The sequence below is a fragment of the Syntrophorhabdaceae bacterium genome (assembly GCA_028698615.1).
GTDB lineage: Bacteria > Desulfobacterota > Syntrophorhabdia > Syntrophorhabdales > Syntrophorhabdaceae > Delta-02.
This window is the reverse complement of the sequence record JAQVWF010000001.1, coordinates 55,819-171,161: the sequence shown is the minus strand read 5'-3', so window position 1 is coordinate 171,161 and position 115,343 is coordinate 55,819. Positions and strand designations below refer to the sequence as shown.

Below are 115,343 nucleotides of genomic sequence, written 5' to 3'. Positions count from 1 at the left end.
ACCTTGGCTTCATCAACCCCACGGAGGCGGGCGCGATCGGCGCCACGTCGCTCTTCGTCATTGTGCTCCTCAAGAGAAAGCTCACCAGGGCAAACCTTTTCAGTGCCCTTCTTGAGATGGCGAGGATCTCGATCATGGTGCTTTTCCTCGTTGCCGGGGCCACCCTCTTCAGCTATTTCCTTGCCCTGTCGACGATACCCACGGTTGTCTCCACCTGGATCGCGGGGCTCGGGGTCTCCAAGTACGTCATCCTCCTGATCATTATCGTCATATACTTCGTCCTCGGGTGCTTTCTCGATTCCGTCTCAATGATGGTCCTCACCCTGCCGGTCATTTTCCCTGTGATCGTTACTATCGGGTTCGATCCCATATGGTTCGGCGTCCTGTTGGTGCTCATGATGGAGGCCGGGCTCATAACGCCGCCGGTGGGGCTCAACATTTACACCATTGCGGGCATCGCGAAGGACGTGCCCATGTCGGACATCTTCAAGGGGGCACTGCCTTTCCTTCTGTCCGTCATAGCCACCGCGATCATTCTCACTATTTTTCCGCAGATAGTCACCTATCTGCCGGGCCTCATGGGAGGCAGATGATGGATACTGTCCCGTCAGAAAGTTCGCATTATGAAAATATGGATGAATAACCGGGAAATGAAATGAAGACGATAAGCTTCGTGCTCAATGAAAAGAAGACCATCATCGAGGTCGATGACAACGAGACCCTCCTCAATGCCCTCAGGGAAAGGCTCGGCATTACGAGCGTGAAAGAGGGCTGCGGTATAGGGGAATGCGGGACGTGCACGGTGCTCGTTGACAACGAACCTCATTACTCGTGCCTGACCCTGGCGTCGAAGGCAGACGGCCGCGATATCAAGACCGTGGAATTCCTTTCCGCGTCGGGGGCGCTTCACCCCCTCCAGGAGGCCTTCATCAGATCGGGCGCCGTTCAGTGCGGATACTGCACGCCGGGGATGCTCCTGTGCGCCTACAGTCTGCTCCTCAAGAACGCGGACCCCGACACCCATGACATCAAAGAGGCCATCAGCGGCAATCTTTGTCGCTGTACCGGGTATATACAGATCGAAGAGGCCATCAAGAATGCTGCCGAAATTTGCAAGTGTAGTCGCTAGAACAAAGGACGAGGTCCTTTCCTGGCTGTCCTCCCTGGAAAACCCGAGGATCCTTGCCGGGGGAACAGACCTCATGGTCAAGATGAGGGCCGGGCAGGAATGCAGCCACATCATCGACGTGGCCGGCGTCCCGGAACTTCTCGGGCTGACCGAGAAAGAGGGAAAGATCGCGATAGGATCGGCGATGACGCACGCGAGACTCAGCACCGAAGACTCCCTGATCCGAAATGCCCGGAGCCTTGCCCTCGCATGCGGGCTCGTCGGTTCGCCGCAGATACGCAACATGGGCACCATCGGGGGCAATCTTGCGAATGCGTCCCCGGCCGCCGATTCCATACCTCCCATGCTCATACACGATGCCGTTCTCATCCTGGAATCAAGGGACACGCAGCGGAAGGTCCCCCTTGAAGAGGCCATCGTTGCCCCCTACATGACTTCGATGGACAGGAAGGAATTGCTTAGCTCCGTGGAGATAACCCCCCTTCGCGGATACCGGGAGGGCTACCGCAGGGTGGCGAAAAGGGCGACCTGGGCGATCTCACGCCTTGGCGTTGCCTTCGCCATCAGGGAAGAGGAAGGCAGATTCCTGGATGTGAAACTGGCCATCGGGTCCTGCACGCCCATGCCCTTCAGGCCGAAAAAGGTGGAAGACATCCTTCGGGGCGCCGTCAGGAACGAGACCATCATATCCGAAGCGATAAGAATGGCCCTTGAGGAGATCAAGTTCATCTCGGGGATCAGGCCCTCGTTTGCCTACAAGCTCCCCGTCCTGAAGGGTATTCTCGAAGAAGTGCTCAGAGGTTGACCTAACTATGTTCATTGGACAGGATATAACACGTGTTGATGCCCTCGACAAGGTCCTGGGAACAGCAGCCTTCGCCCACGACCTCAAGAAGAACAATATGCTCTTTGCCTGCGTGGTCCGCAGCTCGCGGCCCCACGCGGTTATAAAGAAGATCGACCTTTCCGCCGCCCTCGCTCTCGAGGGAGTCGTAAAGGTCCTTTCGCACAAGGACATACCCGGCGAGAACCTCTTCGGAGCGATCAAGAAAGATCAGCCCTTCCTCGCCGAGGGGCGCGTCCGGTACAGGGGAGAGGCCATCCTTGTCGTCCTTGGCATAACCGAGGAGATAGCACGCAAGGCATCGCACCTTGTGAAGATCGAATACGAAAACCTTGAAAATATCTCGGATCCCTTTCTTTCCGCACAGTCCCCCGTCCTCATCCACGACGGGGGAAACCTCCTCAGCCATCGCATGGTCATAAAGGGCGATGTGGAGAAGGGTTTTGAAGGGTCCGACGTTGTTGTCGAGAATACCTTCAGCACGACATGGATCGATCACGCCTACATGGAGACCGAGGCAGGGATAGGATATACAGACGATACAGGAAGGATCGTGGTCGCCTCCTCCACTCAGAATATCCATTACAAGATGAAGGAGATATCGAGGCTGCTCGCCATCCCCACGGAGAAGGTACGGGTCGTCCAGACGACCACCGGGGGCGGTTTCGGCGGCAAACTCGACGTCACCGTGGAAGGCTTCATCGCGCTTTGTGTCTACCATACGAAAAGGCCCGTTGTGATGAGGTACACCAGGGAGGAAAGCTTCCTTGCGCAGACAAAGAGGCACCCGCTTCACATCGAATACAAAACGGGAGCCAGGAAGGACGGGAGCCTTACCGCCGTCGAGGTGAGCATAATCGGCGACACGGGGCCCTACATCTCCTACGGTGAGACGGTCTGTCTGAGGGCGGCCGTACATGCCACCGGCCCCTATGAGGTTCCCAACGTCCTTGTGAACTCAAGGATGTTCTATACCAATAATCCCATATCGGGCGCCATGAGGGGTTTCGGCGTGCCCCAACTCGCCCTTGCCCACGAATCTCAGCTTGACGAGATCGCGGAGCTCATCAACATGGACCCCCTCGACATACGGATGAAGAACGCCCTGAAAAGGGGCTCTCTTACCGCCACCTCGCAGGTCTTGAGCCACAGCGCGGGTCTGCTTGAAACCCTCAAGGGGGTCGAGCCCTTCTGGAGAGAGAGACGCAAACAGGCCGCCGGCAGCGGCTTCGGCCTGGGATGCATGTATTACGGTATTGGAAACACGGGTATCTCGAACCCGTCAAGCTGCTATCTCACCCTGACCCCTGAAGGCAGGGTGGAGATGCATTCCGGGGTCTGCGAGATCGGCCAGGGGTCGGACACGGTCCTCTTGCAGATACTCTGCGACGCCCTTGGCATGGAAGAGATGGGTATCGACCTCGTACGAGGGGACACGGACACGTCATTCGACGCAGGTTCCACCTCGGCAAGCAGGCAGACCTACATATCGGGAATGGCCGTCTGTGATGCAGCTCAGAAGATGAAAAAATACCTCGAAAAGGAAGGCTACTACAGCGGCAGGCCGCTCAAGGACATCTGCCGCGATGCCCAGGATAAGGCCATCCCTGCATTTGAAGGCCATTTCGACCCGCCCACGACAGCGCCGGATAGCAAGACATCCCAGGGCGCCCCCTATGCCACGTATGCATTTGCCACCCACATGACGGAGATCGATGTCGACCGGGTGACGGGCGTATGCAAAGTGATCAAGGTGCACGCGGCCCATGACGTGGGAAGGGCTATCAATGTGAGTAACGTAAAGGGCCAGATCTACGGCGGCGTGGCCATGGGGGTGGGTCTCGCGCTTATGGAGGAGTTCGTGCCGGGAAAGAGCGAGTCCTTCGATAACTACTACATCCCCACATCCATGGATATGCCCGACGTCGAGGCGATAATCGTTGAGGACCGCGAACCCACGGGCCCCTTCGGAGCCAAAGGGGTCGGCGAACCGGCGCTCATCCCCCAGGCCGCAAGTATTGTGAACGCAATAAAGGATGCGACGGGAGTGCGAATGTACAGATTACCCTGTGACATAGAGCGACTTAAATTGGCTCTGGAGGAACAGGACAGAAAAAAATGATGAACCGAGTGAAAGGAGGACGCGTATGAGCACGCTTACTATCAGGAACATTGGGGCTGTCTTTACGGGAGATATTGAAAGTCCCGTCGTCAGCGGTCCCGTTTCCATCCTTATCGAGGACGGGAAGATCAAGGCGATCGAAGGCGGTGAGCTGAAAGCAGACAAGACGGTCGATGCCAACGGCATGACGGTCTGCCCCGGATTTATCGATTCCCATGTCCACCCTGTATTCGGCGATTTCACCCCTCGTCAGAACCAGCTCGGTTTTATCGAAAGCAGCCTGCACGGCGGCGTGACATCGATGATCTCCGCAGGCGAGGTCCACTTGCCCGGCAGACCCACAGATCCCAAGGGAACCAAGGCCCTGGCTCTTCTCGCCCAGAGGTCCTTCGCCAGGCTGAAACCTGCGGGCGTGAAGGTCTACGGGGGCGGCCTGATACTCGAAAAGGGTCTTGTTGAAGCCGATTTCAAGGAGCTTGCCGAAGACGGCGTCTGGCTTGTCGGCGAGATCGGCCTCGGGAGCATAAAGGCGGCCGATGAGGCAAGGCAGATGGTCGACTGGGCAAAGAAATATGGTATGAAGGTCCTCATGCACGTGGGCGGCACATCTGTTCCGGGAAGCTCCACGGTGACCTGCGATGATGTCCTCGTGGCTCAGCCCACGGTAGCCTGCCATTTGAACGGGGGACCCACCAGCATCCCCGTACCCGAGATAAAGCGGGTCATTGAAAAGACGGAATGCGCCATAGAGGTGGTGCACTGCGGCAACCCGTTGTCGGCTCTTGAGATCGGCAGGTTCATGAAGGAGAAAGGGATATTGAAAAGACTGATCATCGGCAACGACGCCCCTTCAGGAACAGGGGTCATACCTCTCGGGATATGGCGGATGGTCAATTTCATGTCGGCCCTGTGCGACATCCCGGCTGAAACAGCGGTCTGCTTTGCCACGGGCAACACAAAGGGCGTCTTCGGGCTCTCCCACGGCATCCTGCAGCCCGGCTTCGACGGGGACCTGCAGATAATCGATGCGCCCATGGGTTCAGCCGGCAAGGATGCGAAGGCGGCCATAGAACTGGGCGACATACCCGGCGTTGCGATGGTGATCATCGACGGAGTGGTGAAGGCACAGGTCAGCAGGAACACTCCGCCGTCCGTCAGAAAAACCTTGTAGAGGGTCAACCCGGGGGTTTCAGATGAAGATCGATATCGATAAATGCAAAGGTTGCGGGCTCTGCGAAGAGGTGTGTCCCCTCAGCCTGATAACCCTGAAGGACAGAAAGGCGCGGATCGGTGCCGGTTGCGTCGAGTGCAAGACCTGCCTGAAGGTATGCCCCGAGGGCGCGTTGATCCCTGAAACATCCGCCGATCAGCCCATGTGCACCTCATGCCCCATCATGTGCAGGATCCCCGAGGGCGCCCATGGCGCCTGCATGAGATATTTCAACGAAAAAGGGGAGATCATCCGACACGGCCGGGTCCACTCCTATGAAGAGGTGGTGGACCTGGTGCGCGAAGGGACCGGCGCCGGGCCCATCGGCACACCGCTCATCACCGGGATCGGCTCGGGCACCACGTACCCCGATTTCAGGCCCTCCCCTTTCATCGTCAGCGGCGTGAAGGACGGCATCGACATCGTCACAGTCGTCACCGAGGCCCCCTTGAGCTACAGCGGCGTGAAGCTGAAGGTCGATACCGATCTCCACGTGGGAGAGGAAGGCAAGAAGATCTACGTCCGCAGAAAGGGCAAACGCCACGTCGGTCACCTGTGCACCGAGGAGTATGGATCAAAGATACTCTCCCTCGGCGGCGTGAACATCCTCACCTCGAAGGATGGGCTCTTCGCTGCAAAGGTCCTCCACGAGTTTCTTCAGGGCAAGAAAATAAAGGTCGAGGTCGAGGACGGGACGAAGCTGGAGCTTGCCCTCGGCAAGGAGCCCGAGATCGGCGGCGTCGTGGAAGAACGGATGCGTGTCGGCTGCGGAAGCGCAACAACGGGGCTCTTCGCACCTTACATGTTCGAGGCCGCCGACGAGGTGATCGTCCTCGATGGCCACATCACGGGCCTTTTCAGCGAGCATCCGTCGGGAAGATATCTCAACAAACCCCGTTCCCCCATACAACTGAGGGGACAAAAAAGCACCGAGGGACGATACTTTCTCAATAAGGGCAGCGGCTGGGGAGGAACGGACATAGTGAACCCCCTGGACGCCGTAGCGGACATCGACAAAGACAGGTGCTTTGACGGCATGACGCTCCTCATCACGGAGACGACAGGAAGAAAATCCGCATTCTACCGCTGGAAAAAGGACAGGTTCGTCGAGGATGCGCAGACTCCGGAGGCCGCCAGATTTCTGGACGTCCTCAAGGATTCCTGTGAGCTGTCGCGCGTGAGCGCGGTATTCGCGGCAGGCGTCGGCGGCTCGGCGCGCGCCGGCGTGACGAAGAACCCCATCAGGTTGACGCGGGCGGTCCACGAGGGCAAGGTATCCGTCACCGTCGGCGGCGCGAGGCCCTTCATATTCCCCGGGGGAGGCATAAATTTCCTCGTCGATGTGGAGAAGATAAAGCACGGCAGCATCTACCTTTCACCGACCCCTTCGTTCATACTGCCCGTGGAATATACCATGACACTCGACACCTTCAAGGAGATCGGGGGTCATATCGAAGCGGTCCGGCCGGTAAAAGAGGCGCTCACGAAGAAAGACGGGGGTCGCCAGTAAGGTCATGTACGTCGAGGTCGGTCCCGCCAGCCTTGTGATAACGGGCGAAAAGCGCGGCGTGCCTTTTCTTTTCCTTCGGGAAGAAATAGAAGAATTGGTCCGGAGCATTCTCAGAGATATACGGGAATGCCTGCCGATCTTGAGACAAAAAGCATACAGAATCAAAAATGTATCCCATCTGCCTGAGGTGGCAAAACGAATGACCGAAGCCGTGAAGCTCGTAGATGAGAACAATCTGACACCAATGGCGGCTGTTGCCGGCGCGGTTGCGGATATGGTCAAGGAACATTTCGCGATGCAAGACCTTGATCTCCTGACCGTGAACAATGGCGGAGATCTGTCTCTTTTCAACAAAACCGGACGACCCCTGCGAGTCGGCATCGGCAATATTATCAGCGGAAAACCAACCCCCTATGTCATGATACTGGACGGCGTACATGATCTCGGAATGGCAACGAGCGGCTTCGGCGGCAGGAGCCTGACCCTCGGCCTGGCCGACACCGTGACCGCCGTGGCGAAAACGGCGGTACTTGCCGATGCCGCGGCGACGCACATCTGCAACCGTACCAATGTCGAGACCGATCTGGCCGTACGGGAAAAGGCGCGCCTTATCGATCCCGGGACGGACATACCGGAGGAAGACGTGACCGTGGCCGTCGGCTCCCTGAGCCCTGAGCTTGTAGCCCGTGCTCTCGGATGCGGTCTCACCGCGGCTAACGCCCTGAGGGAACGCACAATTATAGAATACGCAGCCATAGCGCTGAAGGAAGGTATCGCTACGACCGTCAATGGCAACAAAACTAAATCTATAACCCTGGAGGTGCAGGATGGAAATCAGGAAGATCATTACCATTGTTGAGGACATGCTGGCTGACGGAGAAAAGAAGGCCGCGAAGCCGATCAGGAAGGCCGCCTGTATCGCCGTTATCAAGAACCCCTATGCGGGGACATTTCAGGATGACCTGACGCCCCTCATCGATTTCAGCGACGAGATAGGCAAGGTGATATCAGAGCGGGCCGTCGAGGCCCTCGGCCCGGATAGAAAGCCCGAGAGCTACGGGAAGGCCGCCATCGTGGGAGAAAAGGGCGAGCTGGAACACGCAGCTGCGCTCCTCCACCCCAAGCTCGGCACCCCGCTGCGCAACGCCGTCGGCGGAGGCAAATCGATCATCCCCTCTGCCAAAAAAATGGGCAAGATGGGCGACACGATAGACATCCCTCTTCATTTCAAGGATGCGGCCTTCGTCAGGTCCCATTTCGACGCGATGACCGTTTCCGTGAGTGACTCGCCAAGGTCCGATGAGATCCTGCTGGCCGTAGCCGTAGCCGACGGCGGCAGACCCCATGCCCGCATAGGCGGCCTCAAGAAAGACGAGGCAAAGTGCGAGGACGGACTGAGGTAAAGACCGTTTCACGTCTCAGGCCCCTTTCCTCCTTGGGTCAAAGACGTCCCTCAGGCCCTCGCCCAGGAGGTTGTACCCCATGACAGTGAGAAATATGGCAAGGCCGGGATAGACGGAGAGCCACCATGCGACCTCTATGTTGTCCTTGGCCTGGGTGAGGATGTTGCCCCAGCTTGGCGTGGGAGGCTGGACACCTATGCCGAGGAAAGAGAGCGCCGATTCCGTCAGAATGGCCCCGCCGATGCCGAGGGTGGCCACCACATAGACGGGGGTCACAGCGTTGGGCAAAACATGGCGGAAGATGATCCGCAGGGAATTGAAACCCTGTGCCTTTGCCGCCATGACGTATTCCTTGCTCCTGATGCTCAATATCTCCGCCCGTACAAGCCGCGCTGTGCCCATCCAGCTCGTAAGGCCTATGACGATCATGATGTTCCAGATGCTCGGCTCCAGGATGGCGATGACGGCAAGGATGAGGAAGAACGTCGGAAAACACATCATGAGGTCAACAAAGCGCATGATCCCTTCATCGACCATCCCTCCGAAGTAACCCGATATTGCGCCCAGGATCAGCCCGATGAGAATGGCTATGCCGACGGAAACGAATCCCACGAGGAGAGATATCCGCGTCCCGTAAAGCACCCGCGAGAGGACATCCCTCCCCAGTGTGTCCGTACCGAAGGGATGGGAGAAGCTGGGTGACGAAAGGATGTTCTTGATATCCGGCTCGAGGGGGTCATGGGGAGCGATGAGGGGCGCAAAGATCGCGCAGAAGAACATGGGTATAAGGATAATGAGCCCGACGAGTGCCAGGTGGTGACGCATTGTCCGCTTGAGGATGTTTTTCATGTCACCTCATATTAATAGCCGCAGATGCTAAAATCAACAAAAAGTGTCGGCGAACAATGGTGCGTGGTTTGATGTGAAGTAAGGCGGCTGCCGTTTTATGATCTCCCTTATTGCCGGATGCCGCGTGAATTCCCTGTCGAGGAAACGCCTCACCTTTTTGCGGTCCCATCCCCTGGGATGGACAAAGTCCGTGTAGAACGAGAGATCCCCGCCGTAGAACGGCTTCGCGTCGAGACCGGAGGCATCGGGGCTTCCGTGGGGAAGGTTGAAGACGGCGAGGTTCAGAAAACCGATGAACTCATGGTGCTCCACGACAAAATCCATCGTCTTCCGCGCGGCGTCCTCATCCTCCCCGGGCGTCCCGAACAGGAGGTAGACGTAGGTGCAGATGCCCGCCGCTGAAAGCGCCTTCAGGGCCTTCGAAACGTCGGCGACCGTGATACCCTTTTGCATGCCGTCGAGGACATCCTGATCGCCCGATTCGACGCCAAGCTTGAGCATGACGCAGCCGGAACGTTTCAAGCCGGCACAGAACCCCTTTTCCGTCAGTTCATCGGTCACCCGGGCAAAACCGTACCAGGGGACACCTGGCGGTTCATTTGCAACCGCCCTGAGGACGGAAGGGCTCACCGCGTTATCGACGATGTGCACCAGGGAGGGGCGATATTTCGCTGCGAGCCGCGCAATCCCGGCCGCGGCTTCTGCCGGCCCGAGCTGTACGTACCTGTTGCCCTCGGCCGTCTCCGGGCAAAAACTGCATTTGCCCCAGTAGCACCCCGTCGACGTACTGTAGGGCATGATCAAACCCGGCGACAGGTAGTCGTTCATGGGAAACACATCGTATACATAGGACGAGGATATCTTTCTGCCCCCCGCCCCTGGCGGCGACCCGAGAAGCCCGAGGAGGAAATCCTCTCCGGGGCCCTTCACAACACGATCGACAAGCCCGACGAAACAATTTTCCCATGCCGGTGCGCTCATCCATGATGTCACCAGCCCTCCGCCGAGGATTATCTTCACCTCCGGGAACTCATCTCTCACAAAACCCATCATCGCAAAAGCGGCAAGCGCCTGACTGAGGTATGTGAGCGAGAATCCGGCAAACCTCCCCTTATCGCCCTCGAATTCCTCCCGGAGACGCCCCGAGAAATGACCGTAGAAGGGACTCTCCTCAGGATGACGCGCGGCTTCCATGAGGTCCTCGCTTCTGAGCGGCTTCAGGCGCCTGTCCTCGTAATCGGAAAAACTGAGCCTCGTGCCTTCGGCTGCGCCGGAGGAAAATAGCCGGTTGACGTCGTTGACACACCTTTTGTAGCGGTCGAAATTGCGGTACGTTCTCTCGTCCCGGAGGGCGTCCAGGTTTCGCGAGAGGTTCCGTGCGGCCCTCAGCGACCATGTGTCGCCAGCGGGACCCGCCCTGGCCAGAAGCCAGAGCATCCCTTCGATGTTCATGTCAAGGACCCTGCACCGGTGGCCCGCTTCAACGAGGGCACCGGCCAGCCTGGCCAGGCCCGCGGGAGGTTCACAGGGTTTCGCTACCGGGGGATTGATAAGGATCACGTTCTTCCTGTCAGGCAAGATGGAGCGGCATCGTCACCTACCTGATACTGTCCTCCATCTTCTTCAGATATTCGTTGTCGGGAAATTCGGTCTTGAGGGCGTTGACCTCCGCTCGCGCGAGGTCATTCAGGTTGTTGTCGACAAGAAAGAACACGTAGGAGAGCCTGAAGGAAAGGTCCTCTTTGCGATCCTTGAAAGCGGCTATCTTCTGGTCGAGTTCCCGTGCCTGTGCCTGTGACGGCAGGGAAAAAACACCTCCCGAGACATTGTTCACCTTGCCGGAATCCACGATCCAGCGGTATTCATTGCCGTAGGCCAGCACCTTGTCGGGAACCCTGAGCAAACTGCCCTCGCTCTCGGCGCTGAAAAGAACGGTGGCGCCGGAGATGATCTTTACGGTCACCTTCTTGTCGCCGGGACATCTGTTCTCCCAGACAAGCGTCGGGGCCGGATCGATTATGGTGGTACTCACCGGCGACAGGGCCTTGATGCATGGCCGAACACTGCGCACGACAAAACCGCCCATGGATCCAGCGGATGTCTTCCCCGGGGCGTAAAGACCCTTCAGCTCGGAGACCTTTCCCCTGACAGCCACAACCTTGCCCAGTTTCGCCATCCCTTCAGAGTTGTCGCAGATCTCATAGCCCTTGCTTTCCTTGAGGGATGCAACGACCACCCTGCCCTTTTCCACCTTTATCCTGTCACCTTCCTTGACGGCATAGAGGATATGCTCGCTCCGCTTGAGGGTGATGGTCTTTCCCTCGGAATCCCTGAGCTGTGCATTTCCCTGGATGTCGAAGATATACCCGGCCTGCCCGGCGGCGCCGGCCGGGCAGGCTGTGAGGACAACAGCGGCCCCGCAAAGGATGAAAAGAAGGGCCATACATATCTTTCTCATATCATTCTCCTCCCGTTGGAAAAGATCGCCTCGCATATTCCTCCATGCATCAACATCACATCACGTCTTCCCGACGGTGTAAAGGGAAATGGGGCGGTCAACTCCCCTGACGGCACATTCTCCCGCGTCTTGCCAGGGGAAGGCGTCCCCCGCGGCGGCGCGCGCATCGCTGCTCACGAGAAGGCCGCCTCCGGCCTCCCTGGTCAACCCCTCGATGCGGGAGGCGATGTTGACGTGCTCGCCGATGATGGTAAAGTCCATCTTTCTCTCGGAGCCTATGTTGCCGAGAATGACCTCGCCGTAGTCTATGCCGATCCCGACAGCGACGTGCCAGTCGCTGATGAATTCCCTGAACCGGCCTTCATCATTAAGCCTCTTCGTTTGCTCGAGGATATCCCGGGCCGCCGAGACCGCATCGGCGGCGGGGTTTTCTCCCGTCATGAAAAAGGCGAGCATGCCATCACCGATGAACTTGTTCACAAAACCGGTATGTTTCTGTATTGCCTCCGTGACGGCTCCGAAGAAAAAATTGAGGAACCTCACCACCTCGCGCGCCTCTGTTTTGGTCGAGAGGACCGTGAAATTACGGATATCGAGAAAAAGGATGCAGACATTGCGGGCCTCGCCGACGAGGAGTGCTTCGCTGTCCGTTTCAAGGAGCCTGTCGAGGACGTTCTTGTCCACATAATAGCCGAAGACCTTCTGGACCTTCCGTCGCGTCCTTTCCTCGACAAGATACCGGTAGGGATAGACGAGAATGGCGACAGCGAAGGGGGCCATCACCTGGGGAAAGAGATGGAAGTAGGTCCCCGCGGCAAAGAGAAGGAGGTTGACGACGCAGAGGAGGGCGGCGAGGGCGGCGAGGGCGGCGGCGGCGGGAAAGGGCCTCATCAGGGATATGGCGGCGAGCGACATGACGCCGAGAACAACAAGGATGGCGATATTCAAGGCTGGCGGCGCCTCCCTGAGAGACGTGCCGGTCAGCATGGTCTCCGTTATGACGCCGTGAATGAGCGGTCCGGGCATCCTGCCGCTTGCGCGAAGGGGCGGCGGTTCCTGCCCTGTTGTGCGCAGGGGAAGCACGTCCCGCATGAGGGGCGTTGCATGGATGTCCTCGTATCCGCTGATATAACCGAGGATGATCGTCTTCCCCGCAAAAACCTGACGGTCGACCCTGCCTCCCATGACATCATCAAGAGAATAAAAAGGGAGGGCGTCAGCCAGCGCGTAGTTCAGAAAGACCCGGCTCCCCCCGTATTGCCGTCCCGCGGACAGCTGGTAGAGGACGGATGCGAAGGTGGGCTTATCACCGCCATAGAGAGCCTGCTCCCGGATGACCCCGTCGTTTCGGCCGAGGTCGCCGTCCGTGAGGGAAGCATCGGCAACGGTCATGTTCTTGATGAATGGGCTCACCCCGTAATAGAAGGGAACCATGTCCCCATGGACGACCTGTACGATATTCATACGCTCCGACACATCCATGATAGGTCCCAGCGCCGACCGGTCCAGTTTCTCCCCCACCTCTTCCATGGTCCGGCCAACCGCGGCCCGCGCCTCTTCGCCACTATCGGCCATGAACGCGGAGGCGGCGTCTTTGAGCTTGTCGCTTTGCTTGTGGACAAGGATCACGTCGAGGCCGACCGTCGCCGCGCCATATTCATCCATGCGCCGCAGAAACCGGCCGATGTCGTCGTAGATGAAAAGGAGGGGTTTTTCTCTGATGATGGACCTCTCGTCGATGCCGACGATGATCACCTGTCCGCTGGGACGATCATTTCCCAAACCGAGGACCGCGGCAAGTTGTACGCGCTTATCATAGGCCTTGTGTTCCAGGCCCCTTTGCAGGCCTATCCCGTAAACACCGAGGCAAAGAAGCACCGCGAGGACCGTTATCAAGACCGTAACGACGTGATGCCTGCGATATTTCACCTGTGCCCTTCCCCGAAAGATTTCCCCTATTATACACCAGCCCTCCAACGTGCACGACCTTTTTGCAAAGAATCTGCGCGCCCTTACCATTTCTGTGCGAACATGATATAACATATGCTGCAGCAGGGGCTAACGATGAAGACAAGCCATACCATCAAGGGAATTCTCATAGCGGCGACCCTTTTTCTTCTTTTGCCGCAGTTGTCTTCCGCGGAGGACAACCTCGCGTCGGGACCGGTCCTTCGCATCGAAACAGGCGGCCATACGGCGCGCGTCTTCAAGATGGACAGCGACCGGAGGAACCGCTTCCTTGTAACAGGCGGCGAAGACAAGACGGTGCGTCTCTGGGACCTGCCGTCGGGGAAAGCGCTCAAGGTCTTAAGACCCCCCATCGGGTACGGCAATTCCGGCGTTATACGCGCAGCCGCCATCTCCCCCGATGGCGCCGCAGTTGCCTGCGGCGGCATGACACGGAGCCGCGACGGATACAACATCTACATCTTCAGCAGGGAAACGGGCAGGGTGACCGACGTCATCGGCGGGCTTAAAGAACCCATACTTCACCTTTCCTTCTCAAAGGACGGCAGGTTCCTCGTTGCCGCCCTCATGGGAAAGGCGGGGATTGAGGTCTACAAGGTACCTGGTTTCACGCCGGCGGCCGTCTCGGACGGGCGATACGAAGGCATATCGAGCGGCGCCGATTTCGATTGGTCGGGACGCCTCGTCACGGTGTCCTTCGACGGCTTCATCCGCCTCTATGACAGTTCCTTCACCATGATCCGCAAAGCGCCTCTACCCGGCGGAAAGATACCCTCGTCGGTCCGGTTCAGTCCCGACGGCTCCCGGGTTGCCGTCAGCTTCTATGACTCCCCGCATATCGACATCCTGTCGGCCAACGATCTTTCACCGCTTACGTCGCAGACACTGCCCGGTGAGATGGTCCTTTGCGTCACATGGTCTGTCGACGGGAGATACCTTTACGCCTCGAACGGGGGCAGGAATGGGCCCTTCGTCCTGGCGCGCTTCGGCGAGGGAGGAGGCGCGGCACGCATGGAGGAGATGGCAGCACAGCGCGGCTCCAGGCGCTCGACAAGGAGCACGACAACCGCCATTCTTGCTTTGCGGGACGGCTCTGTCGCTTTTGCTAACCAGGAGCCCGCCATCGGAATCGTGAACACCAGCGGGGATGTCGTTCTCTACAAGGATGCGGCGACGTTCTGGTTCACGAATGATGGGGGTCTTCTTGTCTCGGCGGACGGCACCGTGGTCCAATTCAACGGGCTTGGAGACCGCAAGAGAAAGGTCCGCTTTTCCCTTTCCGACAGGCGCATCGACGAGATAAGCGGGGCCGGCTACGCCGCCGTGGAGCTTTTCAAGTCAGACCCCGGCACAGGGGCCATCCGTATCACAGACTGGCATGCATCTGGATCGCCAAAGCTTAACGGCAGGCCCATAAAGCTTCGCCGGGGGGAGTACTCCGTGGCGGCGGCAGTGGCGGCGAACGGCAAAGGCTTCGTTCTCGGCACAAACTTCGGGATATATCTTTTCGACCTGAAGGGATCTCAGATCTGGCGGCAGCCCTTTCCCGGGATGCGCGGCGTGAACATCCCTCCCGGCGGGCGCACCGTCGTTGCCGCATCGTCGGACGGCACCATCCACTGGCACAGCATAGATGACGGCAAGCCTCTTCTCACCCTTTTCCCCGCCGTCGACATGAAGCGCTGGGTCGTCTGGACCCGTTCCGGCTACTATGATGCCGCACCGGGGGCCGAAGAGCTCATCGGCTGGCACATCAATCGCACCGGCGCGGTTGCGGCCGATTTCTTTCCCGTCTCCCGTTTCAGATCAACATACTACAGGCCGGACGTCGTGGCCGGAACCCTGGAACTGGGAGATGAAAAGAAAGCCCTCCGGATCGCCGACAGGGAATCCGGCCGCGCAACACAGGACGTACCCGTCGAAAAGGTATTGCCCCCCGTGGTCTCCATCATCCATCCAAAGGACGGGGCCGAGGTCAAGGACAGGGACGTCAACATCACATTCACGGTTCGTTCGCCGTCGGGCGACCCCGTTACCGGCATCAGGGTCCTCGTCGACGGCAGGCCCGCTCAAGGCATGCGGGGAATGGGGGCACAGGGTGAAGAAGTGAGGGATATGGCGGTCCGAATACCCGAAAAGGATTCGGAGGTTTCCGTCTTCGCATCCAACAAGAACGCTGTCAGCGAGCCTTCCACTGTGCGCCTGAAATGGCGGGGGCCGGTCATCGCGGCGAATGCTGCGCCAGTGCCCACAACGGCGCACTATGAAAAGGCGCAAAAGAAGATGGAGCACAGCGTCGGGACATCCAAGGAGCCGGCTCCCCCGAATGCCGCCGCTGTTAACATCGCGGCCTCGACGGGGAAACGCGGCGACTTTGTCATCAAACCCAAACTTTACATACTCGCCATCGGCGTCTCCAACTACCGGGACAAGGAGCTGGAGCTTGGTTTCGCGGCCAAGGACGCAGATGATTTTGCCAGCATCATGTCCCGTCAGAAAGGGGAGCTCTACCGGGATATCGTCATCAAGAGGCTCACCGATGAAAAAGCAACGAAGGATGAGATCCTCGACGGCCTTGACTGGATAACCAAAGAGACGACGAGCAAGGACGTGGCGATGGTCTTCCTCGCCGGACACGGAATGAACGACCCCAACGGCATATACTACTTCCTGCCCGTCAACACGGACCTCGACCGGCTCAAACGCACGGGGCTGGCCTTCTCCGACATAAAGAACACCGTCATCTCCCTCGCCGGCAAGACGATCCTCTTCGTGGACACCTGCCATTCAGGCAACATCATGGGTTCACGGCGCGCCGTCGCCGACATCAACGCACTCGTCAACGAACTGGCGAGCGCCGAGAACGGGGCCGTCGTCTTCAGCTCATCATCGGGCCGTCAATTCTCCATAGAGGACGCCTCATGGGGCAACGGCGCATTCACCAGGGCCCTCGTGGAAGGGATAGGCGGCAAGGCCGATTTCATCGGCAAAGGCAGGATCACCATCAACATGCTCGACCTGTACTTATCCGAGCGGGTGAAGGAGCTGACAAAAGGCAGGCAAACCCCGACGACGGCGAAACCCACCACGGTGGCGGACTTCCCCATCGCAGTGATTTCGGGGCGATAGACAGCCTTGCGACGGGCGCGAAGGCGCATAGGGGCAGAGGAGCTTGCGGACATACGAAGCAAGGAAGAACCTGACTGGCGCGGCGGTTACAAACAGGAACCTAGTCGTGTTCACGGGTTTTCATAAAAGCGATCTCCGGCCACTCTTTCATCACACGTTCGAGCCGCCATTCGCTGGCCGCCAGATATGTCAGATTACCATCCAGATCAAGGGCCAGACTGGTCCGATTCATCTTTTCAAAAGTCTCCAGTCTTTTCTTATCATCGCTGTCCACCCAACGGGCGGCAACGTAACCAACTGTTTCGTAGGAGGCGTCGACACCATATTCGGCCTTGAGCCTGGCAATTGCCACATCGAACTGGAGAACGCCCACAGCCCCAAGGATAAAAGCGTTTTCCATGACGGGTCGGAACAACTGCACTGCTCCCTCTTCGGCGAGTTGTACCAGGCCTTTCTGGAGCTGTTTCGCTTTCAGGGCTGTTTTCAGCCGTACCCGACGGAAATGTTCCGGGGCAAAATTGGGGATACCCGTGTACTTGAGAGGCTCTTTCTCGGAAAACGTGTCGCCGATCTTGATCGTGCCATGGTTGTGAATGCCGATTATGTCCCCCGGCCAGGCCTTTTCGACGACCTCCCTCTCCCGGGCCATGAATATGATGGGATTTGAAATCAGCATATCCTTGCCGATGCGGTGATGGCGAACCCGCATGCCCCGCGAAAAACAACCGGAACATACGCGCAAAAAGGCGATGCGGTCGCGATGCGCCGGATCCATATTGGCCTGTATTTTGAATACAAAACCTGAAAATGCATCCTCCTCGGGCGATACCATTCGTGTGGTGGTTTGTCGCGGCAGCGGAGCAGGGGCGACCTCCACGAAGGTGTCGAGCAGCTCCCGCACACCGAAATTGTTGATCGCGCTCCCGAAAAAGACCGGTGTCTGGCTGCCTTTGAGAAAATCCCGCAGGTTGAAGGGGCTTGCCGCCCCCTCCAGCAAAGCCACGTTCTCGCGCAATTCATCTGCCTGACTCCCCAATGCTTCATCGAGCAAAGGATCTTTGATATCGTGGAGGGTCACCATGTCATCGGTCAGGCAGCTCTGACCGGGCGTAAAGAGGGTCAGTTCTTTTCGGTAAAGGTTATACGTACCCTTGAAGCTCTTACCCGTGCCAATGGGCCAGGAAACGGGTGCGCACTCGATCTGCAGGGTGTCTTCGATGTCGGCCAGGATATCCAGCGGCGGCATGCCTTCGCGATCGAGCTTATTGATGAAGGTCAGGATCGGGGTGTTGCGCATCCGGCAGACCTCCATGAGCTTACGCGTTTGGGGTTCGACCCCCTTGACGCTGTCAATGACCATTACCGCACTGTCAACAGCGGTCAACACCCGGTAGGTGTCCTCGGAGAAATCCTGGTGGCCCGGCGTGTCGAGCAGGTTGATCTCGTAATCCCGGTAATTGAACTTCATAACCGAACTCGTGACTGAAATGCCGCGCTCCTGCTCGATGGCCATCCAGTCGCTGGTGGTATGGAGACCGGTCTTGCGTGCCTTGACGGATCCGGCCATTTGGATGGCCCCGCCAAAGAGCAGAAGTTTTTCGGTAAGGGTGGTTTTCCCCGCGTCAGGGTGGCTTATAATGCCGAAGGTGCGACGGCGCTCTATCTGTGCCTGATGAGATCCATTCCCTGGTGATATATCGACGGCGATTTCCATACTGCACCTCTCACTATTTTAACAATGTGGCCGGCCCATAAAAGATAGACTGCACTATTCAAGCAGAAGATCGGCGACCGGATTCTGCAACCCCAAATTCTTGATGGCTGGATTACTTCAAGGTGGTGTCAGAAAAAAAGGTCCTTTGAATACACCTATTGCATGTATCTGACCGGATTGTCCGGTTGGAATGTGGTTATGGTTCTGCATGACCCTTATTATGTAGCAATTTTATTGACAATTTTCAATTGAATTCGCCGCAGCGGTGCCGCCGTGATAAATATCGGTCCATGACCGAGCCGCCCAACCTGGGGCAAACTCGTCTTCCCGTCCATGGTTGTTACCCCGTATGCCCGTTTGCGCGACGCACAGTCTTTCTTTCCCGCAAGGTGGTGTTTATGGTAGAATGGTCAAAATCACTCGATGGAGGATATCTTTGGAGCGTAAGAACATTCTGTGTATCGGCGCAGGTTATGTCGGCGGGCCAACCATGGCCATGATCGCCTATAAATGCCCCCATTGCAGGGTCACCGTGGTCGATATCAACCACGAGAAGATAGCGCGCTGGAATTCCGACGATCTGCCCGTATATGAACCGGGTCTCGATGAGATCATCAGGGCGACGCGAGGACAGAATCTCTTCTTTGAGACCGACATCGACAAAGGCATCAGGGAATCGGAGATCATCTTCGTCGGCGTGAATACCCCCACGAAAACCTTCGGCGCCGGGGCAGGCAAGGCGGCGGACCTTCAGTACTGGGAGAAAACGGCGCGGCAGATAAGGGAGGCCTCGGATTCGCCAAAGATAGTCGTCGAGAAATGCACCATTCCCGTCAAAACAGCCCTCGCCATGGAACGGATCCTTACATCCAAGGACGGCAATGTCCGTTTCGATGTCCTCTCTAACCCGGAGTTCCTGGCGGAAGGAACGGCCATACGCGACCTTGAGTTCCCTGATCGCGTCCTCATAGGTTCCCGGGAGACACCAAGCGGCATAGAGGCACGTAAGGCCCTCGTCGATATCTACCTCAACTGGGTGCCGCGAGAGAAGATCCTCGAAAGCAACATCTGGAGCAGCGAGCTTTCAAAACTTGTCGCCAATGCTTTCCTCGCCCAGAGGATATCATCCATAAACGCCGTCTCGGCGCTATGCGAAAAGACGGAGGCCGACGTGGCCGAGGTGTCGAGGGCCATCGGCCTCGACAGCCGCCTGGGAGCAAAGTTCCTCAATGCAAGCGTGGGATTCGGCGGTTCCTGCTTCCAGAAGGACATTCTCAACCTCGCCTATATATGCAGAAACTACGGCCTCGACGCCGTCGCCGACTATTGGGAGAGCGTCGTCGATATCAATGAATATCAGAAGGAGCGCTTCATCCTCGGCATCCTCAACGCCATGTTCAACACCCTGGCGGGAAAGCGGATCTGCCTCTTCGGCTTCGCCTTCAAGGCCGATACCGGCGACACCCGGGAAACCCCGGCATTCACCATCGCAAGAAGGCTCGTCGAAGAAAAGGCAGAGCTCATTATCACCGACCCCAAGGCCCTCGACAACGCAAAGATCGACCTCGGCGACCTGGAAGGGATAACCTACGAGCCCGACCCCTACAAGGCCGCCCTGGGCTGCGACGCCATCGCCGTCATGACGGAGTGGAAGCTCTACACAGAAGTCGACTACAAGCGCATCTACGATTCTATGGCGAAACCCGCCTTCATCTTCGACGGCCGCAACATCCTCAACCACAGACAACTGCACGAGATCGGCTTCAACGTGTACCCCATAGGCAAACCGCCGCTGGTGCACTTTTAGAAATCCTTTCAGGTTCCAAGGGAAGGAAGAAGACAAAAGACCTGAAACTATCTTCTCAGGGATGATCGGTGACGAATTCTCCGTCTACCATCGTGAGCCTGCGTTCACCCACCGCTCCGATCTCGGGGTCGTGGGTTACGAGGATGAGGGTTGCCGAAAGGTTTTTCTGGATGTTGAGGATCTGGTGCAGGACCTCGCGGCCTGTTTTCCTGTCCAAGTTGCCTGTGGGTTCGTCGGCGAGGATCACCCGGGGCTCGTTGATGAGCGCGCGGGCGATTGCGACGCGCTGCTGTTCGCCGCCGGAGAGTTCGCCCGGTTTGTGGGTACGCCTGTGCGTCAGCTCCACCGTCTCCAGGAAGGCCATTGCCTTCGCCTTCGCCTGAGCCGGTTTCACGCGCCTGATGAGAAGCGGCATCATGATGTTCTCTATGACGTTGAAATCCTGGAGAAGGTGGTAGAACTGGAAGATGAACCCCACCTTTTCGTTGCGGAAACGGCTTTCTTCGTCCTCGCTGAATGTCATGATGTCCTGGCCGTCGAAGAGGACCTTGCCCTCCGTCGGTTTATCGAGGGTGCCGATGATATGGAGAAAGGTGGTCTTGCCGGCGCCGGACGGCCCCATGATGGTGATGAACTCACCTTTATCCGCAGTGAAGTCCACGCCCTTGAGGACGTCGATGACGACACCATCCTTGTGGAAGGATCTTTTCAGCCCCGAGACCTCAATGATATGATCACTCATAGCGCAGGGCCTCCACGGGGTCGATCTTGGCCGCCTTGTAGGAGGGGTAGATGGTTGAAAGGACGCATATGACGGTTGTGACGAGAGCTATGAGGGCCACATCGACGATGCTGATCTTCGCAGGCAGCGTGGTTATGTAGTAGACATCCTCGGGAAGCCGGATGAGCTTCGTGCTCTTGATGATCCAGCAGAGGAGATAGCCGGTCACGGAGCCGAAAAGGGCGCCGACGACGCCTATGGTGATGCCTTCCATCATGAAGATCTTCATGATGCTCCGCTTCCTCGCGCCGATGGATTTCAGTATGGCGATGTCCTTCTTCTTCTCCATGACGGTCATGATAAGGGAGCTGATGATGTTGAAGCTCGCCACGAGGATGATAAGGGCGAGGATGATGAACATCGCCAGTTTCTCAAGCTTGAGGGCCGAAAAAAGGTTGCGGTTCATTTCCATCCATGTCCTCGCGAAATAGTCCCGTCCCAGTTCCTTGAGGATCGTCCACTTGAGATCGCCCGCCCGGTATTCGTCGGTGAGCTTGATCTCGATGCCGGTGGCCCCCACCCCCATGGCGGATTCCACGTCTGCAAGGGGCATGACGACAAGGGTGTTGTCGATCTCGTACATTCCCGTTTCAAATATGGCGCCCACGCGGGCCCTCACCGTCTCCGGCATGGAACCCATGGGTGAAAAACCGCCGAATGGGACCATGATGGTGAAGCTGTCGCCCACGAAGAGCCCGAGGTGCTTCGCCAATTCCTTCCCGATGAGAACGCTGCCTTTTCTCTGCAACACGTCAATGGAGCCTTCCTTCACCAGCTTCGACATGAACTTCGCGTCCTTCGGGTCTATCCCCTTCACGGCGACACCGGAGAATTGTTTTCCGTTCTGCACCATTGCCTGAAATGCCGTGAAAGGAAAGGCCTCGAGGACACCGTCCACCTTTTTGACCTTTCCCACAACCTCGGCTGGATTGCGTATCTCGCCGTTGACGTCGAGAATGAGGATATGGGGATTGATGCCGAGGATGCGCGCCCTGATCTCATCCTGAAAACCGGTCATAACGGCGATGACCACGATGATGGCCATGACCCCGATGGCGATGCCTGCCACGGATATCCACGTCGTAAAGGAGATGAACGCTTCCTTGCGCTTGGACCGCAGGTACCGCAGTCCTATTGTGGTCTCGTAGTCCATAAAAGTGCTAATGTCTTACCACAAGCCGGCGGAAAAGGAAAGGAGACGTGAAGGCCTGTTGCGGGACCAGGAAACGTGGTTCAGGTTTGGCATATTCCCCGCGCCCCGGCACCCCTGAGTTCGTTGGTGGACATTCGTCGTGCCCGGGGGTCTTCCGTGTTCTCTTCGAAGAAAGCGGCTGCCCTCTCGTGGGCCTGCGTCATGCTGCGGCTGCCCTGAATGCGCGAACTGAGCTGGTGACCGAATTTGTAGTTCCCGGCGAAGTGGTGGGTGAATTCCTTAAGTCTGCCGAGTTGACGCTCTGCCGGGAAAAGTTCCTTTATGAGATCCATGAATCTGCCATAGATAAGGGGCAGAGAGACTGAGGGCCTGGCAATGCCGCAGCCATACACGTCCCGGGCAATTTCAGCGAAAAGCCAGGGCCTGACGACCGCCCCGCGACCGAGCATGAGTCCGTCCGCGCCGGACGCGCGCAAACAATCCCTTGCATCTTCCACCGTGAATATGCCGCCATTGGCTATAACGGGGATACCAAGCCATTCCTTTACCCTGGCTACCCATTCCCATTTCGGCCTTCTTGCAAAGGGCTCCTTCTTCAGCCGGGCATGGATGGAAAGCATATCGATGCCCTCGCCTTCGAGCATGGCACAAAAATCCTTCAACCGCGGTTCGTCAAGTTCAACGCCGAGACGGATCTTCGCTGTGAGGGGAAGCTCCGTCCCTTTTCTCGCGGCACCGACCAGGCGGCGGGCATTTTCCGGATTCTCCATCAGGGCGAATCCTGCCCCCGACCTCCCCACGGACCAATCGGGGCAGCCCATGTTGAGGTCAATCACATCGGCCTGAAGATCATGGAGCTTGTCCATGGCCGGGGCGAGGTCCATGTCCCCGGAAACGAGGAGCTGATAGGAAAGTGGCCTTTCCTCAGCTGTCCTTACCAGGTAAGGAGACATACCGGGGTTCTCGGTGGGCAGCCTCTTTGCAAGAAGCATTTCCGTCGACAGGAGGCCGACCCCGCCGAATCCCGACACGATCTGCCTCAAGGCGCTGTGGGTGAGCCCCGCCATCGGCGCCTGGAGGAGCGGCGGGTGTATCTCGAGACCCCGAACGCGGATGGAGTGCGTTGATCTGCTCACAGGGAGAAGATGTCCTCGTAGGTGTCCCTGCGTCTCATCACTGTCAGCTTGCCGTCAGCCTCCACCAGGACACGGGCCGGACGGGGAAAGGAGTTCGCGTTGGAGGCGAAGAACTGGGGGCCGTAGGAGCCGGTATCGTGAATGAGGATCACGTCACCCCTCACGGGTCGTCTCTGGAGGGACACCTTGTACTTCGCCAGCATGTCCCCGGAAAAACACAGGTTGCCTGCCGCAAAGGCCTCAAAGGGCTCGGCGTCCCTGCGGTCATGGTCGTTTATGATCTCCCAGCGGTTGACGGGCATGTACACGAGGGCCTCTCCGAAATTGGTCACTCCCATCTCGAGGCTCATGAGGTTATGCCACGTGCCGATCTTTCTCACCTGGGACACCCGGGCAAGGGTGACGGCCGAGTCCCCCACGATACTCCGGCCCGGTTCGACAACAAGCGCGGGCTCCCCCAGGGCCTTGAGGGCGAGGACGGTATTGACATCCTTTCCCCGGACCTTCACCGTGCCTTTGAGTATGGCCTCCACCATTTTTTCCTTGGGATACGGGGAATAGAATGTGTCGTCGTTCCAGTGCGACGTATCGATCCTGCCGTCCGATCCCCGCTCGAAACCTCCCGTGCGGTTGTTCCAGATAAAGATGCGGCTCAAGTCCCCCTTCTGCGACGCTGTATATCCATCCCTCACCCTCTCCAGAAACCCGTTCCATTCCTCTTTTGTCACGTAGGAGATGGGAAAACCGCCCCCGATGTTGATGATCCCGCACTTCCTGCCCGTCTCTCCCAGGAGATGCCCCAGCTCGATCATCGTTCCCAGCACGGCGAGGTAGGGGGCAAGGTCGGTGATCTGGGAGCCGATATGGGTGTGAAAACCAAGAAAGCGGATATGGGGGTGGCTGTCCAGCGTCTTCAGGAATTGAGGTATGTCATCGAGGCTGGCCCCGAACTTTGTCCATTTACCCGCGGTGAAGACCGCCTCCGCGGTGACATGGCCCAGTTCGAACCCGCTGAGCCTCATGATGACCCGGGGACTCTTTCCCATCTGTTTTGCGATCCCCGAGATGATCTCAAATTCCTCGATGCTGTCGGCCACGATGAGCATATTCGTCTCGACCGCCCGGGCAATGAGAAAATCCTCCTTGCAATTCCCGTTGAGATCGAGCTCTTCAGGAGGGGCCCCTGACGTGAGAGCGCAGCGGGTTTCATAATAGGAGGCCACGTCGATCCCGGCTCCTTCCTTGAGGACGATCCGGAACACCTCCGGATGGGCGCATGCCTTTGCGGCAAACCGTACTTGGCCTTTTGGATAGAGATCTTGAAAGACCTTCCTGAAAGCCCGTACATTCCGGGCTATGACGTCGGCGGAATAGATATGCAAAGGAAGCTGAAACCGGTCGATCCACCACGCGAGGGAGCGGTCCGCTAGATAGGCCTCTTTTCCCGACGGTTTCACAAAACCTCCATACCCCGCGTCAGGCGCCGGTACCGGCGCCCCCGCCGCCATCCTCGCACCCGACCCCAGCAGTGCAGCGGCTCCCACACCAAGAACGCCATACTTGATGAACCCTCTCCTGCCAATGTCCATGCTTGCCTCCCCGCTCCGGAACGGTCAGTATAAACATCAGAAACATTGTATCTTTGACAGACTGTCGATAAAAGTCCGTACGCCCTTTTTACGGTCGCAGGAGCGGAAAAAGGATGACTTCCCGTATCGATGCGCTGTCGGTGAGCAGCATGGTCAGCCGGTCTATGCCGATGCCCTGACCGGCGGTCGGGGGAAGGCCGTATTCCAATGCCGTGATGTAGTCATCGTCGAGAGCGGCGCCCTCTTCCTTCTCCTTTATCTGGAGCTCGAAGCGCTGACGCTGGTCTTCCGGGTCGTTCAGTTCGTTGAAACCGTTCGCGATCTCCATGCCCGACATATAGAGCTCAAAGCGCTCGGTGATATCGGGATTTTCGGTGCTGCGTTTAGCGAGGGGGGAAACCTCTATGGGGTAATGGGTGATAAAGGTCGGCTGGATGAGCTTCTTTTCGCAAAGTTCCTCGAAGATCTTCGTGATGAGCTTACCACGGGAATCCTTGTCGGCCCCCTCGATCTCAAGGTCCTTCGCGTATGCGGATAGGCGGGCAGGGTCATCGAGGGCGCTCAGGTCGAAATTGCCGAACTCGGCCATGGCGTCAGCCATCGTGATCTTTCTCCACGGCGGGGTAAAGTCGATCTGCTGCTCGTTATATGTAATGGTGTATGTGCCGAAGAGTTCCTTGACCAGAGAAGAGACCATATCTTCGGTGAGGGCCATGAGGTCTTCGTAGGTGGCGTATGCCTGGTAGTATTCGAGCATGGTGAATTCCGGGTTGTGGCGGACCGAGATGCCTTCGTTGCGGAAGTTGCGGTTTATCTCGAAGACGCGCTCGAAACCGCCGACAACAAGGCGCTTGAGGTAGAGTTCCGGGGCTATCCTGAGGAAAAGGTCCATGCCCATGGCGTTGTGGTGGGTGACGAAGGGTTTGGCCGTAGCGCCTCCGGGTATGACCTGCATCATGGGCGTCTCCACCTCGATGAAATCGCGCTCGACGAAATAGCGCCTGATATAGTCGATGATCTTCGCCCGCGTCGTGAAGACATCGCGCACCTTTTCGTTGACTATGAGGTCGAGGTAGCGCTTGCGGTAGCGTTCCTCCACGTCCTTGAGCCCGTGCCATTTCTCGGGAAGGGGGCGCAGCGACTTGGTGAGGAGCTTCATCGTGTCGGCAAGCACCGTCAGTTCGCCCGTTCTTGTCTTGAAGACCTTGCCTTCAAGGCCCACGATATCGCAAATATCGAACTTTTTGAATATGTCGTAGGCGGGGGTCTTCAACATGTCCTTGCGGACATACGCCTGCATCTTACCCTTCCTGTCCTGCACGTGGATAAAGGAGCTCTTTCCGAAATCGCGGAAGGCCATGATACGCCCGGCGATGGCAACGCGTTCTTCGCTCTTTTCCAGGTCTTCCGTGCCCAGGGAGCCAAACCTCTCTTCAACCTCTTTTGTGGTGATATAGGGGCCCCGGTCCTGGGGATAGGTTTCAATGCCCTGTTCTCTCAGACTTTTTTCTTTTTCCTTGCGTACGGCATAGAGTTCATTTATCGGTTCCATCTTGCCCTCAATTTTTAATTGGCGATATACTTCTATACTTCCACAACAACATCATAATCAAGTGTTTTCATTACCTTCCCCTCGCATATTTCTCCGGGGACGCACTGCCCGCTCAAGAAGGCGACTCCATCGATATCGGGCGCCTGCGTGAGCATTCTGCCGACTTTCGGGCTTGCCTCGACGTCCTCGACGACAACCCTGACGGTCTTCCCGAGAAGGCCCGCGAGGCGGGCGCGCGATATCTCCTTCTGCGCCTCCATGAGACGGTTGTAGCGCTGGCGCTTTATCCCTTTCCTGATCTGTCCCTTAAGCTTGTGCGCCACGGTGCCTTCCTCCCTCGAATACATGAAGGCGCCGAGCATATCGAACTGGTATAGGTGAACGAAAGAGACAAGGGAATCAAATTCTTCGTCGCTTTCCGTCGGGAAGCCGACGATGATCGATGTCCGGAGCACCGCCCCCGGCATGCGCCGTCTCATCATTCCGAGGACATCTTCGAGATAAGCCTTCGTATGTCCCCTGCCCATGAGGGAAAGAATGCGGTCTTCGGAATGCTGGATCGGGATATCGAGGTAGGGTATCATCCTCGGGTCGCTCCCCATGAGCTCGATGAGGCCTTCCGTGACCCCCTTCGGGTGCATGTAGAGAAGCCGCAGGTGATAATCGCCCTTTTCCCGGAGAAGCGAACCAACAAGCTCCATCAACCCCTGTTTCCGGCCGGCGTCTTTTCCATAGGAGGTAATGTCCTGGCCGATAATGTTTATCTCCCGGTAGCCCTCATCGAGAAGCCAGCGGAACTCCCCGATGACATCCTTTCCGGCCCTGCTTGCAAGCCCGCCGCGAATAGCCGGTATGGTGCAGTAATGGCAACGGTTGTCGCAGCCCTCCTGTATCTTGAGATAGGCCGTCGGCCGCCTGGTCAGCACCTGCCGGGGAAAGGTCTCTGAGAAATTGCCCTCCCGGTGATAGAAGCCCCTCTTCTCGACAATGTGTTCTATGTCGCTGTAACAAGCCCTGCCCACGAAGACGTCCACCTCGGGAAGGAGGTTCATAAGCTCTTCGCGGTAGCGCTCGACAAGACAGCCCGTGACCACTATCTTCTTCCCTTCCTGCTTTGCCGCCTCCAGGATGGTCTCGATGGACTCGCGGGCCGCTTCGGCGATAAAGGCACAGGTATTGATGATGATCGTCTCGCCCTCGTCACCGATCGTGTGCCCCGCTGAGCAGAGCTTGCCCGTTATATATTCCGATTCCACGAGGTTCTTGGGGCATCCGAGGCTGACAATTCTAAATCTCATAGACGGCACACCTCTCCCTGCATCTCCCGCTTCTCTTCCCTGTGCACCCCGCCCCGATGCCAACGCCATGGCAGAGGAAAAAGTCGTACTTCAGGGGGTCCGACGGGCAGTAACGTTTGAGGGCTTCCGTAACCTCCCGCGCGGCCCGGTACGAAGGCGTCCTCTGCGTGGTCCAGCCAAGGCATCTTCCTATCTTATATATATGTGTATCCAGGGGCACCGTCAGGTCAGCCGTATTGATGAAGTCCCAGATACCGATATCTATCTCGTCCTTTCTCACCATCCACCTCAGGTACATGTTCCAGCGCTTCTGCGCCCCCGCCGACGACGGCCTGGGGAAAAAGAAGGTGAGCCTGTCGTCGCGGGGCAGGTATTCCCCGCGAATGCGCCAGATGGCCCGGCAGGTATCACCGTCATAAAAGGAGCGGAACATGGCGCCAAGCGACCCGTGGTCGCCAACGATCCGGTGCAGTGCATCGAAGAGATAGATGAGGTCGTTCTCCTTCTGGAACCGGTAGTAAAACCCTTTCAAGCCTTCCCATGAACCGCTTTCGACAAAGCGTTGGGGCCCATTCCCCATCAGACCGAAAAGTCTCTCCAGAAAGCCCATGAAGACCTCGATCCTCCCATAGGCAAACTGGGATGCGATGAACCCGGCGACCTCCCGGTCGGCATCTGAGAACCAGCGGCGCACAAAGGAAACCGGGTCATTGCCCACACGGCTCAAAAGAGCGTTCTTCTCTTTTTCATAGATATTGTCGAGATGGACTACCTGGGATCACCTTCTTGCAAGAAACCCGCTGACAGGGTCAACGTTGTGAATATTATACCCCAAGGGGGCGGTTCTTTTCAAATAAAGCTGACCTTGCAAGACGCAACTGTATATGGTAAGCATACCCATATTATTTAGCCATTAAATCAGCAATGCATGCTTCTTTGATCCATGTTAGATTATTTCTTTAGCTTCGCAGGACAGCAAACTTCAGGCAGCAGGGACAGGCGGTGAAATTGGCAAAGAAGAAGTGTCCTCATTGCGGAAAAGAAGTGAACATCATCCTTTTTGGGAGCAGGTTCATTGCGGTTTGCTGTAATCAGATCATATATGTCGGTCATGAACCCCCGCGGAATGACGAGGCGGATGTCGCAGAAGACGCCGGCATCCGGCCGGTCGTTTAAGGTACCCCTGCCATAGATCAACACCGCAACGAAGTGCCATATCACCGCACCAGTCCAGCGGGCCCTGCCGCTTAAGGTCTGGACAAAGACCCGCGTTGTGTACTTTAATATCGGTTTCATGGATCAGCCATGATGACCCGGAAGGAAAGCTTGGTACACAACATGATCCCCATTATGCAAGATCTCGAGGCACAGCTCAATTCATCCCAGTATGAGGCGGTCACCACCACCGAGGGACCTGTCCTTGTCATTGCCGGAGCAGGAAGCGGCAAGACACGGGTCATAGAATATCGTTCCCTTTACCTTGTTCAGAAAGACATAGACCCGGAATCCATCCTCCTTCTTACCTTCACCCGTCGAAGCGCACAGGAGATGATCGAACGTGCCTCGCGAAACGACCCGCGCTGTTCCAGGATAGAGGGCGGAACCTTTCACTCCTTTGCAAGCAAGGTCCTGAGGGTGCACAGCAAAGATCTCGGCCTCTCAAACTCCTTCACCATCTATGACGAAGGCGACGCCGAGGAGGCGATCCGCCGCTGCTGCAACAAAATGGGATATGACAGCGACAAGGAGTTCCCGAGAAAGAACGAGCTCAAGAATGTCTTCAGTCTCTGCGTCAACAAGGGAATGGATGTTGATGATGCGATCCTGAAGGCATACGCGGACTACGAGGACCGCATAGGCGAGATCAGAACCGTGCAGAAGGAATACGCCGAATACAAGCTCAGGAACAACTGCGTCGATTACGACGACCTCCTCGTTTACCTGAGGGTCGTGCTCGGGATCGATGCAATAAGAAAAAAGCTGTCGTCGCAATACAGGTACATCATGGTCGATGAGTTCCAGGACACGAACGGCGTACAGGCCGACATTGTCCGGCTTCTTTCCGCTGAGCATGGGAACGTGATGGTGGTGGGCGACGACGCGCAGAGCATTTACGGTTTCCGCGGCGCCGATCATATGAACATCCTGCGGTTTCCCGGCGAGTTCCCGGGATGCAGGGTCATCATGCTGCAGGAAAATTACCGGAGCACCCAGTCCATCCTCGACGTTGGCAACGCCATCCTTAAGAACATGTCCCACAAGTTCGAAAAGCGCCTTGTCTCCGCCACCGGGACCGTGGGCAGACCACCTGTCGTCTCACGCTTCGCCGATGTCTACGAAGAGGCCTCCCGGTTGGCCGGCAAGATTTACACCCTGAAGTCGAAAGGCGTCCTCCTGAGAGAGATGGCCGTCCTCTTCAGGACCGCCTTCGCCTCCATGCCCCTTCAGGCGGAGCTGGTGAAACGGGGTATACGTTTCAAGCTCTTCGGCGGCCGCAAATTCTATGAAATGGCAAATGTCCGCGACGTGATATCCTACCTGAGGGTTGTGGCAAACCCCGCCGACGAACTGGCCTGGCAGCGGGTACTCCTTCTTCTTCCCGGTGTCGGGGCCAGGGGTGTTGAAAGGCTTCTCCAGATGATCAGCCATTACAAAAACCTGGCGGATATCATTGAAAAGGTCTTCAGCCCATTATGTTCGGGACAGAAGAACTCTGAGGCGCTGAGTTCTTTCACCAAACTTCTCCGAACCGTCTGTGCTCCGTCCATGGCCCCATCCCGCCAGGTCGACCTGGTGCTGGAGCATTACGGCCCCATAATGGAAACCAGGTACAAGAAAGACCCTCGAAAGGCGAAGGAACTGTCCATGCTTGGCCAGATGGCACGCAGATATACAAGCTTGAAGGATTTTCTTGCCGATGTCTCAGTAGACCCTGATAAGGACGCAAAGGACGATGCCGCCGAATTCCTTACCCTGTCCACGGTCCATTCCGCGAAAGGCCTGGAGTGGGAAAGGGTCTTTCTCATCGGCCTCGTCGACGGCATATTCCCCTCGAGAAGGTCCTTCGATGAGGGCGACGGCAACGACACAGAAGAAGAAAAAAGGCTCTTCTACGTCGCAGTCACAAGGGCAAAGGAGATACTATCCCTGAGCTTTTACATCAAGAAAGGCGCCAATGACCGGTCGAAAGCGCGATTGTGCCGGTTCCTCGATGCCCCCAATGTCAAGAAAACGCTTGGCCCCGCCTGATTCCGCCAGCGATCCCGCGCGTCCCGGATCCTTCGCGAAATACACCTTATGCCGAAAGGGTTCGAGATAGCCAAAGCCCTTGCTCCAGAACGAGGTTGGCCCCCGGGACGCGATTGTAAGGGTCCCTGTTTTTTTTGAGACCGATGTTGACTCATCGTTATATCTCATGGTATATAACTGCTAGTCGTTATATTGTAGCTGTCATAACGACTGGGAACGGATCCGGCGAGATCCGCGGATCATCATCACATCAAGGAGGTAATAATGAAGAAGTTCCTGTTGGCCCTGTGTGCTGTTTCGCTTGTTCTTCCGACATTGGTCAACGCGGGCAGCGTGTCGAGCAGGTACGATGTCACTTTCGGCGGCTTCGTCAAGTACGATCTCGGGTATTCGGCCCAGAACAGCCACGCCGACCCAAGCTCCGCGGCCAGAAGCAGCACATCCGACCGGGCGGTTTTGGCCGATGACTACGGCAATACCTTCGCGACCGCAGGCGAGACCCGTTTCAATTTCCTCGTCAAGGGACCTGACCTCTGGGGCGCCAAAACAAGCGCCTTCATCGAGGGCGATTTCCGCGGCGTGACCACGGGGAACCAGTACGGCGGTTTCCAGCTCAGGCATGCCTTCATGAAAATGAAATGGCAGTCCGCGGAATTGTTGATCGGTCAGGCCTGGCAGCAGTGGGGCATGCCCTACTACGGCACGTGGATGGGCGTCGGTGATTTCGTTCAGTACCTCAGGGGCATAAGGGTACCCCAGGTAGCTCTGCGCTATTTCTTCACCAGGGAGTTCAACGCCATGGTCGGCGTCACCTCGGCCACGCAGTGGTCGGGCAAGGACGGTATCCGCCAGTCCAATGACGGCTATGCCCGGAGCTCCTGGCCGGGGCTCCAGGGCGAGGTGGCGTTCCACTCCGACCGCTGCGGCAAGATAGGCTCCAACAACCTGAAGTTCGGCCTCGGTGCATACTTCGGAAGGGACACGGAGGCCTACGCCGAATCCCCAACGGCAACAACATACAAGGATAATACGATCAACGCCTGGATCACCGCATTCCGGTACTCCATACCCATCGTTCCCGAGAAAAAGGGGAACAAGGCCATGTCTGTTCTTCTCAACGGCAATTTCTTTCTCGGCCAAAACGTCGCAGGCAGCAAATGGCTGAACACCCCCAGCTATGGAGCCTACCAGAGACCTGATAACGATACGGCCGCACCGACTCTCTTCGGCCTCTACACCCAGGCGTCCTGGTGGATCACCAACAACCTCTGGCTCAACGGCATGTACGGCTACCTGAAGTACAACGCCAGCGAATGGGCGCGTACCAACAGCGCGGCGGCACGCGACAGGCTAAACATGTCGCAGACCTACGCCGTGAACCTCCAGTGGCAGGCCAACCAGGCAGTCAAGTTCGGCATCGAGTGGATGCACATGTTCAACAGCTTCAACGGCAGGGGTACCGGCGGCGCAAATTCGACGGGCACAGGCCTTGCCAGCGGCAACGGCACCATAGACCAGTACAGGTTCGCGGCCTGGTATTACTTCTGATATTTTCATGCAGCCTCCTGCGCATGCTGTCCGGAAGACCCCGCCCACTGTGCCCTGTGGGGGGGGTCCTCTATGAGGATTTGAAGACCAGCGGCCGATCTTGAACAGTTCAAATGGAGACGTGCTTATTGCACTTCCGAAAGTTTCTTTAAGTCCTGTGAATGTCCCTGAAGCGCCAGTGATAAGGCAAGAACAAGGGCGCGAATATCTTTTTTGCTGACGTCGGCTTCCGGTGGCTGAATACCATAGCGGGAAGCCATCGCCCCGAGAAACCTGTTCGCCTCATCGCTGACAATGGGATCAACTCTAAAACGGAGAAGCTGGATCTTGTTCAATAATGCGCTTTCGTGGTCGTTCCTGGCTGTCATCAGGGTGCGCTCGATCAAATTGTCAACATCGAACTGCACAACGCTGCGGAGCATAACCCGGTCTCCACCGTCATAACGCGCCAGCAACCGGTCAAATTGCTGCAGGGTCCACCCGTCGATGCTTCCCATATAACCGGCAGCCATGCCCGCGACCATCATGACGAAATGCCGCTGGTCCCAATCAACGCATTGCTTGATGAGATCACGGACCATCTCCTCTTCTTCTTCTGTAATGACGACATTTTCGGCAAATCCGTCCCGCTCATCGGAAACGATCTCGGCCAGAAGCAAGAGGAGCGTGGCCCCTCCCCTGATCGTCTCCGCCCGAAGCATGACCTTTTGGGCCTGCTTAAGCAGTCTTGGGAAATGGGAACGAATTCTTTCCGTCACTTCGTCGTGCGTGCTTCCCCAATGGTAAGCCCGATGCAGACAAAAACCAATGAGCCCGCTGGCCCGTGTTCCCATGACACGGACCATCTGATCCACATCGCCGATTGCCTGAACCCTTAATTCCGAGGTCACGTTGTGCGGCAGGCCCGACAGGATATCTTCGATGATCGAACGCCGCGCCTCAGGTGTGAAACCGGCCCAATTCAATAGATATCCTGTAACGGCTTCAGCCTCCAGGCATTCCACGGGATCCGAGACGATTTCGTAGATCTTCACACGGTCAAACACAAAAATGTCGTTCATCACTTTTGCTATATAGGCGCTGACAATTTCATAACGCGCATCCTTCTCGAGGCCCAATGTCCAAACATAGACAAGCAGGCTCTTGTTCACTTTTGTCAGGACCTTCAAAAGCATTTTGTAATCGTTTTTGAACACCTTGGGCGCATTGATCAGGTCATACAGGAGTGTCCTCAACAAGAGCCATTCGCTCACATCCACAACGCGCCTGTTGTCCAGGCGGCCTGTACGCAAGAATTCCACCAGCCGCAGATGATCGAAGCTGTCCCTGCGCAGGACCTCGATCAATTTGCCATGGTTAATGTTATTCCTCATCAAGGTGATGTTCAAATTCCGGATCGCGTTCGATAATTGCTCAAAATAAAGGCCGGTTTTCCCTCCATGCCCGTCGTTCAGGGCGTCCAGCCTTTCCATGAATGTTTCCTTGAAGGAATAGTTCACGAGCATGACAAAATCGTCAACGCGCTCCTTCTCTTCTTTGCCTATCATGCACTCCGACAGACCGCGGCATTGTCCTTCCGCGGGTGATTCGGGAAGCCCGCAAAGCTCACGCACGCTTTGCTGCTCCACAGATTCGTCAAAGCTCAAATAGCGATTCCAGGTTTTCATCAAGGCAAGATGCATGCATTTCTCTTCATCACCTCTTCCCGATGATCGGAGCATGGCAAACATCACAGCATATCCCAGGCTTAAATAGACCACAGGTTTCCAATGGGTCTGATGGATCAAAGGATGGATATTAACGACAACGTCTTTTCCTTCACACGCCACCATGCCCGGTGCGGAACGGATGCCGAAGGTAATCCTGTATCGTTGCGTCCACAGATAATCCCCGTAACGGAAGGCATAATTCTTCACGATCTTGTGAACAAAGCCTGCAACCTCCTCGAGGAACCCGGGGCTCACGAGCGGAGCGGCGGCCGCGGCGGAAACATCAATCTCCAAACGATGCCCGTCGTTGGCCGCAAAAATTCTGTTGAGCCAGATTCTTGTCGGGCGGATATGGTAAATATTGGGTTTATTGAAAATGTCCAACGAGGCCAGCAAGAGTTCGGGTTGGGCCCTGTATGCATCGATGGCGCGGCTCATTGACTCGTTCCTCGGTACCCCTGGATGCTCCATGGCCAGGGCCACATACCTGAAGACCGCAACGGTAAAGATATCCAGTATCTCGGGGTGAACGATAGGAAGCGATTTGATCTGGTCAAAATAGGGGATAAATAAATTCCAATGCGCCTCAACAACAACTTTCATTCCTTTTCGGGTGATCTTTAAAAGCGCTGATCGGCGCCCGGTGATATTGATGGTGACAGTTGAATCTGTACAATGAGGCAAGATCGGCGCAAGCAACGTTTTTAGCCGCAGATCGTCAAGCGCCTTCACCCTGTCGGTCATGGTCGCCAAGACAAATACATCCTCATCTTTGTTCTTGAGAAATGATAGATCGGGCAAATCGACGCTGTCAGCGGCAGCAGGGTAAACGATAACCCTGACCGATTTCACGGGTGCCGCAGGAGGGTCTTGTTTGGGGACAACTGTTTTTTGCATACTATCCCTGGAACAGTGCGGTAGTCCGGGTCCTTTGGACCGGGAACGGGGGGTTATAAGCGGGAAATGGTTCACTATCGGGTTTCACACCGCAACCCAGGTGATGAACCGAAATGTCCGGATCATCCATATCTATCACGCGCCCCATATAAGCCAATTATAACACGGGCACGATCCTGTCAGGATAGTATTTATATTCAGGCAATTGACCCTGGCGTCCTCTGCAAGGGAATTGTGCCGGGACTCTTTCATTGTATTTCTCCATACCCTTTGCGGGTTACGGCGAAACAGGCGCGGGACAGTTGTTTTGTTTTTTTGTAAAACTTCTGGTGAAATTATCCGCCATTGGGTTACATTGACTTAATGGCACGATTTGAGGAATTCCGGGGGAGGGCGCTCCTCTTTCTCATTTTTCTCCTTTTTATCTGGTTCGTCAGCTTTTCGGTTCGCATTGTGTTCTCGCCGATCCTTCCCATCATCGAGGACGAGTTCATGGTTAACCATGCGAAGGCGAGTGCTATCTTCACATTCCTGTCGGCGGGATACGGGATCTCGGTCATCCTTTCCGGGTTATTTTCGGGCAGGGTGGGATACAAGAAGTCCATTATTCTCTCTGTCGCACTGCTGGGTCTGCTGACCTTTCTTATTCCTGTCGTTCACACTTTCTACCTCCTCTATCTCTTTGCCTTTGTGCTCGGTCTTGCCCATGGGTTGTATCTACCTTCGGCGATCCCGCTTATCACCGAATACTATGCCGAGAAGAACTGGGGCAAGGCGATCGCCATCCATGATACGGGGGCTTCGTCGGCCATCTTTGCCACCCCCCTTGTCGCCATCCTCCTCCTTCAGTTTTTTCCCTGGCGGGGGATATTCGTCGTTTATGGGTGCGTCTTCGTAGCATGTCTGGCGGTTTTCTGCCTTGTCAGCACCGAGGTTAAGATCCATAACCCTGCACGGGCAATATTCAGGGAGATCATAAGGATACGGTCCCTGTGGTTCATGACAGCGATCTGGATCTTCGGCGCCGGGGCGAATCTCGGCATTTATTCGATCACGCCCCTTTACCTGACAAAAGAACTGGGGTTGAGCATAGACTACGCGAATACCATCCTGAGCGTATCGCGACTGGTGTCGATCGGTGTTGCGGTGGCATGCGGTTTCATTGTGGACAGGTTCAGCCTGAGAAAGATCATGTTCTTCATGATGGTGATCGCCGGCGTTTTCACCGTTCTTCTCGGCCTGTCTCCTGTAAGGTACACGGGGGTCCTGCTTTTCTTTCAGGCCTTCTTCGTGACAGGTTTCTTTCCGGTGGGCCTCGTGGCCATCGCGAGAACCTTCGGCAGGGAAATGAGAGGCCCGGCCACGGGGATCATCCTTTCCTCCGCCTTCTTCATCGGGGGCGGCGTCATGCCCTGGCTCCTTGGCATTTCAGGAGACCTTTACAGCTTCAGGCTGGGCATTACGGCCCTCGGCGCATTCACCATGCTCGCAAGCACCTTCGTGTTTCGCCTGAAGGAGCTTAAGTGACCGGGTCATCATTTCTCGCGTTTTCTTTTTGTTGTGATCGTTTCACCGCCCACGCCCCAATTGTCCGTCTCCACTTCGTCGATGACCACATAGGTTGTCTGGGGTTTCTTTCCCAGCACATCAGACAATAATCGTGTCACGCCCTGGATCAATTTTTCCTTTTGTTCGCTCGTAACGCCTTCCTTCGTCACCTTGATGTTCACATATGGCATCGTTCCCCTCCTTTTTGCATCAATCCAGCCACGGGTGCCCGTCTTTCGTTTTTCGCCGGGATCTTCGCATCGCGTTTCCCAGGGATACCGCGGCCAGGCTGGCTCCGGCATACACCAGGAACTTGAGGCCCTGGTCCCAGTCATCGGGGACAAGAAAACAGGCGATGCCGAAACCCGCGACACACCATACCGCCGACCATATGATGTCTGAGAACAGTTTCGTTTCCAGTGCTCTTACCCTGAGTTCGGACACAGGCCGGTACACTCTTATATACAGGATATCCCGCGCCGCCCTCAGGTATTCCTTCGGCACTGTTATCCTGATCCGTGCATGCACGATGGCACGATCGGAATTCACTATCTCCTCCTGCTCGGCTCCTTTGGCTTTCACGACAAATGGAATCCCGGCATCGATGAGCACTGATCGGACCACCGTCAGTTCTTCGTCCCCGGTTACTTCAACCAGCACGGCATGGTCCGCAAGGTCCAACGAATCTTCCTTGTCCTCATATTCATGGAAATAGGCTTCACCTTCGTCATCGTCGGAAGGGAAGCGGTCGACAAGCTCCACCTCGCATATCCTGCAGACCATCACTCCTTCTTCGTATCTCGTGCGACAGCGGGGGCAGAAAATAGGTCAACTCCTCTTGAAAACGTTCTCAATGCCTGACCGGCCGTTGACGCGTCTGTTCTTTGGCGCCTTTGCCTTTGGACGGCCCTAAGATGTTCCAGGCACCTGCAGCTATTTTTTCAGGTACTTCATCTGCACGTTCGCCCCGATGAGAAATTCGCTCTCGCGGCGTTCGGGCAGACTCTTCTTGAGCTCCGCGGTGATCTTTTCGACGTCCATCTATGCTATCTCATCGAGTTGCCTGACCCATTCCTCGATATTTCCCTCGGCGAGAAAAGGGTGGTAGTTCGTGAAGAGAACGTCGCCGGAGAAGAGAATTTTTTTGTCCCGCAGATAGACGAGGGTGTCTCCGCCGGTCTTTTCCATTTCCTTCTTGTCGTTCTCCTGGGCGATGACCACGGCCCCGAGTTTGACGAATTCCGAATTGCCGAAAACATGGTCCAGATGATAGTGGGTATTTCGGTTCGTTATATTCCCCCCTGCGGCACTCATACCTCGACTGGCATGGCTATAGTAACATGACATTTCCTGAATTGGAACAGACAGTTGGCCAGATCATCGGCCCCTTTCCGCAGCCGTGCCCCCCGGTTGACAGCGCCTCTCAGGGCTAGCGGTCAAAACTGCGCTGCGCTTCGCTTCACTCCCGGGGAACGAGAATGACAGAAGACATTTATTTCCCGGCACCAAGCGAAATGTTGACATTTCTCCCCATTAATGTAAATTCATTGTCATTCGCAGAGGTGTAAATGCAAGGTGCTCATGAAAGCCGTCCAGTCCGGGGTGAATTCCGGGCTTTTCTTCAAGAATGCAGGAACGGGAATGAACAGCGGGTTCAATTCTATCTCCAACCATGAAACAACGGCGTGACAGTCATCATGACCTTTGGGAAGGAATTCTATGACAGGCACAGGGAACGGTAACGACCGACGGAAGGCTCCAGCCGAAATGGGCGGCCGGGGAGATGAAGCGTGATAGTATTGAAGTTCGGGGGCAGTTCGCTGGGGACGACCGACAGGATACGACGGTGCGTCGCCATTGTAAAGGAGCAGATCGGCAGGCGGCCGGTCGTTGTGGTCTCCGCCCACGGCAAGACGACGGACAACCTGATCGGGTCGGCGAAAAACGCTCTTGACGGCAAAGTTGAGATCGAGGCCATCCGCGAGTACCATCAGGGCCTTGCCGAAGACCTGGAGATAGACTGGGCAGTGGCAAGCCCCCTGTTCCAGGCTCTCGAAGGATTGCTCCGGGGCATCAGTCTCATAAGGGAACTGACGCCGCGGACGCTAGATCATGTCATGTCTTTCGGAGAGCGCCTCTCGTCAAATATCGTCGCAGCCGCCCTGGTGCGCGAAGGAGTGCCGGCAATCCCGGTAAATTCCTATGATGCAGGCTTGCTGACAGACTCCCGCTACGGCAACGCGACACCCTTGAAAGGCATAGAGGCGGCCATCGCCAACCGCATGGGCGCCATCGCAGAGGTTCCCGTCGTGACCGGTTTCATCGGCAGGGATGAGAAGGGGAGCGTTACCACCCTGGGAAGAAGCGGGAGCGATTTTACGGCGTCCATCATCGGGGCGGCTGTCGATGCGGAAGAGATCCAGATATGGAAAGACGTCGACGGCGTTATGACCGCCGACCCCTTTGTGTACGGCGGCGCCCTTAATATCCCCGAGATGTCCTTCAGCGAGGCAAGCGAACTGGCCTATTACGGAGCGGAGATCCTCCACCCCTCCACACTCGTTCCCGCCATGGCGAAAAAGATCCCCGTCCGGGTGGCGAACACACGTAAACCCGATGAAGCGGGCACAATGATCCTTGCGGATTCAGGGCCGGTAGACCGCATGGCCAAATCCATCGTTTACAAAGAGAACCTGTGCCTGATCAATATCGTTTCACCGAAATTCGATTCCACGACGAGACTGCTCTCGTCGGCGCTGGAGGTCCTCGCCCGACAGGACATCGGGATCCACATTGCGGCAACATCGGAATCCAGCGTGTCCTTCGTCACGGACCGGTCCTATCCGGAAGAGATGCTGGTGAGGACGTATGGGGACCTTCAGGAGATCGGCACGGTCTCCATCGACAGGGGCAAGGCCCTCATCTGTGTCGTCGGGGAAGAACTGAAAGGCAACCCGAAGGTGCTGGGCGACATCTTCACGTCCGTGGGCAAGGCCGAGATCAAGGCCAGGATGGTCTCTCAGAGCGCATCGGAGATAAACATCGCCTTTCTCGTCGACGATTCCGAGATAGCCGTTACCGTGACCAACCTGCACAGGATCCTGATCGGCGTGTAGAATAGGGCGAGGTCCTTACCGCCCGCACACGCAGGAGGAAACATAAATCTCAGGAGGGATTTTATGAAGAAACGCTCAGCATCCATCATTTCCATTACGATCACCGTTGTTCTTTGCCTGCTCCTGACCGGGGCGGTTTTTGCCGGTACGCCGGACCTCACCCCCGGGAGGATAGATGAGGTCGTCACGAAGTTGATGAAAGAGAAGAATATTCCAGGTCTTTCGCTGGCGATATCCATGCCCGGAAGAACGATAGAAAGGAACTACGGCATCGCCAACAAGGAATACAATGTCCCCGTGGAAAAGGATACCGTCTTCGAGATAGGCTCCGTTTCCAAGACCTTCGCGGCCATTGGAATCCTCATGCTTCAACAGGAGAAGAGGCTCAGCGTCACGGACAGGCTTACGAAGTACTTCCCCCAATACCCTCAGTGGCACGACATCACCCTGAAGAACCTTCTCCAGCACACCTCGGGCATAAGGGAAATGACGGGAACGGAACCCTTCAGAAGCAACCAGCAGAAGGACTGGACGCCCCGGGAGGTAATCGCCCGCATGGCCGAGGAGCCTCTCGATTTTCAACCGGGACAGAACGCGGTCTACAGCAATATAGGGTGCATCATCCTGGGGGTGGTGATCGAAAAGGTGACAGGCGTTTCCTATGGTGACTTTCTAAACGACAGGATCCTGAGGCCCCTGGGAATGGGTCATACGATGCTCGGCAGCACGAGCGCCATCATCCCCAAACGGGCATCAGGCTATTATATGTACACCGGCAAGCTCATGAACGCCCCCTTTGCAAGCCTCGTTCTGCCCTACGCAAGCGGCGGCATGACCTCGACCACAGCGGACCTCATCAAGCTCACGAAGGTATTCACGGCAAAGGCGCTCCTGAGCAAGGGCTCGGTGAAGGAGATGTTCGCCCCGGTCCGCCTCAACAACGGGACAGAATTCGTACTGCCCGGATCGACCATCAATATGACCTATGGCTACGGCCTTGATTCGCTAAGAGGAAAGAAGGTCATCCCCGCCAAGACGGGTGGGATATCGGGGTTCAACGCCTTCTTCGCCTACTTTCCCGGAACGGAAACTATGGTGGCCCTGACGGCGAACCTGGATAACTCGCTGGAAAGCCTTGTCATCATCACTGACGCCCTCTTTGGGCTGAAGGGCAGGTAAACGATCTTCCCTCTATCGTGACTACCGTTCTCCATGGCGCATACCTTGCATCTTCCCTCCTGCATCGTGTTATACTGAGGCCCTTGAGGTTATATGGGACTCTTGCGCATACATGACGTTTCTTTGAGTTTCGGCGGGCCGCGGCTTCTCGATCGCGCCACTGCCCAGATCGAATCGGGGGAGAGGATCGGTCTTTTGGGGCGCAACGGCTCAGGCAAGTCGACGATCATGAAACTGCTCGCCCGTCAGATCCATCCCGATTCGGGGGAGATCGTTTACGGCGGCGATGTCCGCGTCGCACTGCTTCCCCAGGATATCCCCGACGACCTGCCGGGGACGGTCTACGACGTCACGGCCTCAGGCGGGCTGGAGCACGCGCAGCTCCTGAGCGAGTACCATGATCTCACGATGCGCGTCGCACGAGAAAGGGACGACGGGCTCCTGAAGATGCTTGAACAGGTGCAGCACAGGATAGAAGCATCCGGTGCCTGGCATTACCATCAGAGGGTTAAAACGGTGATGGAACGCACCGCTCTCGATGAGGACGCGCTATTCACGACCCTTTCGGCAGGTATGAAGCGGCGTGTTTTTCTGGCGAGGGCGCTCGTTGCTGACCCGGACCTCCTTCTTCTTGACGAACCAACAAACCACCTCGATGTGGCCACCATCCTCTGGCTCGAGGAATTCCTCTTGAGGTACGGAAAAACCCTCATGTTCGTGACCCACGACCGGGCCTTTCTCCAGCGCCTGGCGACGCGGATAATGGAGATAGACCGCGGCAGCCTGACATCGTACACCTGCGATTACCGCACCTATCTCGAGCGCAGGCAGGCCCTTCTGGACGCAAAGGAGAAACAGTGGTCCGAATTTGACAAGAAGCTTGCCAGGGAAGAGGTGTGGATCAGGCAGGGGGTCAAGGCCCGGCGAACCCGCGATGAAGGCAGGGTGCGCGCGCTCATGAAGATGCGGGAGGAACGGGCTGCGAGACAGGAGCAAACGGGGTTATCCCGCTTTTCCATCGAGGAGGCGGAACGCGGCGGCCGGATGGTTGTCGATGCCGGAGGGGTTTCCTTCGCATGGGGCGGCACGCGGATAATCGACGGCTTCTCCACCACCATTATCCGGGGTGACAGGGTGGGTGTCATGGGGCCCAATGGCTGCGGCAAGACCACTCTTCTCAAGGTACTTCTTGGAGAGTTGGAACCTCAGGAGGGAAAGGTCCGGCTCGGCACCAACATGTCCGTTGCCTACTTCGACCAACTCCGTTCCCAGCTTGACGAGGACCGGACCCTCAGGGAGAACATCGGGGGCGGCAACGACATGATCGTTACAGGCGGAACATCCCGCCATGTGGTGGGATATCTCCAGGATTTTCTTTTTCCTCCGGAGCGGACCATGTCGCCTGTCAGCACCCTCTCCGGCGGCGAACGCAATCGCCTGCTCCTCGCGAAACTCTTCATTGTCCCCTCCAACGTCCTCGTCCTCGATGAGCCCACGAACGACCTCGACACGGAAACCCTTGAATTGCTCGAAGAGAAGCTCCTCGACTACAAGGGCACGATCCTCATGGTCAGCCACGACAGGGAGTTCCTCAACAATGTCGTCACCTCAACTATCGTCTTCGAAGAAGGGAGCCTGCGGGAATACGTCGGCGGTTACGATGACTGGCTCAGGCAGAAAAACGCCTCCGCCCCGGCATCGATCCCTGAGGCCCCGAAGGAGCGCAAACCGAAGAAGGAAAAGCCGGCACAGGAGAAAAAGAAGCTGACGTTCAAAGAGGCCCGGGAACTCGAATCCCTGCCGGTGATGCTCGAGGCCCTGGAGGAAGAGAAGCGGCAACTGACGGAAACCCTGAATTCGCCCGAATTCTACGCGAGCCGCGACCTTGCCAGGATAAACGCCATCAACGACCGGTGGGAAGCCCTGAATAAAGAACTGGATGCCGCCTATCAGCGCTGGGGCGAACTGGAGGAACTGAAGGCCGCCCTCGGCGCTCCGCCCCAGGGGAAATCCCCGTGAACGACAATCCCGGTCCATTCGTCTACATCCTGGAGTGCTCCGACAAAACCCTGTACACCGGCTGGACTGTCAACATGCAAAAACGGCTTAAAGAACATAACGAAGGCAGGGCGGGTGCCAGGTACACGCGCGGCCGCCGGCCGCTCAAGCTCGTTTACAAGGAGCTCTGCTCCACCAGGTCGGATGCTCTGAAACGGGAAAGGGAAATAAAAAAGCTCTCCCGCACCCGGAAACTGCTGCTCATAAAAAAGGCGTCTGAAGCCGGCCTGATTTGACAGGGACCGCTCGATATCTTATAGTGTAGCCTGGGCTACGAAGTAACGATACCTGGCCGCGTGAAGATTTTCTGTCCGAAACGTTCCAATAACAGACAATTTCATCGAGCCGGATGACTTCCTGAAGGGTCATGACCGCTTCGGCTTTCTTTCCCCGGGAACGGTCTCTTGCGGCAATTATATCCTGTCCGCCGCGGGGTCTTGACCCTTAGACCGCCGTTTCTTTTTCATTCGAGCGGTTCAGGATGGTGTGTTACGGTGGCCACTAATCTTATTTAAAAGAAGGTGCTTTTGAGTTTCAGTTCATTCAAGTTTCATCCGCAAATAGCCGCCGGTGTCACGGCGCTCGGTTATCAGGTCCCCACCCCCATCCAGAGGCAGGCCATTCCACCGGTCCTTGCCGGCAAAGACGTCATGGGCCTTGCCCAGACGGGGACCGGCAAGACAGCGGCCTTTGTGCTGCCTATCCTGGAACACCTGCTCCCCGGCCCACGGGGCCGGGTACGCTCCCTCATCATCGCTCCCACACGGGAACTGGCCGAACAGATACATGTGTCTATCGGGGAGTTGGGGCACGGCACCCACCTGAAGAGCTGCACCGTCTACGGCGGGGTGGGCGTGAACCCTCAGATCAAGAGACTCCGTTCGGGCGTCGATATTGTTGTGGCCTGTCCCGGGCGACTCCTCGATCACCTTCAACAAAAGACCATCAACCTTGAGGGCCTGGAGATCCTGGTCATCGATGAGGCCGACAGAATGTTCGACATGGGCTTCCTTCCCGACATCAGGCGGATCATCAAGCAGCTGCCCGCAAAACGGCAGACCCTCATGTTCTCCGCAACCATGGCCCCCGACATCCGAAAACTTACCGACGAGGTGCTTTCCAATCCTGTGACCGTGAAGATCGGCCATACGAATCCTGCCGACACCGTATCCCACGCGCTCTTTCCCGTGGAACAGCACCTGAAGACCAAACTGCTTCTGGAGCTTCTCCGCCAGACCGATACGGAATCGATCCTTATCTTTACGCGCACCAAGCACCGTGCGAAACGCATTGGCCAGGAACTGCAAAAGGCGGGATACAAGGCTGTCTCGCTGCAGGGAAACCTGTCGCAAAACAAGCGTCAGGAAGCCCTCGACGGTTTCCGCGATGGATCGTACCAGATCCTCGCGGCAACGGACATTGCGGCCCGCGGAATCGATGTGTCTAATATATCCCATGTGATCAACTACGACATGCCGGATACGACGGATGCATACACCCATCGTATCGGCCGCACCGGCCGCGCGGCGAAAACCGGAGACGCATTCACCTTTGTCTGCGGGGAGGACGAACCCCAGGTCAGGAGCATCGAACGCGTGCTCGGCGCCAGGATCGAGCGGCGCATCGTGAAAAATTTCGACTATACGACGCCAGCGCCGGAACGCAACACCGAATTCGCACGGCCGCCGCGGCCGCCGAGACGCGACAAGGCGCAGAAGGCGATGCCGGAACGGGGCGGAGCGGGAAAGGATGACAGCAAAAGGCACGGCACGGGTTCCCCCAGGTCGGGGCGCGCCGAATTCTCTCCAACGGGACCCAAACCGGCGGCTCCATCCGCACAGGGGCGCAACCGAAAGACCACCGGCAGATCGTCTACACGTCAAGGGAGATGATCACCCCTCCCCCTTTTTTGTCACGATTCGGGATATCGGGCAATGTGGGGCTGTATCGCTTTTCCGAGCCAGTCTACAACAGATCCGAGGTGGCGCATATTGGCGAGCCCTTCCTCATCGGCGGAAACCTCCCCTTTGTCACGACCAAAACCCATGTTCCAGTAGGTAGACCCGGGAATGATCATGCGGGACATCTGGTACATGTGGTTTATCGTATCGAAGGCGTGTATGGCGCCGCCCCGGCGCAGAGCAACCACCGCGGCGCCGATCTTTCCCGCGAAGGCGTTCTTGTTGGCGCGTGCCACATACCCGGAGCGCTCGAGCAAGGCCTTCAGGTCCGAGGAAACCCCTCCAAAATAGGTCGGCGAGCCAAGGACTATGGCGTCGGCCTTCAACATCCTGGCGAAGATTCCATTGAAAACATCCTTCTTCATCGCGCATTCCCGGTCCTTATTGACAAGGCACATGTTGCAGGCGCTGCAACCTCGAATGTCCGTGCCTCCTACCTGCGCGAGGTCCGTTTCCCACCCGGCCTTATCGAGCACGCCCAGCACTTCCTTCAAAAGGATTTCCGTATTGCCCCCTTTGCGGGGGCTTCCATTCACTGCGATTGCAAACATACCTGACCTCCAGTGTCGATATGAGAAAAGAGCGGGACCCGCGGGGACGCCGAATCCTTATGACCTCATCCGCAAACGGGCATCCTCCGGCTTTGAAGGATCATAGTGGACCACGATAGGGTTTCCCACGGGATATTCAGCCAGTATCTTCTTCACCCTGTATTCGTCACCATATGCCCGGTCCACACCCTGGGCACCGGTGTATCTGCGGCCCTCAACGGTGTATTCGAAGAGGATCATGGGGTAGTAGAAGTCGAAGTCCTCAGGGTGGGTGCGGGCAGCCACCTCGGTCTTGTTCCCTATCACCCGTCCCTCTATCGCGCGCCAGCCCGGCGGGATGGACCTTATCCGCCGGCTGCCCGCCTGGTTCTTGCGCAAGAGCCGAATCGCCACGATCAATACAACCACGGGCACACCGATGAACAAAAGCCCCACCACCAAAACCCCGGCCATAAACCCTCCTGCGATGTGGTCACCAACCGATGCCTGTGCATTGTGGGGAAACCCGGGTGACGCTTGCGATAACACTTCGTCCATCCCTGTAACAGGGACAGAACAATTCATGACTTGCGCTTCAATCTCTTTATAAGCGAGTATGCGCCATAGCCGACCATGGCCCCGACAGTGGCCGCCACGGGAACAACCACGATGGCTGCCGTGGATATGGCCCTGACCATCCTCACCGCGGTGGCCAGTTTTTTCGCTCTCCCTCTCTGCGATCCCATGAGTTTTCCCGCCCTTCTCCTGCCCGAATCAGAGTCTATCGCTCTACCCTTCCACCATTTTCCCGCAATCTCCCCACCCATTTACAGGAAAGACCGATCACCCGTCTTCACTGCCTCTTTATCATCTTCTTTCCCGTATCCCAGGCCTCGGCAATGTGCTCGCCCAGAGTGAGATAGCTTCTTTCAGGCATGGAAAGGACGAGGGGGTCTATTTTCTTCATGTCAGGCTCGCCATTCGTCAAATACCGTTCCTCGCTGTACACGCTTATTATCTCGCCGACAAAGAATTCGTTCGTTGGAAGGTCCACGACCTGAATGAGCCTGCATTCAATGTTATAGGGACACTCCCCTATCATGGGAGCAATGCCGGACTTCCCGTAGAACGTTTCAAACTGCTTCGCTTTATCATGCTTCTTTCCCGAAACAATCCCACAGTAGTCCGTCACGTCCACCATGGAAACAGAAGGTATGTTGATGCTGAAGGCCCCGTTCTCCTTGATCCCTGCATTGCTGTAATGCATTTTACCCAATGAAATGCCTATGCAGGGCGGCTTCAAATTGACCATGGTCAACCATGCGACGGCGAGGTAATTCGGTTTCTTGTTAACCAGCGCGCCTACGATGGAACAGGGCATGGGGTAGAGAATCGTCTCGCTGCCTATCTCCGTCTTCTTCATGGGGCTCCCTCGTTCATGTTGTGGCCATTCCCCGCAACCCCATCGCGCCGCGCGCCTGAAGGGTTCTGATCTCTCACTTCATGAATGATTCACGGAACGGCCCGCACCTGTCTTAATTCTGTTATTGTCTCAAACCAATGTCAACAAAAACAAGGCGAAGGCGAGGAAGGCGGTTCACCCCTTACCCCCCGGAACGGCGGGTAAGGGGTCCACGGCCCTCTTTACGGCAGGTATACGCCTGTGCCGATGAAGTAGTCTGTGCCGGGGATGGGTTCAACATAGCCCAGCTTGGGGGCCTGTCCTTTTGAGCCCGGCTTTGCCCAGTAGAAATCGACAAAGCCGCCGCCCTTTTTCGCGGCTTCGAGCAATGCGCGGATGACGTATTTGCCCTTTGCGTCCTTATAGTCGTACAGGTTCTTGCCCTGCAGGTCTTTCTGTATGGCGTGGGCGATGTTGACGCATTTTGAATCGTAGACGTAGAAGTATCCTGAATTGTCGGCGTAGAAGCGCACCGGGGCAATGAAAGACCGGATGAGGCTGATGCGGTCCTTTTCATTTTTGACGTTTGCCAGGGCCCCGCCCAGGGCGGCGGCAAAACCGTGCGTCATGACCTTGGCGACATCCTTGTACTGTTCGACAGGCGCGGCTTTCGGCGCTGCCTGGGGGACCGCCTGTACGGGAACCGTGAAGCACACAAGCAACATGAAGCCCAGAACAATTGCGAACAACGAAGAGATGCGCGTACGTGATGCGATCATAATGATAAAACCTCCTGTAAATAGAATGGTTACGGCACTGTATGTGTATGTTATCGTACCGCACGCCTTGAAGTTTAACAGAAAACGAAACGGCGCTTCAAGGTTTTAAGGTCCCAGGGCTATTATCGCAGCACGCGGCCGGTGTTCAGATTTACAACCTGCGGTCCCTCGTGCCTTTGACCCCTGAAACTGTTTTTCACCTTCCCGGGTCTGCCATTCTTCCCATGAAGAGGATAGTCCCCGTTTCGTTGTCGCGGATGATGAAGAAAAACGGGTGGTCTGCCCGAAAAACAAGGTCGCGGACAGGGGCTGCCTTCGTCACCATCTCCACGGCGGTAGCGGCGGCGGCTTCTGTTCCTTCCTCATTGACCTCGACAAATGCCTTGTGCTTGATCTGACCTATCCAGAGATACCCCTTCTTCCATCCCATTCCCGTGAAATCCGCCGCCGGAGAGAAGGCATCTTTCATGCCCATCTTCTGAAATGGCCCGGCGAGATCGTACTGTGTCTCGAGCTTGAATTTGGGAATATAGACAGAGACCTTTTGCACCCGCTGTTTGTCGAGCTTTGCAAGCCATCCCTTGAGGTCCTCCGCATAGAGCGCGTTTTCCAGTTCCGGCAGACCGTCTGCGGTTTTGGGAAGGAGAACGACCATGGAGAGGGTGTTTCCTTTGTAGGCAAGGGACAGCGCCTGAAACCCCTTTTCATCGAGAAGTTTGAAATCGCCCTTGCGGTGCATGAAGGGTGTCTTTACCTCGCCGCCCTTCACCAGCTTGAAGGGGCCATCGAAGGTGCGCTTCCTGTCGAACTGGGCCTCCCAGACACCCTTGAAGTAGATGGCGTTGAGGATAACACAGACGGAATTCGCGGAGAGCTCCTCCAGTATCTTGTCGATCTTTCCCTCAGTCTTGCTCTTTACCCATCCGTTTATCTCCTCCAGGCCTCCCCCGAATATCTCCGCATCGTAATAGGTCGTCACAATCTTCCGGTAGGCGTTGTTCACGTTGCCTCCCGTAAGGACAAGCGCATTGGCGATGTTGAGCTTCTGGCCGGACATTTGAGCGTTTGCGTCAAGGGCCTTGTTCAGACTCCGAAAGCCCGAGTTCATACCGGACTGCTCCAACCGGAAATGAAGGGTTCGCTTCATCTCGTCGGCCGTGTTCCCGCGGGCGCCGGCATAGGTCATACCCATAGCTGACGAAATGCTGTAGGGCGAAAAGAATAGATTCCCCTCCTTCGCGCCGAATTCGCGATAGAGCTGCACCGCAAGGGCGGCATTCCCGTCCGAAAGGGCGCTGAAGGGACGCGCGGCGTACGCTTCACCACCGGGTATTGACATCGTGACAAGCAGCAAGGCGGCAAAAATTGCCAGGAGTGACCGCTTCATTTCTTTCTCCTTTCACATATGGTGTTAGTGTTTTTCATTGTCCTTCTTGGACAGACCGTCACCAGGAAAAGTTCCCCGAGCGGTCCGAGGGGCAGCCGTCGCTCTGCCAGCTCCCGGGCGCGCCGGGGGCGAAGGCCTTCCGCGGCAGTTCCGCATAGCTGTCGCTGCGCTCTATGACGGCGAGCACGATCTGGGCCTTCGAGCGCTTCTCGGCCTGTGCCGTAAGCTCGTCCAATCTGGCCCCCTGATCATCGGTCAGGATCTTTTTCATCTCCTTATCACACCTCACAGACGTCTCTATCGGGGTGTCCGCACCGGTTCACCGGAAGACCGCCCACCCCGTACCATCATCCTTTTAGAGGGTACACCCCGCGGGTGACTCCTGCAAGCGATAAGTGAGGCGGGTAATGGGTCATGGGAAAATGCAGATGGCGCGGCAAGGGTAAAGGCAACGCCCGCTATGAGCCCTGCCTGGGAAGACCTATCCTCCAGTATCACCTGAACCCCGACTCATCAAAGTTGATATCGGCTTTTCCGAACATATGGTTAACAGGGCCTAGAAGGATATCCTCACGACACCGTTTATACTCTGGACCATGTACTTGTTCTCGCCGATCTGGACATCGTATCCCATGTGAAAGGAAGCCCCGTTACGCATAAACATCGAGACCCCGGCGCCGCAAAGCAGGAAATTCCTGTCAGGGGAGACCGTATCGATGCTGAAGGGTGAGCTTCCCTGGGCAAGACGTGATGTTATCTCCCGGGAGCCCCTCATGAACTCGTGCCCATAGGCAGCGCTGATGCCGGGCATTATGACGCTTTTCGCCGTCTCCCACGTGTAATACAGCCTCCCGCCGAAATTCCCCTGGAGCGATTCCGTCTTCTGCCTGTCCACGTCGAGGTTGAGCGCGCCTGCGCCCGATTCGGTGTAGCTGTCTATGCCGAGGTTGATATACTGGAGCGAAAGGTTCGGTACGACCGTCCATCTGCCGCTGGACAGCTCATAGCCGGTGCCCCCCATAGAGGGTGAACTGCGAACCCCCGGGGCTGGAGCTTGCGGTGCGGTCGAGTCCTGGGAAGACTATGCGCCGCGTGTTCTTGTAGCCGGCCCACCCATAGCTCGCCTGGCCGTCCACGAAGAATCTGCCCGAGTACCATGTTCCGTAGGCACCGAAGGTGTACCCGTCCATCTTCATCTTGCTGCCGTTGTTGTCGACATCCGCCCGGGAACCGGTATACCCGAAAAGAAGGCCGGCGACCAGGTTAGAGGTGAGCCGGTAGTCCATGCCCATCGTGACCCCTGCGCTGGTGAAGCTATACCCCATCTGGTCGGGCGTGTCCCTCTGGTCTCCCGAAACGGCGTTTCCCTTCGCGAAAATGCCCCATCTGTCTTCATCGCGCCCGGGGAGCATGCCGGTAAGGTCGGGACTCGCGCTGGCTATGAGGACGGGCCTGTCCCTGCCTTCCCGAATGAAACCGCTGTTCCTGATAAATGTGCTGCCGGGATTCGTGCCTCGAACGCCATGCCTTACGTCGGACAGCCTCTGGGTCACGTTGCCGGCCTGAAAAACCGCCGAGCTGATGCCCATGGTCGTGTCCACCTGATTCGATCTCGGGGCGATCTGGTCGTAGGCATCCGCCACCTGGTTGTATGAAGGGATGGTATCGATGATGCTGAGGACCGAATCTAGATCGCCTGTCGCCGACGCAGCCACGGAGTTGAGCATAGAAGCGACGGACCTCTGGCTGGTGTTCAGGTATGTCGACAGGGCCTGGTTCAGGTAGTCGCGCTCGACTATGAGGTACACCTGGTTGGCGACCTCATAGTGGGGTTTGAAGACCACCGTGGGTGTAATGTTGGTGAAAAGGCTCGCGAACCGCCCCGACACACCGGCGGTGGCGGTGAGGAAAGCGCCGAAGACGGTCCCGACGGCCGGGGTGCCGCCGCCGAGCCAGGACGTCTGGAGGACACCGCCGAGCGACGCCCTCCCCGTTATTGCGAGGAGGTCGTTGCTTGTCGTCGATTCAACCTCGATGAGGAGCTTGCCCTGCCCGCTTTGCGTGTAATTGCCCACAAGGTTGAGGGTTCCGATGGAATTGCCGGGGCTCATGGTCCCGCCCGTATTGTGCAGTCCCCTCGAGGCGTTGACGGTGCCCGTGCCCCCCACCTTTCCCGAATAGAGCCCGAAGAGGTTACCGTAAGCACCCGCCTTTTCCGTCAGCTGCCCGTTGACTATGAGCGTCCCCCCGTCGACCATGACATTCCTGCTGACCTGAAAGGTCCTGCCCGCCGGGATCGTGTAGGTCGTCGCGTTATTGATAATTGTGAGCGATAAGGCGTTGATGTCGACACCCTGGGTCATGACGCCCGGCGTGAGCATGACCATCTCGCCCATGAGAAATTTCACGTTGTAGCTGTTCCATGTGCCCACGGTGCTGTTCGTGTCATCGATGTCGGCAACGTTGAGGGTCCAGTTCCCCGCCGCGTTCTCACCCCAGAAGGCATTGGTGAGAAAGGTCAGGCTTGTATTGCTGAGTTTCGTCGCGTCCTGACGGTCCGCGGAGAGGTGCGATGTGGAGTAGAGTATCTTGCTTGCCATCGTCGAGGGCGACGACAGGGTCGCCGTGAGCTCCCCCGCCCTGTCGTGCGTCAATGTGAGGCCCACCTCGATGCCCTCGAGGGGCTGGGCAGCCTCGCCGGCGGTAACGTTGATCGTCCGGTTCACGCCGGCGGGGTCGTTGTCGGGAATCGCAACGCCCACCGCCGCGTTCTTCGTCACCGACGTCTGTTCCGTCACGTAGCCTACATTCAGGACCTTCTCGATGAAGGCCCCGGCGGTTATGTTGCCGAAACCGTAGTCGGGATTGAACCTGTTGCCCGCGGCGTTGGTTCGCCAGCCGCCGAAGCTGCTGACCGAAGCATCGTTTTCGTCCACGACGGTGCTCGTCTTGACGAGGGCGTGCTTCGCCATGCGTATATCCATCTCCGGGTTGGCCTCTTTCCCCAGCGCCATGATGCCCGAGACCAGCGGGGTCGACGATGACGTCCCGCCGAAACCGCTGGCATAGCTCGTATCGGGGAAGAGTTCATCCCTGTCCCCCTTTGTGTTTGCCGCAGACCAGGCGTTGTAGCCGAGGTCCGCGCCCGTACGGTCCGTTGTCGTGATCCCGAAACCCGTGTAATCGCTGCGGTTCGAAGGGGCCGTCACAAAGACGCTCGCCCCATAGCTGCTGTAGTTGGCGTATCCTCCGTCGCTCCCCAGGGCCGCAACGGTGAGAACGCTGGAGCTGTTATGCGAGGGGTCCCCCCTGTTCGCGTCTTCGGTCTTGCCGCCGCGCTCGTTCCCGGCGGCAAAGACATGGATGACGCCGTTTGCCGCAGTGCGGGTCAGTGATAGGTCCATCGCCGCACTGCTGCCCGAGAAAGGGTCATCGCTGCCGTAGCTGTGGTTCTTCACCTGTATCTCCGCCGTCCCCGTGATGGCGCCCGTCGTCGGGTTCACGCCGCTTCTCCAGTAATAGGCATCGAGATAGTTCTGTTCCGACACCACCGGGTCGGCGGCGGTCACGTCCCCGATGTTGATCCTGAGGCCCGCTATCTGGGCGTATGGCGCCGCCCCCGTGCCGCCCATCCCATTGCCGCCGCGTGCCGCGGCAACACCGGCAACAGACGTGCCGTGATTGTCGCCCGACTTCTGCGGGCCCTGGGCGGCGGCCGCAAGGGATGCATTATCGGAGAAGTTCATGCTCAGGTCAGCCCGGTAGTTGGGAGCAATATCATAGTTGCTGCCGTCAACACCGTCGTCAACGATGCCGATGACGACGCCCGACCCCGTGTAGCCAAGGTTCCAGGCCCCCAGAAGTCCCGCGCTGACGCCGGAATTGACCATCCGTATCGTGCTGTTGAACTGGCGGGAGTAAAAGTTGATGAACGAAGGGCCCCCGTTGACGAGGTGCCATTGACCGGGGAAACCTGGCCTCAGGGCGGAGCTGTAAGAAAAATAGGGATCATCGGGAGAAAAAGGGTCGAAATCCTCCCTGCCCCAGACACAAAAAGGAGACAGCAAGACGATGGCGATGCAGAGGAGGTTCGTGTATATCCGGCGCATGGGACAATTCTCCTTCGTGGTCGGCTGGACAGAAGGAACCCGTTCGTCGTTCCTCCATGGTGCGAGACAGGGTTGCGCGAACAATGTAATAGGCCGCCGCAATTAGATTCAAGAGAGGAGGCGCCCTGTTTGATCCCCGACATCTTCCCCCTGCCCGGAACATTCCGGAATCGAGGCGGCGGTATTCCGCTAATCGATGCCGTGCCAATCCCTGGTGGCCGAATCGTAGACCATCCGGGCAAAGGGCGCTTCGTTCACGAATATGAGCCTGTAGCTCTGCCGCGAAGGTCCCGGGTTCCGGTGATAATGGAACCCTCCGGACATCGTATAGCGCGCACGAGGAACTTCGCTCAGGTAATCGGGCACGAGGTCCTTCAGTTCGCCGGGGTATTCGCCTTTTGTCTCCTTGTAGGCATCGCAGGCGGCGATGATGATCCTCGCGTTGGCGTGAGACATGCGATAATTGACGGCCTTCATGCCGGCGGACATGGCCAGGGCAAGGATGTAAATGCCCGTTAGCACCCATTGCATCTTCCTTGAATAGCTGCCCTTTCTGCGCGATAGAACCCATATGGCGGCTATGAATACACATATGAGCGCAAAACTGAAAGCATCCATCAGGAAGGCGCTGACGACAAAGACGGCAAGGGCGATGAACGCGTGGATATAAATGTTCGCCGGCTTTGCATCCGCAGGGGCATGTCTCGTCCCCCGCACCGCCATGAAGACAAGGGCAACGACGGGTATGGCGATGGGAAAGAACAGCCCGACGAGGACCCAGGAGATGACGCCCCGGTCCGTTCGTTTGGCGCGGATCCCCAGACCGGCCGCCCCGAGCGCTATCCCTGCGAGGATGAAATATCCCGACAGGCCCTCGAATTTTATGGGGAGTATGACCGCGGCCTGACCTGCGACAACCAGAATGATATCCAGGCACTTGTATACGGGTGCGGCCTTAAGGGAATTTCGATCTCCCATACGCATGCTCGCAGTTCCTTAAAAACCCCTCCTGTGGTGCCTGCTCAACCCTGCCTTTTGACCTTTTCCTTCCTGCCGATGAAGACGTAAGGCACCACCAGAGTATATAACAGGATGACGACAAGAAACCATCACGTTCTTTCCTTATACCGAAAACTGTCTCCATGGCCGGATTCAGGCTCCCCTTTCCTTTATCTTCCTGAGGGCACACTTTTCGCATCTGAAGGAGTTTTCCTCCGTCCGGCTCCCTGTCTCGCAACACCTTTCCCCCGGCATCCGGTAGCACTTTCCCACCTGTCCGCAATCGATACAGACGCCGCGGGGTTTTATTTCCCAGGGGATCGGCACCGCGCCCGAGGTAAAGATGAGCCTGTCGAGGAAGTACACCATCGCCCCCATCATGGCCTGGCTGATGACCATGGCAATATACACGTTGTTGATATCGAGAAGTTCCCTGACCTTGTTGAAGAAAAGGGCTCCCGGTATGGCAAGAACGGTCCAGCGAAGAACGTACAGAAAATACTTGGTCATGGCGCCTCCCTGCCGTGAACGGCTATATCTATTATCAAGCAGATATTGTTGATATGCAACAAGAGCGGCTGATAGGAAAAGAACCTTCATATTATTAGGATTTTTGTTCTTGCCCATGGCCTGGCGCCTCGAACCCGTTCCCGCCTCTATGGAAAAAAGCGGCGGAAGGTGGTAACCTACAGGAAATTACGGGCAATTGGGAAAACAGCTCAATGGACATCGACGGCAGCAACATATTGCTTCACATCTGCTGCGCCCCCTGCAGCATATACACCCTGAAGGAGCTTCGCCGCGAAGGCGCAATGGTCTCGGGATACTTCTACAACCCCAACATCCATCCCTGCACGGAGTTTTCGAAACGCCTTTCCACTCTGAAAGAGTACGCAAGGGTCGCGCTTATGCCTCTTGCGGTCGATGCTTCCTATGAGCTTGAAAACTTTCTTGCGGGAGCGCTTGCCCTTGGAAAGGACCGCTGTCTTTTCTGCTACCGCATGCGTCTCGAAAAGGCGTTCCAAAAAGCGGTCGATGGCGGCTTCGACGCACTCACGACGACCCTTCTCTACAGCAGGTACCAGCGCCACGATGACATAAAGAGGATAGGCGAAGAACTCTCCGCGGCCTTCGGCGTCCCCTTCCTATACCGCGATTTCCGGCCCGGCTGGCAGGAAGGCATCGAGGGATCGAAGAAGCTCGGCATGTACCGCCAGCAGTACTGCGGCTGCATCTTCAGCGAAAAGGAACGCTACGGGGCGAAATGATGCCGTCCATGGGAAAGATGCTCATCATCCTTGGTGTCGTCCTCATCGTCATCGGGCTTGCCTTCACCTGCGGGCCCAAGATACCCTGGCTTGGCAAGCTGCCCGGTGACATCTCGATCAAGAAGGATAACTTCAGCTTCTACTTTCCCATCACGACGAGCATAGTGATCAGCATCATCCTGACACTGCTCTTCTCCATATTTAGAAAATAGGAGAGACATGAACGAATGTGCAAAGAAGGCGGTGGTTCTCTTAAGCGGCGGCATCGACTCGACGACGACTCTGGCCATCGCCGGGAGCGGGGGTTACGAGGCCTATGCCCTGACCTTTCGCTATGGCCAGCGGCACACGCATGAGATAGAGGCGGCGGCAAGGGTCGCGAAGTCGCTTGGCGCCGCCCGGCAGGTCGTTCTCGACATCGACCTTCGCAGCTTCGGCGGCTCGGCCCTGACGGACGATATCGAGGTCCCCAAGGGACGGGACCTTTCGGCCATCTCCCGGGACATCCCCATCACCTATGTCCCCGCACGGAACACCATCTTCCTTTCCTTCGCCCTTGCCTTCGCCGAGACCCTCGGCGCCCAGGATATCTTCATCGGCGTCAATGCCCTTGATTACAGCGGCTATCCCGATTGCAGGCCTGAATACATATCGGCCTTCGAGCGCTTGGCGAACCTTGCCACAAAGGCGGGCGTAGAGGGGAAGCCCTTCAGGATCCACGCTCCGCTTATCGCCATGACAAAGGCACAGATCATCCGCACAGGGACGGCCCTCGGGGTCGATTACTCGCTCACGACGACGTGCTATGACCCCTCCCCCGTAGGGAAGGCGTGCGGGCGCTGCGATGCCTGCATGCTGCGTCTGCAGGGGTTCAGGGAGGCCGGCATGGACGACCCCGTCCCCTATACATATAGAGGTTAAGTTTCTCATGGCATACCTCATCAAGGAGATCTTCTATTCCCTCCAGGGCGAAGGCGTCAACACGGGCAGGCCGGCCGTATTCGTGAGGCTCTCGGGCTGCAACCTCTGGTCCGGCCGCAGCGACGACCGCTCAAGCATACCCTGCCCCTTCTGCGACACCGATTTTGTCGGCACCGATGGCCCCGGCGGCGGAAGATACGACACCCCGGCCGATGTCGCCCTCGCCATGGAGGCGCGTCGGCCCTCCCTTCCAACGCAGGGTGTTCGTCCCCTCGCGGTCATCACGGGAGGCGAGCCGGCTCTCCAGGCAGACACTCCCCTCATTGATGAACTCCACCGGCGCCGCTGGGAGATCGCCATCGAAACGAACGGAACCCTCCCCCTGCCCGGTGATATCGATTGGATAACGGTAAGTCCCAAGGCTGGCACCCGTCTCGTGGTCACAGCGGGTGACGAACTGAAGCTCCTCTATCCCCAGAACGGTCTCGATCCGGCCCACTTCGAAAGCCTCACCTTCCGCCACTTCATCCTCCAACCCATCGATAACTCCTCCCTCGAGGAAAACACCCGTCTCGCCATGGACTACTGTCTCGCCCACCCGGGATGGCGCCTCGGCATCCAGTTCCACAAGGTATTAAAGATCAGGTAATCAGGACGAAATAACCAGAAGAAGAACCAGCACTCGTATCATTGTTTGGTCATTGGTCATTATCTGTTTCATTGGTCATTGTCTCCTGCCTTCCGGAATGCTGGACATCATGAGGTCCAGTTATGATGACGGAAGGAACCAACCGTGTTCTGGAGCAAGGGCTTTGACCGTCTCGAACCCTTGTTGCGACTGACGAGGCATGGGAAAAATGGACTATCCTGGACGGCAGCGGCCTGTCACCCATAACCTGATTTTGTATTGACAATACAGGCCTTTATGGCTTATATCAAAAAGGCAAGGCGGTGTAGCTCAGGTGGTCAGAGCATGCGGCTCATATCCGCAGTGTCCGGGGTTCAAATCCCTGCACCGCCATTTTTCAGAGGTCCAAAGGGGGCAGATTTCACATGACATTCGAGGCTGCAGGATTGAAACATCTCGGCACGAAGGCAATGTTGGTCACGGCCGCCGCGATCATCGTGACCGCATTCTTCATCTCCGGCATCGTCTGCATTGCCGACGCGGCCCCGGAGAAGAAAGCGAAGCCGGCCGCCGCTGCCGCCGCCAAGAAAGACAGCGGCGCTATCAACGACGCCAACCTTAATGCCAGCCAGAAACGGGTGGAAGAGCTCCTCAAAAAGAACGAATATGTCACCTCGCTGAGAACGAGCCTGAAGATATACGACTACACGAAAGAAGTGCTTGCAACGGTAAAGGTCATCAAGGGTCACTATGAAAAGGCCGTAAACGATCCCGCGGTTGCGACGAAAGACAAGGAGCGGCTCTATCTAAAGCTCAAAGGCCTCGATCAGCTCATCCCCCGGTACACGACCGCATACGAGACCTCCCTCTACAGCCTTGGCTACATCTACGCCAGGCGCAATGAACCGGAACGTGCACGGAAGTACCTGACGGAATATCTGCAGACAACCCCCTTCTCCACCAGCCGCGACTCGAAATGGATGAAAGCGAAAACACTCCTTCTTGAGCTTTATAGCCTTGAAGGCGAATTTTAAGTGCAAGAGAAAAGATCTCTCGTCCGATCAGTTATTGAAGATCTCGGTATTTCGCAGCACATCAATAATGTCGTCATAGAAGGGACAGATTCGCCCTGGCTTGAGAAGGCCCTCATCAAAAGGAAAAGGGGTATCCTTGATGTCAAGACCTACATCTGGATGGATGAGTCCTTCGTCTATGGGCGCATTTACAGGCTTTTCCTCTATATAGCCGACGTCCTCGACGGGGCTTTCCTCTACGATCCCCGTATCACGCCCGACGAAGAGAAGGAACCTTTCGTCCGCGACCGCTACAACCAGATATGGAGTCTTTACGTGGACAGCAGGATGGAACGCCTCGGCATAGAGAGCTTCTTCGACCGGCTGCTGAGGAGAAATCTTTTTATCGACCTCGAAAGCTGCCTGGGATGGACGCAGGCAGGGAAGATCTTCGATTCCCTCTGGTCCAGAAAGGTCTTCACATATCCCGAGATCATCGATCTCAGCTACCACCTGGAGGAGAGGTTCCCCGGGGAAGTCCGGTCCGGCGGGGACCTATGTATCGAGAAGGACCTCGCAGGCTGCCTGCACCGCCCCTCCGTCGCCGGGCACATGGAGCGCCTCGATTCACCGGAGATCGCAACGATACTCAACGACCTCCTCAGCTTTGCGGCATATTCATGCAAAGACGGCCTGATAGTCCCCTGCCACTATGGCATCGTCTTCCTCTTCCAGAACAAGGTCTTCCTGGAGATCATCCCCTCGGGTGGAAATGCGTTGGTTCTTTCCATCCTCGATTCGCCGTCGGGCATGTACGATACCCGGGAGATCAGGCCGGGCACGGACATGGAAGAGATCCAGAAGAACATCCGGGACCGATACACGTTAATGGCTGCGAGCACAAGGGCCGAGTTCGGCTGACAACCCGTTGTGCGATCACTTCGCCTCTCTGCGGAGCCGCTGGAGGGCAAAGCCGAAGGTGTACTCGTAGAGATGGAGCCCTTTGCTCACGGCGGTGATGGTGCCGTCTTCGATACCTATCTCCTGGCACATGTATTCCTTCAAAAGCTGGATGGCGGCGAGGTTCGAGGGAAACCCGGCCCACAGGTCCCAGCTCCGGAAATAAAGGACAAAATGGAGCTTGCCGTCGGTGACCCGCGTATCGATGAGCCTCAGGCACGGAGGGTCTTCAAGGGTGATGTCGGAAGGCATGCCGATCTCCATGATCGCCTGGTTGGTCCCATAATCCCCCTTTTTGTAGATCTCGATAACCTCCATGACGGGATTGACCCCGCACGCACATTCCCGCCCGTCGACAAACACCTTGGGGTTGGTGAGCCTCTCCCCGTACGTGTAGAGCTCATTGGGGGCCTTTTTGTCGGTCATGAGATATTGCAGATACTCCTCGACATAGTCCATGGAGGTAGGGGCGGGGATTCCGAGCTCGGCAGGGATGTCGGGGATGAGAGGGACCGTCCCGGGATACTTGATGTGAACCATGACAAGGTCGAACTCCCTGCGTTTGTTCCCCTCAAAGGATCCGCGGTCGATGACGTACTCGTGCACCCCGTCGTCCTCGAATATCCGGTATATGCACTGGAACCAGGCATCGGGCAAGTCCCGCGCCTCGATGAAGACTGGCCTCATTTTCCCTCCCTCTTTGATTGGCTCGGCTGCTGTGCAAGATATTACCAAAAAAATTGAAAAACGGCATTAAAAAGTATTAGATTTAACTGCGCACAAGGAGGTTTCAATGTTCGTAAAACAGATGGAAGTCGGCAGTTTTGCCATATTTGCATACATCGTAGCCTGCAAGGAGACCAACGAGGCCCTTGTCATAGACCCCGCCTCTGAATGTGACCGCATATTTGACGAGGCGAAAACGAGGGGATATACCATTAAATATATCGTCAATACTCACTGTCATGTGGACCACATCATGGGTAACAAGCGCATGAAGGAACTCACCGGGGCACAGATCATCATACACCAGACGGAGGCCCCCGCCCTCATCCATCAGTCCCCCCATTCCTTTCAGATGTTCGGCGGTGAACCCTCACCTCCCGCTGACAGGACCGTCCGCGACGGCGACACCATCACTGTCGGGAATACGTCACTTTCCGTCATCCATACGCCCGGCCACTCACCAGGGAGCATCTCGCTCTACCACCCGGGGATGGTCTTTACGGGAGACACCCTTTTCGTGGGCAGCGTGGGCAGGACCGACCTTGACGGCGGCTCATGGGAGACGCTGCTGGCATCCGTGAAGAACAAGCTTTTCGCGCTCCCCGACGATACGGTCGTCGCGCCGGGACATAACTACGGCGATTCGACGCGCAGCACCATCGGGCGGGAAAAGGTCCACAATCCCTTCGTCGGGATGAGAGGTGGTTATTAGACGGGCATTTCTGTCCATTATCGTTCTTTTTCTCCTCTGTTCCTGCTCAAGCATGCCCTTTACCAGGACAACGGCTCCGAAGGTGGCCCTTGTTCTGGGGGGTGGGTCGGCCAAAGGCTTCGCTCACGTGGGGGTGCTTCGTGCCCTTGAGAAGGAAAAGATTCCCATCCACATGATCGTGGGGACAAGCGTCGGCAGCCTCATCGGCGGCCTCTATGCGTCGAACCCCGACAGTTTCCAGCTGGAGTGGGCGGCATTCAAGATAAACAGGGGCGATATCCTGGACTACTCCATAGTCTCATCGAAGATGGGCCCGGTCCAGGGCGCCAGGCTCGAAGCCTTCGTGGAGCAGAATGCAAAGGTGAAGCGCGTGGAAGACACAAAGATACCTTTTTATCCCGTGGCCACCGACCTCAACACGGGCGAGACGGTCACCCTCGAAAAGGGGTCCATCGCCAGGGCCATCCGCGCATCCTCCGCCATCCCGGGCATCTTTGTCCCCGTCAGCTTCGGGAACAGAACCCTCGTTGACGGAGGTGTCACAAGCAACATAGCCTGCGAAGTGGCCCGATCAAAAGGAGCCGACGTCATCATTGCCGTCAACCTCCAGAATGACGTGAGGGACGGGGACATAACATCCGTCATCGATGTCATCGCCCAATCCATATCGATCATGATGCATGTCAATTCAAAGGCAGAGCTTGCCCACGCAGACATAATCCTTGAGCCGGACACGAAAGGCATCTCCATGTTCGATTTTTCGCAGAAAAAAACCTTAATGGAGAGAGGCATAAGGGCTGCGGAAAAAGCCATGCCCCGGATCAGGGCGCTCGTGGGAATGAAGCAGGAATAGTTACAGGTTTCAGGCCTTCCTCTTTTTTCCTTACCTGAATCCGGGTTTATCGTCCGTGAATATCAGGAAAACTCCGATACATCCGTCGGCCATTGTGGGGTATACTGCCGATGGATGAAGTGCATTGTCCCATCCTTCGAGTAGATGTATGGCCCTCCAACGGACTCAACACTCTGAATCGTAAGGTCGAATAATACACAGCCGGTATCGGGACAGCATGATCCCGTGAAACCATAAAAGGAAGAGCAAAAAAATGAAAAAAGGCGCCCGTTGTTTAGTCTCCCTGGCACTCCTGATGGCATTGCCTCTTTGCGCATCGGCAAACGGAGGATCGGTCGAGGTCGTGAACCTGACCACATCAGTCTTCGGCATCATTGCGGTCGTTCTCTTTATTGTGGCCTACGGCTTTGTGATCTTCGAGGAAAAGCTGCATTTGCGAAAAAGCAAGCCCGTCGTGGTCGCAGGGGGCATTATATGGATCATGGTCGCCCTTGCATATCTGGCAATAGGCAGGCAAGACGTCCTTCATTCCGCCGTTGTCGTCAATCTGGCGGAATATGTGGAATTATTCCTTTTCCTCCTTGCCGCAATGACATACATAAACGCACTTGAGGAAAGAAAGGTCTTCGAGGCCTTGACCTCCTGGCTTTTAAGCAAAGGGTTCGGCCTCAGAAGGATATACTGGATGACAGGCACCCTGGCATTTTTTCTGTCTCCTCTATGTGATAACCTCACCACAGCGCTTCTCATGGGCGCCGTGACCATAGCTGTGGCACGAAACGACAAGAGGTTCATTGTCGTGTCCTGTATCAACATCGTTGTCGCCTCAAACGCCGGGGGCGCGTTCTCGCCTTTCGGGGATATCACTACGTTGATGGTCTGGCAGAAGGGCAAGATTCCCTTTGGAGAATTCTTCGCGCTCTTCATACCTTCCATGATAAACTGGCTTATCCCGGCGGTTATCATGAGTTTCTCCGTGCCTCATGGTGTCAAACGCGGGGCGGCGATCCCCCTCAAGATGAAGGCCGGTGCGCGGCGCATTATGATCCTCTTTGTCCTGACGATCGTCACGGCGGTTCTGTTCCACAATGTCCTCCACCTTCCGCCCGCTCTCGGAATGATGCTTGGACTGGGGTATCTGTCCTTTTTCGGCTATTACCTGAAGATAAAGGAAATGCGTAATCGTTGGGATGAAGACCCCCTTGACATGATGGGCCATGACAAGCGCAAGACTTTTGACCTCTTCAGGAATGTCGCTCGGGCTGAATGGGATACGCTGCTCTTTTTCTATGGCATCATCTTTTGTGTCGGCGGCCTTGGACAACTCGGGTACCTTGCGATGACGTCTGAATACCTGTACGGCTTTGGCCATACCCCGGCAAACGTGATGATAGGGATTCTCTCGGCCGTGGTCGACAATATCCCCGTGATGTATGCAGTATTAACGATGAACCCTGACATGTCTCACGGACAATGGCTCCTTGCAACGCTGGCGGCCGGGGTAGGAGGAAGCCTTCTCTCCATTGGCTCCGCCGCTGGTGTCGGCCTCATGGGAAGCTCCCGGGGGACATACACCTTCGCAGGTCATCTCAAATGGACTTGGGCCGTCGGGCTCGGATATGGCGCAAGCATCTGGACTCACCTCATCCTGAACGCAAAGCTCTTCACGTAGAAGCGGCTTCACGTTTCAGGTTAAGAAGCACGAAAAGAGCGGCCCCGCGTACCGTTGGGGCCCCGTTCTCCAGCACCATCTGAAATTTCTTGTCCTTGTTCTTAGCCTGAAACGTGAAGCCTGAAACGTGGAACTTCTTTTTGAATGGCGGAGAGGCAGGGATTTGAACCCTGGGTACGGGTTTATCCGTACACTCGCTTAGCAGGCGAGCACCTTCGGCCAACTCGGTCACCTCTCCACAAGAGCCTAAGATGGACAAAGTATACTTGTTTGCTGTATAAAATGCAATAACGCACTCACCGGCAAGGTAATGGAAACCATGGACATGCCCGGAACCCACGATATTCTGACGTCGCGCCACGAGCTTCTTCGGGCGACCCGTGATTTCTTCTATGAACGCGGGTATCTCGAGGTGGAGACGGCAAACCTGATGGCCACGGCGCCCCCCGACCCTCACATAGAACCCCTTGCCGTGCACGTGGGGACGAAGGGCCCGTTCTCCCTGCACACATCGCCGGAGATGGGGATGAAGAAACTCCTGCGGTTCGGACACAGACGGATCTTCCAGATATGCAAGGTCTGGCGAGTTGAAGACCATCAGGAACTGCACAACACCGAGTTCACCATGGTGGAATGGTACCGCGAGGGTTCATATCGGGACGTGATGAATGAAACGGAAGAACTCGTGGAGTCCATCGCCCGAAGGCTTCTCAGCCCCCTTCCGGATCTCTTTCTCGGGCCCTATCCCGTACATCAGCTCGACCAGGTCTTCCGGGAGACGATGGGATTCGATCCCTTCCTCCTTGACCGGGACGACTTCTTCGATGCCCTTGCGAAGAAGGGTTTTTTCGGCATCGACGATGGGGACGACTGGAACAGCCTCTTCTTCAAGACGCTCATCCAGGAGATCGACGACGTCCTCAGAAGCAAGAAGCCTTATATTGTCTCGGGATGGCCTTTTTCCATCTCCACCATGGCGAAGAGGCGCGACGACAATAGCGCCCTCGTGGAGCGCTTCGAACTGTACATAGACGGCCTCGAGATCGCCAACGGATACACGGAGCTTACCGACCCATCCCGGCAGCGCGAGCGCTTCATGGACGACAATGCGCGGCGGGCGCGGCTGGGAAAACAGACCTTCCCCATCGACGAAGCCTTTCTCCATGCCCTCGCAGCAATAAACACCCCCTGCGCCGGTGTCTCCGTCGGCCTCGACAGACTCCTCATGGCGCTTCTCGGAAAGAAGACCATCGGGGAAGTAATACCGGACAGGCTGATCGTCTGAAAGACGGTTTCAGGTTCCAGGTTGTTTCACGCCAAAAACGGGGGAAGAAACGTCAGGCGGGGCCGGTGAAATGACTGTCGCACCTTCCACCGGGCAGCTCTTTTCGTGCTTCTTAACCTGAAACCTGAGACTTGAAACCTGAAACGATCCTCGGTCTTCCCCGGCTTGACCAATCCCACTCGGTGTCCTATAGTGTAAGTAGCTCATGCAAAACAGCGACCTTGAGAAATATATCGGCTTCGCCAGGGAAAGGGGGATTGATGACGCCGTGATCGTGGAAACGTCATCAATCCATACGGCGCCGTGGGTCCGAATGAAGTGCCAGTTCGGATGCGGCGCATACGGCCTGAGGTGGTCATGCCCACCCCACACCCCCGACCATGAGAAGACCCGATCGATGCTTGATTCGTACACGCAGGCAATCCTTCTCCATTCTCATTGGGTAAGCGGATACAGCACGGTAACCGACCTTAACGACACCGTCGTAGATCTGGAAACCACTTTGTTTCTGGATGGATTCTACAAAGCCTTCGGCTTCGGCTGCGGATTCTGCACCCGGTGCAAGAAATGCGACACCACAAAGGGTTGCGTACACCCGGAACGCATGAGGCCCTCCATGGAATCCTGCGGTATAGACGTCTATCAGACCGCACGCGCAAACGGCCTTCCCATTGAGGTCGTCCGCAATCACGCTCAAGACCGGGATGTATACGGCATTGTTCTTATCGAATGAACAAACGGAAAGGGTGACGCTATGGACGACAAAGAAAGGCTGAGCGCGTTGGAAGTGGCGCTTGACAACGAGATGAAGGAACGTGAATTCTACCTCAAGAACGCCGACCGGACAAGCAACCCCCTGGGCAAGGCAATGTTCAAGACAATAGCCGAGGACGAGGCCGAACATTACCACCGGCTTAAGGGTCTCCACGAAAAGTGGGCGGCCGAGGGCAAATGGCCCGAGACGTTGCCCCTCAACGTGAATAATACGAACATCAGGGAGGTTCTTGCCAACGCCCTCAAGTCGATCGACCCGTCGGCCCCGACCGATGCGGCCGACCTGGAAGCCGTCAAGACAGCCGTCGCCTTCGAGAACAAGGGGGTCGTGTTCTACAAGGAACTTGCCGCGTCATCGAAGGACAAGCGTGAGAAAGACTTCTTCGAGCTCCTTGCGATGATCGAATACGAACACTTCCTGTCCCTGCGCGATGCCGAAGAGTATTTAGAAGATCCGGCGGCCTGGTACGTAAAGGTCGAACATCCCACGCTGGACGGCGGATAGCCGCCGGGAACAACCCTGCGGAAGGTCGGTGAGCATACTGCCTCGCCAATGCGGAAACAAGAGGTTTCGAGATCATTGGCAACCGAGTCGGTTTTTACATCTGCAAACCCTGTGCGGATGAACAAGAAGGATTGATGCAAACAAATCAATAGAGGAGGTTATATGGTCTGGACATGTTCTGTTTGTGGATACCAATACGACGAAAAGGTTGAAAAGGTCCCCTTTGATCAGCTTCCCGATGACTGGGCTTGCCCCATCTGCAACGCGCCGAAGGACGCATTCGAAAAATCCGAGTCATAACTACTCCCATACCCTCACCGCGTATTTTCACACCCCCAATCCCCTCCCGCAACGGGAGGGGTTCATCCACAGAGACGGTTTCAGGTTTCAGGGCAAAGACAGGGGAAGAACCTCAAGCTTTGAAGGCTGAAACAGTCTTTCCTGAGACCTGAAACTTTCGTTAAGGTTTTTCCTGAAACGTGAGACTTTCTTTTTGGGTTGACACAGGTGTGCCGCTAGTAGTAGAAGTACAGAAAAACAGGGTTTTTTGGCATTAGTTGCGACAGGGGGTAGCAATCTATCTAGAAGGTCCTTTTGTCCTGAACATAGATCCCGCGTTTGCTGAGGTCTGGGGGGTAAATCTCTCGTATCACGGACTTGCATACGCATTGGGGTTTTTCGCTCTTTTCCTCTGGGTTATGCTCCGGCGCAGCTATCTTGGTCTCTCATCGAGACAGGCCTGGGACCTGTCGCTCATCTTCTCCCTGTCGTGCCTTGTCGTGGGACGGGCTTTTCAGATCCTCATCTATGAATGGGAACTCTTCCGCGGCAACTATCCTGAGATGCTCGCCTTCTGGAAGGGCGGCATAGCCTACGACGGCGTCATCATCGGATGCCTCGTGGGGGTACTCCTCTTTTGTCTTATCGACAGGAAAAGGTTCCTTCTCGTAGCTGACGAGATAGTCATACCCGTGGCATTCCTGCTGGCCCTCGCGCGCATCGGCAATCATTTGAACGGCGAGGTCTACGGCTACGTGACAGGGGCGTGGTGGGGGGTCAAGTTTCCCTACGCTGAAGGCTTCCGGCACCCCATCGCTCTTTACGAGGCATTCAAGGATCTCCTCATTGTTCTCATCGTTCTCGCCGCAGCCCGGACGGCTGTTCCGGGGCAGGGCAGACTCCTTGGCCATTTCATGTTCTGGTACGGGCTATTCGATTTCATTATCGACGTCTTCCAGCGACCCGGCCCCGTTCTCGGAGAGATCGGCGCCGATCATCTCTGCAATGCCCTCGTGGCCGTCGTCGGCCTCCTGCTGATAGCAAGGTCTGCACGGAAAGATTCCAAAAGAAAGACCGGGTTGAATACCCTGCATTTCGCACCGGCATCCCTTGTCGCCACGATTCCCTCCGGTCTAAACCCGGCGATCTGGTTCAGGATAATATTATTTCTCGTCGTCCTTCTTTTCTGCCTCACAATTCCCAGCGGATGGAGCCAGGAGTGGCTCTATCGTCTCGCCTCACAGCAAGGAATATGAGGACAGAAGACTATGGCCGGCCAACCACATTCCAACGATCAAGCCAAGGACAAACAAGTCGGTCCATGTTCTGCCTGGTCATTGAGATTTGGTCGACCGGTGATAGCCTTTTTCATTTGGTTATAACACGTTGCAAGCCTTTGAAAACACTTGACTAGTCGCCGCTCTTCTGTTACGATGCAGAGCAAATCCGAAAGGAATTCCCCGCAATGGCAAAACCCCCGAAAATTAAAGGCATCGACAAAGTCCTCATAATCGGCTCCGGTCCTATTATCATTGGTCAGGCATGTGAGTTCGACTATTCCGGCACCCAGGCCTGCAAGGCCCTCAGGGCCTCAGGGTACAAGATAGTCCTCGTCAATTCAAACCCGGCGACCATTATGACCGACCCCGGAATGGCGGACAAGACTTATGTGGAGCCCCTTACCATTGATGTTATCGAAAAGATCATAGAAAAGGAGAAACCTCAAGGGCTTCTTCCCAATCTGGGCGGCCAGACGGGCCTCAACCTTGCGGCTGAGCTTTCCCGCAGGGGGATACTCGAAAAACACGGGGTCCGCATGATAGGGGTTCAGGCCGATGCCATAGAGCGCGGCGAAGACCGCGATGAATTCAAGAAGACCATGAAAAGACTGAATATTCCCATGCCCGACAGCGCGCTGGCCTATTCCGTGGAAGAGGCCCTCGAGATCGCCGACAGGCTGGGGTATCCCGTTGTCATCCGCCCCGCATACACCATGGGCGGCACCGGCGGCGGCATAGCCTTTAACAAGGAGGAACTCAGGACCATAGCGGGCAGGGGCATATCCGCCAGCATCATCGGGCAGATCCTCATCGAGGAAGCCGTGGTCGGCTGGGAAGAACTGGAGCTTGAGGTTGTCCGCGACTCAGACAACACGATGATCACCGTCTGCTTCATCGAAAACATCGATCCCATGGGCGTTCATACCGGCGATTCTTTCTGCTGTGCGCCAATGCTGACCATATCCGAGGACGTGCAGAAGAGGCTGCAGGATTATTCGTACCGCATCGTCGAGGCCATCCAGGTCATCGGGGGCACCAACATACAGTTCGCCCACAACCCTGACGACGGCCGTATCGTCGTCATTGAGATCAACCCCAGGACGTCCCGCTCCTCGGCGCTCGCGTCGAAGGCGACGGGCTTCCCCATCGCCTTCATCTCGGCCAAGCTGGCCGGCGGCTACACCTTGAAGGATATCCCTTACTACCGCGGGGGCAGCCTTGCCGAGTACACCCCGTCAGGGGAGTACGTTGTCATCAAGTTCGCCCGGTGGGCCTTCGAGAAGTTCAGCGAGGCAGAAGACAAGCTGGGAACCCAGATGAAGGCCGTGGGCGAAGCGATGAGCATTGGCAAAACATACAAGGAAGCCTTCCAGAAGGCGATCCGTTCCCTGGAGACAAAACGGTACGGATTTGGTTTCGCCAAGAATTTTAACGAATTGCCCCTGGACGACCTGATGCGCCTTCTCAACGAGCCGTCCTCCGAAAGACAGTTCATCATGTACGAAGCCCTGCGCAAGGGCGCCACCGTGGATGAACTTTACGAGAAAACAAAGATCAAGCGGTGGTTCATCGAACAGATGAAGGAGATTCTCGGTCTCGAGGAAGAGATCCTCCGCCACAAAGGGGGTAAACTCCCCGACGCCCTGCTCGTGAAAGCAAAAGAGGATGGGTTCTCCGACAAGTATCTCTCCATGCTCCTTGACACCCCGGAGACCGAGATCAGGAGAAAGAGGACTACCCTGGGAAAGAAGGAAACGTGGTGCCAGGTACCCGTCAGCGGCGCCGATGCAGCCTACTACTATTCGACCTACAACGCCCCCGACGAAGTGGCCGTGAGCGACCGCAATAAGGTCATGATCCTCGGCGGCGGACCCAACCGCATCGGGCAGGGCATCGAATTCGACTATACCTGTGTCCACGCGGCCTTCACGCTGCGCGACGAGGGATACGAATCCATCATGGTCAACTGCAACCCCGAGACGGTCTCCACGGACTACGATACCTCTGACAAGCTCTACTTCGAGCCCCTCACCGTGGAAGATGTCCTGAGTATCTACGAGAAAGAAAAACCCATCGGGGCCATCGTCCAGTTTGGCGGGCAGACACCTCTCAATCTGGCGCGGCAATTGGAAGACGCCGGTGTAAAGGTCCTGGGGACATCTCCGGAGAGCATCGACATCGCTGAAGACCGCAAGCGCTTCAGCCAGATCATCAAGAAGCTGGGTATCCCCCAGCCCGAGAGCGGCACCGCCGTCATCCTCGAAGAGGCCCTGGAGGTCGCGGGGAGGATCGGATACCCCCTTATGGTCCGTCCCTCCTATGTTCTTGGCGGACGGGGCATGGAGGTCGTCTACGACGACGAGATGCTCAAGGCCTATGTGAACGCCGCCGTTGATATCTCCCCCGGCAGACCCATTCTCATCGACAAGTTCCTGGAAAACGCCATAGAGGTGGAAGCCGACGCCATCTCCGACGGCGAGGATGCCTTTGTTCCCTCCATCATGGAACACATAGAGCTTGCCGGCGTCCACTCCGGCGACAGCGCCTGTGCCATACCTCCGCGCACGCTGACAGAGGAGCAGACCGCCGTCATCAACGAATATACAAAGAAACTCGCCATTGAACTCAAGGTCGTGGGACTCATGAACATCCAGTATGCCATCGCCAACAACAAGGTCTATATCCTCGAGGCAAACCCGCGGGCCAGCAGAACGGTACCACTCGTCTCAAAGGTAACGGGGGTGCAGATGGCAAAGATAGCGACTCAGCTTATGATCGGCAAGAAACTGAAAGATATGCATCTTACGCAGAAGAAATATCCCCACGTGGGTGTCAAGGAGGCCGTATTCCCCTTCAACATGTTTCCCGAGGTCGATCCGACCCTGGGCCCGGAGATGAAATCCACGGGCGAGGTCCTGGGAATGGCCAACTCCTTCGGGTTGGCATTTGCAAAATCTCAGGAAGCAGCGGGGCAGAAGCTCCCTCAGTCTGGCAACGTTCTTATCACTATCGTCGACCATGACAAGAAGGACATCGTCGACGTTGCGAAGCAGCTCGTCAAGCTGGGATTCACCATAGTCGCCACCGAGGGAACCCACCGGTTCCTCTCGGAGGCGGGCGTGAAGAGCGCCCACATCAAGAAGGTCCATGAAGGCAGGCCCAACATCGTCGATGCCATCCACAACAAGGAGATCGACCTTGTCATCAACACGCCGTCGGGCAAGAGCAGCAAGTACGACGATTCATACATAAGAAAGGCCGCGATCAAACACAAGATTCCCTACATCACCACAACGGCCGCCGCTAAGGCAACCGCCGAGGGTATCAAGGCATCGCTGGCCAACAAGGGTGAGATAAAAGTGAAAGCGCTCCAGTCTTACCACAGGGCGATCGAGTAGCCTGTTAAGGGTTTTTGCTTTTTCCTGACCCCTATTACTATTCCCCGATTATCTTGACGAGAACCCTCTTTCTTCTTCGCCCATCGAACTCTCCGTAGAATATCTGTTCCCAGGGACCGAAGTCGAGGCGCCCTTCCGTTATGGCGACGACCACCTCCCTGCCCATGATCTGGCGCTTGAGGTGACCGTCCGCGTTGTCTTCGCCGACATTGTGTCTGTAACTGGAAACCGGTTCGTGGGGGGCAAGCTTCTCGAGCCAGATGTCGATGTCGTGATGGAGGCCCGATTCGTCGTCGTTGATGAAGACGGAGGCCGTGATGTGCATGGCGTTCACCAGAACAAGTCCCTCGGTAATGCCGCTCTCACGCAGGCATTCCTCAACCTGAGGCGTTATGTTCACAAACCCCCGCCTCGCCGGCACATTGAACCAGAGTTCCTTCCTGTAGCTCCTCATCGACCACCTCGTCTTACGTCTCACGTTCAGAATAGGACCGAACGAGGGCGCGATTGCTAACATTTGTCATTTGTTGTCCAAGGTTCTAAACTGCGGCTTGTGACGTGCGACAGCCTCTTAGACGTGCGACATCACTCTTTCTTCCCCGCCGCACACGTCATTTCAAGATACTGGTATATCTCCCCCAGGTCCGCGAAAAGCGGGTGGTCCTCCATCGCGTTCCAGGGGTTCTTGAGGCCGGCACGGATTATTCCGGCCTGCCTGGCCTTTTCCAGCGTTACAGGGCTGTCGTCGACCACGGCCCAGCAGTCGTCGAAGAGCACTGTCTTGTCATAGCTCAGGTGGATCTCGTCGAAGGGCAGGTCGTGCTTGCGAAGCCACCTTTGAGTCGAGGCATAGGTTTCTCTCTCCCGGTGACTGGCGATGACAACGTGGAATCCTTTTTCGCGAAGCCTCTTAAGAAATGTGCGGGACTCTCCGTAAGGTTCAAAGGTGTCCTGTTCCATGTGGACGTCCCTTATGATGCGGTACAGGCGCTCCGCCGGGATCAGTCCGTTCCAGAAACTCCACGAATGCCACTGCGAATGATGAGGAAATCCCGGAACGGCCTCGTGCAGCCGCTCGTAAAGCACGGGCGCCAGGTCCCACAGGGTATTGTCGATATCTACGACTATCTTCCTCATAAGCGCCCATTATACCACATAATGACCAGAGAAAAGGCAATAACCAATTTACCCGTGATCAATGATCAAACAAAAAATGGGGACAGGGTGGGCCGCTGTCCGCCCCATATGACCAATTCAGATCTGCCGAGTTGGTCCTTATCCTTTGATCCAATTATTCGAATGCGGTTATTGGTCCTTGAAAAAAAGGGGGGAAATCCCCCCCTTTTTCTGAAACAATCTTCCGGGTTTTTTGCTTGCTTGCCTACTTCGTTTCGGCCGGTTTCTCCTCGGCGGGAGCTCCCTTGGCCTTCTTCGTCTTCTTCGTCTTCTTTACTTTCTTTTCCTTCTTCGCCGGCTTGTCAGGCTTTACGGCGGGAGCCTCTACCTTGGCAGCGGGCGTTGCAGGTGTTGCGGGCGTTGCAGGTGTTGCCTTCTTCTCCTGGGCAAACCCCGTGAATGCAAAGGAAAGACCGATTACGACTGCGAAGAACAATACTAGTATCTTCTTCATGCTTTTTCACCTCCTTCGTTTTGTATTGGGGACATTAAAGAAATATATAAACCATGTCAAAAACAAAAGATAGAAAAAAACTTCAGGTGATGGGTTGCGGGTCATGGGAGGACATGATCTCCCCCGTTTCGTTGACTTTGCCTGAAACATGAAACCCCGGACCTGAGACTCAGGTTTCCTTCTCTCCCGTCTTGCACGCGTAGTTGTCGCGAATCCTGTTACGGATCTTCAGGACCATAACGTGGGAGATGCCGAGTCTTGCGCCGATCTCTCGCACCGCCAGATCCTCCATGAGCAGTTTAAGGACCTGACGGTCCCGGTCTGAGGTGCAGGCGTCTCGTATCGCCTGGAATTTGAGCTTTCGTTCAAGGTACACATAGGACGAGGATGCGTCGGAAGCGATCATCTCCTCCAGGGAACCGCCGTCTTCGCCGACCGGTTCGTTGAGGCTCACAAAAACTGCATTTTCGCGGACCTTCCGGAGATGGTTCTTGAGGTGATAGTAACAACCCTGGAGGATATAGCTGTCTGTCTTGTCTTCGATAGACCCTTTCCGGAAGGCGCTCCACAGGTGTGTCAACGCCTCTTGGTAGAGGTCTTCCTCGTCAAAATACGCATGATAACCGTTGAGTCTGTTTGTTATCCTTTTCAAAACGGGGGAGAGCCGTTTTACCATAAACTCGAATTTCATTGCGAGCCCTTGTATTTGTTCGTGATGGGCATCCTCCTGTCCTTGCCCAATGCCTTGGGTGTTATCTTGATCCCCGGGGGAGACTGGCGGCGTTTGTACTCGCTCAAGTCCACCATTCTCAGCACGCGGGCGATCTCTCCCGCGGACACGTTTGGGTGATCGACCGTCGAAGGTTCTTTGTCCTCCTCGACATAGCTTTTCAACACCTGATCGAGATGGTCGTAAGGGGGAAGGCTATCGCTGTCCTTCTGATTCGCCTTCAATTCGGCGGTTGGCTCCTTCGAGATTATCCTCTCGGGAATAGCTTCGCCAAGGGTATTGCGCCATCTGCAAAGCTGGTAAACGAGCGTTTTCGGAACATCCTTGATAACGGCGAAGCCGCCCGCCATGTCGCCGTACAGAGTCGCGTAACCCACGCTCATTTCGGATTTGTTGCCCGTGGTGAGCACCAGCCACCCAAACTTGTTCGAAAGCGCCATAAGGATATTGCCGCGAATGCGGGCCTGGAGGTTCTCCTCGGTAACGTCCTCCTTAAGGCCCTCGAACAACCTTCCAAGGCCGGCCTTATAGGCATCGAGTATTGCGTCTATGGGCACCTCGATGATCCTCGTGCCGAGCTTCTTCGCAAGCTCAAAGGCATCTTCCGAGGATTCCCTGGATGTGAACTTCGACGGCATGAAGACGCATACGATATTGTCCCTGCCCAGCGCATCCGCTGCAAGGGCAGCCACCAGTGCCGAGTCGATCCCTCCGGAAAGTCCTATCACTGTTCCCTTGAACCCATTCTTCTTTACGTAGTCATGAAGGCCAAGCTTCAATGCCTCGTAAACCTCCTCGGTGGCATCAAGGCGCTTGACGGGATGTACCGCGAGTGATCTTTTGACCTCCGGGCGCGCCCCGTGGGGCCGCGCGGCGACAGTGGTGACGCGCCCCCCCGTCCCTGTCGCCGAACCCTTCTTTGCCAGTTCCTCTTCGGGAATATCGATAACAAGGAGGTCCTCCCGGAATGCCCCGGCGGCGGCTACGACATTGCCCGACCTATCCATTATAAAACTCTGTCCGTCGAACACCAGCTCGTCCTGACCCCCGACAAGGTTGACGTAGGCCACCCACACCCGGTTTTCCCGGACCCTGCTTCTGACAGCGTCTTCCCGGACGTATATCTTGCCCATGTGGTAGGGGGATGCATTGATGTTGAAGATAAGTCCCGCGCCCGAGCGGGCCATGGCGGCCACCGGGCCTTCCTTGAACCACATGTCTTCACATATCCCGACGCCGAAGAGAACATCGCCGTAACGGAACACCCGGGGTCTGGTGCCGGGGAGAAAGTACCTTCTCTCATCAAAAACGCCGTAGTTCGGAAGGAGTTCCTTGCGGAAGATACCCCGTATCTTTCCTTTGTAGATGACGGCGGCGGCGTTATAGATCCCCGATGCGGATCGATCCACAAAACCGACAATTGTGGCCGGAGAGTCTATCCGGGACGCCACTTCGTTGACGACTTTGATGTTCGTATCGATAAAGCCCCTCTTAAGGAGCAGGTCTTCAGGCGGGTAACCCGTTATGACAAGTTCCGGCAGCGCAAGAATGTCCACATCCTGCGCCCTGGCCCGCTCAACCCAGGTGAGGACCTTCTCGCCGTTCCCCGCAAGGTCGCCGACTATTGAGTTTATCTGTGCCATGCCGATACGTAACATTTTTTTCATATGTCCATCGCCCCCTGTCACATAAAAAAGGCGTCCAAAGCATTTTTCAGCGCTCTGGACGCCCTTGTCCGTGCAAGTTCATTTTTAGCAACTCTGCTAGAAACCCAAATAATCTGCCAATATGATAGTGTTTGAGCACACCGTTGTCAAGTTCTTTTCTGGATGTCGAAGGCGAGTATGACGGCCTCCGCCACTTCCTTCATCGTCTTTCTTGTATCCATACTCTTCTTGTGTATCTTGCGGTAGGCCTCGTCCTCGTTGAGGCCCACTTCCTTCATCAATATCCCCTTGGCGCGCTCTACGAGCTTGCGCGACTCGAGCGCCTCCTTTGCGGCGAGTATCTCATGGCTCAGGTTGGTGTTCTCGATGGCCACGGCCGCCTGGTTTGCAACTGCCTGCAGAATGTCTATCTCTTCCTTCGTAAAGGTGTGCTCGTTCTTCGTATAGCTGTTGATTACGCCCACCACCTCGTCCTTTATCATCATCGGGACGGACAGGAGGGACACGAACCCTTCGTTCCTCGCTACATCAGGGAACATGTAGCCCGGCTCCCTCGTCACGTCGAGGACCTTGAAGGGTTTTTTCTCGAGGACCACCTTGCCGCTTACGGATTGCCCGACCTTCAGGTTCGGCTTGTTCACGTAATCGTTGCTCAGGCTCTGCGTGGCGGCGATGACAAGCTCTTCTTTTTTCTCGTCGAGAAGCATGACGGAGCAGATCTTGGAATCCATGACCTTTGCCGTCATCGTCACGATAAGATGGAGGATCTCCTTGATGTAGTGGTCGGAAACGATCGTCCGCGACACCTCGGAGAGAAGGTCGAGCTGTTTTGCCTTCTTCACCACCTCATCATAGGTAATCGCATTCTGTATTGCGCTGCCCAGGTACCTGCTGATGGTGAAGAGAAGCTTTATCTGTGTCTCGGGATAGACGTACTCCTTTTTGTTCTGAAGGTTCATGACGCCTATGATCCTGTTCTTCGACAGGATGGGTATGGAAAGAAAGGCCTCGTACTTGTCTTCCTTCAGGGAGGTGAAGGCCTTGAACCGCTTGTCGCGATAGGCCTCCTTCGTCAGGGCGACAGGCTGTTTCTCCTTTGCGGCCCAGCCGGTGAGGCCCTCGCCGAGCTTCAAGCTTATCGATCCCAGCGATTTCCTCTTCGCATCGCTCGAAGCGGAAAGGACCAACTCGCCGTGGTCTTCATCGTAGAGGTAAACGAGGCAGGAATCCGCCTTGACAAAATCCTTCACCGTATCGACGATGCGGTGCAGAAGCTCCGAAAGGTCAAGGTTGTCGCTGATATCCTTCGCCACCTCGTGAAGGATCTTGAGCTCCTGTTCCTTCGCCTCAAGTTTCTGATTAACAATGGAAACCATGAATGATCAACCCTTTTTAAGATGTTATCTTAGAGGAGAAGAGGGCGGTTGTCAACAAAAGACAGGGAGCGCCATGGATTATGGAAGATCGCGTCTGTCCTGCTTCAGATCGAGGATGATACCGAGGCGACGAGGAGAGACTCCCGCAGGCGTACGACTGTACGTCGAGGACAGTCTCGACGAAGGCAACGAAGGGAGCGCGATGGATTATGGAAGATCGTGTCTGTCCTGCTTCAGATCGAGGATGATACCGAGGCGACGAGGAGAGACTCCCGCAGGCGTACGACTGTACGTCGAGGACAGTCTCGACGAAGGCAACGAAGGGAGCGCGATGGATTATGGAAGATCGTGTCTGTCCTGCTTCAGATCGAGGATGATACCGAGGCGACGAGGAGAGACTCCCGCAGGCGTACGACTGTACGTCGAGGACAGTCTCGACGAAGGCAACGAAGGGAGCGCCTCGATATGAAGCAGGACCTAGAAGGTTCTCGTTCCCGGGTATAGCGTATACTGCCTTCTCCAGACGCTTATGACGCCTTTCTTGACCAGCGATGCCACCATGCGGGAGACCGTTTCCCGGGAGCAGCCGCAGGAATTGGCTATCTCTATCTGGGAAGGACCCTTTTCTATGATGATGATGTCCTTCATCTTGATGCCGAGGCGCGCGCCGACCTCCAGGAGGTACTTGAGGATACGGCCCTCCACGTTCAGGAAAGCGAGCCACTTGATCCTTTCGTCGGCAACGCGCAGCCGGGCGGCGAGGACCCTCAGTATATTGATCGATATGGACGGATTTTCCAGGAGGAGCTTCATGAAATCCTGCCTGCGCACGGTGAGCAGCTCCGATGCCTCCATGGCAATGGTGTTCGCCGAACGGGGCAGCTCGTCGATGAGGGCAAGTTCGCCGAAAAAACCGTCCTTTCCGATGACATCGAGAACGTATTCCCGTCCCTCCTCATCATAGAGGCAGACCTTCACCCGCCCCTTCAGGACGACAAAGAGGGAGTCGCCTCTCTCTCCCTCCTGGAAGATGAGCTGGCCGCGACGGTAGGAATGGGTATAGAGGATCCTGGATATCGTCTCCAATTCCTTGTCTTTGAGATCTGCAAAGAGGTTGACGCTTCTGAGGTTGTCGGCGTAACGCTTCATCTCCCCCCGCCTTTTTTACATCATACTAACTGTCGATAAATTGTACAACGTTTTTGAGGGATTCCGGGACTGATGCCCCCGGTATGCCGCCTTGCGCTATGTTGGCGCCGCCGCCCCCTTTGCCGCCATAATGCCCGGTGAGGCTCTTGACGATCTTCCCGGCACTGTAACGCTTCTGCAGGTCCTTGCTCACGGAGGCAACGACGAGCCCTCTGTCCTCGGCCCCTGCCGTCCCGACAACGACGATGCAGTCCTTCACCTTCGACCGGACAACATCCGTCGCCTTCCTGAGATCCTCAGCCGCTGCGTTCTCCATGAAAAGGGTAATGATCTTAACGCCCTCGAAGTCTACCGCCTCCGCTATGGCACCGTCGACCCTGTGGGCAACGATGTCCTGTTTGAAATGCTCGAGTTCCTTTTCTTTGACGCTCAGTTCGCCAAGCAGTCCCTCGACGCGTTCCTGAACGCGGTCGAACTCGGTGTTCGTTCTTCTGGCGATCGCCTTAAGGGTCCCTTCCATTCTGCTCTTGTAGGCGAGAGCTCCTTTGCCCGTTGTCGCTTCGATCCTGCGGACACCCGATGCAAGTGAGCCTTCGCCGAGAATGTAGAGGCTGCCTATCTGACCCGTATTGGCGACATGGGTGCCTCCGCAGAGCTCCCGGGAAAAATCACCGATGGTGATGACGCGCACCGTCTCTCCATATTTCTCCTCGAAGAGCGCCGTCGCGCCTTCCCGAATGGCGTCCTCCCGACTCTTTACGTCTATGACGACGGGCACGCACTCCATGATCTTTTCGTTGACAATGTCCTCCACCGCCCTTATCTGGTCTTCCTTCATGGCCTCGAAGTGGGTAAAGTCGAAACGCATCCTGCCAGCCTCCACGAGGGAGCCCGACTGCTTCACGTGGTCGCCGAGGACCCGCCTCAACGCGTACTGAAGCAAGTGCGTCGCCGTATGATTGCGCGACACGCCCTTGCGCTTCTCTTCGTCGACGGCGAGGGAAACCCTGTCTCCCTTGTGGAACACGCCTTTCTCGACAACCACCCGATGGGCAAAGAGGTCTTCTTTTATCTTCGTCACGGCAGTGATGCGCGCCGTGGCGCCGCCGCCGGCAACGGTGATGATCCCCGAGTCGTCGATCTGTCCGCCGCTTTCGGCGTAGAAGGGCGTGGTATCGAGAAAGAGCTCGCCCTCTTCGTCCTCGGATATCTCATCCACCATCTCGTTGCCGACGAGAACGGCCCCGATGACGCCCTCGTCCCTCAAGGTGCCATAGCCGGTGAAGCTGCTCGCAAGGCCTTGCCCGAGTATGGCAAGGTGGCCTTCGTTCCACTCTTCCCCTTTTATCTTCGAACCCGTCCGCGAACGCGCCTTCTGCTCGGAGAGAGCCTTTTCAAAGCCTTCCCTGTCGAGGATAAGACCGTCCTCTTCCGCCATGTCCGTCGTTATATCGACGGGAAAGCCGTAGGTGTCATAGAGTTTGTAGACAAGCTCGCCGGGGATGACGGTGCTGCCCTTCTTCTTCAGGTCACCGGCGAACTCTTCGTAGAGCTTCATCCCCATCCCGAGGGTTTCGATGAAACGTTCTTCCTCGCCCCGTATGACCCTCACGATGTAGGAATGGTTGTTCTTCACGTCGGGATAGGCCTCTTCCATGATGTCCACGACGCTCTTCGAGAGGTCGTGGAGGAACTCCTTCTGTATCCCCAGTTTCCTTCCGTAACGCAGGGCCCGGCGGATAATTCTCCTCAGCACGTATCCCCTGCCGTCCTTCGAAGGCAGGATACCGTCGTTTATGATGAAGGTGGCCCCCCGCGCGTGGTCCGCGATGACACGGATGGCTGCGTCCTTCCTTTCGTCCTCGCCGTATGCGCAGCCGGCGATCTCTTCGATGCGCCTGATGATGGGGACGAAAAGGTCGGTGTCGTAGTTGCCGATCTTGCCCTGTATGATGGAGGTGATACGCTCGAGCCCCATGCCGGTGTCGATGGAGGGCCTGGGCAGTTTCTTCATCTGCCCGTCGGCACTGCGGTCGAACTCCATGAAGACGAGGTTCCAGATCTCGAGGAACCGGTCGCAGTCGCATCCGACTGCACATGTCGGCTGCCGGCACCCCACATTCTCGCCCAGGTCGTAGAGAATTTCCGAACAGGGGCCGCAGGGGCCTTCGTCGCCCATGGACCAGAAATTGTCCTTCTCATCAAGCCTCACTATCCGCTCGGGCCTGACGCCGGTCTTCCTCCAGATCGCGTCGGCCTCGTCATCTTCACGAAAGACCGTTATCCACATCTTCGACTCGTCGATGCCGAGTTCTTTTGTCAGGAACTCCCATGCGAAGACGATGGCCTCCTTCTTGAAATAGTCGCCAAAGGAAAAGTTCCCCAGCATCTCGAAAAAGGTGTGATGTCTCAGCGTCTTGCCGATATTGTCGAGGTCGTTGTGCTTGCCGCCAGCCCTGACGCATTTCTGGCACGATGTCGCCCTGATGTAGGGCCTTTTTTCCAGGCCGAGAAAAAGGTTCTTGAACTGGACCATGCCGGCATTCACAAAAAGAAGCGTGGGATCCTTTTCCGGCAGCAGCGCCGAACTGGGGACTATCGTGTGGCCGTTGCGTGCAAAATACTCCAGGAATTTACTTCTGATCTCTCGTGATGTCACGACTCTCCCTTCTTGAGCCCCACCTGTATGGCAATCTTCTCTTCAATTTCCTTCATCGTTTCGGGGTGGGCCTTCATGTACTCCTTGGCGTTCTCCCGGCCCTGGCCGATCCTGGAATCCCCGTAGGAATACCAGGTTCCCGCCTTCTCCACGATATCCATGTCTACGGCGAGGTCGATAACATCGCCCTCGCGGGATATGCCTTCACCGAATATGATGTCAAACTCGACTTCTCTGAAAGGTGGTGCAAGTTTGTTTTTTACGATCTTTACCCGTGTCCTCGAGCCCACGACCTCCTGGCCGTCCTTTATTGCTGCGATCCTGCGGATGTCGAGGCGCACTGATGAATAGAACTTGAGGGCGTTTCCGCCCGTTGTCGTCTCGGGATTTCCGAACATGATCCCTATCTTCTGACGGATCTGGTTTATAAAAATAACGGTGGTCATGGATTTGCTGGTGATGCCCGTGAGCTTGCGCAGCGCCTGCGACATGAGCCGGGCCTGAAGACCCATGTGGGAATCGCCCATCTCCCCTTCGATCTCGGCACGGGGCACCAGGGCGGCGACAGAATCGACGACGACTACGTCAATGCCTCCGCTTCGGACAAGTATTTCGCCGATCTCGAGGGCCTGTTCGCCCGTGTCGGGTTGGGATATGAGAAGGTCGTCAGTGTTGACACCGATCCTTTTCGCGTAGCTTACGTCAAGGGCATGCTCGGCATCGATAAATGCCGCGGCGCCCCCCGCTTTCTGGATCTCGGCAACCACCTGCAGCGCCAGCGTCGTCTTGCCCGACGCTTCGGGCCCGAATATCTCTATGACCCTGCCGCGAGGCAGGCCGCCAATGCCCAGGGCAAGATCAAGAGCGATGGATCCCGTGGAAACGACGGGAACGGCCTCAAGGGCCTTCTCTCCCAGCTTCATGATAGCACCTTTGCCGAAGAGCTTCTCTATCTGGGATACGGCCATATCAATGGCCTTGCCTTTGTTGTTCTCCTCTTTCACGTCGATGCCTCCCTTTTGCGTTTTCGGGTTCATCTCTCTCCTTTATTGTATTCCCTTGTGGGGGCTGTTAACTCGCCGGCGCCTTTCGCCTGTCAGCCGGAGGCGCCCAGTCTTTTTTCGAAGAGCGGCTCGTACGTCGCGCCTTCCCTTCCGAGGATGCTCTTGTAAAGAACGATACGTTCAATCGTGAACCGCGGATATTCCAGGGGCGGCATGTCTCTCCCCAGAAGAGGCGCGGGCATTTTCATTCTCCCGAAGGTGATATGGGGGGTAAAACCCCTTTTTTCTCTTTCGTAACCCAGGGCTGTGAGACGGTTCTCTATATCATGGTATATCGAGCCAATGATGTCAACTCCTTCGTCAAGGACTGCAACAATGACCCGGGGCCTGCGTTTGTCGGGAAAGGCATCGATGTGTTTCAGGGTTGCCTCCACGCCCGGGTAGGATCCGGCGGTCCCGAGCACGTCCTTTATCTCCTGTGCCTTTGCCCCGGATATCTCACCGAAGAACCTGATGGTGATATGCTGTCCCTCGGGCCTCACCCACCTGACCCCGGGAACAGTCCTTGCCATGGCTTTCGACACCTCGGAAAGATATCCCTTGACCTCTGCTGGGATCTCGAAGGCGAGAAAGGACCTCATCCGCTTACCCTCCCTTCGAGATGGTCGAGAACGAGAATGAAGGCCTCGTCGGCGGAGCGCCGGCGTATCTGACGTCTCGTGCCCTCAAAATGGAACTCGCGAACAGAGGTCGTCCCCTTCGCTGCCAGCGAGATGAAGACGGTCCCCACCGGTTTGGCCGCTGAGCCGCCGGCAGGCCCCGCTATACCCGTGACGGCCACGGCGATCCCGACATTTAACTTTTCTCTTGCGCCTTGCGCCATGGCGCGGGCGGTCTCACTGCTGACAGCTCCATGCTTCTCGATGATCTCCGGGGGAACCCCGAGAAGAAGGGTCTTGGCCCTGTTGCTGTATGTCACGAATCCGCCCTCGAAACACCCCGATGCTCCCGGCACACCGGTTATCCGGGCGGCGATGAGGCCCCCCGTACAGGATTCGGCGGTGCACCAGGAGATGGAACGCGCCGCCAGGACCTTGACAAGTCTTTCCTCGATCTTCACAAAAGCCTCGTCCACAGGAGAAGAAGGATGTTTGCGAATATGCCCGCAACAACATCATCGCCCACTATGCCATAGCCTCCTCTCAACCTCTCCATCCGACCGATGGGAAAGGGTTTGAGGATATCGAAGATCCGGAAGAGAACGAAGCCAATGCCCACGGTGAGAAGCGTGACCTTGTGGCCTGCCATGGCCACGCACATGCCGGCGAACTCGTCAATGACTATATGGCCCGGGTCTTCGCCCTCATACCGCTCCATCGTTGTGGTCGCGACAGCGAAGACAATGAAGAGAACGGCGAAGACGGGACTGCTGAAGACGGCCGGGAAGAGGTAGATCAGTATCGCGGCAAAGAGCGACCCGAAGGTCCCCGGCGCAGCGGGGATGTGCCCCACAAAACAACAGGTATTGAAAAAGGAAAGGACCCTGTCAATGGGTCTTCTTTTCACCATAGACTTCTTTTTCGTCAAAGACCTTTTTTCCGATGATCTTCCATCCATCGGCCCACGCACGGTAAAAACAGCTCCAGTAACCGGTGTGGCAGGCCGCCCCCTTCTGGTCCACCATGAGAAGGATGGTGTCGTTGTCGCAATCTATGAGAACCTCTTTTACTGCTTGCGTGTGGCCCGAGGTCTCGCCCTTGAGCCAGAGCTTCTGCCGCGATCTCGAATAGTAATGGGCAGTCTTCGTTCTCAGGGTGAGTTCCAGGGCCTCCTTGTTCATATAGGCGACCATGAGAACATCCTTCGAGCCTGCATCCTGCACGACGGCGGGCATAAGGCCCTTTTCATCCCATTTAAGATCATCATCCATGGCGACTCCTCTTTTCTTCCTATATTACTTACCATACCCTTTTTCGAGGCATTTTTTTTGCCTGTCCGGGTTCTTTGTGCCTTTCGTGAACCTGGGCGTCCCGCGCCCTATAGCCTCACGTTCACGCCCCGGCTGCGGAGATATCGCTTCGCATCGACGACAGTGAACTCCCGGTAATGGAATATCGATGCGGCAAGGACGGCATCCGCCTTTGCCAGGGCGAGCCCGTCGTAAAGGTGCTCCAGGGTACCTACCCCGCCCGAGGCTATGACGGGGATGTTCACGGAATCGGCGATGGCCCGCGTCAGCTCGATGTCAAAACCGGCCTTGGTCCCGTCCCTGTCCATGCTGGTGAGGAGTATTTCGCCGGCGCCCAACTCCTCCACCCTCTTCGCCCAGCCGACGGCATCGATACCCGTCGGTCTTCGGCCTCCGTAGGTGTAGACCTCGAAACCCCCGCCTTCGCGCCCCTTGGCGTCAATGGCAATGCAGATGCACTGGCTGCCGAAGATCTCGCTCGATTCCCGGACGAATTCAGGGTTCTCCACCGCCGTCGTATTGACGGTCACCTTGTCCGCGCCCGCCCGGAGGATGTCCCGGATGTCATCTGTGGTGCGTATGCCGCCTCCCACCGTAAGAGGCATGAAGACCTCGTGGGATACCCGCTCAACGACGTCGATGATGGTTCTTCTCTTCTCATGGGAAGCGGTGATATCGAGAAAGCACAGCTCGTCCGCCAGCTGTTCCTCGTAGGCCTTCGCATTCTCCACGGGGTCGCCGGCATCCTTAAGCTCGAGAAAATTGGTCCCCTTGACGACCCTGCCTTCCATTACATCAAGGCAGGGAATGATCCTCTTAGTCAGCATAACCCATGGCCTCCTCGATGCCGATGAATCCCTCGTAGAAGGCCTTTCCTATGATCGCCGCCCAGACGTCCATTCCCTTGAGACGCCTGACATCGTCTATGTTCGACACACCGCCGCTCGCTATGACAGGCAGTACGGTCAATTCCGATATTGCCTTGAGCCCCGCAAGATCCGGCCCTGTCAGCATCCCGTCGCGCTCGATGCTCGTGCACAGAACGGCCTTGATACCGATGCGCTCCGCGGCCTTGAGTATGGCAACGGGGTCCCTGTCGACAGCGCTTTTCCATCCCCGCGACATCGGTTTTCCCTGAAGAAGATCGAGACCGAGGACGATGTTGCCGAACCGCGACAGCCCCTCGAAATAGTCTTCGTCCTCGAGGGCACGGGTACCGATGATGATCCCGTCGATGCCGAGGTCGCTGTAGTATTTAATGGTATCGTCGGTGCGGATGCCGCCGCCGACCTCCATGTAGCCTTTCACCATGGAACGGATCTTTCCGATGATCTCCCCGTGTACGGGTTCGCCCGTCCTCGCGCCATCGAGATCGATGATATGGAAATCCCGCGCGCCGCGGCGCACCATTTCCTCGATCATGGAGAGAGGATCATTGCTGTAGACCGTTACTTCTTTGAAATCGCCTTTCCTGAGACGAACGGTCTTGCCGCCCATCAGGTCCATCGCAAAGAGCGCCTTCACTCTCCCGGCTCCGTCGGCCCCTTCGTCTCCACGAGCTCGTCCAGTCCCGCGTTGATGCCCTCTTCGGCAAGCTCCTCCGCCGTCACCCAGCGCCCTCCCCTGCTGAAGAACTTTCCCACGGTGAAAAGGTTCTGAGTCAGGGCTTTCTGCTCTTCGGCATACGTGAAGATCTTACCCAGCATATTGTCCTTCATGAGGTGCATATGAAAAGCGACGGCGGCAGGTTTCTCAATGGCGAAATTGCCCCCTTTGCGCTCCTGGAAACGATAAACGAGAACATGGATGTAGGGCTGATCTTTCTTCATTCCATCGGAGTAGCCGATATTCCGGTCAGTAAGCGCCGTTTTAAGCTTCACCTTCAGGATGACCGCGGCATCCGTATGGATGACACCGGGGCTGATCGCCCTGCCGCAAACGGGACACCGCGTTGCCTTATCGCCGTCCTTAAGCTGCTCCACGACAACGCCGAGATCGCTCACGGCATGAACAGCGGGGACCGCAAAGGCTATGCAGGCTATGCCGCCAAGAAGGCAGGCGAAAAAGAAATGCGATTGTTTTTTCAGTTGTGCGAACATGTCTAATTCTATAAGAAAACCGGCATAAAAGAAAGGGAAAAACACCGTTTCAGGCCTCACGTTCCAGGTTTCAGAAAAAAGATGAAGACCCTTGAGTCCCGGCGGTTTACCATAGGGCGGGAGAGCGCAAATGTCTTGTTTTTCCCTGGGACCTGGGACCGATCCAGCTTTCGCGGGAACGCGAAAACTAGATCATGAGGTATTTTCGTTTTACCTCTTCGTTCGCCTCGAGTTCCTGGACGGTGCCTTCGAAACGGATCCTGCCGTTGTCGATGACGTAGGCCCTGGTGATCATCTTGAGGGCGGAGCGCACGTTCTGCTCGGACAGGAGAATGCTGATGCCGGCGTCCTTAAGCCGCAATATCTGCTGTTCCAGATCGCGGACGATGAGCGGGGCAAGACCCTCCGTGGGCTCATCGAGGAGAAGGATCTCGGGGCCCCCCATGAGCGCCCTCGCTATGGTAAGCATCTGCTGTTCCCCGCCGCTCAGGTGCCCGGCGCGGCGGGCCTTTATCTCCTTCAAGGCGGGGAACAGCCCGTAGACCCTTTCCTTGTCCCACTCTTTGCTGCGGCGGTAGACGATATCAAGGTTGTCGTCGACACAGAGGTCGGCGAAAACCCTGCGGTCGTCGGGGACGTAGCCGATGCCCTGGCGGAAAAGCACGTACGGCTTGCGCCCGGTGATCTCTGTTCCCTTGAGGGTGATCGTCCCCTTCCGCGGCGGCACGATGCCCATGATGCTCTTCATGGTGGTCGACTTCCCTGCCCCGTTGCGCCCGAGAAGACCCACCACTTCGCCGGCGCCGACCTTGAGGGTGACACCGAAGAGAATGTGGCTCAGCCCGTAGTAAGTATCAATGGCTTTCACGTCAAGCATGCGTCACTCCCGCCCAGGTATGCGTCCTGCACCTCCTGGCAGCACCTGACATCCTCACAGGTGCCCTGAATGATCGTCGATCCCCGCACCATGACCATGATCCGGTCCGAGATGGAGAAGACGATCTCCATGTCATGCTCGCAGAAAAGGATGGTGATACCGAGCTTTTCCTTGAGTTGTTTGATAAGGTCGATGCATCGTGTCGTCTCCTCCGGCGACATCCCTGCCGTGGGTTCGTCGAGGATAAGGAATTCGGGGTTCCCCCCGAGGGCGATGGCGATCTCGAGGACCTTGCGCTCGCCGTGGGATAGGGCCGCGCTTGTCGCATCCCTGATGTCCATGAGGCCCACGTTCTCGAGGATCCTGTCCGTCTCATTTATGGCCAGCTTCGCGGAAGGAGTGAAGAGGTTCCACGTCTTCTTCTGCTGTGAGAGAACAGAGACCTGGACGTTCTCAAAGACGCTGAGCCGGGGAAAGACGTTCACCACCTGGAAAGACCGTGACATGCCCCTGCGGCAGACCTTGTAGGGGGGATGCCCCGTGATGTCCCCACCCTTGAAAAGGACCTTTCCGCTGTCGGGTTTCAGCACTCCCGTGATGAGATTGAAAAGGGTCGTCTTGCCGGCCCCGTTCGGTCCTATGACGGCCACAACCTCTCCCTCCTTCACGGACAGGGAGGCATTGTTGACGGCCTTGAAGCCGTCGAAGGACTTGGACAGTGACGTTACCTCAAGCACGCGAAACCCCTTATGCGCATCAGATGCTCCTTGCTTTTTTCTTCACGAACCTGTCGAGATATCCGAGGACGCCGTTGGGAAGGAAGAAGATTACGAGCATCATGATCACCCCGAGGATGAGGGCCCAGTAGCCCGTGATGCCGCTTACGTAAGTCCTCAGGAGGACTATGGCGGCCGCGCCCACCATGGGGCCGAGAAAGGAAAACCACCCGCCGAGGAGGCACATGATGATGAGCTCCAGAGAGAGCGTCCAAAACATCATATCGGGAAACACGGTGTTGTCGACGACGACGAAGAGGGACCCTGCCACGCCCCCGAAGAACCCCGCGATGGTGAGGGCAAGGAGCTGGTGGAGCCTCACGTTGACGCCGATCATCTCGGAGCGCACCGGGTTGTCCCGTATCCCCTGGAGGGCGCTGCCGAAGGGGGACCTGATCATCCTGTAGAGAATGAACATGGAGACGGCGGTGACGATAAGGGTGAAGTAGTATCCGCCGTTCGGCGAGGAGATGATGTCGGGAAGGGGGACGCCGTGGATGCCATCATCGCCCCCGGTAAACGAATACCAGCGATAGACAATGGCCCAAACGAGGGAGCCCAGCGATATCTGGAGCATCCCAAAGTAAAGCTTGGAGAGGCGTATGCAGATGATGCCGATGACAAGGCCCATTATGGCCGCCGCTATGGGGCCGACGACGAACCCCAGCCAGGGCGAGAGCCCCGACTTGATGATCATGAGCGCCGTGCCGTATGCTCCGACGCCGTAAAAAACGGCGTGGTGGAATTGAAAAACCCCGCCGTAGCCGAGAACGAAATTGAGGCTCGTCGCGCACAGTCCCGTAAGAAGTATGATCGCCGCAAGGTAAACATAGAACCTGTCGAGAAAGACAGGGAAGAGGAAGAGGACGACAAGGCCGGCAATGACCCAGGGGAGCTTGCCCCGAAAAACAAGGCTCTTCACGGACACCCCCTTACCACGTTGACCTCAAAAGCCCCGTGGGCCTGAAAAGGAGCACGACGACCACCGCCACGTAAGGGAAGACGATACCGAACTGGGGCCATACGAGAATGCCAAGGGACTGGGTGAGGCCGAAGATGAGCGCGCCGAGAAGGGCACCCCAGACGTTGCCGAGCCCCCCCATGATGACGATGAGGAATGCCTCAATAATGAGGGTGTGGTCCATTCCCAGGGTGACGCTCACCGTGGGAGCGACAAGAACACCCCCCAGGCCCGCCAGAAGACAGCCGATGATGAAGACGATGGCGAAAACCCAGCTCACGTTGATCCCAACCGCCCCCACCATCTCCCTGTCGACTGCGGCGGCGCGGGATATCTTGCCGATCTTCGTCTTGTTGGTCAGAAGCCAGAGCGATATGGCGATAACGGGCCCCATGACGAGGAGGAAGAAGCTGTAGATGGGAAAGGGAAGCCCTCCGAAGAGATTTATGTAGCCCTGAAACACATTGGGCACGGGGACCGAACGGTATTCGGCCCCCCATACCAGCTTGACAAGGTCCCCAAAGACAAGGGACATCGCAAAGGTGAGAAGGAGCAGCATCAGGTGCTCGCGTTCATAGAGGAACTGAAAGAGGGATCTCTCGGCGGCAAAACTGACGACGGCAACCCCAAGGGGGGCGATGATAAGGGCCATCCAGAAACCCATGTTGCCCCCGCCGAAGAGGTGCGACACCGTGTAGGCCATGAAGGCGCCGATCATGTAGAGAGAACCGTGCGCCACGTTGGGGATCCTTAAAACCCCCAGAATGAGGGAGAGGCCCGATGAAACGATGAAAAGAATGACCGTGCGGGAGAGGCCCACGAGTATCTGGCTCAATATCCCCGGGCTCAGGAAGCCAAAGATGCTCTCCATTACTCTTACCTTTCTCTCGTGCCTCTTTTATCTCTTGCGGCGCTTCAAAACCTCCTCGCAGGACGGGACGTAGTCCTTGCCCTGGATGGTCTCGATGCTGCCGGCAATAAGGAACTTGTACTTTGCGTCCTTTTTCGTGACGCCGAAATACATGGGAAGCAGGAGCTGATGGTCGCACTTGCGGATCTCCAGCTTGCCGACGGGGCTGTCGATGACCATGCCCTCGAGGGCTGTGACGAATTTCTCCTTGTCGATCCTGCCGGCCTTCTTGTACCCTTCCAGGATGAACTGCGCCGTCATGTGCCCGTAGAGAGCCCCGACCCGGGGATTGCGGTTGTAGGCCTTCTTGAAATCGGCCACAAAGGTCCTGTTCTCGGGGGTATCGGGATAATAGAAGAAATAGTTGGCAGTACCGAAAACGCCCTCGGGGGCGCTGGGACCCTGGGGGGCGAGAACGGAAAGCTCCGTGGCGGTGTGCTGATAGAAGGGGATCTTCTGGCTGAGGCCGGTGGCCTTGGCTGCCTTCTGGAAGTTGACCATGCCGGAGCCCCCCGTGGCCACGATGATGAAGTCGGGTTTCGCGGCAAGGATCTGGGTGATATACGGGGTGAAGTCGGCCTCGCCGACCTTCCACCAGGTCTCCCCTACCTTCTGGACGGAAGGTTTGAGCTTCTTGAGATTGTTCCACACACCCTGCGCGATGGCGTGGCCGTATTCATAGTCGTCGCCGGCTATCCAGTACCTGACGTAGGGCTTCTTCGCCAGCGCTATGGCGGCCGCCCTGCCTGCCATCTCGGTATTCTCGTTCATGTTGAAGATATAGCGGTGTCCCTTCTCGCTGACAATCTTGTCGCTCTTCGCAAAGGTGACAAAGAAGGGTATCTTCTCCTTCCTGACAAAGTCGGAAATGGCCAGTGTGGTGGCGCTGTTGATGGTGCCCATGAGGATGTCGACCTTTTCCTTGAGGACAAGTTCCTTGGCCATGGCAAGGCCGATATCGGGTTTGAACTTCTCATCCCTCGTCGTGAATTCGACCTTCTTGCCCAGGATCCCGCCGGAGGCGTTTATCCTCTGCACGGCGAGCTTGAAGCCGTCGAGGACGTCATTCGTGAAGGTCGTCGCAGGCCCCGTGTAGGTGTCCACAATGCCCACCTTTATCGTATTTGCTGCCCGGGAGACGGAACATATGCACAGGACCGACAGGAAAAACACTGACGCGAGCGCAAAGAAGGAACACTTCTTCATACCGGCACCTCCGTTAAGTTTTTTGCGTTGATTTGAGGTTTACACAGAAACTCTTTTTTGTCAATTAAAACGTCCGGCGCGGGGGGTCACCCTTCGGTGTCGCCGTCGGAGTCACGAAAAACATAGTAGAGGATGTCGTCCCTTGCCTGGATGAGGTGCGTTTTCACTGCGGCTGCTATCTCCCCCGTGTCGCCCTTTTCAATGGCATTCACGATCCGTTCATGGCCGTGCATCGACCTCTCCGCCGTTTCGGTCATATAGATGCACTGGATCCGATACCGCAGCATATGCCTGCGAAGGGTCTGGGTGAGTTCCAGCAGGCGGTCGCTGCCGGCAAGACGGGCTATGATATCATGGAACTGCGCATCGAGTTCCACGTAGCCATTGAGATTGCCTTTTGCTATCCGCTTCTTCTGGTTCTCGATGTTCCTTTTGAGGGCCTGGATGAGCCTGTCCCTTTGCTTCGCCGTGGCCCATGAGACGGCGAGACCTTCTATGGCGGCCCTGATCTCGCATATCTGCTCGACCTCCCGCATGTCCATGCCCCTGACCACGTAGCCTACCCGGGGGATGGAAACAACAAGTTTTTCGAGCTCGAGATTGTGGAGCGCCTCTCGCACGGGCGTCCGGGAGGTGCCTATCTCCCCCGCGATCTTCGCTTCTATCAGCCTTTCCTTGGGGGCGATGGCCCCCTTGAGTATCTCCTCACGGATGTGATGATAGACCTTCTGCCTTATGGTCTCATCTTTTTTTATTACCAGTTTTTTCATTAATTTCGTATACTGTACCTTAGCCGTTGTTATCATTCAAGTTTTTATTTATGGAAATATCTCTGCCCCATGGCCTCTGGAATGGTGAGCGCATCCTCGAGGTGGATCTCCCACCCCGATGGGACGTCGACGTCCTTTCAATGGAGGGTGACGCGGCAGAGCCCATCGGTGAGATGGAGTACCGGGCATCGCTTATGCCCCTCGTGCCCCTTATGAAGGGCAAGAAAGAGGTCTGCGTCCTCTTCGACGACCTTTCCCGGCCGACGCGCACCTACGAGATAGTCCCCTGGCTCCTCGAGGCCTTCGGCGCCGCCGGCATCGATGACGGGCAGGTGCGGTTCCTCTGCGCCCTGGGGACACATTCTCCCCACAATAACGCCCAGTTCCGGAAGAAACTCGGCGCAGAGGTTCTCGAACGCTTTCCCGTCTATAACCACAACTGCTACGAGAACTGCGAGACGCTGGGCAGGACGGCCCTGGGAACACCCGTCACTATTAATAAGGAATACCTGAGCTGCGATCTCAGGATAGGCATCGGATCATTCATCCCCCATCAGTTCTGCGGTTTCGGCGGCGGGTACAAGATCGTCTTTCCCGGAATAGCCCACATCGACGCCATCGAATATCACCACGGACCCCTGCTCCAGAGCAACCTGGACTCCTGCTGGGGCCTTGGCAATCACTCCTGCAACGCCATCCTTTCAGACATACGGGAAGCGGGAAGGATGGCGAAGCTGGATATCAAGATCGATGTCTTCGTGAACAGCTCTTCCCGCGCCACGCGGGTCTTCGCCGGCTACCCCGACTCCCTCTATCCCGTGATGATAGAGGGAGCGCTCAGGCATTACGCAACGAAGGTCCGGGGAGAATACGACATCGTCTTTGCCAACACTTTCGGCAAGGCCAACGAGGCCATCATCGCCGCTTCCATATCGGAGGCGATCCTGTCCCGCGACGGGGGCTACCTTGTCCTCCTCAACGACACCGAGGAGGGGCAGGTCCTCCACTATCTCATGGGAAGGTTCGGAAGAAACCTCTGGGGCAGGCTCGGAAGGGGAGAAAGAAAAAGCGGCGAAAACCTCAGGAAGCTCTTCCTCTACTGCCGCCACAAGGACCATGCCGGCTCCTACTGGTTCGGTACGGAGGAGGACATCGCCTGGGTCGACGATCTGGGCGCCCTCATCGGCGAACTCGACAGGGAATACTCCGGCAGTCCCGTCCGCGCCGCGGTGATACCTGATGGAACGGTACAGATGATGGTCTGAACGACGGTTGTTGAGGTTGTAACAACACATCAAATAGTGTATAAATAAGCCACGATGCATTTTGTTCTTGTCCTTCCACTCCTCCTTTCCCTTCTCTTTGCCCCCTGTATCCTTTGCGCTCAAGGGGAGAATGACGGGATAACGGCGGCGTCCTACATACTCGTCGAGAACGACACCTTCCGGGTCATTACGGGCAAGGACTATCATCGCAAGCTGCCGCCGGCAAGCACCGCAAAGGTCATGACCACCCTCGTTGCCGTCGAACACCTTGGTGGCGATGAGATCATAATCCCCGACAAACAGGTTACGCGAATCCCCCCTTCCAAAATGAATCTCGTTCCCGGACGGAAATACCGTTCCGCAGACCTCGCGAAGGGAACGATGGTGAAGTCGGCGAACGATGCCGCCTACGTTCTCGCCTCCCATGTCGGCGGCTCCGAAAACGCTTTTGCGCGCATGATGACGGAACGAGCCCGGGAGATCGGCGCCATCGACACGAACTTCGAGAACGCATCGGGGCTCCCTGCGGACAATCAATACACCACCTCCTACGATCTTGCCCTCATCTTCAAACATGCCCTTGCCAACGAGCGCTTCGTCGAACTCGTCTCGACACGGTACTTTCTCTTCGAGGACAGCGCGCGCAAGGTACGCTACAAGAACCACAACAGGCTGCTCTTCTGTTTCGAACCGGCCATAGGGGGCAAAACGGGGTACACCCGGGCGGCGCGGCACTGCTACGTGGGGGCCTTTGAAAAGAACGGCAGGATCTATATCCTGGCACTTTTGGGAAGCCGCGACCTCTGGGGGGACACGGTCCAGATATTGAAGACCATCTATGACGACGTTCCCACCGATAAGGAGCTTCGCCAGGCACGAGCCCACTCTGTCACCCTCTCTTCCGCGGGCGCTCCGAAGAAGAAATCGGCGATCAGGAAAAAGGTCGTCAAGCACCGCACCATAAAACCGAAGAAAAGACCGGCACGGAGACGATGAAGAGACACATCGCCACTCTTGTAATATTTTTCATCCTCGCCGCGTCCATGCCTGTTTTCGCCCTCACCAACGAGGATGAACGCAAATACGGCAAGGAGATCTACCTGGAGATAGCCCGGTCGGCCCCCATTAACAACGACCCCTACATATCGCTCTACCTGAACGACATACGCGGCAGGCTTGAAAGCAAGACGACCATGCCTTTCCCCACGGTCCTCACGGTCATCGATTCTCCCACCATCGATGCCTTTGCCACGATAGGCGGATACGTCTACATCGCGGCGGGCCTCATCGCCAACTGCGACAACGAAGAGGAGGTCGCCGGCGTCATGGCCCACGAGTTTGCCCATATCAGGAAAAGGCATATTGCCAAGAGGATGGAGAAACAGAAGTATCTCAATGCCACCGTTGTGGCAACCATGCTCGCCGCGATGCTCGTCGGGGATTCGGCCCGCGGCGCAGTATTGGCGACCGGCATGGGCGCGGCGCACTCGATGGCGCTGCGCTACTCCCGCGAGGACGAGGAAGAGGCGGACCGCGAGGGCTCGATCCTTGCCAACGATGCCGGCTACGGGGGTCTCGGCATCGCGGACTTTCTGAAAAAATTGCGGTCCGGCGGCGGCGACAAGCTCTATCCCCAGTACCTGCTTACCCACCCCTACCACGAAAGCCGCATTATCAACCTTGAAAAGACATGGACCAGGAAACCCCCCTCCGTGGACACCTCCCTTTTCCCTTATATCATCGCACGGGCAAAGGTCGTTCAAACTTATCGCTCCCGGGGTCTTGCCGATGATATCTGGGTCAGGCGCTACGGCCGCGACAGCACGGATCCCGTGGCGGCCTACGGAGCAGCGCTCTATCACTCGCTCAGGGGAAACTTCGCGGAGGCGGTCCGGATCGCCCGGACCATCGTGTCTCCCTATAGAAACCTCTTACTCGGCGAAATATATGTTGCCGCCAGCCGGTTCCCCGAGGCCGCACAGACACTGGACAATGTGAACGAACGGGTGGGGCGGTATTATCTTGCCCGGGCATACGAAGGCATGGGAAGGAACGATCTTGCCGCCAGAACCTACCGGTCACTCGACGCCTACGCCCCCGTATATCCCGAAATATACTACCGTCTCGGCATGATCCTCGGCAGGACCGGTGACGAGGCCGGAGGCCATGCGGCCCTGGGCCGCTACTACATGTACAAGGGAAACTACATGCTGGCCCGGACGAATTTCGAAAAGGCCATCTCCCGCTACGGCATCAACTCCCGCGAGGGCGTGGAACTCATGCGGCTTATCGATAATCTGGAAGATAAAGAAAAGAAAAAATAGAATAACCCGACGAGAAGCCAATAACCAGATTCCAATGACCAAATAAACGGCAATGACCAACGAAAGACAGGCGACGGGATGGTGCCGTGTCTTTCGTTGGTCATTGGAATCTGGTTATTGGTTCTTAATCGTCTCCTCGATCATTTCACCCACTAAACGGGCATCCACCCTGTCCACCCCGAACCTGAGCGAGATGTTCCTTCCCCTGGGGTGCCAGATGGCGGGATCGAAGGCCGTGAAGATGGTTACCGTGGCGAGTCCGCAGGCACCGGCGAGGTGGGCCATGCCGGAATCGTTTGATACAAAGATGCCCCCGTCATCGAAAAGCCTCTTCACGTCGGCCAGGTCTTCCAAGAAAAGCGATCCTTCCGCCGAGAGCAAAAGCCCCGGGGGCCTCATGAGGAGGGCATCTGCACCCCTCCCCCTGAAGAGGTCCCGGAGGGCGACAAAGTTCTCCGCCGGCCATTTCTCTTTTAAAAACCCTTGCTCCGGGTAGAGAATGACCCTCTGGCCCATTTTTGGGGTTATCTCCTTTCTTCGGGGTTTGATCCCTGACCGGGAAAGTTGGTCAAGCTGATAGTCTTCGATGTGCGCCTTCTCAATGGGAGGCGCTTCTTCACCCTCGGGCGGCGGGTCGAAGGACCCGTCGGGATACATGTCGACGAACATGGGCTCCGCGACGGAATGCGCTTTCCACCGTCTGCGGATGGAACCCCGCCTGTCCTTGCCGATAAATATGATCCGCCCCCAGCGCGGCCCGGCGAGCTTTTCAGAAAAGAGGTACAGCCAGTGCCTCGATTCCACGCCGTGCGTCCTTTTGAAATAGCCACTGAAAAGGTCAAGAAAACGCCTGTTGCCGAGACCGACGAGGCGGTCGCCGAAATGTTCCCGCAGCGACAGGAACAGGGACTCCGCGAGACAGACGTCGCCGAGACCGCCGAGGTGGACAACGAGGACCTCGTCCTCAGCCGACATTTTGGGGGGGGATGCCGGTCCCATCCCGGGCATACCTCTTTCAGCGTTTCCCATGAGATTTGCACCGTTCTAACGGAAAAGGTTGTCCCGTTAAAGGAAAAAGGCCGCACCAGGCTGTTTCTCCGCCATATCACGCACTTCACAGCCGCCATGCATGATTGTGATCACTGCGCAACCACGCAGGGCGGCTGTGATCTTTCCTGAGATCGGACCGGCAAGGTTTCCCGCGGCCTGTTTTTACAGACTTATGTCCCCGAACTGCATGCAGCCCTTCAGGGCGTGGTATCTTTCCTTGATCTCCGGCATCGTCAGTTTCTTGATCCTGTTGATGCTGAAGTCCTCGACGTTGAAGGAGGCCATGACGGTGCCCATGATGATCGCCTGTTTCACCGTCTCGGAAGTGGCCTCGCCGACGTTGGCGAGATAGCCCATGAAGCCGCCGGCAAAGGTGTCGCCTGCGCCGGTGGGGTCGAAGACGTCTTCCAGGGGATAGGCGGGGGCGAGGAAAACCTCGTCCCGGTTCATCATGAAGACGCCGTACTCGCCACGCTTGACGACGATGCATACGGGGCCGAGCTCGATGAGCTTCCGGGCTCCCTTAACGAGGTTGTGTTCCTTTGTGATCTCCCGCAGTTCCGCCTCGTTGATGACGAGCATGTCCACCCGGGCTATCACCTTCATGAGAGCATCGTACTTGTTCTCGATCCAAAAGTTCATGGTGTCGAGGACAAGGGCCGCCGGTCTTTCCACCTGATCGATGACGTGAAGCTGGAGCTCGGGGTCTATGTTGGCGAGGAATAGGAAGTCGGCGCTGCGGTAGTCTTCGGGTACCTTCGGCCTGAATGTCTCTATGACATTGAGCTCTGTCTTGAGCGTTATCGCCTGGTTGAGATCGTATCCGTACTTGCCTTCCCAGCGAAAGGTTTTCCCATGATCGACCTCGATTCCAGACATGTCGACGCTGCGCTCCTTGAGAAAGGAGATGCCCTCCATGTCGAAATCGCTGCCCACTGTGGCCACAATGCCTACATCGGTGAAGAAGCTGGCGGCATTGGTGAAGTGAAGGGCCGACCCCCCGAGGACATTGTCTGCCTTTCCGAAGGGGGTCTCTATGGAGTCATACGCTACCGTTCCCGCAACGAGAAGCTTGATCACGTTCCCATCTCCCAGGACGCGAGGTACGTCTTCTGCTCCGGCGTCAACGTGTCGATGGTGATGCCCGCCGAGGCGAGCTTGAGCATGGCCACCTGCTCATCTATGGCCTTGGGTACGGAGTAGACCTTCTTTTCCAGCTTCTTGGCGTTCTTCCACATGTATTCCGAGCAGAGCGCCTGGTTGGCGAAACTCATATCCATGACGTCCGATGGATGCCCTTCGGCGCAGGCGAGATTGACGAGCCTGCCCTCACCGAGTACGAATATCTTCTTCCCGTCCTTCAGGGTATACTCATCGATGAAGCCGCGGATCCGCCTTTTCGACTTCTTCATCTTTTCCAGGGCGTCCAGATCGAGCTCGACATTGAAATGTCCCGAGTTGCAGACCATGGCCCCGTCCTTCATCTTCTTGAAGTGTTCCTCGCGGATGACGTGGATGTCGCCGGTGGTGGTTACGAAGATATCGCCGATGGCCGCCGCCTTCCCCATCTCCATGACCTCGAACCCATCCATGTGGGCCTCAAGCGCCCGAAGGGGATCGACCTCGGCGACGACGACGTGGGCGCCGAGACCTTTCGCTCTCATGGTGACGCCCTTGCCGCACCAGCCGTACCCGGCAAGCACGAAGGTGGCGCCGGCAAAAAGAACGTTCGTGGCGCGCAGTATGCCGTCGATGGTGCTCTGGCCGGTGCCGTAGCGATTGTCGAACATGTGTTTCGTCAATGCGTCGTTGACGGCGACGACGGGAAACTGGAGAACGCCTTCCTTTTCCATGCTCTTCAAGCGGATGACGCCCGTCGTTGTTTCCTCCATGGAACCAACGACATCACTGACAAGGGCCTGTTTTTCCTTCTTGCCAAGCTTCTTGTACCATTTTTTGATGGTGTCATGGAGGGCCTCGGAGCGGTCGAAGGCGATCATGTGGAGGGCACCGACAAGATCGGCACCGTCGTCCATCGTGATATTGGGCATAAAGGCAAGGGCCTTCATGATGTGTTCGTAGTACTGGCGGTCCGTCTCACCCTTTATGCAAAAAGCGGGTATCTTGAAATGCTTGACGATGGCCGCCGCAACTTCGTCCTGGGTGCTTAAGGGGTTCGAGGCGCACAGCACCACGTCGGCGCCGCCCGCCTTCAAGGTTTTCATGAGATTCCCCGTCTCCGCCGTTACATGAAGACAGCAGGCGATCTTGACGCCCTTCAGGGGCTTCTTCTTCGCAAACCTCTCGGCGATCTGCCCCAGGACGGGCATCCTTCTTCCCGCCCATTCTATTCTTTCCAGCCCGGTATCGGCCAGTTTTATATCTTTTACATCATAATCCATTGTGTATTCTCCTTCACGTTTTCGCTGTACTCGAGGCCTATATTCCTGCCGCCTTTTTGATCTCTTCCACCATGTCCAGCTTCTCCCAGGTAAATTCCGGTTCGCTCCTGCCGAAATGGCCGCCGCAGGCCGTCATTTTGTAGATGGGCCTGAGAAGGTCCAGTCTCTCAATGATCTTTCTCGGCCTCATGTCGAAGAGATCGTTGACTATCCGGGCTATCTTGTCGGGGCTGATCTTGGAGGTTCCCTGCGTGTCTATCATGACGGACACAGGCTCCGCCACGCCGATCGTGTACGCTATCTGCAGTTCGAGCCTGTCGGCAACGCCTGCGGCAACGAGGTTCTTGGCGATGTAGCGCGCCATGTAAGATGCGCTGCGGTCGACCTTTGACGGGTCCTTGCCCGAAAATGCGCCGCCGCCGTGGCTTCCTACCCCGCCGTAAGTGTCGACGATGACCTTTCGTCCCGTCACGCCGCAGTCACCCTTGGGGCCGCCAACAACGAACCTTCCCGTGGAATTGATGAATATCTTCGTGTTGTCGTCCATAAGCTCCGCCGGAACGATCTTCCTGATGACCTCTTCCGTGATGCCCTCGCGTATCTTCTCGATGGTCACATCGGGGTTGTGCTGGGCGGCGATGACGACGGCATCCACCCTGATGGGCTTCCTGTCGATATACTCTACGGTCACCTGGCTCTTGCCGTCAGGGCGCAGAAAGGGAAGCGTCCCGTCCTTGCGGACGTCGGCAAGCTTCTTGATGAGCTTGTGGGCATACATGATGGACATGGGCATGAACTCAGCCGTCTCGTTGCAGGCATACCCGAACATGAGACCCTGGTCGCCGGCGCCCTGCTCGTGGTCGGATGTCTCGTTGACACCCATGGCGATGTCGGGCGACTGTTCGTCGATGGCCGTCAGGACCGCGCAGGTTTCCCAGTCGAAGCCCATCGAGGAGTCGTTGTATCCTATTCCCTTTACCGTCTCCCTGACTATCTCAGGGACATTGACGTAGCTCGATGTGGTGATCTCTCCGCCGACAAGCGCAAGACCCGTCGTCACGTATGTCTCACAGGCAACCCGTGCCCTGGGGTCGTCTTTGATGATGGCGTCGAGCACCGCATCGGATATCTGGTCGGAAACCTTGTCCGGATGTCCTTCGGCAACCGATTCGGACGTGAATAAAAACCTGCTCATTCCCATTAGTATGATCCTCCTTAACGTTTAGTCTTTATAGAATTTATCCTGCTATCCCCGGACCTTTGGAAAATCTCCGGGGAATAATCTTGCCATTTCGTTCTCTAGAAGAAGCTCCGCTTCCGCCGGCGAGTCCTTCTTCATGATCTCCTCCAGGAGCTCCCGGCAGTATCCGTGATCCAGTCCCCGTATGGTCTTCTTCGCCCGGGGTATGGAATAGGGGTTCATGCTTATCTCGTCAAGACCGAGGCCGAGCAGCACCGGAACATAGCGCGGCTCCCCCGCCATCTCCCCGCAGAGCGCAATGGTGATCCTGTGGGCGTGGGCATCGTCAACGGCCTTCTTGATCATCTTGAGGACGGCCGGATGGAGGGGCTCGTAGAGGTACGAGACGTATTCGTTGACCCTGTCTATGGCGAGGGCATACTGGATGAGATCGTTCGTGCCGATGCTGAAGAAATCGACCTCAGCGGCCAGCATATCGCTTATCATGCACGCCGACGGGACCTCTATCATGATCCCCGTCTTGATGTCCTTGTTGTAGGTGATACGCTTCCGCGAAAGCTCTTCCATGCACTCGGCGATGATGGCCTTTGTCCTGCGCACCTCTTCGATGCCCGAGACCATGGGGATGAGGATACGAAGAGGCCCATATTCGCTGGCCCTCAAGATCCCCTTCAGCTGCGCCTTGAAAAGGGGAATTTCCTTGATGCAGAGCCTTATGGCCCTCAAGCCCATCGCGGGGTTTATCTCCTTGGGCATCTCGATCTCGGAAACGAACTTGTCGCCGCCGATGTCGAGGGTCCTGATGGTGATGTACTGAAGGCTCTTCTTCTCGGCGAGCCTGCGGTAAATGTGGTAATGGTCCATCTCCGTGGGGAGATCACCCTTTCGTGAAAGGTAGATATATTCCGTCCTGTAGAGGCCGATGCCAACGGCCCCGTATTTTTCGACGATGTCCAGCTCGGCAAGGAGCTCTATGTTGGCGCCCACCCTCAGCCGGAAGCCGTCCCTTGTCTCCGCCTTGAGCCTTGCCACCCGGAGGTACTCCTTTTTCTGGTTCCTCAGATGGACCTGCTTGGCAATGTACTCTTTCTGAACCTCTTTGGCGGGGTTGATGATGACAACGCCATCGTCCCCGTCTATGATGACAAGGTCGTTGTTCTTGACGAGGCTCGTGACGTTCCCCACGCCGACGACGGCGGGGATCTCGAGGGCGCGTGCGACGATGGACGTATGGGAGGTCCTGCCGCCCACGTCGGTGGCGAAACCCGAGATGCGGTTGAGATTCAACTGGATCGTGTCGGCAGGCGAGAGATCGTGGGCGATGATGATGGATTTGCCCTTCACCGACCTGGAGCTTATGGGCGATGTCTTTCCCACAACGAGGATCCGGGCGAGTCTATCGTAGATATATTTTATGTCCTGGCCCCTTTCCCTGAGGTAGGGGTCTTCCACCTTGTCAAAGCTGGCGAGGAACCGGGAAACCACGACTTCCAGGGCCCATTCCGCATTTATCAGCTCGCTGCGTATCACGTCCATGACGGAATCGGTGAAGAAGGCGTCCTGCAGGATCAGGATGTGGGCATCGATGATGAAGGCGTGTTTCCTGACGTCATCGTCAGGGATGGAGTCCTTGATGTGATCGAGCTGATCAATGGCCCCCTGAATGGCGGCCTTGATGCGGCTTACCTCGCGCTCGACCTGGTGCGCCGTTATGGAGCGTTTCGCTATCGAAACCTTGCCCCGGTCGATGAGGCGCACCCTCCCTATGGTTATTCCCGAGGAGACGCCGATCCCTTTCAGGATCTTATTGACAAATATTTCTTCTTTCATTCTTCTTTAAATCCATCGTCGATAAGGCCTCCCAGTTCCAGGAAGGCCTTATCCTCATCCGCTCCCTCGATCTTGAGGATTATCTTGCTTCCCAAGGGGCAGGCCAGCATTAAAAGGCCCATGATGCTCTTGCCGTTCACCTGCATCCCGTCCTTTTCGACCATCACGTTGGAGTTGAACCTGGCCGCTGCCTTGACGAACATCGCAGCCGCGCGCGCGTGGAGTCCGAGCCTGTTCCTGATTGTAAATATCCCTTCCTGCATCGGTCTTTCAGTCCTTTTTTCTTGCCTTCAACACGTCCGTAGCGAGATATATGTTCTTCTGCCCGTACTGCGTGATGAAGCCGGCCAGCTCGTCGAGCGGCCGCCCCTCCCTGTATGTCACCAGCTTGATGAGCATGGGAAGATTCACTCCGGCCACCACTTCCACCTTTTCGTCCTCCAGGAAGGAAAGGCTGATGTTCGACGGGGTACCGCCGAACATGTCCGTCAGGATGATGACCCCGTCACCGGTGTCGCTGTTCTTAAGAGCCAGGACAATCTTTTCTTTTGTTTTCTCCACCTGATCGTCGGGGAAAATGTCGACGGCGATGAACTGTTCCTGTTTCCCCATGATCAATTCCGTGGCCGCCACCATCTCCCGCGCGAGATTGAAGTGTGCCACCACTACGAGACCCGTCATGTTGCCTCCTTACTTCTTGTCTATATCCCTGTGAACCGTGGACACACTATAACCCATGGTATTGAGCTGCTCCGCCAGTTCGCCGGCGATGAAGACAGACCGGTGCTTTCCGCCCGTACAGCCAAAGCAAACCGTGAGATAGCTTTTTCCTTCCTTCTCGAATAGAGGTATAAGGTACAACAAAAAATCTGAAAGAAAAAGGAAATATTTCTTGAATACTTCCTGTGACTTGATGAACTCCGTCACCTCACGGTCGAGCCCCGTCTGGTCCCGAAGATCTTCAACGAAAAAGGGGTTCGGCAGGAATCTCACGTCGAGGACTATGTCGGCCTCGAGGGGGAGCCCGAAGGCGTACCCGAAGGACATGATATTGATCTTCATCCGCTGCTCCTGCGCCCCGTATTTATGGAGCGCCAGGCGGCGCAGTTCATGGGGCGTCAGGTGGGTCGTGTCGATGACCTGATCGGCCATGTTCCTGAGCCACGTCATCAGCCTGCGCTCTTCCTTCAAGGCATCCTTGACGTTGGACGAGGCGAAGAGGGGGTGGGAACGCCTCGTCTCGCGGTATCTCCGCACGAGGCTCTCCTCGGAGCTTTCCAGAAAAAGGACCTTCGCGCCGAAATCCTTCTTGACCTTCTTGATGACGTCTTGCCCGTTCTCAAAAAAATCCCTGAGGCGCACGTCGATAACAAAGGCGCACTGCGTTATCTTCTCTCCCTCGTCGCGATTGAGTTCGAGGAATTTGAGGAGCAGTTGGATGGGAAAATTGTCGACACAAAAGAATCCTATGTCCTCGAGCGCCCGCAAAAAGGTTGTCTTACCGGAGCCGGAGATGCCGCTGACGATGAGGATGTCCTTCATTCCGCCTTGTCCTCCATGGATCTTTGCATTCTCTTCTCCAGCTCGATGACGGTGTTGATACCCTGCCTGCGGAGGATGAAATTGCGGCATGCCAGTTCGATGATCGCCGAGACGTTCTTGCCGGAACTGATGGGTATCTTGACAAAAGGCAGATCGACACTGAGCACCTTGTACCTGTCTTCCCTCAAACCCACGCGCTCGCACTCGAGGGACGTGTCCCAGTCGAAAAGCTCGATGACAAGATCTATCTTCTTCTTGTCGAGGACCGCCGACACCCCGAAAAGGTGGCGGATATCGACAATGCCGACACCCCGTATCTCAAGAAGACTCTTTATCATCTCCGGTGCCTCGCCATAGAGATCGATGGCACCGGTCTTCCTGACATGGACGGCGTCGTCCACGACAAGGCGATGGCCCCGCATGATGAGCTCGAGGGCATTCTCGCTCTTGCCGATGCCGGGCCTTCCCATAATGAGGGCACCCACGCCGAGAATATCCATCAGCACGCCGTGGACGGTGGTCGACGGGGCAAGCTTCTCATCGAGAAGCTTTGTTATCCTCTCGATGAATATCGATGTGACGAGTTTTGTCCGTAGAAGGGGAATGCCCTTTTCCTCGGCGGAGACCACGAAGAACTCGGGGATCTTCAGGTTCCGCGAGATGATGAAGCACACCACGTTGTTCCTGCAGAGCTCCCTGATGATCCGCTTGCTCTCGGCCTCCGCAAGCGACCTCAGGTAGGAGATCTCGATATTGCCCAGTATCTGGACCCTGTGGGGGTGGAGGTAGACCATGTGGCCCGTTATGACAAGACCGAGCTTCTGGATCCTTGGGTTGTAGATCTTGCGGGCAAGACCCTTCTTCCCCGCAAGGACCTCGAGTTCCAGTCCATAAAGTTCGTCATCTACAAGCCGTTGAACCTCTATTCCCTTCATGCGCCTTTTTCCGCGGGATCATTTCTCCGACCGGGGACATTTCGCGGCCCGTCCCTGGCGCGGCCCTCTACAGCTTTTCGTCCTCTTCCACGATGCTCTCGTACAGGCAATGGGCATCGGGGGCCTTAAGCAGCTTCTTTCTGAAGGAGGGGTCGCGAAGGATCTTCGAGATCCGCGACAGAACCTTCAGGTGGAGACTCGCTGAGTCCTCGGGGGCGAGGACCAGAAAGAAAAGGTGCACCGGTTCCCCGTCGGCGGCATCGAAATCGACGCCCTCCCGGGAACGGCCGAACGCCACGAGGACGCTGCCCGAACCTTTCATCTTGCCATGGGGGATGGCTACCCCATCTCCTATACCCGTACTCCCCAGGGCCTCCCGCTCCATGATGATCCTGACCACGGGTTCAATGTCCTGTATGAGCCCCGCGGCCTTAAGCTGTTCTGCAAGCTCGGCGAGGATCTCTTTTTTGGTCTTCCCTTTGATATCGGAGATGACCGATGATTCTCTCAATATCTCTGTAAGCCTCAAGACCCCTTCCCCGCAGTTTCAATGAGGCTGAATTTTCCATCCTTCCTTTTGTAGACGATGCACACGTTGTCTCCCTCCCGTTCCCGGAAGACCATGAACATGTCTCCCGACGCCTTGAGCTGCATCACGGCCTCTTCGGGATCCATGGGCTTGGCATCAACGGTCCTCGACACGATGATGCCAAATTCCTCCACGTCAGGTGTCGCGACGGGGCGTTTCGACTTGCTCTCGCGGTATTCCTTCATCTTGTCGCGGTATTTTGTAAGCCTCCGTTCGAGCTTGTCCAGTATCTTGTCGATCGCCGCATAGATATCATCCATGACCTCGTGTGCATTAATGACGACCCCATTGATGGTGAACATGACATCGATACGCTGGCGATACTTCCGCTCAAGGGAGATGACCACGTGTATGTCGAGAGGCGTCTCCACGTACTTCTGAAGACGGGAGAGCTTGTCTTCGACATATCGCCTTACGTCTTCGCTGGTATCAACGTGCCTGAAGCTGGTTGTGATATCCATAGTGCCTCCGCTCATAAAAATAAGGTTGGCGTGCACCAACCTTGGAGCTTATTAATAACAGATATGCCGGATGGTGTCAATCCAATTCCCCGAAAGTATTACGTTAATTCATCAAGCAGCGCGTCGGCTCAATGAACCTCTCCTGTATCCGGAATCTGTTCCCTTAGTCCATCACCGTCCTTTCCCTTGAAGACCGTATGTTGAGTATCTCCCTGTATTTCGCGATAGTGCGACGCGCTATGTTGATATCGTAGCGCGATTTCAGGATGTGGGCTATCTCGTCATCGGTAAGGGGCTTCTTCTTTTCTTCCTTTTTCACCAGTTCCGCCATGAGGTCCATAACGACATTCGTGGAGAGAGGTTCTCCTTCTCCCCTGTTGATGCTCGTAGGGAAAAAGAATTTCATCTCGTACACGCCGTGGGGGGTGCTCATGTATTTGCTCGTCGTTATGCGGCTTACCGTGGATTCGTGAACCCCCACGTCCTGCGCAACGTCCTTGAGGATGAGGGGCTTCAAGGACCGAAGGCCTTTTTCGAAGAATTCACGCTGGAAGTTCACGATGCTCTGGGCGACGAGAAAGAGCGTCCTTTGCCTCTGCTGGATGCTCTTGATGAACCACTCCGCCTGCTTCATTTTGTTCTTTATGTATCTTTTCGTCTCGCCGCTGACCTTCCTGTCCGTTGCGAGCCCGAGGTAGTAACGGCTCATCCTGAGCTCGGGGATATCATCGTTATTGAGCGCGATGTCAAACCCTTCTTCGCCTTTGACGATATAGACGTCGGGAACAACATAGGCTATGAATTCGTCGCTGAAGTTCCTCCCCGGCTTCGGATCGAAGGATTTGATCTTCTCGAAGACCTCCTTGATGCTCTCTACGGGAAAACCGGTGGTCTTTGCTATCCCCTTGAGATTGTTGTGCTGAAAGAGGTCGAAATGATTGGCGACAAGGCTCTCGAAGACGGGGTCTTTCTCCCCCGACACCTCGTATTGAATGAGGATGCATTCCTTCAGGTCCCGGGCGCCGACCCCGACGGGGTCAAGCTTCTGCACCTTTTTCAGGACGGGCTCCAGCGCCTCCACCGGGAAGCCGGAATCCTCCGATATCTCTTCAAGGCCGCATATGAGATACCCATTGTCGTCAATGTTCTCTATGATCCATTCCGCAACCACCCGTTCGCGGGGGTTGAAATCTGAAAGGCCTATCTGCCACCTGAGGTGGTCCCTGAGGTTGTAGGTCTTTCTCACCATATTCTCGTAGTCGGGTGCTTCTTTTTCCTCCCCGGGAAAGTAGTCCTCCGACGGCGAATAGCGTTCCAGGAGCTCCTGTATCTCCCTTTTCTCGTCCTGACTCTCCTCGGCCTCCTGCTGCGGCTCTTCGTCGCCGATCTCCAGAATGGGGTTTTCCTTCATTTCCAGATCGATCGCCTCCACGAGCTCCAGCTTGGAGAGCTGCAGGAGCCGGATGGCCTGCTGCAGCTGCACCGTCAGGACGGGCGAGAGCCGCTGTGTCTGTTTAAGTTCCAACATCGATGTTGAATTCCTCGCCAAGATATACTTCTCGTACGATCCGGTCCTGGGCCACGCTCTCCGGCGTGCCCTCCAGAAGGACCTTTCCCGCATTGACCACGTAGGCCCTGTCGCATATGGGCAGCGACTCGCGGACATTGTGGTCGGACAGCAATATGCCGATGCCCCGTTGTTTGAGGCCGAAGATTATTTTTTTCAGGTCCGAAACGGAGATGGGGTCTATGCCCGAGAAGGGCTCGTCGAGGAGCATGAAATGCGGGGACGTCATGAGCGCCCGCGCTATCTCGAGGCGCCTTCTCTCCCCTCCCGAGAGGGAGTCGGCGCTGTTGCCCGCCAGGTGTTCCAGCTTGAATGACTCGAGTATCTCTATGACGCGGTGGTTGATGCCGTCGGAGTCGGTACCCAGAAACTCCAGGATGGCCTTAAGGTTATCCCTGACGGTCATCTTCTTGAAGACCGAGGGTTCCTGCGGCAGATAGGTTATTCCCTTGCGCGCCCTCATGAACATGGGCAGCTCGGTGATGTCCTCGCCGTTGAGGAGGATCTTGCCGCCGTTGGGCTTTATGAAGCCGATTATCATATAGAAGGACGTCGTCTTCCCGGCTCCGTTAGGGCCAAAAAGCCCGACGATCTCGCCGGTCTCCATGTGCATGCTGATGCCGTCGACGACTTTTCTCGCGTTATACGTCTTCAAAAGGCCCTGTGCGGCCAGAGTAGCTTTCATTCCTGTTATTTTCCCTTTTCCATTCTTATTTTCGGCTTTTCAACAGACAGTTTCCCGTCATTCGTCGTGTAAATCACACGATCCCCTTTCATTTCCACGTTGTCCTTGAAAACCCTCGGAGATTGGGTGAACACTATCTTGCCTTCCTTAAAATGATATACTGCCTTCTCGCTTTTCGCAACAGTGCCTTTCGATATGACACGGACGTTGCCGTCCGCCTCGATGCGGTCTACTTCGTTATCGGTGCTGTATATATGGACGAGATCACATACCATGTTGAGGTCTTCTCCCTTGAGGATGACCTTTCCCTCGAGGATATAGGTGCTCTTCTGGAAATAATAGAGGAGCGTATCCGACTGGAAGCGGTATTGTGCCTTTTCCGTCGCTATTATGCCGCCCACGTCGGACAGAAGCCTCAGGGTCTCCTCGTTGGTATTGGCAAGGAGCCCGGTGCCGCGCATGTCGATCTTTTCCCCCTTGATATCCACCGCATCCTTGGTGGTCGTTATGCCATTCTTGAAGTCGAAATCCATGTAAGAGCTCTTGAGGGTGTACTCGCCCTTGTAGAAGACCTCCACGTTGTCGACCCTGCCTGATTCCTTCTCCGTATCCATGGAACCTTTCGTTCCCGTGAACTCTATGATGACGTCAGGCTTCGGCTTGTAGGTCCCCCGCAGGTCCTCGAGTTCGATAAGCGGCCTGTCTATGTACTTTCGGGCAACCTTCGCCGTCAGCTCCCAGTCGACAACACCGCGCCTCTCCCCCGTGTATTTCACATCCTTGAAAACGACGGCCTTGCTGTCATCCTTCACCATCCGGATGTCTTGTCTTTCAGGCTTGCTTATGAAGAAATACAGGGCAAGGAACAGGCTTGCCATGATACAAACAAGAGATATGAATATAATGATCTTTCTGTTGCTCATGCGTCCTCATATATGACGAAGGGAGGTCTCCCCGAAACGGCCGCCATCTATTTATACCACCTTGGCCCTGAGGAGGTCGTGGATGTGAATTATCCCCACGGGGCGTGCTTCTTCATCACCGACCACGAAAAGAGACGTGATCGAAAAATCCTCCATTTTCTTCAGGGCATGCGCGGCAAGCGCATCCCTGCTGACCACCTTCGGCCTCGGCGTCATCACATCGCCTGCCTTCTTCGCCAGGAGCGAATCGTCGTAGCGCTCGATGGCGCGCCTCAGATCGCCGTCGGTTATGATCCCCGCAAGACACCCCTCGCCGTCGTAGACCCCTGTCACGCCAAACCGTTTCGACGTTATCTCCAGGATGACGTCCTTCATGGACGTCTCTTCAGAGACTCCGGGGACCGCATCCCCGGTGTGCATGAGGTCCTCGACCCTCAGAAACAACTTCCTCCCCAGGGAACCCCCGGGGTGGAGCAGGGCGAAGTCCTCCACCTTGAAGGAGCGCCTTTCCATGACCGCTATGGCCAGGGCGTCGCCCAGGGCGAGGGTCGCCGTGGTGCTCGACGTGGGCACCACGTTGTAGGGACAGGCCTCTTCCACGTTGACGGCCAGGGCCACGTCGCCCAGCCGGGCTATCGTGGATGCGGCATCGCCCGTTATCACAACAAGGGGGATATCGAGGCGTTTTACCCAGGGTATGATCTTCAGCACCTCTTCCGTCTCCCCGCTGTTGCTGACGACGACAAGAACGTCGCCGCGCTGGAGCATCCCAAGGTCGCCGTGGAGCGAATCGGCGGGATGGACGAACAGCGCCGGCGTTCCCGTGCTCGAAAGGGTCGAGGCGATCTTTTTGCAAACAAGCCCCGATTTGCCCATTCCCGTCAGGACGACCCTGCCCGTGCAGCCGAATATGATCTCCGCCGCCCTGTTGAACGTCTCATCGAGGCTCTCCATGACCTTCATGAGGGCTTCGGCCTCTTTTCTCAGGACATCCTTTCCGGTTTTCAGGTGGTCCACAGGGCCTCCTCTATTCTCTTCAGGGTCCGAAGGACGGGAGCAAGCTCGTCGAGGGGAAGGGAATTGTCCCCATCGCAAAGGGCCATTTTCGGATCCGGATGGACCTCCATGAATATCCCTTCGATGCCGACGGCCACTGCGGCCCGCGCCAGAGGGACAATAAAACGGCTTTCGCCCCCGGAGCGGTCCGTCATCGCCGAGGGCTGCTGCACGCTGTGGGTCGCATCGAAGACGACGGGATACCCGAAGTCCTGCATGATGGGAATGGCCCGGAAATCATTGACGAGCGCGTGGTACCCGAAAGAGGTCCCCCGTTCGGTGACGATTATATTCCCGTTCCCCGTCGACTCCACCTTCCTGATGGCGTGCACCATGTCCCGGGGAGACAGGAACTGGCCCTTCTTTATGTTAACGGCCTTGCCCGTCCTGCCGCAGGCGGTGAGTATGTCCGTCTGCCGGGAAAGGAGCGCCGGCACCTGGAGAACATCGACGACCGCTGCGGCCGCTTCCGCCTCACCGGCGGAATGGACATCCGTCAGGACAGGCACGCCGAGCTCCGTCTTTACCTCTTTGAGAATGGCAAGCCCCTCGTCTATCCCGGGCCCCCTGAAACCCGATATGGATGTCCTGTTCGCCTTGTCGTAGGAGGACTTGAAAATGAACGGCACGCCGAGTTCCCCCGTTATCCGGGCAAGGCTCCGTGCCGTTTTCAGCGTTATGTCCCTACCCTCAATGACGCAGGGACCCCCGATAAAGACAAAAGGCCTGCGGCCGATGGTGACATTGCCGATGGTTATTTCTTTTTGCACTTCTGTCTCTCCTGCCTCCGTTTTAGCGAAGCCTTTATGAAATCCCGGAACAGCGGGTGCGGGTCAAAGGGCTTCGATTTGAACTCGGGATGGAACTGGCATCCGAGGAACCAGGGATGCCCCTTCATCTCCACGATCTCCACGAGCGTCCCGTCGGGGGAAATGCCCGATACGATCATACCGCTCTTCTCAAGGCGTTCGCGGTATTTCATGTTGAACTCGAAGCGATGGCGATGACGTTCATGCACGATGTCCTGCGCATAGGCCTTGTGCGCCAGGCTGCCCGGCTTGAGGACACACGGGTAGGCGCCGAGCCTCATGGTCCCGCCCTTGTCGGAATACTGGTCGCGCCTTTGTACGTGGTTCTCCCTGTCCGTGAACTGTTCGATGAGGTATATAAGGGGGTGCGGCGTCTTTTCGTTGAATTCGCAGCTATTGGCGTCCCTGCAATCCGCAAGGTGGCGCCCTATCTCCACGACGGCAAGCTGCATGCCGAGGCAAAGGCCGAAGAAGGGTATCTTCTTTTCCCGCGCGTGCTCGATGGCATTGATCTTTCCCTCGATGCCGCGGTCCCCGAACCCGCCGGGCACGAGGATGCCGTCGACGCTGAAGAGGTCCGCGGTTATCCCCTTTTCGATGTCCTCGGAGTCGACATACCGGATGTTCACCTTGCAGTCGTTGGCGATCCCGCCGTGGACCAGGGCCTCGTTGAGGCTCTTGTAAGAGTCCTTGAGCTTGACATACTTCCCGACGAGGGCAATGTCCACCTCTTTCTTCGGGTGCTTTATGGTGTCGCCGATGGCCTCCCACTTGGAGAGGTCCGGCTTCTTGGCCCAGATATTGAGAAGCTTCGTTATCTTGTCGTCGAGCCCTTCATTGTGGAAGGCAACGAGGACCTCATAGATGATGTCGGCGTCCTTGGCGGCGATGACGGCGTCCTTCTCGACGTTGCAGAAAAGGGAGATCTTGTCCTTGAGCCCCTGGGAGAGGGCCCTTTCGGTCCTGCACAGGAGGATGTCCGGCTGGATGCCTATCCTTCTGAGCTCGTTCACGCTGTGCTGGGTCGGCTTCGTCTTCATTTCGTCGGCGGTTTTGATGAAGGGGACCAGCGTCAGGTGGACAAAGAGTGAGTTCTCCTTTCCGAGGTCGTTGCGGAGCTGGCGTATCGCCTCAAGGAAGGGCAACCCTTCAATGTCGCCCACGGTGCCGCCTATCTCGACGATGACCACATCTATGCCTTCGTCCACGTCGAGGACCCGGCGCTTTATCTCGTCCGTGATGTGGGGGATGACCTGAACGGTGCCGCCGAGGTATTCTCCCTTCCGTTCCCGGGAAATGACCGTATCGTAGACCTGTCCCGTGGTGAAATTGCATTTCTTCGAGAACGCCGCCGTGGTGAAGCGCTCATAGTGCCCAAGGTCGAGGTCTGTCTCGGCCCCGTCCTCGGTCACGAAGACCTCGCCGTGCTGAAAGGGGTTCATCGTTCCCGGATCAACGTTGATGTAGGGATCAAGCTTCTTTATAGTGATGGTGAGCCCCCGGGATTCGAGAAGCGCACCGATGGACGCGGCTGCTATGCCCTTTCCCAGCGACGACACCACGCCGCCAGTCACGAAGATGAATTTCTGTCTCATTGTTCTTTTCCCCCTATAAGTACCCTCACCATCTCTTCGCCGCTTATCACCGCCCCGCCTGCTTCCTCGTCGTAGTCCCTGCCCTCGCCGCCGACTCGTTCGTTCCTGTCATAGACTGCGAAGGGCACCGGCGTGGCATAATGGGTCCTCATCGTGATCGGCGTGGCATGGTCGGTGACGATGAGAAACCGCGTATCCCTTTCCGCTTCCTTCAGAAGGACGCCGAGCACATCCCTGTCGATGTGCTCTATGGCCTTTATCTTTTCGGGGATATTGCCGCTGTGGGACGCCTCGTCGGGCGCCTCCACGTGGATGTACACTATGTCGTGGTCCTCGAGCAGCTTCATGGCCGCCCGGGCCTTTGCGCCGTAATCGGTGTCAAGGTACCCTGTTGCCCCCTCGACGACGGGGGTGGTGAATCCCACGAGGCTCGAAATGCCCCGCACGAGGTCCACGGCACAGACCGTCGCCCCGGCAAGGCCGAATTTTTCCCTGAATGGCGGCAACGCCGCCCTTTTCCCCTGGCCCCAGAGCCAGATGCTGTTCGCCGGAAGCTTGCCGGCGTCGATACGCCTGCTGTTGAGGTCGTGAGATCCCAGTATCTCCCGGGAGCGGTCCATGAGAGAGAGGATCGTAGCCGCCCCTTTGCCGGCGGGAAGGTGCCCGGCGGTATCTTTTCCTGTTATATCGTGCGGCGGAGTCGTCGAGAGCTCCCAGGCGCCGCCCTTCCATATCATAATGTGGCGGTACCCGACCCCGGGGAAAAAGGTTATCTCGCCGGTCCCCAGCTTTTCGTTGAGGGACTCGATAAGGACTCCTGCCTCTTCGGTGGAGATATGCCCCCCGGAATAGTCGCACATTGTGTCGCCGCCGCCCGTCCCGATATTGACAAGATTGCACCGGAAGGCGACATCGTCGGGACCCATGGGTATGCCCATGCCGAAGGCCTCTATCGGGGCCCGTCCCGTGTAATAGAGCGCCGGGTCATAGCCGAAGATGGACATTCCCGCCACGTCGCTGCCGGGAGGAAAACCGTCGGGTACGGTCTTGACCCTGCCTCTTATGCCCTTTCGGGCCATCATGTTCATGTTCGGCTTGTCTGCGGCCATGAGCGGCGTCTTGCCCCCGAGTTCATCGAGGGGAAAATCCGCCATGCCGTCGCCGATAAGTACAACATATTTCATGCGTTACCACACCCCGAGCGGTCGAGTGGTCTCTGGGCCTCTCACAAATTGCCTTCCTCGATCCTTATATGAACGCTCTCTCCTTTCGTAAAGGAAAGCCCGTCTATTTCCCTCTTTGCCTTCCCGAGACCCTCTTCGGAGGCATCGTGAGTGACCATCACCACGGGGACATAGCCGCTGAGCTTCCGACCCCGTTGCGTCACCGCCGATATGCTTATCCTGTATTCCGACAGGATGCCGGATATCTTCGAAAGCACGCCCGGCCTGTCCTGGGCCATCACCCTGAGATAGTAGGGAACCGGGGAGGCCTTGCCCTCCTTGAACCTGCCCGCGACGGTGAGGCCCCGGGGGCACTTTAAGCTCCCCCCATCGAAGATCCTCTTCGCGATGTCGACGATGTCGCTCACGACGGCGCTTCCCGTCGGTTCGCTTCCCGCGCCCTTTCCATAGAAAAGGTTGGGACCCACCATATCGCCCACGATATAGACGGCGTTATAGACGCCGTTCACGCTGCTCATGGGGTGATTGACGGGCAGCATCGCCGGCTCGACGCGGGCCTCGATTCCCGTGCCCAGCTTCTTCGCAATGGCGAGGAGTTTTATCTTGTACCCGAAATCCCGTGCAAAACCGATATCGACGGGGTCTATGCTGGAGATGCCCCGCGTCGTTATCCTGTCCATGGTAATGGGCGAGGCGAACGCAAGCCTCACCAGCAGGGAGAGCTTGTGCGCGGCGTCTATCCCCTCGACATCGAAGGTGGGGTCCTTCTCCGCATACCCCTTTTGCTGGGCGTCCTTGAGGGCCTCTGCGAAGGATATGCCCTCCTCCGTCATCCGCGAGAGGATGTAGTTGCTCGTGCCGTTCAGGATCCCCAGGATGTAGGTCAGGTCGTTGCCGACGAGACCATCGCGGATCGCCCGGATAACGGGGATGCCCCCGCATACGGAGGCCTCGAATCCGATCTCGCACCCTTTCCTTGCGGCAAGACCGAAAAGGTCGGCGCCTCTTTCCGAAAGGAGCGCCTTGTTTGCCGTCACGACCTGCTTCCCGAGGTTGAGCGCAGCGATGATGAAATCGCTGGCTGGATGCACGCCGCCGATGAGCTCCACGACTATGTCTACTCTCTCGTCGCGGATGAGCTCCATGGCATCGGAGGTCACGGTGCCCCGCGCCAGGCCTTTTCCCTTTATCTTGCGCGGATCCACCTCTGCCACCCTGACGACGCCGATATCGACGCCCGTTCTTTTGCGAATGAGTGCGGCGTGCTCCGTCAAGATCCGGTATGTGCCGGCCCCTACTGTTCCCAGTCCTATAATTCCTATTCCGATCATGATCTTCCCGTGGGGTAAAGGAAATTCCTGATCCCCTTCACCGCTTGTTTTATCCTGTGCTCGTTCTCTACAAGAGCGAACCGCACGTATCCTTCCCCGAACTCACCGAAGCCGATCCCCGGTGATGTGGCCACCCTGGCTTCCTTGAGAAGAAGCTTCGAAAACTCGATGGACCCCATCGCTGCGAACTGCTGCGGTATCCTTGCCCAAACGAACATGGTGGCCCTCGGCTTATCAACCTCCCACCCGAGACGGCATAGCCCTTCACAAAGCACGTCGCGCCGCGCCCTGTATCTTTCGACGATATCGGGCACGTCCTTGTCGCCTTCATTGAGGGCGATGATGGACGCGATCTGGATGGGCTGAAAGACACCGTAATCGAAGTAGCTCTTTATCCTGCCCAGGGCGTTTATCATCTTCCTGTTGCCCACCGCGAACCCGACCCGCCAGCCGGCCATGCTGTAACTTTTCGACAGGGAGAAGAACTCCACCCCCACATCCTTCGCGCCGGCGACCTCGAGAAGGCTCGGCGCCCTGTAGCCATCGAAGACGAGGTCGGCGTAGGCGAGGTCATGGACGATCATCATGTCATGTTCCTTCGCGAACTGGACTATCTTTTCAAAGAAGTCCCTTTCTACCACCTCCGTGGTGGGGTTGTGGGGAAAACTGATGATGAGCATTCGTGGCAATGGCCACGTTGTCTTCACGGCGATGTTGAGCCTTTCGAAGAACTCCTCCTTCGGCAGAAGCGGGATGGTCCTTAAGTCTCCCCCGGAGATGACCACCGAATAGGAGTGGATGGGGTAGGCCGGATTAGGGACGAAGACGATCTCCCCCTGACTGATGGTGGCAAGCACGAGATGCCCGATGCCTTCCTTGGCGCCCATGGTGACGACAACCTCTTCCTCGGGGTCGACGTCCACGTTGTAGCGCCTCTTGTACCAGCCGGAGACAGCGCTGCGAAGGTTGGTTATACCCCGCGTTGCGCTGTAGCGGTGGTTCCTGGGGTTCCGTGCCGCCTCGACGAGCTTCGAAACGATGTGTTTGGGCGTCGGCAGGTCGGGGTTCCCCATGCCAAGGTCAATGATATCCTCACCTCTTCTGCGCGCCTCTATAAGAAGCTCTCGCACAATGCCGAACACGTAGGGCGGCAGTCGGGATATCCTGTAAAAGTCTTCCATTTATGTTGAAAATTAACACATTCCCCGGGATACAATCAACACAAAAGCCAAGCAAGAATTGGGCCAAAGAGGCGGGTAACGGGTAATGGACCAATGGAAGACGGGGACCCTCCACCTGCCGCCCATCACCCGTTACCCGCCTTTCTACAGCTTATAGCCGAACTTTCTGAGCATCTCCTTCCGGGCCTTCTTGTCGTCGTCCTTTTCTATGCCTGCAGGTCTTGCGCCGTCGATGACGCCCATGATGCCCCGGCCATCGCCCGTTTCGGCTATCACGATGTCCAGGGGGTTTGCGGTGGCGCAGAAGATCTGGCACACCTCCTGGCAGGCCTTCACCGCATTGAGGACGTTGATGGGAAAGCCGTCTCTCATGAATATAACAAAGGTGTGCCCACAGGAGAGCATAAGAGAGGTCTCGGCGGCAAGCTTCGCGAGGTCCTCGTCGTTGCCTTCGTACCTCACAAGGCAAGGCCCGCTGGCCTCGGAAAAGGCGACGCCGAACTTCAGGGACGGCGCCGAACCAATGAGTATCTCATAGAGGTCCTCAACAGTCTTGATAAAATGGGACTGCCCGATGACGATGTTCAACCCTTCCGGTATATCGATTCTAACGGTTTTGAGTTCCATCCTGCCTCCTCTTAAGATGATAATGACCAATAACCAAACCACAATGACCAAAAAATAACCAATTTACCAAATTACAATAACCAGACAAAAGCGTAAACAAGAACAGCATGATATTCTATTGGGCGTTATCATTGGTTTCTTTCCCTTGGTTATTGTAATTGGGTCATTGGTCATTCTCTTTATTAAAGGGTTCTTCCTTCCCGAAGTCGGGCACGAAAAGTCGGGAACTTTCCGGTTCCTGGATGAAAACGTTTTCGAAACCATTGTTAATAAGGAAGGAAACTACCTCGTCGTACTCTTCCTGTCTGATCTTTCTGCGGAGCATCGGGTACCTTCCCGAGTGGTGCAGGGGGAGATATTGGGACATGAGACCGATCCAGGTCTGTGTCCCCAGGTTTTCGCGGATCCAGTCAAACACCTGCCGCGACCCGGCAAGTCCTCCCGGCAGGACAAGGTGGCGCACCAGGATGCCCTTTTTAGCGATTCCTTCCTCGACAACGAGGTCCCCGACCTGGCGCTTCATCTCCATGATGGCCGCCCGGGCACATTCGGGATAAGGCGCCTGTCCTGCGGCGCCGGAAAGCTTCTGCGCGATAACGGGGCTCC

109 protein-coding genes and 2 tRNA genes (2 of these 111 only partly in view) are annotated in these 115,343 nt (G+C 56.6%); 38 read left to right on the top strand and 73 right to left on the bottom strand.

The features are described 5' to 3' along the window. From PHC90_00865 to PHC90_00830, 8 genes are all read left to right on the top strand, one after another. Positions 1–593, top strand: partial view of a TRAP transporter large permease gene (locus PHC90_00865; protein MDD3844888.1) — the final stretch only. The gene continues 718 nt to the left of window position 1, outside the view; only the last 593 of its 1,311 coding nucleotides appear in the window; its start codon lies beyond the left edge, outside the window; its stop codon occupies positions 591–593. 62 nt (positions 594–655) lie between these two features. Continuing rightward, positions 656–1,129: a (2Fe-2S)-binding protein gene (locus PHC90_00860; GenBank protein ID MDD3844887.1), complete on the top strand. Its 474-nt coding sequence runs from the start codon at positions 656–658 to the stop codon at positions 1,127–1,129. After that, complete coding sequence (locus tag PHC90_00855) at positions 1,098–1,934, top strand: FAD binding domain-containing protein (protein MDD3844886.1); 837 nt, start codon at positions 1,098–1,100, stop codon at positions 1,932–1,934. Before PHC90_00860 ends, PHC90_00855 begins: the two co-directional genes overlap by 32 nt. A 7-nt stretch (positions 1,935–1,941) precedes the next feature. After that, positions 1,942–4,095, top strand: coding sequence for a xanthine dehydrogenase family protein molybdopterin-binding subunit (locus PHC90_00850; protein MDD3844885.1), 2,154 nt, complete (start codon positions 1,942–1,944; stop codon positions 4,093–4,095). Between the two features lie 25 nt (positions 4,096–4,120). Next, positions 4,121–5,266, top strand: a complete 1,146-nt coding sequence (locus PHC90_00845) for an amidohydrolase family protein (GenBank protein MDD3844884.1) — start codon at positions 4,121–4,123, stop codon at positions 5,264–5,266. A 22-nt stretch (positions 5,267–5,288) separates the two neighbouring features. Beyond that, entirely contained in the window at positions 5,289–6,815 is a 1,527-nt protein-coding gene (locus tag PHC90_00840; protein MDD3844883.1) for a 4Fe-4S dicluster domain-containing protein, read from the top strand. Positions 6,816–6,819: 4 nt separating this feature from the next. Next, positions 6,820–7,674 carry a hypothetical protein gene (locus PHC90_00835; GenBank protein MDD3844882.1) on the top strand — a complete coding sequence of 285 codons (855 nt, stop codon included), beginning with the start codon at positions 6,820–6,822 and terminating at the stop codon, positions 7,672–7,674. Beyond that, on the top strand, positions 7,643–8,218 hold the full coding sequence (locus PHC90_00830) for an amino acid synthesis family protein (GenBank protein MDD3844881.1): 576 nt from the start codon (positions 7,643–7,645) through the stop codon (positions 8,216–8,218). The genes PHC90_00835 and PHC90_00830 overlap by 32 nt, the downstream gene beginning before the upstream one ends. A gap of 15 nt (positions 8,219–8,233) precedes the next feature. Here PHC90_00830 and PHC90_00825 read toward each other — a convergent pair whose 3' ends face one another. From PHC90_00825 to PHC90_00810, 4 genes are read right to left on the bottom strand one after another with little or no spacing between them, the layout of a single operon-like run. Next, complete coding sequence (locus tag PHC90_00825) at positions 8,234–9,067, bottom strand: ABC transporter permease (protein ID MDD3844880.1); 834 nt, start codon at positions 9,065–9,067, stop codon at positions 8,234–8,236. 33 nt (positions 9,068–9,100) lie between these two features. Next, positions 9,101–10,645, bottom strand: coding sequence for a radical SAM protein (locus tag PHC90_00820; protein MDD3844879.1), 1,545 nt, complete (start codon positions 10,643–10,645; stop codon positions 9,101–9,103). Between the two features lie 19 nt (positions 10,646–10,664). Continuing rightward, positions 10,665–11,525, bottom strand: a complete 861-nt coding sequence (locus tag PHC90_00815) for a hypothetical protein (protein ID MDD3844878.1) — start codon at positions 11,523–11,525, stop codon at positions 10,665–10,667. 60 nt (positions 11,526–11,585) lie between these two features. After that, positions 11,586–13,454, bottom strand: coding sequence for an adenylate/guanylate cyclase domain-containing protein (locus PHC90_00810; protein MDD3844877.1), 1,869 nt, complete (start codon positions 13,452–13,454; stop codon positions 11,586–11,588). A 135-nt stretch (positions 13,455–13,589) separates the two neighbouring features. Between PHC90_00810 and PHC90_00805 the strand changes: the two genes are divergently transcribed. Further along, entirely contained in the window at positions 13,590–16,622 is a 3,033-nt protein-coding gene (locus tag PHC90_00805) for a caspase family protein (GenBank protein ID MDD3844876.1), read from the top strand. Between the two features lie 100 nt (positions 16,623–16,722). Here PHC90_00805 and PHC90_00800 read toward each other — a convergent pair whose 3' ends face one another. Then, positions 16,723–18,336, bottom strand: a complete 1,614-nt coding sequence (locus tag PHC90_00800) for a peptide chain release factor 3 (protein MDD3844875.1) — start codon at positions 18,334–18,336, stop codon at positions 16,723–16,725. Positions 18,337–18,772: 436 nt separating this feature from the next. On the opposite strand from PHC90_00800, the gene PHC90_00795 reads away from it, so the two are divergent. After that, positions 18,773–20,143 carry a nucleotide sugar dehydrogenase gene (locus PHC90_00795; GenBank protein ID MDD3844874.1) on the top strand — a complete coding sequence of 457 codons (1,371 nt, stop codon included), beginning with the start codon at positions 18,773–18,775 and terminating at the stop codon, positions 20,141–20,143. A gap of 55 nt (positions 20,144–20,198) precedes the next feature. Here the strand turns inward: PHC90_00795 and PHC90_00790 are convergent, their stop codons facing one another. From PHC90_00790 to PHC90_00760, 7 genes are all read right to left on the bottom strand, one after another. Beyond that, complete coding sequence (locus PHC90_00790; GenBank protein ID MDD3844873.1) at positions 20,199–20,885, bottom strand: ABC transporter ATP-binding protein; 687 nt, start codon at positions 20,883–20,885, stop codon at positions 20,199–20,201. Further along, positions 20,878–22,077: a lipoprotein-releasing ABC transporter permease subunit gene (locus PHC90_00785; GenBank protein MDD3844872.1), complete on the bottom strand. Its 1,200-nt coding sequence runs from the start codon at positions 22,075–22,077 to the stop codon at positions 20,878–20,880. Before PHC90_00785 ends, PHC90_00790 begins: the two co-directional genes overlap by 8 nt. 80 nt (positions 22,078–22,157) lie before the next feature. Next, positions 22,158–23,213: a tRNA-dihydrouridine synthase family protein gene (locus PHC90_00780; protein ID MDD3844871.1), complete on the bottom strand. Its 1,056-nt coding sequence runs from the start codon at positions 23,211–23,213 to the stop codon at positions 22,158–22,160. Next, positions 23,210–24,802 (bottom strand): hypothetical protein, encoded by a 1,593-nt coding sequence (locus PHC90_00775; protein ID MDD3844870.1) that lies wholly within the window; start codon positions 24,800–24,802, stop codon positions 23,210–23,212. Before PHC90_00775 ends, PHC90_00780 begins: the two co-directional genes overlap by 4 nt. 88 nt (positions 24,803–24,890) lie before the next feature. Continuing rightward, complete coding sequence (gene lysS / locus PHC90_00770; protein ID MDD3844869.1) at positions 24,891–26,354, bottom strand: lysine--tRNA ligase; 1,464 nt, start codon at positions 26,352–26,354, stop codon at positions 24,891–24,893. Positions 26,355–26,386: 32 nt separating this feature from the next. Next, a complete protein-coding gene (rimO, locus tag PHC90_00765; protein MDD3844868.1) occupies positions 26,387–27,652 on the bottom strand; it encodes a 30S ribosomal protein S12 methylthiotransferase RimO in 1,266 nt (421 codons plus the stop codon). Continuing rightward, positions 27,642–28,370, bottom strand: coding sequence for a TIGR02757 family protein (locus PHC90_00760; GenBank protein ID MDD3844867.1), 729 nt, complete (start codon positions 28,368–28,370; stop codon positions 27,642–27,644). The genes rimO and PHC90_00760 overlap by 11 nt, the downstream gene beginning before the upstream one ends. A 608-nt stretch (positions 28,371–28,978) precedes the next feature. On the opposite strand from PHC90_00760, the gene PHC90_00755 reads away from it, so the two are divergent. Then, complete coding sequence (locus tag PHC90_00755; protein MDD3844866.1) at positions 28,979–30,901, top strand: ATP-dependent helicase; 1,923 nt, start codon at positions 28,979–28,981, stop codon at positions 30,899–30,901. 264 nt (positions 30,902–31,165) lie between these two features. Then, complete coding sequence (locus PHC90_00750; protein ID MDD3844865.1) at positions 31,166–32,449, top strand: hypothetical protein; 1,284 nt, start codon at positions 31,166–31,168, stop codon at positions 32,447–32,449. Between the two features lie 125 nt (positions 32,450–32,574). Here the strand turns inward: PHC90_00750 and PHC90_00745 are convergent, their stop codons facing one another. After that, a complete protein-coding gene (locus tag PHC90_00745) occupies positions 32,575–35,010 on the bottom strand; it encodes a hypothetical protein (protein MDD3844864.1) in 2,436 nt (811 codons plus the stop codon). 408 nt (positions 35,011–35,418) lie between these two features. Here PHC90_00745 and PHC90_00740 point away from each other — a divergent pair, with 408 nt between their 5' ends. Then, positions 35,419–36,582: an MFS transporter gene (locus PHC90_00740; GenBank protein MDD3844863.1), complete on the top strand. Its 1,164-nt coding sequence runs from the start codon at positions 35,419–35,421 to the stop codon at positions 36,580–36,582. An 8-nt stretch (positions 36,583–36,590) separates the two neighbouring features. Here PHC90_00740 and PHC90_00735 read toward each other — a convergent pair whose 3' ends face one another. From PHC90_00735 to PHC90_00725, 3 genes are all read right to left on the bottom strand, one after another. Then, a complete protein-coding gene (locus PHC90_00735) occupies positions 36,591–36,905 on the bottom strand; it encodes a 4-oxalocrotonate tautomerase family protein (GenBank protein ID MDD3844862.1) in 315 nt (104 codons plus the stop codon). After that, positions 36,814–37,386 (bottom strand): hypothetical protein, encoded by a 573-nt coding sequence (locus PHC90_00730; protein MDD3844861.1) that lies wholly within the window; start codon positions 37,384–37,386, stop codon positions 36,814–36,816. Before PHC90_00730 ends, PHC90_00735 begins: the two co-directional genes overlap by 92 nt. A 258-nt stretch (positions 37,387–37,644) precedes the next feature. Continuing rightward, positions 37,645–37,917: a hypothetical protein gene (locus PHC90_00725; protein MDD3844860.1), complete on the bottom strand. Its 273-nt coding sequence runs from the start codon at positions 37,915–37,917 to the stop codon at positions 37,645–37,647. A 476-nt stretch (positions 37,918–38,393) separates the two neighbouring features. Here PHC90_00725 and PHC90_00720 point away from each other — a divergent pair, with 476 nt between their 5' ends. The 5 genes from PHC90_00720 to PHC90_00700 all read left to right on the top strand — a co-directional run bounded on the left by PHC90_00720 (position 38,394) and on the right by PHC90_00700 (position 44,848). Continuing rightward, complete coding sequence (locus tag PHC90_00720; protein MDD3844859.1) at positions 38,394–39,719, top strand: aspartate kinase; 1,326 nt, start codon at positions 38,394–38,396, stop codon at positions 39,717–39,719. Positions 39,720–39,782: 63 nt separating this feature from the next. After that, positions 39,783–40,898: a serine hydrolase gene (locus PHC90_00715; GenBank protein MDD3844858.1), complete on the top strand. Its 1,116-nt coding sequence runs from the start codon at positions 39,783–39,785 to the stop codon at positions 40,896–40,898. Positions 40,899–40,991: 93 nt separating this feature from the next. Then, positions 40,992–42,917: an ATP-binding cassette domain-containing protein gene (locus PHC90_00710; protein MDD3844857.1), complete on the top strand. Its 1,926-nt coding sequence runs from the start codon at positions 40,992–40,994 to the stop codon at positions 42,915–42,917. Continuing rightward, the gene (locus PHC90_00705; GenBank protein MDD3844856.1) at positions 42,914–43,192 is read left to right on the top strand and encodes a GIY-YIG nuclease family protein; all 279 of its coding nucleotides are present in this window, start codon (positions 42,914–42,916) and stop codon (positions 43,190–43,192) included. The genes PHC90_00710 and PHC90_00705 overlap by 4 nt, the downstream gene beginning before the upstream one ends. Before the next feature lie 291 nt (positions 43,193–43,483). After that, on the top strand, positions 43,484–44,848 hold the full coding sequence (locus tag PHC90_00700) for a DEAD/DEAH box helicase (protein MDD3844855.1): 1,365 nt from the start codon (positions 43,484–43,486) through the stop codon (positions 44,846–44,848). A 20-nt stretch (positions 44,849–44,868) separates the two neighbouring features. On the opposite strand, the gene PHC90_00695 is transcribed toward PHC90_00700, so the two are convergent. The 11 genes from PHC90_00695 to PHC90_00645 all read right to left on the bottom strand — a co-directional run bounded on the left by PHC90_00695 (position 44,869) and on the right by PHC90_00645 (position 54,633). Next, entirely contained in the window at positions 44,869–45,468 is a 600-nt protein-coding gene (locus tag PHC90_00695) for a flavodoxin family protein (protein ID MDD3844854.1), read from the bottom strand. A gap of 57 nt (positions 45,469–45,525) precedes the next feature. Next, the gene (locus PHC90_00690; GenBank protein MDD3844853.1) at positions 45,526–45,921 is read right to left on the bottom strand and encodes a DUF3592 domain-containing protein; all 396 of its coding nucleotides are present in this window, start codon (positions 45,919–45,921) and stop codon (positions 45,526–45,528) included. A 107-nt stretch (positions 45,922–46,028) separates the two neighbouring features. Next, entirely contained in the window at positions 46,029–46,193 is a 165-nt protein-coding gene (locus PHC90_00685) for a hypothetical protein (protein MDD3844852.1), read from the bottom strand. Positions 46,194–46,300: 107 nt separating this feature from the next. After that, positions 46,301–46,870 (bottom strand): flavin reductase family protein, encoded by a 570-nt coding sequence (locus tag PHC90_00680; GenBank protein ID MDD3844851.1) that lies wholly within the window; start codon positions 46,868–46,870, stop codon positions 46,301–46,303. 221 nt (positions 46,871–47,091) lie between these two features. Then, on the bottom strand, positions 47,092–47,628 hold the full coding sequence (locus PHC90_00675) for a cache domain-containing protein (GenBank protein ID MDD3844850.1): 537 nt from the start codon (positions 47,626–47,628) through the stop codon (positions 47,092–47,094). A 196-nt stretch (positions 47,629–47,824) separates the two neighbouring features. Continuing rightward, a complete protein-coding gene (locus PHC90_00670; protein MDD3844849.1) occupies positions 47,825–49,015 on the bottom strand; it encodes a serpin family protein in 1,191 nt (396 codons plus the stop codon). 58 nt (positions 49,016–49,073) lie between these two features. After that, complete coding sequence (locus PHC90_00665; GenBank protein MDD3844848.1) at positions 49,074–49,286, bottom strand: hypothetical protein; 213 nt, start codon at positions 49,284–49,286, stop codon at positions 49,074–49,076. A 285-nt stretch (positions 49,287–49,571) separates the two neighbouring features. Next, positions 49,572–50,036, bottom strand: a complete 465-nt coding sequence (locus PHC90_00660; GenBank protein MDD3844847.1) for an autotransporter outer membrane beta-barrel domain-containing protein — start codon at positions 50,034–50,036, stop codon at positions 49,572–49,574. After that, positions 50,017–53,124: a S8 family serine peptidase gene (locus PHC90_00655; GenBank protein ID MDD3844846.1), complete on the bottom strand. Its 3,108-nt coding sequence runs from the start codon at positions 53,122–53,124 to the stop codon at positions 50,017–50,019. The genes PHC90_00660 and PHC90_00655 overlap by 20 nt, the downstream gene beginning before the upstream one ends. Before the next feature lie 189 nt (positions 53,125–53,313). Then, entirely contained in the window at positions 53,314–54,102 is a 789-nt protein-coding gene (locus tag PHC90_00650) for a hypothetical protein (protein ID MDD3844845.1), read from the bottom strand. Between the two features lie 174 nt (positions 54,103–54,276). Next, on the bottom strand, positions 54,277–54,633 hold the full coding sequence (locus tag PHC90_00645) for a hypothetical protein (GenBank protein ID MDD3844844.1): 357 nt from the start codon (positions 54,631–54,633) through the stop codon (positions 54,277–54,279). Between the two features lie 212 nt (positions 54,634–54,845). On the opposite strand from PHC90_00645, the gene PHC90_00640 reads away from it, so the two are divergent. From PHC90_00640 to PHC90_00610, 7 genes are all read left to right on the top strand, one after another. Further along, entirely contained in the window at positions 54,846–55,391 is a 546-nt protein-coding gene (locus PHC90_00640) for an epoxyqueuosine reductase QueH (GenBank protein MDD3844843.1), read from the top strand. Between the two features lie 8 nt (positions 55,392–55,399). Beyond that, on the top strand, positions 55,400–55,603 hold the full coding sequence (locus PHC90_00635) for a DUF2905 domain-containing protein (GenBank protein MDD3844842.1): 204 nt from the start codon (positions 55,400–55,402) through the stop codon (positions 55,601–55,603). Positions 55,604–55,610: 7 nt separating this feature from the next. Then, the gene (queC, locus tag PHC90_00630) at positions 55,611–56,312 is read left to right on the top strand and encodes a 7-cyano-7-deazaguanine synthase QueC (protein MDD3844841.1); all 702 of its coding nucleotides are present in this window, start codon (positions 55,611–55,613) and stop codon (positions 56,310–56,312) included. A gap of 7 nt (positions 56,313–56,319) precedes the next feature. Next, entirely contained in the window at positions 56,320–56,961 is a 642-nt protein-coding gene (queE, locus tag PHC90_00625; GenBank protein MDD3844840.1) for a 7-carboxy-7-deazaguanine synthase, read from the top strand. A gap of 298 nt (positions 56,962–57,259) precedes the next feature. Continuing rightward, positions 57,260–57,333: transfer RNA gene (locus PHC90_00620), tRNA-Met, on the top strand. A gap of 32 nt (positions 57,334–57,365) precedes the next feature. Further along, positions 57,366–57,974, top strand: a complete 609-nt coding sequence (locus PHC90_00615; GenBank protein MDD3844839.1) for a hypothetical protein — start codon at positions 57,366–57,368, stop codon at positions 57,972–57,974. Then, positions 57,975–58,874, top strand: a complete 900-nt coding sequence (locus PHC90_00610; GenBank protein MDD3844838.1) for a hypothetical protein — start codon at positions 57,975–57,977, stop codon at positions 58,872–58,874. 15 nt (positions 58,875–58,889) lie between these two features. On the opposite strand, the gene PHC90_00605 is transcribed toward PHC90_00610, so the two are convergent. Continuing rightward, positions 58,890–59,600 carry a thymidylate synthase gene (locus PHC90_00605; GenBank protein ID MDD3844837.1) on the bottom strand — a complete coding sequence of 237 codons (711 nt, stop codon included), beginning with the start codon at positions 59,598–59,600 and terminating at the stop codon, positions 58,890–58,892. Between the two features lie 106 nt (positions 59,601–59,706). Here PHC90_00605 and PHC90_00600 point away from each other — a divergent pair, with 106 nt between their 5' ends. The 3 genes from PHC90_00600 (at position 59,707) to nhaD (ending at position 62,876) form a co-directional block, all read left to right on the top strand. Further along, complete coding sequence (locus PHC90_00600) at positions 59,707–60,351, top strand: MBL fold metallo-hydrolase (GenBank protein ID MDD3844836.1); 645 nt, start codon at positions 59,707–59,709, stop codon at positions 60,349–60,351. Next, positions 60,341–61,204, top strand: coding sequence for a patatin-like phospholipase family protein (locus tag PHC90_00595; protein MDD3844835.1), 864 nt, complete (start codon positions 60,341–60,343; stop codon positions 61,202–61,204). Before PHC90_00600 ends, PHC90_00595 begins: the two co-directional genes overlap by 11 nt. 253 nt (positions 61,205–61,457) lie before the next feature. Further along, positions 61,458–62,876, top strand: a complete 1,419-nt coding sequence (nhaD, locus tag PHC90_00590) for a sodium:proton antiporter NhaD (GenBank protein ID MDD3844834.1) — start codon at positions 61,458–61,460, stop codon at positions 62,874–62,876. A gap of 145 nt (positions 62,877–63,021) precedes the next feature. Here nhaD and PHC90_00585 read toward each other — a convergent pair. Next, positions 63,022–63,114: transfer RNA gene (locus tag PHC90_00585), tRNA-Ser, on the bottom strand. Positions 63,115–63,186: 72 nt separating this feature from the next. Between PHC90_00585 and epmA the strand changes: the two genes are divergently transcribed. The 6 genes from epmA (at position 63,187) to carB (ending at position 70,397) form a co-directional block, all read left to right on the top strand. Then, positions 63,187–64,161, top strand: coding sequence for an EF-P lysine aminoacylase EpmA (epmA, locus tag PHC90_00580; GenBank protein MDD3844833.1), 975 nt, complete (start codon positions 63,187–63,189; stop codon positions 64,159–64,161). A gap of 205 nt (positions 64,162–64,366) precedes the next feature. Beyond that, entirely contained in the window at positions 64,367–64,894 is a 528-nt protein-coding gene (locus PHC90_00575; GenBank protein MDD3844832.1) for a DUF2284 domain-containing protein, read from the top strand. A 21-nt stretch (positions 64,895–64,915) separates the two neighbouring features. Next, the gene (locus PHC90_00570; GenBank protein MDD3844831.1) at positions 64,916–65,440 is read left to right on the top strand and encodes a ferritin family protein; all 525 of its coding nucleotides are present in this window, start codon (positions 64,916–64,918) and stop codon (positions 65,438–65,440) included. Positions 65,441–65,602: 162 nt separating this feature from the next. Beyond that, positions 65,603–65,740 (top strand): rubredoxin, encoded by a 138-nt coding sequence (locus tag PHC90_00565; GenBank protein MDD3844830.1) that lies wholly within the window; start codon positions 65,603–65,605, stop codon positions 65,738–65,740. Positions 65,741–65,997: 257 nt separating this feature from the next. Next, positions 65,998–66,975 carry a prolipoprotein diacylglyceryl transferase gene (locus tag PHC90_00560; protein MDD3844829.1) on the top strand — a complete coding sequence of 326 codons (978 nt, stop codon included), beginning with the start codon at positions 65,998–66,000 and terminating at the stop codon, positions 66,973–66,975. A 209-nt stretch (positions 66,976–67,184) separates the two neighbouring features. Next, complete coding sequence (gene carB / locus PHC90_00555) at positions 67,185–70,397, top strand: carbamoyl-phosphate synthase large subunit (protein ID MDD3844828.1); 3,213 nt, start codon at positions 67,185–67,187, stop codon at positions 70,395–70,397. Positions 70,398–70,434: 37 nt separating this feature from the next. On the opposite strand, the gene PHC90_00550 is transcribed toward carB, so the two are convergent. The 6 genes from PHC90_00550 to PHC90_00525 form a co-directional block, all read right to left on the bottom strand. Next, on the bottom strand, positions 70,435–70,851 hold the full coding sequence (locus PHC90_00550; protein ID MDD3844827.1) for a secondary thiamine-phosphate synthase enzyme YjbQ: 417 nt from the start codon (positions 70,849–70,851) through the stop codon (positions 70,435–70,437). A gap of 131 nt (positions 70,852–70,982) precedes the next feature. Beyond that, complete coding sequence (locus tag PHC90_00545) at positions 70,983–71,534, bottom strand: hypothetical protein (GenBank protein MDD3844826.1); 552 nt, start codon at positions 71,532–71,534, stop codon at positions 70,983–70,985. Positions 71,535–71,778: 244 nt separating this feature from the next. Beyond that, positions 71,779–72,027, bottom strand: a complete 249-nt coding sequence (locus PHC90_00540) for a hypothetical protein (GenBank protein MDD3844825.1) — start codon at positions 72,025–72,027, stop codon at positions 71,779–71,781. A 169-nt stretch (positions 72,028–72,196) separates the two neighbouring features. After that, positions 72,197–72,718, bottom strand: a complete 522-nt coding sequence (locus PHC90_00535; GenBank protein ID MDD3844824.1) for a sigma-70 family RNA polymerase sigma factor — start codon at positions 72,716–72,718, stop codon at positions 72,197–72,199. Beyond that, on the bottom strand, positions 72,715–74,424 hold the full coding sequence (locus PHC90_00530) for an NAD+ synthase (protein ID MDD3844823.1): 1,710 nt from the start codon (positions 74,422–74,424) through the stop codon (positions 72,715–72,717). The genes PHC90_00535 and PHC90_00530 overlap by 4 nt, the downstream gene beginning before the upstream one ends. A 146-nt stretch (positions 74,425–74,570) precedes the next feature. Beyond that, the gene (locus tag PHC90_00525; protein MDD3844822.1) at positions 74,571–75,800 is read right to left on the bottom strand and encodes a GAF domain-containing protein; all 1,230 of its coding nucleotides are present in this window, start codon (positions 75,798–75,800) and stop codon (positions 74,571–74,573) included. A gap of 73 nt (positions 75,801–75,873) precedes the next feature. On the opposite strand from PHC90_00525, the gene PHC90_00520 reads away from it, so the two are divergent. Beyond that, positions 75,874–76,269, top strand: coding sequence for a hypothetical protein (locus PHC90_00520; protein ID MDD3844821.1), 396 nt, complete (start codon positions 75,874–75,876; stop codon positions 76,267–76,269). An 8-nt stretch (positions 76,270–76,277) separates the two neighbouring features. Here PHC90_00520 and PHC90_00515 read toward each other — a convergent pair whose 3' ends face one another. The 16 genes from PHC90_00515 to PHC90_00440 all read right to left on the bottom strand — a co-directional run bounded on the left by PHC90_00515 (position 76,278) and on the right by PHC90_00440 (position 90,180). Continuing rightward, positions 76,278–76,949, bottom strand: coding sequence for a Crp/Fnr family transcriptional regulator (locus PHC90_00515; protein ID MDD3844820.1), 672 nt, complete (start codon positions 76,947–76,949; stop codon positions 76,278–76,280). A gap of 25 nt (positions 76,950–76,974) precedes the next feature. Continuing rightward, positions 76,975–79,608 carry an alanine--tRNA ligase gene (gene alaS / locus PHC90_00510; GenBank protein MDD3844819.1) on the bottom strand — a complete coding sequence of 878 codons (2,634 nt, stop codon included), beginning with the start codon at positions 79,606–79,608 and terminating at the stop codon, positions 76,975–76,977. After that, on the bottom strand, positions 79,605–80,645 hold the full coding sequence (recA, locus tag PHC90_00505) for a recombinase RecA (protein ID MDD3844818.1): 1,041 nt from the start codon (positions 80,643–80,645) through the stop codon (positions 79,605–79,607). Before recA ends, alaS begins: the two co-directional genes overlap by 4 nt. Before the next feature lie 59 nt (positions 80,646–80,704). Beyond that, a complete protein-coding gene (gene thpR / locus PHC90_00500; protein ID MDD3844817.1) occupies positions 80,705–81,253 on the bottom strand; it encodes an RNA 2',3'-cyclic phosphodiesterase in 549 nt (182 codons plus the stop codon). Continuing rightward, on the bottom strand, positions 81,250–81,732 hold the full coding sequence (locus tag PHC90_00495) for a CinA family protein (protein MDD3844816.1): 483 nt from the start codon (positions 81,730–81,732) through the stop codon (positions 81,250–81,252). Before PHC90_00495 ends, thpR begins: the two co-directional genes overlap by 4 nt. Further along, positions 81,729–82,181 carry a phosphatidylglycerophosphatase A gene (locus tag PHC90_00490; protein ID MDD3844815.1) on the bottom strand — a complete coding sequence of 151 codons (453 nt, stop codon included), beginning with the start codon at positions 82,179–82,181 and terminating at the stop codon, positions 81,729–81,731. The genes PHC90_00495 and PHC90_00490 overlap by 4 nt, the downstream gene beginning before the upstream one ends. Continuing rightward, on the bottom strand, positions 82,159–82,542 hold the full coding sequence (gene hisI, locus PHC90_00485) for a phosphoribosyl-AMP cyclohydrolase (protein ID MDD3844814.1): 384 nt from the start codon (positions 82,540–82,542) through the stop codon (positions 82,159–82,161). The genes PHC90_00490 and hisI overlap by 23 nt, the downstream gene beginning before the upstream one ends. 107 nt (positions 82,543–82,649) lie before the next feature. Then, complete coding sequence (hisF, locus tag PHC90_00480; protein ID MDD3844813.1) at positions 82,650–83,408, bottom strand: imidazole glycerol phosphate synthase subunit HisF; 759 nt, start codon at positions 83,406–83,408, stop codon at positions 82,650–82,652. Next, positions 83,398–84,105: a 1-(5-phosphoribosyl)-5-[(5-phosphoribosylamino)methylideneamino] imidazole-4-carboxamide isomerase gene (locus PHC90_00475; GenBank protein MDD3844812.1), complete on the bottom strand. Its 708-nt coding sequence runs from the start codon at positions 84,103–84,105 to the stop codon at positions 83,398–83,400. The genes hisF and PHC90_00475 overlap by 11 nt, the downstream gene beginning before the upstream one ends. Next, positions 84,102–84,680, bottom strand: coding sequence for a hypothetical protein (locus PHC90_00470; protein MDD3844811.1), 579 nt, complete (start codon positions 84,678–84,680; stop codon positions 84,102–84,104). The genes PHC90_00475 and PHC90_00470 overlap by 4 nt, the downstream gene beginning before the upstream one ends. Positions 84,681–84,867: 187 nt before the next feature. After that, entirely contained in the window at positions 84,868–85,557 is a 690-nt protein-coding gene (locus tag PHC90_00465) for an ABC transporter ATP-binding protein (protein MDD3844810.1), read from the bottom strand. Next, complete coding sequence (locus tag PHC90_00460) at positions 85,545–86,294, bottom strand: ABC transporter ATP-binding protein (GenBank protein MDD3844809.1); 750 nt, start codon at positions 86,292–86,294, stop codon at positions 85,545–85,547. Before PHC90_00460 ends, PHC90_00465 begins: the two co-directional genes overlap by 13 nt. A gap of 19 nt (positions 86,295–86,313) precedes the next feature. Further along, on the bottom strand, positions 86,314–87,255 hold the full coding sequence (locus PHC90_00455; protein ID MDD3844808.1) for a branched-chain amino acid ABC transporter permease: 942 nt from the start codon (positions 87,253–87,255) through the stop codon (positions 86,314–86,316). Positions 87,256–87,265: 10 nt separating this feature from the next. Next, a complete protein-coding gene (locus PHC90_00450) occupies positions 87,266–88,165 on the bottom strand; it encodes a branched-chain amino acid ABC transporter permease (protein ID MDD3844807.1) in 900 nt (299 codons plus the stop codon). Positions 88,166–88,192: 27 nt separating this feature from the next. Then, complete coding sequence (locus tag PHC90_00445; GenBank protein MDD3844806.1) at positions 88,193–89,410, bottom strand: ABC transporter substrate-binding protein; 1,218 nt, start codon at positions 89,408–89,410, stop codon at positions 88,193–88,195. 86 nt (positions 89,411–89,496) lie between these two features. Continuing rightward, on the bottom strand, positions 89,497–90,180 hold the full coding sequence (locus tag PHC90_00440) for a GntR family transcriptional regulator (protein MDD3844805.1): 684 nt from the start codon (positions 90,178–90,180) through the stop codon (positions 89,497–89,499). A 50-nt stretch (positions 90,181–90,230) separates the two neighbouring features. Between PHC90_00440 and PHC90_00435 the strand changes: the two genes are divergently transcribed. From PHC90_00435 to PHC90_00425, 3 genes are read left to right on the top strand one after another with little or no spacing between them, the layout of a single operon-like run. Further along, positions 90,231–91,445: a lactate racemase domain-containing protein gene (locus tag PHC90_00435; protein MDD3844804.1), complete on the top strand. Its 1,215-nt coding sequence runs from the start codon at positions 90,231–90,233 to the stop codon at positions 91,443–91,445. Positions 91,446–91,499: 54 nt separating this feature from the next. Further along, the gene (locus tag PHC90_00430; GenBank protein MDD3844803.1) at positions 91,500–92,441 is read left to right on the top strand and encodes a D-alanyl-D-alanine carboxypeptidase; all 942 of its coding nucleotides are present in this window, start codon (positions 91,500–91,502) and stop codon (positions 92,439–92,441) included. Further along, positions 92,438–93,769 carry a M48 family metalloprotease gene (locus PHC90_00425; GenBank protein ID MDD3844802.1) on the top strand — a complete coding sequence of 444 codons (1,332 nt, stop codon included), beginning with the start codon at positions 92,438–92,440 and terminating at the stop codon, positions 93,767–93,769. Before PHC90_00430 ends, PHC90_00425 begins: the two co-directional genes overlap by 4 nt. A gap of 114 nt (positions 93,770–93,883) precedes the next feature. Here PHC90_00425 and PHC90_00420 read toward each other — a convergent pair whose 3' ends face one another. The 22 genes from PHC90_00420 to PHC90_00315 form a co-directional block, all read right to left on the bottom strand. Next, a complete protein-coding gene (locus tag PHC90_00420; protein ID MDD3844801.1) occupies positions 93,884–94,768 on the bottom strand; it encodes a glycosyltransferase family 9 protein in 885 nt (294 codons plus the stop codon). A 213-nt stretch (positions 94,769–94,981) separates the two neighbouring features. After that, a complete protein-coding gene (locus tag PHC90_00415) occupies positions 94,982–95,899 on the bottom strand; it encodes a PfkB family carbohydrate kinase (protein ID MDD3844800.1) in 918 nt (305 codons plus the stop codon). Beyond that, on the bottom strand, positions 95,896–97,221 hold the full coding sequence (gene ahcY, locus PHC90_00410) for an adenosylhomocysteinase (protein ID MDD3844799.1): 1,326 nt from the start codon (positions 97,219–97,221) through the stop codon (positions 95,896–95,898). Before ahcY ends, PHC90_00415 begins: the two co-directional genes overlap by 4 nt. Positions 97,222–97,258: 37 nt before the next feature. Further along, positions 97,259–98,422 (bottom strand): methionine adenosyltransferase, encoded by a 1,164-nt coding sequence (gene metK / locus PHC90_00405; GenBank protein MDD3844798.1) that lies wholly within the window; start codon positions 98,420–98,422, stop codon positions 97,259–97,261. 45 nt (positions 98,423–98,467) lie between these two features. Beyond that, positions 98,468–100,252, bottom strand: a complete 1,785-nt coding sequence (gene ptsP / locus PHC90_00400) for a phosphoenolpyruvate--protein phosphotransferase (protein MDD3844797.1) — start codon at positions 100,250–100,252, stop codon at positions 98,468–98,470. Then, positions 100,249–100,515, bottom strand: a complete 267-nt coding sequence (locus tag PHC90_00395) for an HPr family phosphocarrier protein (GenBank protein ID MDD3844796.1) — start codon at positions 100,513–100,515, stop codon at positions 100,249–100,251. Before PHC90_00395 ends, ptsP begins: the two co-directional genes overlap by 4 nt. Positions 100,516–100,522: 7 nt before the next feature. Continuing rightward, a complete protein-coding gene (locus PHC90_00390) occupies positions 100,523–100,933 on the bottom strand; it encodes a PTS sugar transporter subunit IIA (GenBank protein MDD3844795.1) in 411 nt (136 codons plus the stop codon). Between the two features lie 9 nt (positions 100,934–100,942). Further along, positions 100,943–101,794, bottom strand: a complete 852-nt coding sequence (rapZ, locus tag PHC90_00385) for an RNase adapter RapZ (GenBank protein ID MDD3844794.1) — start codon at positions 101,792–101,794, stop codon at positions 100,943–100,945. Next, the gene (hprK, locus tag PHC90_00380; protein ID MDD3844793.1) at positions 101,791–102,729 is read right to left on the bottom strand and encodes an HPr(Ser) kinase/phosphatase; all 939 of its coding nucleotides are present in this window, start codon (positions 102,727–102,729) and stop codon (positions 101,791–101,793) included. The genes rapZ and hprK overlap by 4 nt, the downstream gene beginning before the upstream one ends. 67 nt (positions 102,730–102,796) lie before the next feature. After that, complete coding sequence (locus PHC90_00375) at positions 102,797–103,258, bottom strand: PTS sugar transporter subunit IIA (GenBank protein MDD3844792.1); 462 nt, start codon at positions 103,256–103,258, stop codon at positions 102,797–102,799. After that, positions 103,255–103,779, bottom strand: coding sequence for a ribosome-associated translation inhibitor RaiA (gene raiA / locus PHC90_00370; protein MDD3844791.1), 525 nt, complete (start codon positions 103,777–103,779; stop codon positions 103,255–103,257). Before raiA ends, PHC90_00375 begins: the two co-directional genes overlap by 4 nt. Before the next feature lie 163 nt (positions 103,780–103,942). Continuing rightward, positions 103,943–105,307 carry an RNA polymerase factor sigma-54 gene (rpoN, locus tag PHC90_00365; protein MDD3844790.1) on the bottom strand — a complete coding sequence of 455 codons (1,365 nt, stop codon included), beginning with the start codon at positions 105,305–105,307 and terminating at the stop codon, positions 103,943–103,945. Next, on the bottom strand, positions 105,294–106,031 hold the full coding sequence (gene lptB, locus PHC90_00360) for an LPS export ABC transporter ATP-binding protein (GenBank protein MDD3844789.1): 738 nt from the start codon (positions 106,029–106,031) through the stop codon (positions 105,294–105,296). The genes rpoN and lptB overlap by 14 nt, the downstream gene beginning before the upstream one ends. A 5-nt stretch (positions 106,032–106,036) precedes the next feature. Then, positions 106,037–106,954, bottom strand: a complete 918-nt coding sequence (gene lptC / locus PHC90_00355) for an LPS export ABC transporter periplasmic protein LptC (protein MDD3844788.1) — start codon at positions 106,952–106,954, stop codon at positions 106,037–106,039. Between the two features lie 51 nt (positions 106,955–107,005). Beyond that, the gene (locus PHC90_00350) at positions 107,006–107,971 is read right to left on the bottom strand and encodes a KpsF/GutQ family sugar-phosphate isomerase (protein ID MDD3844787.1); all 966 of its coding nucleotides are present in this window, start codon (positions 107,969–107,971) and stop codon (positions 107,006–107,008) included. Next, complete coding sequence (gene kdsA, locus PHC90_00345; GenBank protein MDD3844786.1) at positions 107,959–108,780, bottom strand: 3-deoxy-8-phosphooctulonate synthase; 822 nt, start codon at positions 108,778–108,780, stop codon at positions 107,959–107,961. The genes PHC90_00350 and kdsA overlap by 13 nt, the downstream gene beginning before the upstream one ends. Beyond that, entirely contained in the window at positions 108,765–110,414 is a 1,650-nt protein-coding gene (locus tag PHC90_00340; GenBank protein MDD3844785.1) for a CTP synthase, read from the bottom strand. The genes kdsA and PHC90_00340 overlap by 16 nt, the downstream gene beginning before the upstream one ends. Further along, entirely contained in the window at positions 110,411–111,598 is a 1,188-nt protein-coding gene (locus PHC90_00335) for a cofactor-independent phosphoglycerate mutase (GenBank protein ID MDD3844784.1), read from the bottom strand. Before PHC90_00335 ends, PHC90_00340 begins: the two co-directional genes overlap by 4 nt. A gap of 41 nt (positions 111,599–111,639) precedes the next feature. After that, positions 111,640–112,929 carry a homoserine dehydrogenase gene (locus tag PHC90_00330; protein MDD3844783.1) on the bottom strand — a complete coding sequence of 430 codons (1,290 nt, stop codon included), beginning with the start codon at positions 112,927–112,929 and terminating at the stop codon, positions 111,640–111,642. Continuing rightward, positions 112,926–114,110: an aminotransferase class I/II-fold pyridoxal phosphate-dependent enzyme gene (locus tag PHC90_00325; GenBank protein MDD3844782.1), complete on the bottom strand. Its 1,185-nt coding sequence runs from the start codon at positions 114,108–114,110 to the stop codon at positions 112,926–112,928. The genes PHC90_00330 and PHC90_00325 overlap by 4 nt, the downstream gene beginning before the upstream one ends. 144 nt (positions 114,111–114,254) lie before the next feature. Beyond that, positions 114,255–114,737: an adenosine-specific kinase gene (locus PHC90_00320; protein ID MDD3844781.1), complete on the bottom strand. Its 483-nt coding sequence runs from the start codon at positions 114,735–114,737 to the stop codon at positions 114,255–114,257. Between the two features lie 163 nt (positions 114,738–114,900). Next, on the bottom strand, positions 114,901–115,343 hold the 3' portion of the coding sequence (locus PHC90_00315) for a radical SAM protein (GenBank protein MDD3844780.1). The gene runs 490 nt beyond the window's last position; the window shows 443 of its 933 coding nt (coding positions 491–933); its start codon lies beyond the right edge, outside the window; its stop codon occupies positions 114,901–114,903.

Coding starts and splice junctions, on each gene's coding strand:
- PHC90_00860 (MDD3844887.1), top strand. CDS start 656: ATGAAGACGATAAGCTTCGTGCTCAATGAAAAGAAGACCATCATCGAG.
- PHC90_00855 (MDD3844886.1), top strand. CDS start 1,098: ATGCTGCCGAAATTTGCAAGTGTAGTCGCTAGAACAAAGGACGAGGTC.
- PHC90_00850 (MDD3844885.1), top strand. CDS start 1,942: ATGTTCATTGGACAGGATATAACACGTGTTGATGCCCTCGACAAGGTC.
- PHC90_00845 (MDD3844884.1), top strand. CDS start 4,121: ATGAGCACGCTTACTATCAGGAACATTGGGGCTGTCTTTACGGGAGAT.
- PHC90_00840 (MDD3844883.1), top strand. CDS start 5,289: ATGAAGATCGATATCGATAAATGCAAAGGTTGCGGGCTCTGCGAAGAG.
- PHC90_00835 (MDD3844882.1), top strand. CDS start 6,820: ATGTACGTCGAGGTCGGTCCCGCCAGCCTTGTGATAACGGGCGAAAAG.
- PHC90_00830 (MDD3844881.1), top strand. CDS start 7,643: ATGGAAATCAGGAAGATCATTACCATTGTTGAGGACATGCTGGCTGAC.
- PHC90_00825 (MDD3844880.1), bottom strand. CDS start 9,067: ATGAAAAACATCCTCAAGCGGACAATGCGTCACCACCTGGCACTCGTC.
- PHC90_00815 (MDD3844878.1), bottom strand. CDS start 11,525: ATGAGAAAGATATGTATGGCCCTTCTTTTCATCCTTTGCGGGGCCGCT.
- PHC90_00805 (MDD3844876.1), top strand. CDS start 13,590: ATGAAGACAAGCCATACCATCAAGGGAATTCTCATAGCGGCGACCCTT.
- PHC90_00800 (MDD3844875.1), bottom strand. CDS start 18,336: ATGGAAATCGCCGTCGATATATCACCAGGGAATGGATCTCATCAGGCA.
- PHC90_00790 (MDD3844873.1), bottom strand. CDS start 20,885: ATGAGTGATCATATCATTGAGGTCTCGGGGCTGAAAAGATCCTTCCAC.
- PHC90_00785 (MDD3844872.1), bottom strand. CDS start 22,077: ATGGACTACGAGACCACAATAGGACTGCGGTACCTGCGGTCCAAGCGC.
- PHC90_00775 (MDD3844870.1), bottom strand. CDS start 24,802: ATGGACATTGGCAGGAGAGGGTTCATCAAGTATGGCGTTCTTGGTGTG.
- lysS (MDD3844869.1), bottom strand. CDS start 26,354: ATGGAACCGATAAATGAACTCTATGCCGTACGCAAGGAAAAAGAAAAA.
- rimO (MDD3844868.1), bottom strand. CDS start 27,652: ATGAGATTTAGAATTGTCAGCCTCGGATGCCCCAAGAACCTCGTGGAA.
- PHC90_00750 (MDD3844865.1), top strand. CDS start 31,166: ATGAAGAAGTTCCTGTTGGCCCTGTGTGCTGTTTCGCTTGTTCTTCCG.
- PHC90_00740 (MDD3844863.1), top strand. CDS start 35,419: ATGGCACGATTTGAGGAATTCCGGGGGAGGGCGCTCCTCTTTCTCATT.
- PHC90_00735 (MDD3844862.1), bottom strand. CDS start 36,905: ATGCCGGAGCCAGCCTGGCCGCGGTATCCCTGGGAAACGCGATGCGAA.
- PHC90_00730 (MDD3844861.1), bottom strand. CDS start 37,386: ATGGTCTGCAGGATATGCGAGGTGGAGCTTGTCGACCGCTTCCCTTCC.
- PHC90_00725 (MDD3844860.1), bottom strand. CDS start 37,917: ATGAGTGCCGCAGGGGGGAATATAACGAACCGAAATACCCACTATCAT.
- PHC90_00715 (MDD3844858.1), top strand. CDS start 39,783: ATGAAGAAACGCTCAGCATCCATCATTTCCATTACGATCACCGTTGTT.
- PHC90_00710 (MDD3844857.1), top strand. CDS start 40,992: ATGGGACTCTTGCGCATACATGACGTTTCTTTGAGTTTCGGCGGGCCG.
- PHC90_00695 (MDD3844854.1), bottom strand. CDS start 45,468: ATGTTTGCAATCGCAGTGAATGGAAGCCCCCGCAAAGGGGGCAATACG.
- PHC90_00690 (MDD3844853.1), bottom strand. CDS start 45,921: ATGGCCGGGGTTTTGGTGGTGGGGCTTTTGTTCATCGGTGTGCCCGTG.
- PHC90_00685 (MDD3844852.1), bottom strand. CDS start 46,193: ATGGGATCGCAGAGAGGGAGAGCGAAAAAACTGGCCACCGCGGTGAGG.
- PHC90_00680 (MDD3844851.1), bottom strand. CDS start 46,870: ATGAAGAAGACGGAGATAGGCAGCGAGACGATTCTCTACCCCATGCCC.
- PHC90_00675 (MDD3844850.1), bottom strand. CDS start 47,628: ATGATCGCATCACGTACGCGCATCTCTTCGTTGTTCGCAATTGTTCTG.
- PHC90_00670 (MDD3844849.1), bottom strand. CDS start 49,015: ATGAAGCGGTCACTCCTGGCAATTTTTGCCGCCTTGCTGCTTGTCACG.
- PHC90_00665 (MDD3844848.1), bottom strand. CDS start 49,286: ATGAAAAAGATCCTGACCGATGATCAGGGGGCCAGATTGGACGAGCTT.
- PHC90_00660 (MDD3844847.1), bottom strand. CDS start 50,036: ATGGGGGGCACCGGCTATGAGCTGTCCAGCGGCAGATGGACGGTCGTA.
- PHC90_00655 (MDD3844846.1), bottom strand. CDS start 53,124: ATGCGCCGGATATACACGAACCTCCTCTGCATCGCCATCGTCTTGCTG.
- PHC90_00650 (MDD3844845.1), bottom strand. CDS start 54,102: ATGGGAGATCGAAATTCCCTTAAGGCCGCACCCGTATACAAGTGCCTG.
- PHC90_00645 (MDD3844844.1), bottom strand. CDS start 54,633: ATGACCAAGTATTTTCTGTACGTTCTTCGCTGGACCGTTCTTGCCATA.
- PHC90_00640 (MDD3844843.1), top strand. CDS start 54,846: ATGGACATCGACGGCAGCAACATATTGCTTCACATCTGCTGCGCCCCC.
- PHC90_00635 (MDD3844842.1), top strand. CDS start 55,400: ATGGGAAAGATGCTCATCATCCTTGGTGTCGTCCTCATCGTCATCGGG.
- queC (MDD3844841.1), top strand. CDS start 55,611: ATGAACGAATGTGCAAAGAAGGCGGTGGTTCTCTTAAGCGGCGGCATC.
- queE (MDD3844840.1), top strand. CDS start 56,320: ATGGCATACCTCATCAAGGAGATCTTCTATTCCCTCCAGGGCGAAGGC.
- PHC90_00615 (MDD3844839.1), top strand. CDS start 57,366: ATGACATTCGAGGCTGCAGGATTGAAACATCTCGGCACGAAGGCAATG.
- PHC90_00605 (MDD3844837.1), bottom strand. CDS start 59,600: ATGAGGCCAGTCTTCATCGAGGCGCGGGACTTGCCCGATGCCTGGTTC.
- PHC90_00600 (MDD3844836.1), top strand. CDS start 59,707: ATGTTCGTAAAACAGATGGAAGTCGGCAGTTTTGCCATATTTGCATAC.
- nhaD (MDD3844834.1), top strand. CDS start 61,458: ATGAAAAAAGGCGCCCGTTGTTTAGTCTCCCTGGCACTCCTGATGGCA.
- epmA (MDD3844833.1), top strand. CDS start 63,187: ATGGAAACCATGGACATGCCCGGAACCCACGATATTCTGACGTCGCGC.
- PHC90_00575 (MDD3844832.1), top strand. CDS start 64,367: ATGCAAAACAGCGACCTTGAGAAATATATCGGCTTCGCCAGGGAAAGG.
- PHC90_00570 (MDD3844831.1), top strand. CDS start 64,916: ATGGACGACAAAGAAAGGCTGAGCGCGTTGGAAGTGGCGCTTGACAAC.
- PHC90_00565 (MDD3844830.1), top strand. CDS start 65,603: ATGGTCTGGACATGTTCTGTTTGTGGATACCAATACGACGAAAAGGTT.
- carB (MDD3844828.1), top strand. CDS start 67,185: ATGGCAAAACCCCCGAAAATTAAAGGCATCGACAAAGTCCTCATAATC.
- PHC90_00550 (MDD3844827.1), bottom strand. CDS start 70,851: ATGAGGAGCTACAGGAAGGAACTCTGGTTCAATGTGCCGGCGAGGCGG.
- PHC90_00545 (MDD3844826.1), bottom strand. CDS start 71,534: ATGAGGAAGATAGTCGTAGATATCGACAATACCCTGTGGGACCTGGCG.
- PHC90_00540 (MDD3844825.1), bottom strand. CDS start 72,027: ATGAAGAAGATACTAGTATTGTTCTTCGCAGTCGTAATCGGTCTTTCC.
- PHC90_00535 (MDD3844824.1), bottom strand. CDS start 72,718: ATGAAATTCGAGTTTATGGTAAAACGGCTCTCCCCCGTTTTGAAAAGG.
- PHC90_00530 (MDD3844823.1), bottom strand. CDS start 74,424: ATGAAAAAAATGTTACGTATCGGCATGGCACAGATAAACTCAATAGTC.
- PHC90_00525 (MDD3844822.1), bottom strand. CDS start 75,800: ATGGTTTCCATTGTTAATCAGAAACTTGAGGCGAAGGAACAGGAGCTC.
- PHC90_00520 (MDD3844821.1), top strand. CDS start 75,874: ATGGATTATGGAAGATCGCGTCTGTCCTGCTTCAGATCGAGGATGATA.
- PHC90_00515 (MDD3844820.1), bottom strand. CDS start 76,949: ATGAAGCGTTACGCCGACAACCTCAGAAGCGTCAACCTCTTTGCAGAT.
- recA (MDD3844818.1), bottom strand. CDS start 80,645: ATGAACCCGAAAACGCAAAAGGGAGGCATCGACGTGAAAGAGGAGAAC.
- thpR (MDD3844817.1), bottom strand. CDS start 81,253: ATGAGGTCCTTTCTCGCCTTCGAGATCCCAGCAGAGGTCAAGGGATAT.
- PHC90_00490 (MDD3844815.1), bottom strand. CDS start 82,181: ATGGTGAAAAGAAGACCCATTGACAGGGTCCTTTCCTTTTTCAATACC.
- hisI (MDD3844814.1), bottom strand. CDS start 82,542: ATGGATGATGATCTTAAATGGGATGAAAAGGGCCTTATGCCCGCCGTC.
- hisF (MDD3844813.1), bottom strand. CDS start 83,408: ATGCTGACTAAGAGGATCATTCCCTGCCTTGATGTAATGGAAGGCAGG.
- PHC90_00470 (MDD3844811.1), bottom strand. CDS start 84,680: ATGTTCGCACAACTGAAAAAACAATCGCATTTCTTTTTCGCCTGCCTT.
- PHC90_00465 (MDD3844810.1), bottom strand. CDS start 85,557: ATGCTTGACGTGAAAGCCATTGATACTTACTACGGGCTGAGCCACATT.
- PHC90_00450 (MDD3844807.1), bottom strand. CDS start 88,165: ATGGAGAGCATCTTTGGCTTCCTGAGCCCGGGGATATTGAGCCAGATA.
- PHC90_00445 (MDD3844806.1), bottom strand. CDS start 89,410: ATGAAGAAGTGTTCCTTCTTTGCGCTCGCGTCAGTGTTTTTCCTGTCG.
- PHC90_00440 (MDD3844805.1), bottom strand. CDS start 90,180: ATGAAAAAACTGGTAATAAAAAAAGATGAGACCATAAGGCAGAAGGTC.
- PHC90_00435 (MDD3844804.1), top strand. CDS start 90,231: ATGGAAATATCTCTGCCCCATGGCCTCTGGAATGGTGAGCGCATCCTC.
- PHC90_00430 (MDD3844803.1), top strand. CDS start 91,500: ATGCATTTTGTTCTTGTCCTTCCACTCCTCCTTTCCCTTCTCTTTGCC.
- PHC90_00425 (MDD3844802.1), top strand. CDS start 92,438: ATGAAGAGACACATCGCCACTCTTGTAATATTTTTCATCCTCGCCGCG.
- PHC90_00420 (MDD3844801.1), bottom strand. CDS start 94,768: ATGGGACCGGCATCCCCCCCCAAAATGTCGGCTGAGGACGAGGTCCTC.
- ahcY (MDD3844799.1), bottom strand. CDS start 97,221: ATGGATTATGATGTAAAAGATATAAAACTGGCCGATACCGGGCTGGAA.
- metK (MDD3844798.1), bottom strand. CDS start 98,422: ATGGGAATGAGCAGGTTTTTATTCACGTCCGAATCGGTTGCCGAAGGA.
- ptsP (MDD3844797.1), bottom strand. CDS start 100,252: ATGAAAGAAGAAATATTTGTCAATAAGATCCTGAAAGGGATCGGCGTC.
- PHC90_00395 (MDD3844796.1), bottom strand. CDS start 100,515: ATGCAGGAAGGGATATTTACAATCAGGAACAGGCTCGGACTCCACGCG.
- PHC90_00390 (MDD3844795.1), bottom strand. CDS start 100,933: ATGACGGGTCTCGTAGTGGTGGCACACTTCAATCTCGCGCGGGAGATG.
- rapZ (MDD3844794.1), bottom strand. CDS start 101,794: ATGAAGGACATCCTCATCGTCAGCGGCATCTCCGGCTCCGGTAAGACA.
- hprK (MDD3844793.1), bottom strand. CDS start 102,729: ATGAAGGGAATAGAGGTTCAACGGCTTGTAGATGACGAACTTTATGGA.
- raiA (MDD3844791.1), bottom strand. CDS start 103,779: ATGGATATCACAACCAGCTTCAGGCACGTTGATACCAGCGAAGACGTA.
- rpoN (MDD3844790.1), bottom strand. CDS start 105,307: ATGTTGGAACTTAAACAGACACAGCGGCTCTCGCCCGTCCTGACGGTG.
- lptB (MDD3844789.1), bottom strand. CDS start 106,031: ATGAAAGCTACTCTGGCCGCACAGGGCCTTTTGAAGACGTATAACGCG.
- lptC (MDD3844788.1), bottom strand. CDS start 106,954: ATGAGCAACAGAAAGATCATTATATTCATATCTCTTGTTTGTATCATG.
- PHC90_00340 (MDD3844785.1), bottom strand. CDS start 110,414: ATGAGACAGAAATTCATCTTCGTGACTGGCGGCGTGGTGTCGTCGCTG.
- PHC90_00335 (MDD3844784.1), bottom strand. CDS start 111,598: ATGAAATATGTTGTACTTATCGGCGACGGCATGGCGGATTTTCCCCTC.
- PHC90_00330 (MDD3844783.1), bottom strand. CDS start 112,929: ATGATCGGAATAGGAATTATAGGACTGGGAACAGTAGGGGCCGGCACA.
- PHC90_00325 (MDD3844782.1), bottom strand. CDS start 114,110: ATGGAAGACTTTTACAGGATATCCCGACTGCCGCCCTACGTGTTCGGC.
- PHC90_00320 (MDD3844781.1), bottom strand. CDS start 114,737: ATGGAACTCAAAACCGTTAGAATCGATATACCGGAAGGGTTGAACATC.